The 92,437-nt window shown below is 33.4% G+C and carries 85 protein-coding genes (1 of these 85 only partly in view); 44 read left to right on the forward strand and 41 right to left on the reverse strand.

From position 1 onward, the window contains the following. From EQG68_RS07170 to EQG68_RS07185, 4 genes are all read left to right on the forward strand, one after another. Nucleotides 1–551, forward strand: the final stretch of a protein-coding gene (locus tag EQG68_RS07170; protein WP_129464118.1) for a hypothetical protein. Its footprint begins 1,063 nt before the window's first position; the window shows 551 of its 1,614 coding nt (coding positions 1,064–1,614); the start codon falls outside the window, past its left edge; the stop codon is at nt 549–551. Next, nucleotides 523–1,347, forward strand: a complete 825-nt coding sequence (locus tag EQG68_RS07175; protein ID WP_129464119.1) for an endo alpha-1,4 polygalactosaminidase — start codon at nt 523–525, stop codon at nt 1,345–1,347. The genes EQG68_RS07170 and EQG68_RS07175 overlap by 29 nt, the downstream gene beginning before the upstream one ends. Nucleotides 1,348–1,569: 222 nt before the next feature. After that, a complete protein-coding gene (locus EQG68_RS07180; RefSeq protein ID WP_129464120.1) occupies nt 1,570–3,321 on the forward strand; it encodes a hypothetical protein in 1,752 nt (583 codons plus the stop codon). 2 nt (nt 3,322–3,323) lie between these two features. Then, nucleotides 3,324–7,250 carry a DUF2194 domain-containing protein gene (locus EQG68_RS07185; RefSeq protein WP_129464122.1) on the forward strand — a complete coding sequence of 1,309 codons (3,927 nt, stop codon included), beginning with the start codon at nt 3,324–3,326 and terminating at the stop codon, nt 7,248–7,250. Nucleotides 7,251–7,310: 60 nt separating this feature from the next. Here the strand turns inward: EQG68_RS07185 and EQG68_RS07190 are convergent, their stop codons facing one another. After that, a complete protein-coding gene (locus tag EQG68_RS07190; protein WP_129464123.1) occupies nt 7,311–8,957 on the reverse strand; it encodes a T9SS type A sorting domain-containing protein in 1,647 nt (548 codons plus the stop codon). 879 nt (nt 8,958–9,836) lie between these two features. On the opposite strand from EQG68_RS07190, the gene EQG68_RS07195 reads away from it, so the two are divergent. Next, nucleotides 9,837–11,756: a DUF294 nucleotidyltransferase-like domain-containing protein gene (locus EQG68_RS07195; protein ID WP_129464125.1), complete on the forward strand. Its 1,920-nt coding sequence runs from the start codon at nt 9,837–9,839 to the stop codon at nt 11,754–11,756. Nucleotides 11,757–11,759: 3 nt separating this feature from the next. After that, nucleotides 11,760–12,377, forward strand: coding sequence for a 3'-5' exonuclease (locus EQG68_RS07200; RefSeq protein ID WP_129464126.1), 618 nt, complete (start codon nt 11,760–11,762; stop codon nt 12,375–12,377). Here the strand turns inward: EQG68_RS07200 and EQG68_RS07205 are convergent. From EQG68_RS07205 to EQG68_RS07250, 10 genes are read right to left on the reverse strand one after another with little or no spacing between them, the layout of a single operon-like run. After that, complete coding sequence (locus EQG68_RS07205) at nt 12,370–12,843, reverse strand: 4'-phosphopantetheinyl transferase family protein (RefSeq protein WP_129464128.1); 474 nt, start codon at nt 12,841–12,843, stop codon at nt 12,370–12,372. The genes EQG68_RS07200 and EQG68_RS07205 overlap by 8 nt on opposite strands. Further along, nucleotides 12,840–13,094, reverse strand: coding sequence for an acyl carrier protein (locus EQG68_RS07210; protein ID WP_129464129.1), 255 nt, complete (start codon nt 13,092–13,094; stop codon nt 12,840–12,842). The genes EQG68_RS07205 and EQG68_RS07210 overlap by 4 nt, the downstream gene beginning before the upstream one ends. 27 nt (nt 13,095–13,121) lie before the next feature. After that, nucleotides 13,122–14,396: a beta-ketoacyl-[acyl-carrier-protein] synthase family protein gene (locus tag EQG68_RS07215; RefSeq protein WP_129464131.1), complete on the reverse strand. Its 1,275-nt coding sequence runs from the start codon at nt 14,394–14,396 to the stop codon at nt 13,122–13,124. After that, nucleotides 14,397–14,825: a 3-hydroxyacyl-ACP dehydratase FabZ family protein gene (locus tag EQG68_RS07220; protein ID WP_129464133.1), complete on the reverse strand. Its 429-nt coding sequence runs from the start codon at nt 14,823–14,825 to the stop codon at nt 14,397–14,399. 12 nt (nt 14,826–14,837) lie between these two features. Continuing rightward, nucleotides 14,838–15,617 (reverse strand): SDR family oxidoreductase, encoded by a 780-nt coding sequence (locus tag EQG68_RS07225; protein ID WP_129464135.1) that lies wholly within the window; start codon nt 15,615–15,617, stop codon nt 14,838–14,840. Further along, nucleotides 15,611–16,663 (reverse strand): type III polyketide synthase, encoded by a 1,053-nt coding sequence (locus EQG68_RS07230; RefSeq protein ID WP_129464136.1) that lies wholly within the window; start codon nt 16,661–16,663, stop codon nt 15,611–15,613. Before EQG68_RS07230 ends, EQG68_RS07225 begins: the two co-directional genes overlap by 7 nt. Nucleotides 16,664–16,673: 10 nt before the next feature. Continuing rightward, complete coding sequence (locus EQG68_RS07235) at nt 16,674–17,384, reverse strand: methyltransferase domain-containing protein (protein WP_129464138.1); 711 nt, start codon at nt 17,382–17,384, stop codon at nt 16,674–16,676. Next, a complete protein-coding gene (locus EQG68_RS07240) occupies nt 17,384–18,505 on the reverse strand; it encodes an NAD(P)/FAD-dependent oxidoreductase (RefSeq protein ID WP_129464139.1) in 1,122 nt (373 codons plus the stop codon). Before EQG68_RS07240 ends, EQG68_RS07235 begins: the two co-directional genes overlap by 1 nt. A gap of 53 nt (nt 18,506–18,558) precedes the next feature. Then, nucleotides 18,559–19,101: a hypothetical protein gene (locus EQG68_RS07245; RefSeq protein ID WP_129464140.1), complete on the reverse strand. Its 543-nt coding sequence runs from the start codon at nt 19,099–19,101 to the stop codon at nt 18,559–18,561. Nucleotides 19,102–19,103: 2 nt separating this feature from the next. Beyond that, on the reverse strand, nt 19,104–20,012 hold the full coding sequence (locus EQG68_RS07250) for a hypothetical protein (protein ID WP_129464142.1): 909 nt from the start codon (nt 20,010–20,012) through the stop codon (nt 19,104–19,106). Between the two features lie 158 nt (nt 20,013–20,170). On the opposite strand from EQG68_RS07250, the gene EQG68_RS07255 reads away from it, so the two are divergent. Then, entirely contained in the window at nt 20,171–21,082 is a 912-nt protein-coding gene (locus EQG68_RS07255) for an SIMPL domain-containing protein (protein WP_129464143.1), read from the forward strand. A 16-nt stretch (nt 21,083–21,098) separates the two neighbouring features. On the opposite strand, the gene EQG68_RS07260 is transcribed toward EQG68_RS07255, so the two are convergent. The 6 genes from EQG68_RS07260 to EQG68_RS07285 form a co-directional block, all read right to left on the reverse strand. Continuing rightward, nucleotides 21,099–21,353 carry a hypothetical protein gene (locus tag EQG68_RS07260; RefSeq protein ID WP_129464145.1) on the reverse strand — a complete coding sequence of 85 codons (255 nt, stop codon included), beginning with the start codon at nt 21,351–21,353 and terminating at the stop codon, nt 21,099–21,101. 11 nt (nt 21,354–21,364) lie between these two features. Beyond that, nucleotides 21,365–22,600: a tetratricopeptide repeat protein gene (locus tag EQG68_RS07265; protein ID WP_129464146.1), complete on the reverse strand. Its 1,236-nt coding sequence runs from the start codon at nt 22,598–22,600 to the stop codon at nt 21,365–21,367. 6 nt (nt 22,601–22,606) lie between these two features. Then, nucleotides 22,607–23,920, reverse strand: a complete 1,314-nt coding sequence (locus tag EQG68_RS07270; protein WP_222845205.1) for an ATP-binding protein — start codon at nt 23,918–23,920, stop codon at nt 22,607–22,609. A 133-nt stretch (nt 23,921–24,053) separates the two neighbouring features. Then, nucleotides 24,054–24,584, reverse strand: coding sequence for a methylated-DNA--[protein]-cysteine S-methyltransferase (locus EQG68_RS07275; protein WP_129464148.1), 531 nt, complete (start codon nt 24,582–24,584; stop codon nt 24,054–24,056). Between the two features lie 28 nt (nt 24,585–24,612). Then, nucleotides 24,613–25,206, reverse strand: coding sequence for a matrixin family metalloprotease (locus EQG68_RS07280; protein ID WP_129464149.1), 594 nt, complete (start codon nt 25,204–25,206; stop codon nt 24,613–24,615). A 108-nt stretch (nt 25,207–25,314) separates the two neighbouring features. Then, entirely contained in the window at nt 25,315–27,291 is a 1,977-nt protein-coding gene (locus EQG68_RS07285; RefSeq protein WP_129464150.1) for an alpha-ketoacid dehydrogenase subunit alpha/beta, read from the reverse strand. 189 nt (nt 27,292–27,480) lie between these two features. Between EQG68_RS07285 and EQG68_RS07290 the strand changes: the two genes are divergently transcribed. The 8 genes from EQG68_RS07290 (at nt 27,481) to EQG68_RS07325 (ending at nt 33,552) form a co-directional block, all read left to right on the forward strand. After that, nucleotides 27,481–28,431, forward strand: coding sequence for an isopenicillin N synthase family dioxygenase (locus tag EQG68_RS07290; RefSeq protein ID WP_129464151.1), 951 nt, complete (start codon nt 27,481–27,483; stop codon nt 28,429–28,431). Nucleotides 28,432–28,590: 159 nt separating this feature from the next. After that, the gene (locus tag EQG68_RS07295) at nt 28,591–28,926 is read left to right on the forward strand and encodes a translation initiation factor (protein WP_129464152.1); all 336 of its coding nucleotides are present in this window, start codon (nt 28,591–28,593) and stop codon (nt 28,924–28,926) included. A 76-nt stretch (nt 28,927–29,002) separates the two neighbouring features. Next, on the forward strand, nt 29,003–29,869 hold the full coding sequence (locus EQG68_RS07300) for a nucleoside phosphorylase (RefSeq protein WP_129464153.1): 867 nt from the start codon (nt 29,003–29,005) through the stop codon (nt 29,867–29,869). Nucleotides 29,870–29,961: 92 nt separating this feature from the next. Then, nucleotides 29,962–30,489, forward strand: coding sequence for a GNAT family N-acetyltransferase (locus EQG68_RS07305; protein WP_129464154.1), 528 nt, complete (start codon nt 29,962–29,964; stop codon nt 30,487–30,489). A gap of 24 nt (nt 30,490–30,513) precedes the next feature. Next, nucleotides 30,514–31,365 carry a substrate-binding domain-containing protein gene (locus EQG68_RS07310; RefSeq protein WP_129464155.1) on the forward strand — a complete coding sequence of 284 codons (852 nt, stop codon included), beginning with the start codon at nt 30,514–30,516 and terminating at the stop codon, nt 31,363–31,365. A 21-nt stretch (nt 31,366–31,386) separates the two neighbouring features. Further along, nucleotides 31,387–32,319, forward strand: coding sequence for a transglutaminase domain-containing protein (locus EQG68_RS07315; protein ID WP_129464156.1), 933 nt, complete (start codon nt 31,387–31,389; stop codon nt 32,317–32,319). A 77-nt stretch (nt 32,320–32,396) separates the two neighbouring features. After that, nucleotides 32,397–32,966 carry a DUF3575 domain-containing protein gene (locus EQG68_RS07320; RefSeq protein ID WP_129464157.1) on the forward strand — a complete coding sequence of 190 codons (570 nt, stop codon included), beginning with the start codon at nt 32,397–32,399 and terminating at the stop codon, nt 32,964–32,966. 10 nt (nt 32,967–32,976) lie between these two features. Further along, nucleotides 32,977–33,552, forward strand: a complete 576-nt coding sequence (locus tag EQG68_RS07325; RefSeq protein WP_129464158.1) for a hypothetical protein — start codon at nt 32,977–32,979, stop codon at nt 33,550–33,552. On the opposite strand, the gene corA is transcribed toward EQG68_RS07325, so the two are convergent. After that, nucleotides 33,549–34,622, reverse strand: coding sequence for a magnesium/cobalt transporter CorA (gene corA, locus EQG68_RS07330; RefSeq protein WP_129464159.1), 1,074 nt, complete (start codon nt 34,620–34,622; stop codon nt 33,549–33,551). The two genes, EQG68_RS07325 and corA, sit on opposite strands and share 4 nt — an antisense overlap. Nucleotides 34,623–34,690: 68 nt before the next feature. On the opposite strand from corA, the gene hutI reads away from it, so the two are divergent. Continuing rightward, nucleotides 34,691–35,926 (forward strand): imidazolonepropionase, encoded by a 1,236-nt coding sequence (gene hutI, locus EQG68_RS07335; protein ID WP_129464160.1) that lies wholly within the window; start codon nt 34,691–34,693, stop codon nt 35,924–35,926. 53 nt (nt 35,927–35,979) lie between these two features. Here hutI and EQG68_RS07340 read toward each other — a convergent pair whose 3' ends face one another. Further along, complete coding sequence (locus tag EQG68_RS07340; RefSeq protein WP_129464161.1) at nt 35,980–36,867, reverse strand: hypothetical protein; 888 nt, start codon at nt 36,865–36,867, stop codon at nt 35,980–35,982. A gap of 103 nt (nt 36,868–36,970) precedes the next feature. On the opposite strand from EQG68_RS07340, the gene EQG68_RS07345 reads away from it, so the two are divergent. The 3 genes from EQG68_RS07345 (at nt 36,971) to EQG68_RS07355 (ending at nt 39,972) form a co-directional block, all read left to right on the forward strand. Further along, nucleotides 36,971–38,011 carry a formimidoylglutamase gene (locus EQG68_RS07345; protein WP_129464162.1) on the forward strand — a complete coding sequence of 347 codons (1,041 nt, stop codon included), beginning with the start codon at nt 36,971–36,973 and terminating at the stop codon, nt 38,009–38,011. Nucleotides 38,012–38,025: 14 nt separating this feature from the next. Then, the gene (locus tag EQG68_RS07350) at nt 38,026–38,634 is read left to right on the forward strand and encodes a hypothetical protein (RefSeq protein WP_129464163.1); all 609 of its coding nucleotides are present in this window, start codon (nt 38,026–38,028) and stop codon (nt 38,632–38,634) included. Nucleotides 38,635–38,718: 84 nt separating this feature from the next. Beyond that, nucleotides 38,719–39,972 (forward strand): DEAD/DEAH box helicase, encoded by a 1,254-nt coding sequence (locus EQG68_RS07355; protein ID WP_129464164.1) that lies wholly within the window; start codon nt 38,719–38,721, stop codon nt 39,970–39,972. Here EQG68_RS07355 and EQG68_RS07360 read toward each other — a convergent pair. The 3 genes from EQG68_RS07360 to EQG68_RS07370 form a co-directional block, all read right to left on the reverse strand. After that, nucleotides 39,969–42,161, reverse strand: coding sequence for a tetratricopeptide repeat-containing hybrid sensor histidine kinase/response regulator (locus EQG68_RS07360; protein WP_129464165.1), 2,193 nt, complete (start codon nt 42,159–42,161; stop codon nt 39,969–39,971). The genes EQG68_RS07355 and EQG68_RS07360 overlap by 4 nt on opposite strands. A 75-nt stretch (nt 42,162–42,236) precedes the next feature. Then, nucleotides 42,237–43,931 carry an energy-dependent translational throttle protein EttA gene (ettA, locus tag EQG68_RS07365; RefSeq protein ID WP_129464166.1) on the reverse strand — a complete coding sequence of 565 codons (1,695 nt, stop codon included), beginning with the start codon at nt 43,929–43,931 and terminating at the stop codon, nt 42,237–42,239. 17 nt (nt 43,932–43,948) lie between these two features. Continuing rightward, nucleotides 43,949–44,131, reverse strand: coding sequence for a CAL67264 family membrane protein (locus EQG68_RS07370; protein WP_129464167.1), 183 nt, complete (start codon nt 44,129–44,131; stop codon nt 43,949–43,951). Between the two features lie 150 nt (nt 44,132–44,281). Here EQG68_RS07370 and EQG68_RS07375 point away from each other — a divergent pair, with 150 nt between their 5' ends. Next, the gene (locus tag EQG68_RS07375; RefSeq protein WP_129464168.1) at nt 44,282–46,498 is read left to right on the forward strand and encodes a M20/M25/M40 family metallo-hydrolase; all 2,217 of its coding nucleotides are present in this window, start codon (nt 44,282–44,284) and stop codon (nt 46,496–46,498) included. A gap of 50 nt (nt 46,499–46,548) precedes the next feature. On the opposite strand, the gene holA is transcribed toward EQG68_RS07375, so the two are convergent. Continuing rightward, complete coding sequence (gene holA / locus EQG68_RS07380) at nt 46,549–47,556, reverse strand: DNA polymerase III subunit delta (RefSeq protein WP_129464169.1); 1,008 nt, start codon at nt 47,554–47,556, stop codon at nt 46,549–46,551. 58 nt (nt 47,557–47,614) lie between these two features. Here holA and EQG68_RS07385 point away from each other — a divergent pair, with 58 nt between their 5' ends. The 7 genes from EQG68_RS07385 (at nt 47,615) to EQG68_RS07415 (ending at nt 52,705) form a co-directional block, all read left to right on the forward strand. Then, on the forward strand, nt 47,615–48,076 hold the full coding sequence (locus tag EQG68_RS07385; protein WP_129464170.1) for a type I restriction enzyme HsdR N-terminal domain-containing protein: 462 nt from the start codon (nt 47,615–47,617) through the stop codon (nt 48,074–48,076). Further along, nucleotides 48,073–49,068 carry a glycosyltransferase family 2 protein gene (locus tag EQG68_RS07390; protein ID WP_129464171.1) on the forward strand — a complete coding sequence of 332 codons (996 nt, stop codon included), beginning with the start codon at nt 48,073–48,075 and terminating at the stop codon, nt 49,066–49,068. The genes EQG68_RS07385 and EQG68_RS07390 overlap by 4 nt, the downstream gene beginning before the upstream one ends. Nucleotides 49,069–49,143: 75 nt before the next feature. Continuing rightward, nucleotides 49,144–49,980: an OmpA/MotB family protein gene (locus EQG68_RS07395; RefSeq protein WP_129464172.1), complete on the forward strand. Its 837-nt coding sequence runs from the start codon at nt 49,144–49,146 to the stop codon at nt 49,978–49,980. 143 nt (nt 49,981–50,123) lie between these two features. Next, entirely contained in the window at nt 50,124–51,185 is a 1,062-nt protein-coding gene (locus tag EQG68_RS07400; RefSeq protein WP_129464173.1) for a GyrI-like domain-containing protein, read from the forward strand. A gap of 70 nt (nt 51,186–51,255) precedes the next feature. Next, nucleotides 51,256–51,798, forward strand: coding sequence for an RNA polymerase sigma factor (locus tag EQG68_RS07405; protein WP_129464174.1), 543 nt, complete (start codon nt 51,256–51,258; stop codon nt 51,796–51,798). Nucleotides 51,799–51,828: 30 nt separating this feature from the next. After that, nucleotides 51,829–52,242, forward strand: coding sequence for a hypothetical protein (locus EQG68_RS07410; protein ID WP_129464175.1), 414 nt, complete (start codon nt 51,829–51,831; stop codon nt 52,240–52,242). A 10-nt stretch (nt 52,243–52,252) separates the two neighbouring features. After that, a complete protein-coding gene (locus EQG68_RS07415) occupies nt 52,253–52,705 on the forward strand; it encodes a sensor of ECF-type sigma factor (protein WP_129464176.1) in 453 nt (150 codons plus the stop codon). On the opposite strand, the gene EQG68_RS07420 is transcribed toward EQG68_RS07415, so the two are convergent. Beyond that, nucleotides 52,702–53,766, reverse strand: a complete 1,065-nt coding sequence (locus EQG68_RS07420; protein WP_129464177.1) for a sialidase family protein — start codon at nt 53,764–53,766, stop codon at nt 52,702–52,704. The two genes, EQG68_RS07415 and EQG68_RS07420, sit on opposite strands and share 4 nt — an antisense overlap. A gap of 160 nt (nt 53,767–53,926) precedes the next feature. Here EQG68_RS07420 and EQG68_RS07425 point away from each other — a divergent pair, with 160 nt between their 5' ends. Next, nucleotides 53,927–55,213: a hypothetical protein gene (locus EQG68_RS07425; RefSeq protein ID WP_129464178.1), complete on the forward strand. Its 1,287-nt coding sequence runs from the start codon at nt 53,927–53,929 to the stop codon at nt 55,211–55,213. A 69-nt stretch (nt 55,214–55,282) separates the two neighbouring features. Here EQG68_RS07425 and EQG68_RS07430 read toward each other — a convergent pair whose 3' ends face one another. Both EQG68_RS07430 and EQG68_RS07435 read right to left on the reverse strand, forming a co-directional pair. Continuing rightward, a complete protein-coding gene (locus EQG68_RS07430; protein ID WP_129464179.1) occupies nt 55,283–56,323 on the reverse strand; it encodes an RluA family pseudouridine synthase in 1,041 nt (346 codons plus the stop codon). Continuing rightward, nucleotides 56,316–56,930 carry a PASTA domain-containing protein gene (locus EQG68_RS07435; RefSeq protein WP_129464180.1) on the reverse strand — a complete coding sequence of 205 codons (615 nt, stop codon included), beginning with the start codon at nt 56,928–56,930 and terminating at the stop codon, nt 56,316–56,318. The genes EQG68_RS07430 and EQG68_RS07435 overlap by 8 nt, the downstream gene beginning before the upstream one ends. A gap of 104 nt (nt 56,931–57,034) precedes the next feature. Here EQG68_RS07435 and EQG68_RS07440 point away from each other — a divergent pair, with 104 nt between their 5' ends. The 4 genes from EQG68_RS07440 to EQG68_RS07455 are packed head-to-tail and all read left to right on the forward strand — an operon-like array spanning nt 57,035 to nt 60,816. After that, nucleotides 57,035–58,006 (forward strand): D-alanine--D-alanine ligase, encoded by a 972-nt coding sequence (locus EQG68_RS07440; RefSeq protein WP_129464181.1) that lies wholly within the window; start codon nt 57,035–57,037, stop codon nt 58,004–58,006. Nucleotides 58,007–58,010: 4 nt separating this feature from the next. Continuing rightward, nucleotides 58,011–58,622 (forward strand): zinc-ribbon domain-containing protein, encoded by a 612-nt coding sequence (locus EQG68_RS07445; protein ID WP_129464182.1) that lies wholly within the window; start codon nt 58,011–58,013, stop codon nt 58,620–58,622. A 2-nt stretch (nt 58,623–58,624) separates the two neighbouring features. After that, entirely contained in the window at nt 58,625–59,080 is a 456-nt protein-coding gene (coaD, locus tag EQG68_RS07450) for a pantetheine-phosphate adenylyltransferase (RefSeq protein WP_129464183.1), read from the forward strand. Between the two features lie 5 nt (nt 59,081–59,085). Further along, the gene (locus EQG68_RS07455; RefSeq protein WP_129464184.1) at nt 59,086–60,816 is read left to right on the forward strand and encodes a M14 family metallopeptidase; all 1,731 of its coding nucleotides are present in this window, start codon (nt 59,086–59,088) and stop codon (nt 60,814–60,816) included. Here the strand turns inward: EQG68_RS07455 and EQG68_RS07460 are convergent, their stop codons facing one another. After that, on the reverse strand, nt 60,817–61,413 hold the full coding sequence (locus EQG68_RS07460; protein WP_129464185.1) for an NUDIX hydrolase: 597 nt from the start codon (nt 61,411–61,413) through the stop codon (nt 60,817–60,819). A gap of 7 nt (nt 61,414–61,420) precedes the next feature. On the opposite strand from EQG68_RS07460, the gene pyrE reads away from it, so the two are divergent. From pyrE to EQG68_RS07475, 3 genes are all read left to right on the forward strand, one after another. After that, entirely contained in the window at nt 61,421–62,068 is a 648-nt protein-coding gene (pyrE, locus tag EQG68_RS07465; RefSeq protein WP_129464186.1) for an orotate phosphoribosyltransferase, read from the forward strand. A 72-nt stretch (nt 62,069–62,140) separates the two neighbouring features. Further along, entirely contained in the window at nt 62,141–62,533 is a 393-nt protein-coding gene (locus EQG68_RS07470) for an SRPBCC family protein (protein ID WP_129464187.1), read from the forward strand. 71 nt (nt 62,534–62,604) lie between these two features. Further along, nucleotides 62,605–63,960 carry a M28 family peptidase gene (locus EQG68_RS07475; RefSeq protein ID WP_129464188.1) on the forward strand — a complete coding sequence of 452 codons (1,356 nt, stop codon included), beginning with the start codon at nt 62,605–62,607 and terminating at the stop codon, nt 63,958–63,960. Here EQG68_RS07475 and EQG68_RS07480 read toward each other — a convergent pair. From EQG68_RS07480 to EQG68_RS07510, 7 genes are all read right to left on the reverse strand, one after another. Beyond that, a complete protein-coding gene (locus tag EQG68_RS07480; protein WP_129464189.1) occupies nt 63,957–66,962 on the reverse strand; it encodes a glycoside hydrolase family 3 N-terminal domain-containing protein in 3,006 nt (1,001 codons plus the stop codon). The two genes, EQG68_RS07475 and EQG68_RS07480, sit on opposite strands and share 4 nt — an antisense overlap. A gap of 126 nt (nt 66,963–67,088) precedes the next feature. Continuing rightward, nucleotides 67,089–67,571, reverse strand: coding sequence for an ABC transporter ATPase (locus tag EQG68_RS07485; protein ID WP_129464190.1), 483 nt, complete (start codon nt 67,569–67,571; stop codon nt 67,089–67,091). 95 nt (nt 67,572–67,666) lie between these two features. Beyond that, a complete protein-coding gene (locus tag EQG68_RS07490) occupies nt 67,667–68,458 on the reverse strand; it encodes a (Fe-S)-binding protein (protein WP_129464191.1) in 792 nt (263 codons plus the stop codon). An 85-nt stretch (nt 68,459–68,543) separates the two neighbouring features. Then, nucleotides 68,544–68,990, reverse strand: coding sequence for an LNS2 domain-containing protein (locus tag EQG68_RS07495; RefSeq protein ID WP_129464192.1), 447 nt, complete (start codon nt 68,988–68,990; stop codon nt 68,544–68,546). Nucleotides 68,991–69,069: 79 nt separating this feature from the next. Beyond that, nucleotides 69,070–70,395, reverse strand: a complete 1,326-nt coding sequence (locus EQG68_RS07500) for a (Fe-S)-binding protein (RefSeq protein WP_129464193.1) — start codon at nt 70,393–70,395, stop codon at nt 69,070–69,072. Between the two features lie 5 nt (nt 70,396–70,400). Then, a complete protein-coding gene (locus tag EQG68_RS07505) occupies nt 70,401–71,366 on the reverse strand; it encodes an MlaD family protein (RefSeq protein WP_129464194.1) in 966 nt (321 codons plus the stop codon). Nucleotides 71,367–71,407: 41 nt separating this feature from the next. Next, nucleotides 71,408–72,556 carry an N-acetylmuramoyl-L-alanine amidase family protein gene (locus EQG68_RS07510; protein ID WP_129464195.1) on the reverse strand — a complete coding sequence of 383 codons (1,149 nt, stop codon included), beginning with the start codon at nt 72,554–72,556 and terminating at the stop codon, nt 71,408–71,410. An 83-nt stretch (nt 72,557–72,639) separates the two neighbouring features. Between EQG68_RS07510 and EQG68_RS07515 the strand changes: the two genes are divergently transcribed. Together EQG68_RS07515 and EQG68_RS07520 are read left to right on the forward strand one after the other, a co-directional pair. Continuing rightward, a complete protein-coding gene (locus EQG68_RS07515) occupies nt 72,640–75,366 on the forward strand; it encodes a putative LPS assembly protein LptD (RefSeq protein ID WP_129464196.1) in 2,727 nt (908 codons plus the stop codon). 26 nt (nt 75,367–75,392) lie between these two features. Continuing rightward, nucleotides 75,393–75,773 (forward strand): RidA family protein, encoded by a 381-nt coding sequence (locus tag EQG68_RS07520; RefSeq protein ID WP_129464197.1) that lies wholly within the window; start codon nt 75,393–75,395, stop codon nt 75,771–75,773. Between the two features lie 22 nt (nt 75,774–75,795). Here EQG68_RS07520 and EQG68_RS07525 read toward each other — a convergent pair whose 3' ends face one another. The 5 genes from EQG68_RS07525 to EQG68_RS07545 all read right to left on the reverse strand — a co-directional run bounded on the left by EQG68_RS07525 (nt 75,796) and on the right by EQG68_RS07545 (nt 83,865). Then, complete coding sequence (locus EQG68_RS07525; RefSeq protein WP_129464198.1) at nt 75,796–76,167, reverse strand: methylglyoxal synthase; 372 nt, start codon at nt 76,165–76,167, stop codon at nt 75,796–75,798. Between the two features lie 107 nt (nt 76,168–76,274). Then, nucleotides 76,275–77,126, reverse strand: coding sequence for a BadF/BadG/BcrA/BcrD ATPase family protein (locus EQG68_RS07530; protein ID WP_129464199.1), 852 nt, complete (start codon nt 77,124–77,126; stop codon nt 76,275–76,277). Nucleotides 77,127–77,193: 67 nt separating this feature from the next. Beyond that, nucleotides 77,194–78,201, reverse strand: coding sequence for a type I glyceraldehyde-3-phosphate dehydrogenase (gene gap, locus EQG68_RS07535; RefSeq protein ID WP_129464200.1), 1,008 nt, complete (start codon nt 78,199–78,201; stop codon nt 77,194–77,196). 61 nt (nt 78,202–78,262) lie between these two features. Then, the gene (gene pfkA, locus EQG68_RS07540) at nt 78,263–79,249 is read right to left on the reverse strand and encodes a 6-phosphofructokinase (protein WP_129464201.1); all 987 of its coding nucleotides are present in this window, start codon (nt 79,247–79,249) and stop codon (nt 78,263–78,265) included. Nucleotides 79,250–79,401: 152 nt separating this feature from the next. Beyond that, entirely contained in the window at nt 79,402–83,865 is a 4,464-nt protein-coding gene (locus EQG68_RS07545; RefSeq protein WP_246011673.1) for a translocation/assembly module TamB domain-containing protein, read from the reverse strand. Nucleotides 83,866–84,046: 181 nt separating this feature from the next. Between EQG68_RS07545 and tsaD the strand changes: the two genes are divergently transcribed. Genes tsaD through EQG68_RS07575 form a run of 6 tightly spaced genes read left to right on the forward strand, consistent with a single transcriptional unit; the run spans nt 84,047 to nt 89,291 of the window. Continuing rightward, on the forward strand, nt 84,047–85,069 hold the full coding sequence (tsaD, locus tag EQG68_RS07550) for a tRNA (adenosine(37)-N6)-threonylcarbamoyltransferase complex transferase subunit TsaD (RefSeq protein ID WP_129464203.1): 1,023 nt from the start codon (nt 84,047–84,049) through the stop codon (nt 85,067–85,069). Then, nucleotides 85,069–85,773 carry a 16S rRNA (uracil(1498)-N(3))-methyltransferase gene (locus EQG68_RS07555; protein ID WP_129464204.1) on the forward strand — a complete coding sequence of 235 codons (705 nt, stop codon included), beginning with the start codon at nt 85,069–85,071 and terminating at the stop codon, nt 85,771–85,773. Before tsaD ends, EQG68_RS07555 begins: the two co-directional genes overlap by 1 nt. Before the next feature lie 8 nt (nt 85,774–85,781). Continuing rightward, the gene (locus EQG68_RS07560) at nt 85,782–86,417 is read left to right on the forward strand and encodes a DUF4159 domain-containing protein (protein ID WP_129464205.1); all 636 of its coding nucleotides are present in this window, start codon (nt 85,782–85,784) and stop codon (nt 86,415–86,417) included. Between the two features lie 24 nt (nt 86,418–86,441). Beyond that, the gene (locus tag EQG68_RS07565; RefSeq protein ID WP_129464206.1) at nt 86,442–87,530 is read left to right on the forward strand and encodes an AI-2E family transporter; all 1,089 of its coding nucleotides are present in this window, start codon (nt 86,442–86,444) and stop codon (nt 87,528–87,530) included. 11 nt (nt 87,531–87,541) lie between these two features. After that, nucleotides 87,542–88,717, forward strand: a complete 1,176-nt coding sequence (locus EQG68_RS07570) for a class I SAM-dependent methyltransferase (RefSeq protein ID WP_246011674.1) — start codon at nt 87,542–87,544, stop codon at nt 88,715–88,717. A 7-nt stretch (nt 88,718–88,724) separates the two neighbouring features. Continuing rightward, nucleotides 88,725–89,291: a hypothetical protein gene (locus tag EQG68_RS07575; RefSeq protein WP_129464208.1), complete on the forward strand. Its 567-nt coding sequence runs from the start codon at nt 88,725–88,727 to the stop codon at nt 89,289–89,291. Here the strand turns inward: EQG68_RS07575 and EQG68_RS07580 are convergent. Together EQG68_RS07580 and EQG68_RS07585 are read right to left on the reverse strand one after the other, a co-directional pair. Further along, the gene (locus tag EQG68_RS07580) at nt 89,288–89,926 is read right to left on the reverse strand and encodes a M15 family metallopeptidase (RefSeq protein ID WP_129464209.1); all 639 of its coding nucleotides are present in this window, start codon (nt 89,924–89,926) and stop codon (nt 89,288–89,290) included. The two genes, EQG68_RS07575 and EQG68_RS07580, sit on opposite strands and share 4 nt — an antisense overlap. A gap of 29 nt (nt 89,927–89,955) precedes the next feature. After that, entirely contained in the window at nt 89,956–90,444 is a 489-nt protein-coding gene (locus tag EQG68_RS07585; RefSeq protein WP_129464210.1) for a hypothetical protein, read from the reverse strand. Nucleotides 90,445–90,891: 447 nt separating this feature from the next. On the opposite strand from EQG68_RS07585, the gene EQG68_RS07590 reads away from it, so the two are divergent. Next, nucleotides 90,892–92,437, forward strand: a 1,546-nt coding sequence (locus EQG68_RS07590; protein WP_164975413.1) for a DUF4397 domain-containing protein, incomplete at its 3' end; no start/stop codon positions are given.

Below are 92,437 nucleotides of genomic sequence, written 5' to 3' on the forward strand. Positions count from 1 at the left end.
TGGATATGGCAATTCTAGTATTTTTGTTATTGTCCGGTGTATTGGAGTTTAGTATTGCTTCCTTTACCCGATTTTTGGACATCACTCAAAAATTAGTACAATTTGAAAATTCTAAACTTTTTAATAAAGAGTTACACAAATTATATTGGCAAAATATTCTAATTCTATTTATAACAGCAGCGGTTATTTTTGTAATTATTCATCAATTGATGTTTGCTTCTTGGGGTTACAAAGGTCAGTTTCATGAAGAATTAGAGATTTTGAGTGTGAAAGTGACTCTATATGGAGGAATAGGGTATTTCTTTTTAGCATGGGGAATGCTTAATACGCTATATTTGTTCACTTTAGGTCAAACAGAACAACCTTTGAAAGGAATTATTTATGCTATCGTAATTAATATAACAATTGGCTTTATTCTTAGTCGCTTTGTGAGTTTTGAATACAGTGTGGTTGGAATGTTAGCCGGAGCATTATTTTTTATGTTCTATACCCTAAAGCATATTTTCGGTTTTTTCAAAAAACTTGATTATCATTATTATGCGTCGTTTTAATTTATTTTTTTGGTTATTGCCTTCGTTATTAACAATTCCTGTTTTCAGCAACCCTGAAAGCAAGAGTACTGTTTTGGTTTGTTACGGCAAATTAGATCCTGCAAAAATCAAAGGGTATAACTACGTGATTTTGGAAGAAAAAAATTTTAAAAAAGAAGAAGTTCAGCAAATTAAAAAGAATAATAAAAACGTATTGGCCTACATTAGTTTGGGTGAAGTAAACAGTAATGCAATTCATTATAAACTATTAAAAAACAGAACGTTAGGAAAAAATAACAATTGGGATAGTTATTACTTAAATTTAAAAGACAAATCCACTTCTGTGGTGCTTATGTCATTAATCAAAAAAGTATTAGACAAAGGCTTTGATGGATTGTTTTTGGATAATATTGATAATTTTTCGTCATTCGGACCACAAGCCAAACAACAAAAAGAATTAATTGCCTTAATTAAAAAAATAAAAACAGAGTATCCAAACCATGTATTGGTACAAAATTCAGGATTAGAATTAATTCCGGAAACCAAAAATTTCATAGAATCCGTTTTGTTTGAATCTATTGCAACCGATTACTCTTTCCAAGGAAACTCCTATAAACTTCGTGAAACGAATGATTTTAATGAACGGATAAAGCAAATTAAAGAAATTAATACAAAATATAAGATACCGGTATTGCTTATTGAATATGCAGATACCAAGCAACTTTATGATCAAATAGTTAATCGTTTAGCGTCGACCAAATTCGACTATTTTATTGGAAAAATAGATTTACAATCTGTTCCCAATTTCACCAAATAAATCATGATACTTTCCAGCTCCATATTTGTAGGTTTTCTAAGACTCGTTTTCTTACTTTTATTTTTGTATTACTGCAATAATAAGGTAGTAAAACGTGAAGACAGCCATAGTTTATTGCAATTTATTGTAAATGAATGGTTTAAATATGGCAGTTTATCGTTAATTGTTGTTTTTGTTCTTATACAAATAAGTGTTTACAGTTTAATTAATTATTTACTGGTAATGCTGTTATTAATTTTGATTGATGTTGTTGGTATCAAAAATTTTAAAAACCCAATTCGTTATTTCAAAGATGTATCTAAAATTCGGTTTTTTGAATTTATAAAAGACAATGAAAATAAAAAACCGCTTAAAGAACTTATCCGTTTAGAAAGACCTAAAAAATTAACAGATGACCGTATATTTATTTTTTATGCTACCTTATTTCTAATTGTGGCGGCTTTTGTAGGACGATACTATTTTTATATATATGATATCTATTTGCTTTCTGATTTATGGGTAACCGAATTAAATAAAGTGATACTTTTTGACGAAAACATTTGGTTTAACGGCACAGTTTCTGTTGAAGGAGAATTGGCAATGAGCAATTTATTTTCAAAGCTAGTAGATGTTAGTCCCGAAGTTGGTTTACAAAGTCTAGCAATTTTAGAAGCAATTTTATTAAGTTTAATTATTTTTTGGGCCATGCGTAAAATAGCATTTTCCAAAATTTTGGCTCCAATGATTGCTTTTCTTGCGTTTGTATTTCTCTATACATTTTCGCCTATTGAAATTCATTATTTGTTGCAAAACGAGCCCGTTTTGATGGGATTGACTTTGGCTATTCCAACGATGATTTACACGTTACGACCGGATATCATTAAATTTAAAAAAGTAAATTATTTTGTCAGCTTTGTGATATGTTTTTTTGCCATTGGGTTAATAGATTTATTTACTTTATTAATTCTATTACCGCCATTTTATATACTAGCTTTATTAGTTGTCAATAAAAATTACTTGTCATTTAAATTGATTGCAATTGCGGCCTATGTAGTGGGAACTTCAGCTGTTTTACTGACTTATTACTTCATGTGTACGTATTATCAAAATGATTTTTTAATTTTCCTTCAATCGAGTTTAATTTCAGTTACTTCGTTCACGTACATGCCCAATTTGATTATTCCTTTTGATGAATTGCTAACATATTATCAATACGGGTCATTATTCAGTATCCTTATTTTACCGTTCTTAATTTGGCACAAAAAAGAAGCATGGAAACCTTCTTTGGTATTTATGTTATATTTCAATTTATTGGTTACTCTTAGTTTTCTTAAAATAGAATGGATTGATTCCGATTTACTTCGATTGGCATTATCGGTATTTATTCCAATCTGCTATGGTATCACAGTGGCTATAATTTTACGCTTATTGTATCCGCTTTATAAAAAATTACATCAGTTCCGTTTAGCCATAACATTAACCATTACCTCAATAGTTTTTGCAGGAATAGTATATACTCAAATTGAACCGCTAAGTAATATTAAAGCTTCTGACAAAACACCTCGGATGGTTTTAGATGCATATGATAAAATATTACATGAATATTTTCCGCATAGTTATGCTGTTGTGAACGATAATGTTACACAAACATTGAGTTTAAACAAACACTTTTTTGTTAATTACGAAGATTTTTTATTCAATTACTTAGAAAGTGATTCAATCTACCACCATAATAGAAAGAAACCTAAATTTTTTATTGAAAATCCACAATATGTAATACCAAAAAGTATTTTGGTTTTTGTTTACCATGATAATACTGAAACAGAAAATTATTTTGCAGAACAAGATCAATTAGAACCATTATTAAAAGAACATATCCACACATTAGAAAAAAGAGGCAGAAAAGTATCTTTATTTTACGAGAGTCCATATGTAAATGTGTATGAAATTGTCAACGAACCCAAATCAAGTAAGATTGATGACCTAATTTATTAAGTATGAAAACCCGTGCAACCCAAAATCGAATAATCATTTACTGCCTGATGGCGGTAATATTGATTTTTTCAAGCTGTGCCGACATTGACGCAATAATGAATCCGAATAACATAGATTTATTTTCAAAAGACAAAGACGGTAAAAACGGTTTATTAAAACACTATTCAGACAACGATTTAAACCTTCCTCCATTGGTTGAATATATTGTTGATTTTGAAAATCCAATGAGTGTAAAATATAGTAATCACCTCAAAAAACTGTGTAATTATACCAAGATACCTTATAAAAACATTAATATTAAAGCATGGAATGCGAACCTTGAAATTGCCTCTTCCACACGTGTTTTATGTGTTTTGGAAACAAAAAAATTAAATGTGGAATCAGTAGCTAAAATTTTAAAATTCGTATCAGATGGTGGAACACTTTATCTTCCGTTTGCTTGCGATGATAAACGTTTTGGCTTTATGGTCGGAATGAAAACTAACTCAGAGTATGCAACAGATATTACTTCTTTTGGTTTAAAATTCAAAGAAAACTTTATTCCAACTTTAGCCGGTATTTCAACCAGAAAAGCGATTACTCATTTCGGAATGAGTGGCGAAAACTTTGACTATGCTAAAATTAAAGTTTACGCAACCTCTATAAATAATGAATTTTTTCCAACCATTTTAGAAAATAAAATAGGAAAGGGTAGGGTCATTAACCTAAATTCAACCTTTGAGTTTGAAAAAATGGATCGCGGAATTTTATTTTCCGGAATGATGATAGGCTTAGAAGGAATTCCCTATCCAATTGCGAATACCAGCACTATTTTTTTGGATGATTTTCCTTCTCCATTATATGATACAAAAATGGAACCGATTAAATCAGAAATGAATTTATCTATATCTGATTTTGTGAAAAATGTTTGGTGGAAAGACATGAAAGATTTGGCAAAAAAATACCAAATAAGTTACACAGCCGTTCCTGCATTTGATTATAACGCTAAAACAGATCCTCCTTTTCTGTTTAACCAATGGGATGCAAAAAAAATGTCTAATAACGGTAGGGTAGAACCTATTAGTAGTTGGCTGATGCGTGACTGTATGAAAAACGGTCACGAATTGGGTTTTCACGGTTATAATCACGTTTCATTAGTTAAAAGAGATTGGAAAAAACCCGAATTTATTGTTACAGCTTTAGAAGGAGTTCATAAAAAATGGAAAGTAAGTAACTTTGGAGACATGCCAATTTCTTATGTACCGCCCTCTAATTATATTGATCAAATGGGATTAAAAAAACTAAAAGAGGGTCTTCCGTCAATTAGTTTTATGTGTAGTTTATATTTAGGTGAAACCTATGAAGGTGGAAACCGCGAATTTGATTTTGACCCATATCATCACGACATGTTCGATTATCCCAGAATATCCAGTGGATTTGAAATTGATGAGAGTTCAAAATATAATATTCAATCGATGTATTTGTATACCGGAATTTGGAATCACTTTGTGCATCCGGATGATGTGTATCAAATTCCGAGTCCGTTTAACAAAAGTGCGGGTGAATTTGAATTGCGAAATGCAAAAGGATTGGGTTGGAGAAAAACAAAAGGAAAACCAGGCGGATTGCTTTCTGAATTTGATAAATATTTAAAAGAATTTACCACTGCTTTTCCCCAATCTCGATTTTTAAATGCCGGCGAAGGGGGCTTTATTGCTTTGGATTGGAGAGCATCAAAATTTAATCACAAAACATATGACGGTAAATATATTGTGGAAGCATTGAATACCGAAAATTCCATGTCAAACAGCCAATATTGGTTTCTATACGGAACAACAGAAAATGCTGAAAATATTGAACTTCAGTTGAAGTCAATTGCTGTTATTTATTCCAAAACAAAATACTTAGATGGTTATTTATATTCGGCCTATACAAATGAACCTTCATTCCGTATCAAAGATTATCGGGAATACAGAGACAAAGAGTTGGATTTTATTTTCAGTAAAGTAAAAAATGATTATTACAGTTATGTAGCTAAAGTACGTGAGTTTGAACAAGGCGAAGATGTTTCTGAGGTATATGAAGAGCAAATCAGACTGGAAAAGGCTGCATTAAAACAAAGAATGCTTTCGGAATCGTCAATTGATTATCCAACTTGGAATAAATATGCTGAATACATGTCGTGGGAAAATAAATCCGAAGAGGTTTGGATTATGCTTGAAAAGCATTGTGCAAAATATCCAACTAAAGAAAACGTCATGTATTCTCAAGAATTAGATAAATTGATTGGCTATCCAAACGACCTAGCCATGGAAAAATGGATTAATGCTCAATTGTTAGTAAATCCTAGAGATAAGGACTTATTAAACAGTTATGTTGCAAATTTTAACACGCCTGAAAACAAAGAAAAAATAAAAAAAGCATTAATAGCTCTTTTGAGTGTTGACACTGGAAAAGAAAGTATGTTTAATTACATTCAACATTTACTTTGGTATGAACCGCAAAGTGCATTGGTTGAACTTGAAAAAATTGAACCTTCAAACGATTACCGTGAGATGGCAACCAACATTACTTGGCTCTATGCCAATGAAAAGAATTATCAAAAAGCATATGACTGGTCATTTTATAGCAATGAAATTGATATTGCAAACAAAATGGAATGGCTTTTTCAACTTAAGCAATACGATAATTTAATTAATGAATATAAAACGCATATAGAAAAAAATCCTGACGATTATAAAACAAAAGCTTTAATGGCGAACTATTATCATGAAATGGGAAAATTTAAAGAAGCTTGGATTTTAGCCAGTGAACTTCCTGTATCGAAAGAAAAAGAATCGCTCAGAAAATCATTAAACGCAGATGTTGTGTATCAAGAAGATTTTGTACAACAAGATTTGTTAGCCAATTATCCTGAACTGTTTTTTGATAATGTAAAAATGGCTGTTACCAAAACCAATCGTTTAAAATATGGTAATTTTATACAATCAGAAAATGAAATTCAGACCAATAGAGATAGAATGGCTTCGTTAATAACCAAACATTCTTATAATTTTTATGATAAGAAGAAGAATCTTCACCGAATTGCCGGTACTTACTCTGAATTTTTTCCTTTGATTCGTTCTACGGTGGATACTATTATCACGGATTTAAGATTTCAAAATAGAGAAGAAAATGAAGAATTGATTATATCCGATGACAATAAATTTACACGTGTTTATGGGATTGAATATCAATATAAAAATCCGTTTTCATTCGACAAATACCAATATTGGTCAAGAGTAAGATTAGAAATGGATAATTATCAACAAACCTATTTTCAATTTGGTGCCGGTATCAGCAAATCATTTAACAAAAACTTTAGTTCAGCTCAAGTAAATGTTTTTCCTGTGCAAACTGCACCGGGACATGCCAAAGAAATTTATCATGTTCATACTGTATTATACCAAAGTGTATATATTATGAAAAAAATTAATGCCACTTTGGGTGTTGAATCAAACTATTATACAAAAAGTAAAACCAATACCGATTTCATCACTGATAATAACATTGATGTCTCAGCTACACTCAGAATTGGTTGGGATAACGGTGAAGAGAAAAAATCAAAATTTGTGCCTTTCTTAGAATCTTCCATCCAAAAGGGTTCAGCAGATTTAAGTGATGGTTATCCTTATTGGATGTTAGAAAAACGTTTATTTGGAGGTGCCGGACTTAGTTATAGTTATGGTTTAGAAGCGAATGATTTTAACACTAAAGTAGAAGCCGCCTATTTTTTTGATGATTATGCCGAAGTATTCCAACGCTTTTCCGGTAGTGTATCTTATCGATTATTTAATTACACTGCTTTGGTGGCCGGTTTTGAAATTTTCAATCAAGATAAATTCTATTCCAATACGGTACAATTTGGACTAAAACATAGCTTTAGAGAGAAGAAGAGCCGTAAGAAATAAAAAAAATGATGAAGTACATAGCTTTGTACTTCATCATCTTTAATCTATATTAAATTTGTTTTAGTGTCTCACAATAAATCTTCTGGAATCATTGGTTTCTCCATTTTCAAACTGAATAAAATATACTCCGTTTGTTAATGTTTGCGTATCAAAACTTACTTTGTTACCGTTTTTAGAAGATTGTAATTTCATTTGTTGACCCAATGAATTGTAAATTTCAAAATTATAGTCAGTAGCAGCATCCATTTCTACAATTAATTCATTATTGGCAGGAACAGGATGTAAAATTACTTTTAAGCGATTGTTATCAGCAATACCAAGTGTTTCGGTAATTTCAACTTTATGGTTCAAGCGGTTGTACCCGGTTGACGATTCCCAAACATTATTATTAGCAAAACGAATAGCATATTCAGGTCTGTTGGCCAATGATTCATAAGCATCAGGAAGATGTAAATACATGTCATAATTACCCGGTATAATGCCATCCGGTAAAGTCAAATTTTCAGAAATTGTTACTTCATCATGCCAAAGTCTGGGATCTGAATCCAAGAGTATCGAAAAAACGTCATCAGTTGCAAGATTTTTTAAAACAATATAAGCATATCGTTCGTTAAATGGAGCAGCATAACCAACATTTTCAATATTAATTGTAACAGATAATTGATTCTCCAATGATACGCTTTGCGGTAAAATCGAACTGGTTAATACAAAACGATACCCCAGATTTTTTTGAATGTCTTGATAACAATCACCGGTTTGCCAACCATTAATCACACTTGGATGATAATCTAAATTAAGATAAGACCAATGAAATTTAGCCATTTCAAATTGAGCAGTAGTACAATTAGTTCTGGATTCAAAAACGGCACAAGTTTCTCCACCCATAGGTAAAAATTGAGTTTCTTGATCCAAATAAGGATACTCTGTATTAACATTAGAATATGTTCCCACATCGGTATTACTAGACAAGAAACAATCGTTATGATGTCCTATCCTTGCTAAACTTGAATTTGTATAAGCTTGACTCGGTGGAAGGGGAGCAGTTGTATTATACATTTGCTGTTTCATTTTTGGATAACGAATTTGTACAGCTCGAGTATTTGGTAAAGCATTTAAAATCGCATCAGTAATATTTTTGCGGTGAGCATAATTGGTAGGTGTTAAGTTAGTTTCATTATAACCCCAACCGCCAAATTCAGCTTGGTCTGTATAATACCATTCGCCCCAAGCTCCGATGAATCCGGCTTGCATCACGGCAATCACATCGGCATTAGCGATCAAAATTGGTTTTATTTGATTTATATGTTCTAACATTCTGGTTTTTGTAGCGTCTAAAACTACATCATCTCCATAATCATCTGAATATGCAAAACGAATAACGCTTTTTAAACCGGCATTACGAATTCGGTTAAAATCCGTTTGCATGTTGTTCAAATAAGATTGGGGAATAGCAGAATTAACAAAATCATTCAAATAAAAATAACGAAATACTAATGTAATATTCTGATTTGTACGATAATTGGTTAAAGAGGATTGGTTTAAAAGATTATAACCACTTGTAGATGAAGATTGAGTATCACTATACTTATAAAATCCACGTTCAGGATTTGGAAAGTTTGCACTTGATTCAGTATACGTTACTGTAGTTGTCTGTGCACCTCCGTAAATAAACAGAAGAGCACCTAGAAAGGTAAATACTTTTCTCATAGTAGTAGGTTAGTTTTGTGCTAAATTTGGGTTAGCGGATTAAACGATTTTAGTTTTACTAGCATAATACGATGTTGTGGCTCATTGTATTATGGATTCAAATATAGATTAAATGTATTTTTTTACCGATGAAATACGTTAAAAAAATGCACTAAAAATCGATGAAATACATTTTATTGAATTAAATGTAAGAATACGCCTTATTATTAACAGTTTTTTATGTAAGTTTTGATTCACATTTTTAATCAATTCACCAGAAATATGAGCTTCTAGTTATCAATGTTTTAGGAAAATGATTACGATGTTATTTTAATTTCTACCTTATTTTGATCTGTATTTTTTTTTGTGATCAAATCATGAATCTTTTTTCTACAATGATTTGTAATTTTTATTTAATTATTTAAGTCATTTTTTACTTTTAAAGTTTTATTTTAGAGTCACATTTTTTAGGATTATTTTACCTTAAATGAAATCATAATTATTTTACTAATTAGAACTATAATTTATATTATGTAAAATAGTATTTTTGTGAAATAGCACTAATACCCTCTATTACAAACATATAAAAATATAAATAATACAGCAGATCATGTTAAAGCAATCCCAATACCATTTATATACATTAATATAACCTATCGTTTTTTAATCCAAAAAAGATACAGAAAATGTTTTGAAAAATTTCTGAATAATAAAACTTTCAACAAATAAATCAATGGAAATATCAAAATTTTAAAAACGAAATTATGCGGTATGTAAACATTACATCTAAATAAAAACCAATAAGTAAAAATAATATTAAAAATACAACTTGTAAAAGTTAATCAACGTTTGAATCCAGTCATATAAATTATGTAACTTTATGGTCTTAATACTATTGGTATGAAAAACTCAATTGCTGAACGAATAGCAGATTTTTTGAAGAATTTCCCGCCTTTTTTCAGTCTTATATATACTGAATTAGTTGCTATCTCAAATGAAATTCAGGTGATTCATGTTGAAAAAAATCATGTATTATTTAAAATTGGAGACAAAACTCACCCATTTTTTTATATCGTAAAAGAAGGTGCAATCGGACTTTCCGTTACTTCCGATGCCGAAGAAACATTAATAGATAAATGTGATGAAGGTGATATCCTTGGACTCCGTCCCTTTTTTGCCAAAGACAATTATTTAATGACTGCCAAAGCCCGTGAAGAAAGCCTTTTGTACGCAATTCCAATCGAAGTATTCAAACCGTATGTTAGTCAAAATGCAGAAGTATTAAATTTTTTATTAGAGAGTTTTGCTTCTAACACTCGAAACCCTTACGATAAAGAAAACAAAGGGAAATTAATTTCTGAAAATGTAATTTATACCGAACAAAGTTCAGAAATACAATATTTTCAACCTATTTCTTATACAAAAACACCAATTACAGCATCCGGAAAAGATATTGTGAAATTTGTGGCTCAAACCATGTCGCAAAGCAAAATTGGTAGCGTAATTATTCAAGAGAATAATCTTCCGGTTGGAATTGTGACTGACAAAGATTTACGTTCAAAAATAGCCACTGGCCTCTTTCCTATTGATATTCCCGTCAATCAAATTATGTCGGCTCCTGTAATAACTGTTCCCGAAAACATTTCGATTGCAGAAACGCAAATGATGATGCTTAAGCACAATGTCGGCCACCTTTGCGTCACAGTTGATGGAACGAATAAATCCAAAATCATGGGAATTATTTCTGAACACGATGTAGTCGTTGCTCAAGCCAACAATCCCGGTGTTCTCCTCAAACAGACTAAACGAGCCACGCGTTCCAAGGAATTAAAAGCGGTTCGCGAAAAACTAAACGATCTGATTCAAAATTCATTAGATAAGAATATTCCAATTCAACATATTTCATCTCTTGTGGGCGAAATCAATATTGCCATAACCAAAAGAGCTGTAGAATTAGCTATAGAAAAAATGGAGAAAGAACCCCCTACTCGATTTGCTTGGATGAATATTGGCAGTCAAGGACGAAAAGAACAATTGTTGATGACTGACCAAGATAATGCGTTAGTTTTTGAAGATGTAGAAGAACAACATTATGATGATGTGAAAAAATATTTCCTCGAATTAGCTGAAAAAGTAACCAAAACACTCCATAAAGTAGGTTATGAATTTTGTCCGGCAGAAATGATGGCAAACAATCCAATGTGGTGCAAATCAGTTACCGACTGGAACAAACAATACAACTCCTGGATCAATAAACCCGGTGAAAAAGGAATTTTAATGTGCTCTATTTTCTTTGATTATGATTTTATTGTGGGTGATGCAAGTTTGGTTGATTTAATTTCTGAAAACATTTTTGCCAATGTACATAATAACCAACTATTTTATGCTTATTTGGGAACAGATGCTTTGAAAAACCCACCCCCACTAGGTTTTTTTAGGCAATTTTTGGTGGAAGAGGATGGAGAACACAAAGATACTTTTGATATAAAAAGTCGGGCACTAATGCCACTGATTGATGCAGCACGTCTATTAGTTTTGAGTCAAGCTATTAAAGGAATCAACAACACCTATCAACGGTATAAAAAACTGGCCGAACTAGAGCCACAAAACGCCGATTTATTTGAAAGTTGTGCGGAAGCTTTTTCTACCCTTACTCTCTTTCGAACGGAAGAAGGTCTAGCCAATAATAACAATGGTAGGTATTTGAATTTAAATGAGTTATCAAAATCAGATAAAGTAAAACTTAAAAATGCTTTTCAACCTATTCGAGCTATTCAAGATGCCATAAAAAATCGTTTTCAACTCACTTATTTCACATAATTTATGGTATTCGATTGGTTTAAAAAAGTAAGCAAAGATTATCCGAAATTTTGGGAAAACTATCTTGAAAATTTCGAGCAAGAACCCAGTGAGTTACAACCAAAACGATATGTGGTTTTTGATTGTGAAACTACCGGATTAGATCATCGTAAAGATGTAATTTTATCTATTGGAGCAGTTGCTGTTTTAGATAATGCATTGATTGTGAACGATTCACTGGAGCTTTTTTTAAAACAAGACCTCTATAAAACAGAAACTGCATCTATTCACGGAATTTTAAAAGAAGGTAAAGAAGAAAAAATTGTAGAAGCCGAAGCAATTATTCGATTTTTGGAATTTATAAAAAACGCAACCTTAATTGGTCATAATGTGAATTTTGATATTGAAATGATTAACCAAGCCCTTAAACGGTTAAATGTCGGGAAACTCAAAAATGATAGCATGGATACCGATGCAATGTATCAAAAATTTAAAGGGTTACAAGAAGATCAACATTCTACGCTTGATGAATTGTGTAAAATTTTAAAAGTTGAAAAAAGCGACCGTCACACCGCTTCCGGTGATGCTTATATAACTGCGTTGGTATTTTTGAAGTTAAAAAAACGATTGGATATTAAATAAGTCTAACCACTTTTTCATATCTTCCATGGTGACTTTTTGATAGATTGACTATCCTATTTTCTTCTATCAAATAAGGAATTTCATTTCTTTTGTAAAGTGAAGTTACATTTGATAGTTCAACAACACGATTAAACGCTTGATTTTGAAGAGCTATTGAATGAATGAAATTTTCATCAATTGTTGTTTTGGTATAGAACAGCTGTTCTTCAAAAACGATTATTCCACTTTTATAATCACTGTTTTCAATTCGCAAAGGATAAAATCCTCGCAAACCATTTTGTTGCCGGATGATTTTATAAACGGCCTCCTTCCTACTCCACAATACCCAAACCATCAGTGTTGGATTTTCAGCCGAATAAATAAGGTTTTTTTCTTTTGTAGTAAATACTTTGTCAAGGAAACCTTTTCGTCGCCAATTGCTTTCCGCTTTTGCTAAAGCTAAATCCACTAAGTCATTCCCTATCATTTTTCGGCTAATTTTGTTTCGATGATGTCTAAAGCTGCTTGAACATTCAACATTCTTTCCATAGACGCATTGTCGATCACGATATTAAATGCTTCTTCAATATCTAAAATAACATCAACTAAATTGGCGGAATTAATTTTCAAATCATTGATAAAATCTGTTTCTTCATTCAAATTTTCAAAAGCTTCCTGATTTTTTACGTAGGGTTTTACTATATTTTTCAGTTGGAGAATGGTTTCTTCTTTATTCATCTTCTTTTTTTTACGAAGATACACAACTTAGCGAAATTTTTTAAAAACTACACAAGCATTTACATCGCCAAAACCAAAACTGGCTTTTACCGCAATATTGATTTCTTTTTGAATAAGTTGTTGCGGAATTTTTTCTCTTTCAACCATATTTTCAACCTCAGGATGCAAGTCTTCACAATTAATGGAAGGAAAAATAAATCCGTGATGAACTTGTAAAATCGTCGCCACACTTTCAATACTTCCGGAAGCTGAAAGACAGTGACCAATCATCGATTTTAACGAATTGATATAAGGAAAATGAGCTTTTGAAATACGTAAAGCTTTACTCCAATTAAAAATCTCTAAACTATCTTTATTTGTGGCAGTTAAATGTCCATTAATTGTGTCGATTTGATTGGGATTTATGTTTGAATATTTCAAAGCATCCTCAATACATTTTTGCACGGCAATGGAATTAGGAGCCGTCATTGTTCCTTCTCCACGTTGTCCACCGGAGTTGCTGTTTCCTCCTAAAACTTCTGCATAAATGGTAGCGTTTCTAGCCAAAGCCGACTCTAAATCTTCCAAAACTATTGCTCCTGCTCCACTTCCGGGTACAAATCCGGAAGCACTGGCACTCATCGGTCTAGAACCATTTTCCGGTGATTCATTGTGCTTGAACGTACAAACCCGCATTGCATCAAATCCACCCCAAATATAAGGACCACTGTCGGAGGTACTACCCACTAACATTCGTTTGGCTTGTCCGGAAACAATTCGGTCGTAGCCCATCAAAATGCTTTCAGTTCCTGTTGCACAAGCGGATGAATTGGTTGTCACCTGATTTCCTAAACCTAATTTTGCCGCCAAATAAGCACTTACACCACTATTCATCGTTTGGGCAACTGCAGTACTTCCCAGTCTTCTGGTTTGAAAAGCATCAATTTTATAGATACTTTCTCTGAATTTTTCGATTCCTGATGTTCCGGAACCGAAAATTGTTCCGCTATCCCAATCGGGATTTTCGTTATTTTCAATGGTTAAACCGGCCTCTTTCCAAGCTTCCAATCCGGCTATAACTCCGTATAAAATTCCGGATGCGTTGAAGTTTTTTAATTCTAATGCTGTAAAATAGTCTTTTTTCAGTTCTTCCGAAATTTGAGGTGTTCCTGAAATTTGACAGGAAAATTGTAATCGTTCAAGTTCTGCATCGTGTTTAATCCCCGAAATTCCGTTTTTGATGGCGTATAAAAAGTTGCTCACTCCCACACCATTGGGAGCAACTACACCTAATCCGGTTATGACGACACGTTTTTTTTGCACTTATATAATAATTATTCCTGATAAAGTTCCATTACAAACTTCTTCATTTTTGCTATTCAACATTTTAACGTTACATTTTAATTTTCCAAAACGGAAATAGACTTTTTCTGAAATCACCGTAACTTTTTCGTTGGGATAAACCGGTTTTAAAAAATCTACTTCGGAAGACGAAAAGGCGATTTGCGATACATCTTCGTTTAACGTTAAATAAATTCCCAAACTAACCAATCCAATTTGAGCCATGGTTTCAATTAAAATCACTCCCGGCGTAATAGGATTATCTTTAAAATGACCTTTATAAAATTCTAACTTTTCATTAAAAGTAAATGTTCCTTTTACTCCATTTTCATCAACGTAAAACAATTCATCTACAAAAAGAAATGGTTTTTGATAAGGAAGTTTACTTAAAATTAAATTGGTTTCATTCATTTCAAATTTATTTTAAAGACTTTCACCTCCATCTACTTTTATAATCGTTCCATTAATCCATTTGGCTTCTTCTTTACATAGTAAATAAACCACATTGGCAACGTCTTCCGGTTCTGTGAGTCGTTTAAATGGATTGCGTTTGATGGCAATTTCTTTAATTTTTTCACTATTCGGAATCAGTTGAAGTGATTTTGTATTCGTCACACCCGCTTGAATACAATTGCTTTTAATACCAACAGGAGCAAATTCAAAAGCAATTTGTCTTGAAATGGCTTCCAATGTTGCTTTGGCCGCACTCACGGCTCCATAATTTGGGATAGGTTTCAAACTTCCTTCGCTGGTAAAAGAAATGATTCTGGCATCTTGATGAAACATTTCGGCATCAAAAATCGCCTTTGTCCAATCATACAACGAAATTGCCATTGCATTGATGGTTAACAAAAAATCATCAGTTGTTAATGAATTTTCAGTAGTCATACTTTTTAAACTTCCTTTTGCAATACTGTTAATCAGGCATTTAACTTTTTCAGAACCGATTTCAGACTTTATTTTTCGGATGATTTCTTGCCGTTTTTCAGGTTGTAAAGCATCGATATTAAAACTCAAAAAGGAAATTCCGATTGATTTGATAGATTCAAATTCTCGTTCAATTCCGGGTAATTCCACTCGAGTATTTCGGTGAATGATGCAAATATTCATCCCGCTTTCGGCTAATTTTTTTGCTGATGCCAATCCTAATCCGGAACTACCTCCGAGGATGATTGCCCAAGTATGTTGAAATTCGTTTACCATTCTACTAAAATTCGTTGTGCTGTAAATCCGGGACCAAAACTCAACATCATTCCTTTTTGACCTGAGGTTGGTTTTTGTTGTATAATTCTTTCCAAAACAAATAAAACGGTGGCACTTGACATGTTTCCGAACAGGCGAAGCACTTCCTTGGTGTCGTTGATATTTTTTCCTAAATCTAAAAATAAATCTTCGACTAAATGTACAATTTTTTTCCCACCCGGATGAAAAATTAAATAATCTATATCAGCAATTGTCAAATTATTTTTTTCTAAAAATGGATGAATTATAGTTGGGAAATGTTCGCCAATTGTTTCAGGAACTTCAATATCCAAAACCATTTTTAAACCTTTATTCGTCAAATCAAAACCCATCATGTGTTCTTTGTCATAAAAATGATACATGGCTTCGTCAACTAGCTTAGGACCTTTATCTTCGGGATAGGAAGACAATAAAGCACACGCTGCTCCATCACCAAAAATTGCTGCACTGACAATGTTTGCCATGGAAAAATCATCTAATTGAAAGGTTGCTGTTGGACTTTCAACGGTAATCACAGCTGCTCTTTTGTTGGGATTGGCTTTGAGGAAATTTTTGGCATAAATTAATCCGGAAACACCTCCTACACAGCCCATTTCGGTTACCGGAAGACGGACAATATCTTGTTTTAATTGAAGTCGATTAATAAGATAAGCATCTAAAGAAGGAATCATAATACCTGTACAACTCACGGTGATAATATAATCAATGCATTGCGGACTCCAATTGGCTTGATGTAATGCTTTTTGCAGCACTTGTTCGCCTAAAACAATCATTTCTCGAGAATAAATGGCATTTCTTTCTTCAAAGGATTGGAGCGAAAAAACTTCTTCCGGATGCATGATCGAATAACGTTTGTCTACTTGAGCACCTTCAAAAATCTTTCTTGCTTTTCGAATAAAACGATCTTCTTGAGCTTGCAACCAACTATCCAAAAAAGGAATAATTTCTGAAGTTTGTCGCGAATATTTCGGTACTTGAGTTGAAACAGTAATTAGTTTTACAGCCATTTTATTTTATTTATTTCCATATAATCCATTGGTATCGAAACGCCCATTTCCATTGGATTATTTGTTTTGAAGCGTTAATTTTTTTTGAAAAGTCGATTATTTCATCTTTTTTAAACCCTTTTAAAATAGAAAGTAAACCATCTTTTTTAGGCATCTCTCTTAATTGAAAGATAAAACAAATTAATTGAAATAAGTGATAGGCAATAGCAATTCTGTGCAGATCATTTATAACCAATCCGAGTTTACTTTTTGCTAAATAATCTTGTAAAATTAGATTAATTTCGTTATTATTAAAGTGATGTAATGTTAAGGTAAACAATGTAATATCATAAATTACTTGATTTTTTTGTTTATGTAAAATATTTTCTTGAATATACTTAATATTTGAATATTCATACGATAATTTTATGGCCTCTTTAATTGTAAAAGCGTTGGCATCAATTCCAATTAAATTTAAATTATAGCCATTTGATAGTCCGAATTTTGCAATTTCACGCAACATGTCGCCGTTACCGCAACCTACATCACAAATGGAAATTGGTTGAGATTTATCGACTGACTTCAGTAGTTCTTTAACTCCGTTAAGTGTTAATTTGTTTCCGCCTAATTTCTGATTAATGGTAGCAATGGTTTGTAACGCAGAGGATAATTCACTTCCTTCCATAGAAAAATCATCCATTAATTCTTCTTCACTGTTGCGAAATTTGGTGTTTACTAGCATTATTGAATTGGCTTTCCGTGTGTTTTTTGAATTAGGAAAGATAGTAATTTTGGAAAAATGATAAGCCATTTCATCATCACATTACTCAGAATAGGATTGAGTAAAAATTTAGAGAGCATTTTTCCCGTTTGAAGGCGTGATTTAAAATTGAAATTCCACTGTTTTTCATACTGTTTCTCTAAATCTTTTCGATTGATTTTTCCATTTAAAAAATCAATTGTGCATTTGCTGGCTATTTTAGCACTGTGAATGGCCATCGCCATTCCGTTTCCGCATAACGGATGAATTAATCCGGCGGTGTCGCCTAGCATCAAAATATGGTTTTCAACTTGTTTTTTAGTTTCAAACGAAATTTGACTAATGGTTAAAGGTTTTTCAAAAAGCAGTTCTGAATTGTCAAAAACAGCTTTGAGTTTGGGGTTTTTATTTAAAACATTTGATTGAAAATTAGAAATGTCTTTTTCTTTTTTAAATGATTCATATTTAGCCAGGTAACAAATATTGATGATGTCATTTTCCACTTTTGAAACTCCACAATAGCCACCCTCGAAATTATGAAGTTCTACGAAATCATTGGGAAAATTGCCTTTGTAATGAGCTTTTACAGCTAACCAAGGAGATTTTTTTTGAATAAAATTCCGTTGCAGTTTGACATCTAAATTAGACCGCTTTCCAAAAGCTCCAAAAACCACTTTGGCTTGGAAAATTTCATTATTTTCGGTTTGAATAGTAAAGAAATTATCTGAAAAATCAATTTCATTCACTTGCTGATGAATGATTTGACAACCGGACTCTATGGCTTTTTCGTAAAGATAATTATCTAATTTAAAACGACTTATACCGAATCCGCCCAACGGAAGATAGGCAGAAATCGATTTCCCGCTATTGATTGAAATAGATGTTTTGTTAATGTGTGTTGGCTGTAAAAATTCAATATTTAAACCTAATTCTTTAAGATAAGGAAGAACTTCATTCGATATGAATTCGCCACAGACTTTGTGTTTCGGATAGGTGTTTTTTTCAAATAGAACAACCGATTTTCCGGCTTTGCACAAATGAATCGCTGCGGTTAATCCGGCGAGACCGCCACCGATGATTGCTATTTGGGGATTTGGGTTCATTTGGCTAATTTAGTCAAATTCAAAGTCTGTTTAAACAAGAATTTTCTAAATTATCATTTCATCTCTCCCAAATAAACACTCCAAACCTCTTTTTGGTTTTCGCCAAATGATTTTAAATTTTCAGAAAAAAAAACCTTCTGTTTGATTTCTACGATAGTGATTTGCTTATTTCGTTCTATTTCTAAATAATAATGATTTATCCAATAATCATTGAAAAATTGAACTTTTTCCTTCTTTTTTTTGGTTTTAAACTGAATATTTTTTTCATTTTCAAGGAGTTTTAAAAATTCAGCGAGTGAAATTTTTTCTTTTTCTGATGATAGAAAATTTATTATCGATGCATTATAGTTTTCCTTGTAAAGAGAAAAAATAGCCGTTATGATTTCTTCTTTTAAATCGTTTGAAATAGTTGGATTTGTTAGCAATTGAGCATATTCATAAAAATCATTTACTTTAGAAAAAGAACTTTCTTGATAGGCTTGCAATGTTTCAGCAGAAAAGTTTGCTTTCATACTTTTCTTTGAAAAACCGGCATTTTGTGCAAATCCAAAAAAGGAAAAAAAAAGTAATCCGAAAAGTAAATAATTGATTTTCATATTTATTCCTGTTTAATTCGAATGAATTGAATTTGATCTTCTGAATTATTTTTAATTTCTAAAATCCTCATTTTTTTGATGGTTGATGTTGGAATTATTAATTTTTCTGAAAACTCTTTTTTGTTATAATATTCAGCTCCTAAATTGTTGGGTAGCATCACGAGAACCTCCAAATCATCGGCTAGAATTTTCTGTAATTGTACTTTTCGAGTTTGCCAATCTTTGATGTCTGATTGCATAAATGCTTTAAGTATTAAGGCATAATCGTCAGGTTGCATCAAAAGAATTTGGTTTTCTGTATTTGATTTTGCCACTTCAACTTCCATTTTTTTGTAAAACGGACTTTCTACTCTGATTTTGGTCTCCTGTGAAACAGATTCTAAGGTAGCTTTTCCGTCTTCTACTTTTAAAGGAACTTTTTTATCGTCATCAATTTGATAAACTTTCACATCTTCATCAGCAATTTTTTCTTGCGTAAATTCATCTTGAATTTCAATGGTTTTTGAATCTGTTGCCGTTTTATTCATCCACATGAAAATGAAAAGAACAATCATCAACCCTACTCCTATTAACCAAAAATAATTGCTTTTCTTTTTAGTGGTTTGAACAAATGTATTTTCATTTTTATGTTTAAAAACGAACTCATCCCAACCTGAAAATCCACAAAACTGACTCAAAATATCCAACATATCTTTTCGTGGTAATTTCTCGTTGGTTTCCGGTTTTAAATGCGTGTAAATCCATTTTTCACTAATGCGTTGATTCTGCTTATCTTCAATTAAATCTATTAAATTTTGAATGTCTTGCGAACTGAATTGTTTCCAATTTCCTTGAAAATAAGGATAATGCTTTTGATAGTTCAATAGCATTTCGTTTTTCAATAATTGAAATAATTGTGATTCGTTCATCATAAAATTGAATTCGAAAATAAAAATACGCTTTTAATTCGATACTGTAAAACTACTGTAAATGTTTAGAAAACCAATTACAATCAGTTGAAAGTGGTTTTGCTAATCTAATTTGAGAACGGCAAACTACTATTGCATTATAAACTTTTAAATCAAAAAAAATGAAAACAATTTTCGTATTACTTGGTATTTTTTCTTTATCAATTAGCAGTGCTCAGCACGGTGCAAATGAACTGTATCGAAGTGGTGAAAAATACAATTCTACTGTTTATCAACTGAATAATGGTGAACATCAGCGAGTTTCACAAACCAAAAACGAAGCGGTTTATCGGATTAAAATTTTAAATAATGTAAAAACAGATGCATACATCGTCACTTTTGGTTTAAATCAAGAAGCAAAATCGGTGAAGGAATGCAATGCAAAAATTAATCAACGAATTCAGGGTTTTAAATCAGCTGCCAAAAATTTGGGCATCAAAGAAGATGAAATGTACGTGGATTTTATTACTCAAAATAAAATTTACGATTACGTATCAGAAACTCAAGGTTCACAAGTAAAAGTGAATCAGGTGGATGCCGGTTTTGAAATAAAAAAGAATGTGATTCTTCGGTTTTCCAATCAAGTTTCTTTTGATGATTTAGTTGAGAAAGCGTCCGATTTTGAAATTCATAACATTATTAAAGTTGATTATGTAAACCTGAACGCCGATAAAATCTACGAACAAATGTTTGAGGAGGCTCATAAATTACTTCAAATTAGAAAAAATCAAATGAGCAAACATATTGAGGAAGGTTCCGAAGATGAACCAACGATACAAATAAGCTTTGTAGCCTTGTCGCCTACCTCGCAATACAAAACTTTTCAAGCATTTGAAACATCTGAGCTTAGTTATTCCAACAATTCACGTTACAGCGATAAACACGTGATTAGACAAGAAGAGCGAAAAAGTAAAACATTCTATTATGATGGTTTGAATCCGCAAGGTTTTGATAAAATCATAAATGCAAACACACCCGTGGTTGGAATGCAATATGTGATGGAAATCACAATGACATATCGGAAAAAGCAATAGTTAAAAAAACTCTCCTTTAATTGGGAGAGTTTTCTCTTTTGTTTAATTCTTCTTTGATGCTTTTTATTTGATTAGAAAATACAATAACTAGAGGCAAAAATGCTACGGGTAAAAAAGTTAAAACCGGACTTTTCATTTTTAGCATAAAAAATATGCCGCTAATGAGCATAATTGCCATAGCAACCAAAATAACTATTGATGAAATTTTTAGTATTTTAGATTTTGTTTTAAGTTCATCGACAGTAAGTTTGGATAAATCTTGTTGTTTCATGATTATTTTTTTTAATTTTTGATAGTAAAATAATTACTTAACCATTGAAAAGCAATGAAAGCAACCAAATAAATAATTGAAAATGAATTAAAAAGTTCATTGGTCATAAATACAGAAAAGAGAGCAATACAACCAACAAGTAGCATACCTATTCCATAGGAAAGAAAAAACGAAGTTGGTTTATCAAATAGTCTACTCAAAGGAATCATCAATGTAAAACCAAAAACTGATAAAGCAGCACCAAAGTTTACATTGAACAGCATGGTAACTAATCCTATCATTAATACTATGATACTTATTCCAACCAAATTAGAGCTTTTTATTTCATCCGTTGTGAGTAAGTGTTTGCCAAATTTATTAAGTCTAAAAAGTAAATTACTCAACGGTTGCATAATCCAAGTTGAAAATGCAAAAATCGCTAACAAAATGATAACGGGTGTCAAATACGGTTGAAGTGCTTCGTTGGATTCAGAAACACTTCGTAAAACTCTAGAAATCAAATAGAATCCAATGATGAATATCCATTGATTTTTCGAGGTTAAATTACTCATCCAAAAAGAATATTTTAAAAACCATTTGTATACTAAGTACTTTGATTTCAACGCTTCTGCCATTCCGGCTTGAGTAAATTCCGAATTTGGATCATTTTTTAATGCTTCTTTAAAATGAACTAGAGCCTTATCTGTCTCTCCTTTTTCTAATAATCCCCACCCAAAATTAGCATGTGTATAGGAATTGTTAGGGTCTTCATTCAGTGCTCCTTCGATCGTTGAAAAAGAATCTTCTTTTCTGTTTAATTTTAAAAGAGCGGTACTTCTAACGTTTAAAGCTAAAATATGAGAACCATCTATTTCCAATGCTTCATTTGCGGCATTTAATGCATCTTCAAATTGCTTGCTGTGATTTAGAGTTAATCCTAAAAGTGCATGATTATTTGGATCATAAGGATCTAAAGACAACGCTTCTTTAGAAGCCTCTAAGGCTAATTTAATTTTATTTTGATTTAATAAAATTCTTGCTTTTGTGTAATATAAAACATCATAATCCGGAACGATACCAATGGCATTATTAATGATCATTAAGGCATCATCATACTCTTCGTTTTGGATTTTTATTTCCGCCAATAAATTTAAGCCGGCAATATTATCAGGTTCTATCATTAAAACCTCCCGAATGCTTTTTTCTGCTTCCTTATATCTTTGTTGTTCAAAAAGAAGTGAAGCTCTTTCCATCAGTTGTTCCGTCATTTTGAACTATTTTTTTATTTTTAAAAAGGCTAAAATAGGATCATACAATCCAGATTCGTTGGAATATAAAGCAAAATTTTTCGCCGTTTGAAACCATTCTTTTGTACTCGGACGATGCTTTTTAGAAGCATCAATTAAATTTGAAGTAGAAATTGGTTCTGGAATTCCTGTCTTAAATGCCGTTTGTAATTTTTCTTCTATAGCAATATCAATAACCGCTTCAATATCTGCCCCTGAAAAATCTTGTAGTGATTTAATTATTTTTTGAAAGTCAATTTTATCGGTTGGCTTGTCTTTCAATTTAATCTCTAAAATGGAAGCTTTTGCTACATCATCCGGTGGCGGAACAAAGATGATTCTGTCAAAACGACCGGGTCGTCTAAAAGCATTATCCAAATGCCATGGTGCATTGGTTGCTCCTAAAATTAGAACGCCGTCATTATTAGTATCTACCCCATCTAATTCTTGCAAAAACTGATTTATTAAAACTTTATTACTTGAATGCTTCATGTCGCTCCTACTTGCTCCTAACGCATCAATTTCATCAAAAAATAATACACAAGGCTTGTTCTTTCTGGCATATTCAAAGACTTCATGAAGGTTTTTTTCACTGTTACCTACCCACATATCTAAAATATCATTCAAACCAACCGAAATAAAATTTGAATTGATTTGACCTGCAGTGGCTTTGGCAATAAACGTTTTGCCACATCCAGGAGGACCATATAGTAAAATCCCACCTCCTGCTTTTTTACCGTACGCTTTATAAAGATCAGGAAAATTAAGAGGATGAATAATTTTTAATTCAATTTCTTTTTTTACTTCATACATGCCTCCTACATGTTCAAAATTGACTTTTGGTTTTGTGGTAAAAAATGATTTTCCCTCTTCAAAATCTTCCGATTCAATAATGTTTAAATTTTCATTTGAAATTTTCAACACAGCATCTAGTTCTTCATCTTTAAATGAAGGAGTAATGCTGAGTATTTTTTGATAATAAACAATAGCCTCTGAAATCGAATTTTCTTTAACTAGTACTTTTGTGTAAAGCAGTAATGCCTCAACATTTAAATGATCATTTTTTAAAATATCATCTAAAATCACAATGCTTTTGGAAAATTCGTTGTTATTAAAATAGATTTTTGAAAGTCCAATTTTAGCTTCAATATTTGTTGAATCAATATTAATTATTTCTTTGAATTGTTCTTTAGCTTCATCGAATCGATAGAGTCTAAATAATGAATTTGCCAACAACATTTTTAATGGAATATTAGTTGGGGAAAATTGTAAAGCTTCTTTTAAATTAGCAATATTGTCCATATACATCTTTTTTGCTAATTTAATAATCTTTTTTTTAAAGATTAAGATGTTTATAAAAAAAAGCAAGAATAAAAGCGGTTTAAATTGATACAAATAAATATACAATTACCCATCCTTAATTTCCTCTAGTATTTTAGAATTCAATTACGTAGTTATAGCTCTGTTCCAACGTTAATAATTTACGCTTGACCGTTAATCCACCCGCATACCCCACCAATTCCTGATTACTTCCAATTATGCGATGACAAGGAATGATAATTGAAATCGCATTGGCACCATTGGCAGAGGCAACCGCCCGAATGGCTTTGGGATTGTTTAATTGTTTAGCTAAACCAAGATAGGTTTGCGTTTTGCCATACTCAATTTGTTGTAAAGCTTTCCAAACCGATTGTTGAAAATCGGTTCCCACCAAAAGTAGCGGTAAATCAAAATGCGTTAACTTTTGATCAAAATAAGCTTCTAACTGCCGAACTGTTTCTTGAAGCAAAGGTGTTGATTGTGATTCAAAAGTGGCTTGTAAGCCATTTAAAAGGCGTTTATCCACTTCTTTACGCATTTTGCGGTATTGCCAGTCACACAAACACAATTGGTCGTTATAATCGCCTAAAATAAACTCGCCAACCGGAGATGAATAATGATGAAGGAAAATTGTACCGATTTGCATGAAGGTGTTCTTGAAACCATAAAAGTACTTATTTCAATTGATATTGACAATTTTTACACAACGCAAGTTGAGCGTTATCGATGGTGGCAACACTTTCCACGGCATCTGTCATCACACATTTTTTATCCGAGCAATGGGGCAAGCCTAAGTTGTGACCAAACTCATGCACCGCCACTTTTTTCAATCTGGAAAAATGAACTGCTTTGTTTTGATGCTGAATACGAAAGGTTGAAACGACACAACTATTTCCCGGACAATAGGCCAAACCCATAATGCCCCAATCTTGGTATTTGTTTGCAGGTTCTTTTATTTTACCGTTTTCTTTTTTGGTTGTGGAAATATCTTTTTCGGTTAAACCAATGAGGTAATCCAACGAATCAGGAAGGCCTTTCTTTTGAAGTTGAATAATTTTATCCGCTCTGTAACGTGGTGATTTTACATTCGTAAAAGTTGAAATATCATGCGATATATTAGGTAAAATAACGGTTTGAACGTTGTAAAATTTTTGAATAATTTTTGAAATGGTATCTGTTTTGGCTTTTGGAAAATCTGCATACGGCAAAATGCCAATCTTTGTTTCTGAAGCAGTTTTTTCGCTACAACTCCAAAAGAAAACAAACATGAAAACCAAGCAAATCAGTCTCGTTTTTTTACAATTTAAAATAATAATACTCCCTAAATCAGAAAACCGTCATCAGACAACAGAAAACCGTCATCAGACAACCGACAACTAATACGCCACCAGTTCCAACAATTCTTTTTCAAATCGTTCTTTCGGTAAATACTGTTCTTCCAAAGCTTTCACAAAAGGAATAGGCGATTCTAAACTGCCTACTCTACGCACCGGACCATCCAAATATTCAAAACAATTTTCCATAATCATAGCTGAAATATCACTGGCAATCCCTCCAAAAATAGTATCCTCTTGCAAAATGATACATTTGTTTGTTTTTTTAACCGATTTGTAAATTGCTTCTGTGTCTAAGGGTTGTAACGTACGTAAATCCAATACATCAGCACTGATTTCCGGGTGCTTGGATAAAGTCTCCAAAGCCCAATGTACACCGGCACCAAAAGAAATAATGGTCACTTTTGTCCCTTCTTTCAACAACGCTGCTTTCCCAAACGGAATCGTGTAGTAATCGGTAGGTACATCTTGATAAATACTTCTATATAGTTGTTTATGCTCAAAATACATCACCGGATTCGGGTCGTTAATAGCCGTATTTAATAATCCCTTTGCATCATAGGGAAACGCAGGATAAACCACTTTTAAACCGGGTGTTTTGGTAAACCACGCTTCATTGGTTTGCGAATGAAAAGGTCCGGCTTGAGTGCCTCCACCACAGGGCATACGCACCACTACATCGGCTTTTTCATTCCAACGGTAATGTTGCTTGGCCAATAAATTGACAATGGGATTAAAACCGGTGGAAACAAAGTCGGCAAACTGCATTTCTACAATCGCTTTGTGTCCGTTAATCGATAATCCCATACCGGCAGAAACCACTGCACTTTCACAAATCGGTGTATTGCGGACGCGTTCTTTACCAAATAAATTCACAAAGCCATCGGTTACTTTAAAAGCCCCACCGTATTCCGCAATGTCTTGTCCCATAATCACCAAATTCGGGTGGCGTTCCATAGATTGTTTTAAACTTTGGGTAATCGCATCTATCACTCGAATATTTTCAGTTGTATTAGAATGTGTAAATTCTTCAAAATCATATGGTTTGTACACATCATTTAACTCTTCACTTAAATCAGCTACAAAATCCGGTTCCTCAAAAACGAGACGAATGTGTTCATCCATTTCTTGCTTGTAGGCCATTTTTATGGCTTCATCATAGTCATTAGTGAGTAAGCCAATTTCTTTTAAATATTCTTTGTAATTATCAATCGGATCTTTTTTTGCCCACTCGTCCATTAAATCCTGTGGCACATATTTTGTTCCACTCGCCTCTTCATGCCCACGCATTCTAAAGGTTAAAAATTCCAATAAAACAGGTCTTGGATTTTCTCGTAAAGAAGCTACTAATTCCGAAACTTTTGTGAATACTTCTAAGATATTATTACCATCAATAATATGACTTTCCATACCGTACCCAATACCTTTGTCGGCTAAGTGCGTACAGCGATATTGTTCATTGGTAGGCGTAGAAAGACCGTACCCGTTATTTTCTATCACAAACAAAACCGGTAATTCCCATACGGCAGCAATGTTTAACGCTTCGTGAAAATCACCTTCACTGGTAGCTCCTTCACCGGTAAAAACAGCCGTAACTTTACCGTTCTTTTTGAGTTTATTGGCTAAAGCAATCCCATCTGCCACACCTAATTGCGGACCCAAATGCGAAATCATCCCGATGATTTTATATTCTTGTGTCCCAAAATGAAACGAACGGTCACGTCCTTTGGTAAAGCCACTTTTCTTCCCTTGCCATTGAGCAAATAAACGTTTCAACGGTATATCACGAGTAGTAAAAACACCTAAGTTACGGTGCATCGGAAGTATGTACTCATCTTTCTCCAATGCAGATGTAATTCCAACAGAAATCGCCTCTTGTCCAATACCCGAAAACCATTTGGAAATCTTACCCTGACGAAGCAAAATGAGCATTTTTTCTTCAATCAAACGGGGTTTTAACAAGCGAATATATAAATCAAGTAAAGTAGTGTCAGAGAGATTTTTTCTGTCGAAAAGCATAGTATTGGTGGTTTAAAAACGCTCCCAAAAGTACAAAAAATAACAATTTCAACTTCTTTTGTGATACTTTTTTATAAAACGTTTTCAGGAGTGTTGATAACTTTCAATTTTGCAATCTAAAATATTTATATACATTTGTATTTACAAGCATTCAACTCACTTTGAGTTATTAACAAACAATAATTTACTATGCAAAAAATTCCTAGTGTTGACTTGCGTGATTTCCTATCGGATGACCCGGTACGCAAACAAAAATTTGTAAATGAAATCGGAAAAGCTTATTCAGATATAGGGTTTGTAGCCCTCAAAGGTCATTTTTTAGATGATCGTTTAGTGGAAGATTTGTACGCTGAAGTACGTAACTTTTTTAATCTTCCTTTAGAGACAAAAGCCAAGTATGAAATCCCGGGAATTGGTGGTCAACGAGGCTATGTTTCTTTTGGAAAAGAACATGCCAAAGGTCGTTCAGCCGGTGATTTAAAAGAGTTTTGGCATTTTGGACAGTATGTAAGTGAAGGTTCAAAATACGTCGGAGAATACCCTGATAATGTAGAAGTTACTGAATTGCCAAAGTTCAATGAAGTAGGTAAAGAAGCCTACCAAATGTTGGAAAAAACAGGTGTTTATGTGTTGAGAGCGTTAGCGTTGTATTTAGGTTTGGATGAGTTTTACTTTGACAAATACATCAAAGACGGTAACAGTATTTTACGTCCGATTCATTATCCACCCATTACAGATGAACCAAAAGATGCCGTTCGGGCCGCAGCTCATGGCGACATCAACTTGATTACGTTATTAATGGGTGCTCAAGGTAAAGGATTACAAGTGCAAAACCACAATGGTGATTGGATTGATGCGATGGCCGAACCGGATGAATTGATGATTAATGTAGGTGATATGTTATCTCGTCATACCAACAACAAATTAAAATCGACCATTCATCAAGTGGTCAATCCGCCTAGAGAATTATGGGGAACTTCGCGTTATTCCATTCCGTTCTTCATGCATCCGGTGAGCGATATGCGTTTGGATGTTTTGGAAGATTGCATTGATGAAAATAATCCAAAACGATACGATGACATTTCAGCCGGAGAGTTCTTGCATGAACGTTTGGTTGATTTGGGATTGATTAAGAAATAATTAATAGTAACTCATATAAGAAAGACATTGAGTTTTGGCTTGATGTCTTTTTTGATTTGTGAAGGTTCTGAGGTACTTAGTAGCTAAGGCACTAAGGTTTAATAGTGGATAATCAAAAACCTCAATACCTCAGAACCTTAGAAACTTAGAACCTGTAGAATGAATGACTTAAGCGAACAACTAAAAAAACTCTTCCCCGACCATCAACCCTCCAACGAACCGGAACCAGTTGATGACTCGCCGCATGAATTATACGTTCAAAAAGAACCGATGATTTGTCAATACGAAAAACGAAAAGGCAAACCAACCACCATTATTTCAGGCTATGAAGGAACGGATGAGGATTTCAAAATCTTAGCCAAAGAAATAAAAAGTAAATTTGCTGTTGGTGGCAGTTTCAAAGACGGAGAAATCATCATTCAAGGTGATTACCGTGATAAAATAATGCAATTTTTAAAAGATAAAGGATTTAAAACCAAACGTGTAGGAGGATGATTTTTTGTTTCAAGTTTAAAGTTATATTAAATTTACCTTAGAACCTTAGTCCCTCAGCACCTTAGCACCTCAAAAAATGATACCATCATCCGAATTAATACTCAACCCCGACGGCAGTGTTTACCACATCAACCTATTGCCGGAACAAATTGCACACGATATTATTTTTGTGGGGGATCAAAATCGTGTAGAAAAAATCACCAAACATTTTGATTCCATTGAATTTTCCACCCAAAAAAGAGAATTCAAAACGCAAACCGGAATGTACAAAGGCAAACGCATCACGGTCATGTCCACTGGAATAGGTCCTGACAACATTGATATTGTGATGAATGAATTGGATGCCTTAGTGAACATCGATTTAAAAACCAGAACCATTAAAGACAAATTAACATCGTTAAACATTGTTCGCATTGGAACTTCCGGTTCGTTGCAAGCTGATATTCCGGTAGATAGTTTTGTGATGAGTGCTTACGGATTAGGATTAGACAACATGCTTCGCTCCTATTTGATTGATTCCATTTCCGAAAAAAATATTGAAGAAGCCTTCATTAAACAAACGGATTGGGATTTACGAAAAGGGCGTCCGTATGTGATTAAAGGAAGTAACTCACTACTTAAAAAATTTGAAAGCAACGAGATTAAGAAAGGTTTCACCGGAACAGCAGGTGGATTTTATGGCCCACAAGGACGTGTTTTACGTTTGAATATTCAAGATGCAGACCTAAATTCAAAAATGGATTCTTTTAAATACAACGGTATTCAAATGACCAATTTAGAAATGGAAACCGGAGCCATTTATGGTTTAGGAAAATTATTAGGACACGAATGTTTATCGTTGAATGCGATTATTGCCAATCGAGTCACCGGAACATTTAGTGAAGATCCATATAAAGCAGTGGATGCGTTGATTGAATATTCGTTGGATAAATTGGCGGAGTAATGTGACAATGAGTCTATTTGTAAATGTGTCAATTATTACATAAACAAATATTTCAGAATTTTGTTAATTATTTCAATTAGTTTTAAAAAAATATGAATTTAATCCTCGAAACCAATCGCCTACTCCTTCGACCTCTTGAACTTAGCGATGCCGAAGCCATGTTTGAAATGGATAATAATCCTAACGTACATCGCTATTTGTGGCAAAGTCCTACTCAGGAAATTAGCGAAACCCTCAAGATTATTGAAATGGTGCAAAAACAATATGTGGACAATAAAATTGGGCGTTTTGCCACCATTTTGAAAGAAACCGGTGAATTCATTGGTTGGACAGGCATTAAATTTGTGAATGACCATGTAGAAAACGGCAATACTAATTTCTACGATTATGGTTATCGCTTAAATGAAAAATTTTGGAAAAAAGGCTATGCCACTGAAGCCTCTATTGCATGGCTGGATTATGGTTTTAATCAAATGAACATCCAATCTATGCACGCTTACACACATGCTCAAAACGGAGCTTCTAACCATGTTTTACAAAAAGTGGGGTTTCAATTTATGGAAGATTATCTGGATAAAGATGGCGTGATTTGGAAGTGGTGGCAACTTATAAACTCTTAAACTTTTAACCTTTTAAACCAAAAAATGAAAACCATCAAAATCGCAGGCGTATCCGAACATTTCAACTTACCTTGGCATTTGTGTCTTGAAAACGGTGAATTTGAAGAAGCCGGTATTGATTTACAATGGACCGACGTTCCCGAAGGAACTGGAAAAATGTGCCAAATGCTTCGTAATGGCGAAACCGATATTGCGGTGATTCTTTCCGAAGGAATTGTGAAAGACATTACGGCCGGAAATCCTTCTAAAATTGTTCAAATTTATGTGGAAAGCCCTTTAATTTGGGGAATACATATGGATGCTAAATCCAAGTATCAAACGCTTTCAGACTTAGAAAACACTAAAGTAGCCATTAGCCGAATGGGGTCCGGTTCGCATTTAATGGCTATTGTCAATGCTCAAAATGAAGGTTGGAACACTACTAATTTGCAGTTTGAAATTGTCAACACGATTGATGGTGCGGTGGAAGCTTTATCGAATGGAAAAGCCGATTATTTCATGTGGGAAAAGTTCATGACCAAACCTTTGGTTGATAACGGCACTTTTCGGAGAGTTGCAGACTGCCCTACTCCATGGCCATGTTTTGTGATTGCGGTTCGAAATGAAATGCTTGAAAAATATCCACAAACCATCACATTGATTTTAGAGATCATCAATGCCACAACTGCTGAATTTAAAGATATTCCCAGTATCAATCGCACCTTAGCTGAGCGATACAACCAAAAAACAGAGGATATCAACCAATGGTTATCCCAAACCAAATGGTCGCAAAAAAATATCACTTCGGAAACGTTAAACAAAATTCAAAATCAGTTATTTGAGCTAAGTCTTATCGATAAAAAAAGTACTTTTGCAGAAATCGTGCATTGCTTTTAGTATTTTGCCGTTTCTATGTAAATGAATCTATTCGGAACACTTAAGTACCAAGAATTAAAAACGAAATTTCAAGTTAAAAGACCTTGGGATGATGTGATTATTTTTGTCTTAAACGTACTGATTGCCATTCCAATTTTTATCATCATTCATCAAAATTTAAAAGATCCGGATTGGTTTTTTAATATTGATAGAATTCTAATCGGGATTATTCTTTTAATTTTGATTCAACTCATCTTACGACTCATTCGAACCATCTTAATTCTGGGTATTGTCACCTATTTGATTATTTTAATTTATGGTACCGTTTTCAGCGGATATGGATTTGAATCTGTTTTTCAGGATTATGGTTATATGATTTATTCGATGACAGAAAATCCGAATCCGCAAGACATTGTTATTTCAAAACTACTGCCATTTCCAAACAAAAATCAGATTGTCAACGCCATAGAATATAATCACCCAAAAGTAAGAAATTTTGCTTTGACTGCAACTACTTTACATTTTAAAGATATAAAAGGTCAACACGAACATCGAAAAATGATACAGTGTTTTGCAGTATTTAAAGAAATCCGAAACCGTTGGAACTATGTAAACGACCCCAAAGGACAGGAATATATTGCTCATGCTACAGAAAGTTTAATTCATTTTTCGGGTGATTGCGATGATCATGCAATTTTGATGGCCGCCTGTATCCGTGCGGTTGGTGGTACACCACGACTCATTCACACGGGAGGTCATATTTATCCCGAAATGTTAGTGGGACAAAAAAGTGAATTAGAAGCAGCAGTATATCTCATCAAAGAAGTACTGTTCATTACCGAAAGTAAAAACAAAGAAATTCACTACCACATTGATGAGCGGGGTCAAATTTGGCTCAATTTAGATTACACGGCTCGTTATCCCGGTGGGCCGTTTATGTCGGAAGAAATTTTAGGTGCTTTAACGCTCAACTAAATGTTTTAAGAGATTTTGGTTATTTTTTTTCTTTCCTACCAAGCTTTTCATATATTTACATCATTAAACCCCAAAAAATGAAAAAATATATTTTTATCTTTTTAGTTTTCACACAGGTTTCATTTGCACAGGAAAATAATACGTTTAACTTGGGTAAAAATGAAATAAAGTTTGATGTTGTTTCTATCGTTGCTTTAGGAAAAATTCATGTGAGTTATGAACGTTTTCTCGGTGATGATTTTTCAATTGGAATCAGTGGTAATTTTAACCAAAGCAAGTCTAGAGAAGAAGATTTTGAGAGAGGCAAAAACAGAACGCTAGAAGAATATCAAATCATTCCATTTGTTCGTTATTCCTTATCTAAAAGTCAGATTCGCTATTATTTTGTAGAAGTTTTTGTTTCTGCCAATCAAGGTAAGTACCGCGAATTAGAACGATTATTAGATCAAAATAACAACGGTTATTATGAAGCTGTTCAAAAAGATTACTCCGATTATGCCATTGGAGCTGCTGTTGGACACAAATTTTACATTAAAGAAAAATTAGGTATAGACATTTTTGTAGGAATGGGAAAAAACTTGTTCAGCAATGGTGAAAGTCCAGATATCATTCCACGGGTTGGTGTTAATATTGGGTATCGATTTTAATAAATTTACTATGAAAACATTACAATATACTTTACTTTTTGTTTTATTAACTCTTTCTATTTCTTGTAGCAAAGAAGATGAAGAGTTTTATAATGCGGTTTACACCACCATTCCGGGCTTAGTTACGATTGAAGTTCAACCCAGTTTTGAAGTGAATGACGTTCTATGGTTGAATACTGATACTTTTTCAAGGTATTTAGCTGAACCAAATCAAACAACTCCTTTGGATGTTTACAGAACAACTAATTCAGAAACCTTTAGTTTTTTATATCGATTAGAAAAACAAGTTAACGGTGAATGGGAAAATGTTGCAATCGGTAGTAATTTTATTGAAAATAAAGGTGAAATGAGCATTGGCAATTATGTTACAGGAGTTGCTTTTTACAATGATGTAACAGAAGCTTATGAATACAGAGGCGGAATCGTATTAACGGAATCGGGACAATATCGAATTGCTTTTTTTAGTGGATTTAACGGTACTAATTTTGATATCATTTCAGAAAGTGCCAACCGTTCCACATTTTTAACCATTGCCACAACTGCAATAAATGCCCCTAACGGATTTTACACTTTTACAGTCAATTAGAACCACTTTTTGCGTTTAAAATAATAGATCATACCCAGTACCAGGAAAAACATAACTCCCAATGTGATGAAATAGCCATTGGGAGCTTTTAATTCCGGCATGTTTTCAAAATTCATTCCATAAACCCCAACAATAAATGTAAGCGGAATAAACACAACTGACACAATTGTTAGCGTTTTCATGATTTCATTCATCCGATGACTTTGTGCAGAAAAATAAAAACTGGAAGCACTTTCTAAGGAATTAATATCATAATCGATTTGATCTAAAAGTTCTAAACTTTTTTGATGCAGTCGGGAAAAAAAGCTATAAGTAGTTTTTTCAATACCATTAAAATCATCATCATCCTGCATCGATTTTAAATTAAACAGTGAATCTCTCAATGGTATAATCGATCGTTTCAAATAGTTTAAATCTTCACTGCATTTTTCAATTCTAACCAAAACATCTTGACTTTCGTTTACTTTTGCCTCTATTTGAAGTTGTTCTATGATATCTTCATATTTTTCTATAGTGATGTAGAAATTTTCCATGACAGCATCTAACATCAAATACAACAAAAAATCATTTCGTCTTTTGCAGACTAAACCGGTATTGGTTTTTATTCTTTCGCGAATGTGTGTGAAAAAATCTCCTCTTTTTTCCTGAAAGGAAATCAATAAATTATCTTTTAAAAGAAAACTGATTTGTTCAACTCTTACATTGGTATCTTTTTCCGGTAAAATGGATTTAATACTGAAAAACAAAGCATTTTCCAACTCTTCCATTCGGGTACGTTTGGCCACATTTAAAATATCACCGGCGATATAACCGTCAACACCGATGGTTTCGACTATTCGTTTAATGAGTTCACCATCATGCAAACCATGCACATTGAGCCATTTTACATCTTGAGAAGTCAATAACTCATCAATTTCAACTTTATCTAAATGAAGGTTTTTTGTTTCAGTATAAGATTCTGAATTATACAAAAACAATTGCATCTCTATCGGTTGATTAATGTGTTGTCCGGTATATTCAAAATGATTGGGTTGAACCTTTCTTCCTTTTTTATATTTTAATCGTTTCACGGTTATATTTTTTATAAAATTAAGGGATTTAATTTTTTCATTCTATTTTTACAGAAAATATTTTATTCATGCAAACACTCATCATCAATATCAAGGAGCTTATTCAAATCAGAGAAATTGGAATTCAGAAAGTTTCCGGAAAAGAAATGGCAAATTTACCCTTATTGAAAAATGCTTTTTTATTGATTGAAAATAATTTGATTACTGATTTTGGTTTAATGGATAATTGCCCTACACTACCCGATGCAAAAATTATAGATGCCACCGGGAAAGTGGTTTTACCCTCTTGGTGCGACAGTCATACTCACTTGGTCTATGCCGGAAATCGGGTGCAGGAATTTGTAGACCGAATTAATGGATTGAGTTATGAAGAAATTGCCAATCGCGGAGGTGGAATTTTAAATTCAGCTCAAAAGCTCAATGAAACGGAGGAAGATGAAATTTACAAACAATCGGAAGTGCGTTTAAAAGAAGTAATGCAATTAGGCACCGGAGCCATCGAAATCAAATCGGGATATGGATTAACTATAGCAGGTGAACTTAAAATGCTTCGTGTAATCAGACGTTTGGCAGAAAATTATCCCATTAAAATCAAAGCTACTTTTTTGGGAGCTCATGCTTTTCCAAAAGAATTTAAAGCGAATCATTCCGGTTATATCGATTTGATTATCCATGAAATGTTGCCGAAGATTGCGAAAGAAAACCTAGCCGATTACATTGATGCCTTTTTAGAAACCGGCTATTTTTCTGTTGAAGAAACCGAACGCATCATGGAAGCCGGAAAAAAATACGGTTTGCAAGCAAAAATTCATGTCAATCAATTCACAGCCATCAATGGCATTGCTGCTTGTGTGAAGCACAAGGCGTTAACGGTTGACCACTTAGAAATTGTAACCGACGAAGACATTGAAGTCCTAAAAAAATCGGAAACCATGCCGGTTGCTTTACCTTCATGTAGCTATTTTATCAGTATTCCTTACACACCGGCTCGAAAAATGATGGAAGCCGGTTTACCATTAGCGTTAGCAACCGATTATAATCCGGGAACAACACCGTCAGGAAATATGAATTTTGTAGTAGCCACCGCTTGTATCAAAATGAAAATGACTCCGGAAGAAGCCATTAATGCTGCAACGATAAATGGTGCGTATGCAATGGGAATTTCAGATTCACACGGAAGTATTACCAAAGGTAAAAAAGCCAATATAATCATTACAAAACCCATTCATTCCTTCTATCAATTACCTTATGAGTTTGGAAGTAATTTGATTGAAAGTGTGATTATTGAGGGAAAAGTTATTTAATAAAAAAAGGAGCAACATTACATTGCTCCTTTTATCTTCTATTAAAATTATTCTTATTTCAATGTGAAACTTGTTTTTCCAACCAATTCACCTTTATCGAAAATGTTTACGAAGTAAGTCCCTTTTTCAAAGTTTTCACCTGGAAGGTTTTCTGAAACATTTACGGTATTGTTTTCATATTGAACGGTTGTAATAAAACTATAGGTCAAGGATTGGTCACCAAATTCAATTAGTTTTTTCTCGCCTAAAACATTGTTTTTACTGTCAATTACTTGAATATAATACGATTTATCACCTGATTTAGCCACTTTATTTTCAGCAATGGTAAAACTTACTTTCAAAATATCAGCACGTCGAGCACGTTCTGTAGCTACTTCTTTACCGGAACTTTTTACTTTATAAGCTCCCGTTTTTAAGTTTAAGATGGATAATTTAGAAGCTTTTTCAACGGTTTTAGATAATTCTTCATTTTGACCGGTCAATACTTGATTGTATTGTTGAGCTTCCACTAAAATTGTTTTAGTGCTGTCAATTTCAGTAGTTAAATCCTGATTCATTTTTTTCAAAGATTCATTTTCTTGAATCAAATCATTCATTTTTGACTGTAAATTAGCAATTTGTTTTTTATAGCTGGCTAATATTCCAGCGTCAACTTTAGCTTTTTTCAATTCTTCCATTAACTTTACCACTTTGTCGCGTTCTGCAATTAATTCTTCAGACATCGATGTGTTTTCTGCAATGGCTGCATCGTAGGTAGTTTTCAACTGAGCCAAATCAGCTAAAGCTGTTTCTTTTTCAACAGTAACAGAAGATAATTCTGTTTCTACTTTTTTAGCATCAGAACTCATTTTAAACATATAGCCCAAGCTGGCTAAGAGCAAAAGTGACAATACGAGTATTATCGCCTTTAGTTTTGAATTGTTGTTGTTTTGGTTTTCCATTTTAAGTTGATTTTAGGCAAAGTTAATTTTAATTTAGATTCGATATGCAATTTTTTAACGTAATTTATTTAAAAATAGTATTTTTGAATGCAATATTTTTTTTATGGAAAACCTTGTTCCGTTTACTTCCATTGATTTGGGAAGAATAACCAATCATAGAAGTGGTGAGATAAAATTTGGCGAAAAAATGCTTACGATTCCAAAAGGAGTTGACACAGTAACTTTTTTAACGGAATGCAAGGCTAAGTTTGTTTTATTCGGCATTCCGGAAGACATAGGTGTTCGGGCTAATTTTGGTCGACCCGGTGCCGCTTCAGCTTGGGAAAGTGCTATTAGTAGTATTGCTAACATTCAACACAATCGCTTTTGCAAAGGTAGTCAGCTATTGATTCTGGGGTCATTGGATGTGAAAAATGATATGAAAATTGCAGAAAATTTAAATTTTCATAATGTAGACGACCGTAAAACCTTTTCCTCACTGGTAGAAAAAATTGATAAAGAAGTTTCTCATATCGTCTTTACCATCGTAAAAGCCGGAAAAATCCCGATTATTATTGGAGGCGGACACAACAATGCTTATGGAAATATAAAAGGAACTGCTTTAGCGAAAGGAAAACCAATTAATACTGTGAATCTCGATGCTCATTCTGATTTTAGAATTTTAGAAGGAAGACATAGTGGCAATGGATTTTCTTATGCGTTTGACGAAGGATTTTTAAAGAAATACTTTATATACGGTTTACACGAAAGTTATACTTCCAAAAATGTGTTGTTGCGATTAAAAGATCTAGAAGACCGTGTTCGTTTTAATACCTATGACGAAATTGCCATTCGAAAAGTCAAAAATTTTGAGCAAGAACTCAATCAAGCCCTGACCTTCATCAAAAATGACTTTTTTGGAATAGAAATCGATTTGGATGCTTTGCCTAATATTGCAAGCAGTGCGATGACCCCAAGTGGATTTTCGGTGGAACAAACCCGTCAATTTATTCATCATTTTGGTCAACATGCTAATGCGGCTTACTTACACATTTGCGAAGGTGCCCCCGATTTATCCGATGAAAAAAATCCACAATTAATCGGAAAATTAATTGGCTATTTGATTACGGATTTTATGAAAGCGAAGGGTGTGTTGGAGTTTTAAAAAATGACTTTTATATGACGAAATTATTTATAATTTTTATTTCATTTTTCCTCTTAGGTTGTTCTAATAAAAAAAACAACTACAAAGTTCCAACAGAAGCAGTTGCAAATAATCGAAATTTTGGTGAAGAACTTTATCAAAATGATTTTCTAATCTATTCAGATTCTCAAAAATTAGATTCTCTTAAACATAACTTAATTAATAAATTTGATATTTACAATGAAGATATTTATAGATTAATTCATGTTGATGCCGAGGAACTAGCAGAATTTAGTTTTGATTTTTTTCTGCCTAATCTAAATAAAGTATTAAAAAAAAGAAGTTTTGAAATTTCAATTCGTAAAAGTGATCAAATCGAATTTAATAACACGATTTTCATCAATGAAGAAGAAATAATGCTTTATTCTCAATATGATATAGAAAATTATACTTTTTGGGATGTTGCTCCGAGAAGATTCTTTAGTAAAATAAATGAACTATTGAAAAAACATAATAGTAATGAAAAGTTCTTTTTACTTTACGAAGGAAATGATTTACATGTTATTTTATTAACTGAAAATCAGTTTAAAATTATCTGTGAAAAATACGAATATAATAAAAGTGAGATACCATATTTACCATGAATTATTAAACACAAAATTGCTTACCTTTCTTCATAACCTATACTCTCACAAAATTACCCTATCTTTGCCGCCAAATAAAACACGATGACTTTTCAGGATTTAAATCTACTTCAAAATATACAACATGCCTTGTCTGACGAAGGCTATACCACTCCTACTCCTATTCAGCAACAAGCTATTCCCATCATTTTAGAAGGAAACGATTTAGTGGGTTGTGCTCAAACCGGTACCGGAAAAACGGCCGCTTTTGCCATTCCTATCCTGAATTTATTACATAGAATTGTTGGTTCTGCTCAAAAACGCAAAAATATTCGTGCGTTAGTTGTTACACCAACACGAGAATTAGCTATTCAAATTGGGGAAAGTTTTGATACCTACGGTCGTTATACTAATATTCGTCAACTCACTATTTTCGGTGGTGTGAGCCAAGTGCCACAGGTAGATCAATTAAAAAAAGGAGTCGATGTTTTGATTGTTACGCCTGGTCGTTTATTGGATTTACATAAACAAGGTTTTATTAATTTAGACCATTTGCATACGTTGGTTTTAGACGAAGCTGACCAAATGTTAGACATGGGGTTTATTAATGATGTGAAAAAAATCATCAAATTAACGCCTGATAATCGTCAGACTTTATTGTTTTCGGCCACCATGCCAATTGCGATTAGAGAATTAGCGGATAGTTTTTTAACCAATCCAAAATATGTTTCAGTCACACCTATTTCTTCTACGGCAGAAACGGTGGAGCAACGCATTTACTTTGTCAACAAAGAAGATAAAAGGAAATTATTATACCATCTCATTCGAAATGAAGGTTTAAAACAATTGTTAGTTTTTAGCCGAACCAAACATGGAGCCGATAATGTAGTCAAAGCTTTGAAGAAAAACGGTGTAAATGCAGAGGCGATTCACGGAGACAAATCACAATCGGCCCGTCAACGCGTATTAGAGGCTTTTAAAAAGAATGAAATTTCGGTTTTAGTAGCCACCGATATTGCCGCTCGTGGAATTGATATAGAAAGCTTACCGTATGTTTTAAACTTCGATTTACCCAACATTCCTGAAACCTACGTGCACCGTATCGGAAGAACCGGACGTGCCGGAAATGGCGGAATATCGATTTCATTTTGTGGAAAAGATGAAGAAGTGTATTGGAAAGACATTCAAAAGTTAGTTAGAGTGAATGTGAAAACCATCAAAGATCATCCCTATCCATGGACGAATGTTGAGGAAACCAAAACGGAAGAACCGGCAAAAAAAGATTACCGAAATACAAAGAAAAATAATACTTCCCGAAAATCAGATGCTTCTAAAAAGAATAAAAAACGTTGGTATTAGTCATTTTTTCTTTTTACTAACATTTCGATGCTGTAAATTAACTTTGTAGGTTCAAAAGGTTTAATCAGCACATCATTCATTCCGGCCTCAAAAGCTTCCTCTGAAATTTCATCTTTTGCAAACGCTGTTAATGCAATAATTGGGATTGTTAATCCTTTTTTACGGATAAGTTTAGTCGTTTCAAAACCATTAATCAGTGGCATATTTATATCCATTAACACAACATCAAAAGGTTCTTTAGACAACGCTTCTATAGCGGCATAGCCATCATCAACAATTAACGTTTTGAAGTTACTTTTTTCCATAATTTTTCGGGTAACCATTTGATTGATTTTGTTGTCTTCTACTACCAAAACTTTATAGATTTGAGCATTAGAAAGGTCAACCGGAATATTATTAATTATTTCATTCACTTTGGAGCTATCCGAATCAAAAGCAATCGTAAAATCAAAAGCGGTTCCTTTTCCTTCTTGACTTTTTACAAAAATTTCGCTACCAAATAATTTTACCAATTTTTTCACAATAGATAATCCTAATCCGGCACCTTGGTAATCATCTTCTTTACGATCGATTTGTACAAACTTATCAAATATCTTTCCTAGATCTTTTTCTGCAATACCCATTCCGGTATCGATTACTTCAAACTTAATGTAGCAAAGTGAATTTTCTTTACGATCTAATCCAGCTTTAATTTTTACTTCACCGTTTTGTGTAAATTTCAAAGCGTTACTGACCAAATTCATTAAAATTTGAGAAAGTCTGATTTTATCTCCCACTAAAAACTCAGGAATTGTAGGGTCGATTTCAGTAATAACTTTGTTATTGTTGCGAGTAGCGATGAAGGATAAAGAATTGGAAACCATGTTGATTTCGTCAGCCACATTCATGGTTACATGCTCTAAAACCACTTTATTCTCTTCAATTTTATTGATTTGAAGTAAGTCATTTACCAACGACAGAAGATAACGTGCTGAAAATTTTAAAGAATTTAAATGTGGACTATTAGCCAATTCTTTGTGTTCGTCTGAAAGCATATTTGTTATTCCAACTACGCCATACAATGGTGTTCGCAATTCATGACTGATTGTTGAAATGAATTGTGTTTTTAATTTAGATGCTTCTTCCGCTTTTTCTTTAGCAATATTTAATTCTTCATTTTTAGATTCCAAAAAATTATTAATTTTTCTTCTAAAAATATTATTTCGATACAAAATATACAGCAAAAACATCATCAACATTAAAAACACAAGTATCAAAGTGACAATAATTTTGGTTTTTTTCAAGTTGTCCGATTGAAGACTTCGTTCTTTTTTTATTTTTTGAATTTCTTTTTTGGACTCCTCCAGTTCAATTTTTAAGGCAACTAATTCAGCATTTTTGATATTTTCGGAACGAAAAACACGATCTTTAACTTCCTCGTGTTTATCTAAAGCTAAATAAGCATTTTTGTAATCCCCAATTTCAAATAGGTGGTTAGCAAATTGCTCATAGCTGTCTGATAAATAAGAATCTAATTGATTTTTTGTACTTATTGCAATGGCTTTTTCATAATATAATTTGGCTTTTTCATTGTCTTTTAAATGATTAAACTTCATCCCTAACAGCAAATTAAGATAGGTTTCTGTATCGGGAAAACGCATATAATCAATATGCTTTTCAGCAAAATCCAAGTTCTGAATAGCCTTGGTATAATCCTTCTTTTGAAAATAGGCCCACGAGAGATTTAATTTTGTCAATACCGTTGAGGCAGTATCTTTCAAACGATTGGAAAATTCTAAAGATTTGTTATAATATTCTATTCCAACATCAACGTTATTTTTGCGGTACAAATAAATATTACCAATATTGTTGTAAAACCAATTTTTTAAGGTATCATTACTTGCTTTTTCGGAGTAAACTACTGCCTTTTTGTAGAAATCAAGAGCTTTGTCTTCCTCTAAGATTTCTTCATAATTACCCGCAATCGAGTTGTATGACAAAGCAATCAGGTTGTCATTTTTTAATTGTTTGGCTTTTTTTAGAGCTTCATTGGATAGTAAAAGTGATTGTTTGTATTTTGTTTTAAACATCAAACTATCTGAAGTAATCAACAGATTCAATACGTCCTCTCTGGTTACTTTTTTTTCTTGCGAAAAAACAGAAAAAGAAAGAAATATAGACAGTAGTAGATAACCAAATTTTTGGGACATTCTTAATCGATTATTTCTCAAATATAAAGTAAAATAATGAAAAAAAATCCTGATTGCTCAGGATTTTGATTAAAATTAATTTCGCACTAATTTTTTGTATTTAATTCGCTTAGGTGTCAAATCACCACCTAAACGTTTGCGTTTGTTTTCTTCATATTCAGAAAAACTGCCTTCAAAGAAATAGACTTGCGAATCGCCTTCAAATGCCAAGATATGTGTACATACTCGATCTAAAAACCATCTGTCGTGTGAAATTATCACCGCACAACCGGCAAAATTTTCCAACCCTTCCTCTAAGGCTCGTAAGGTATTTACATCCAAATCATTAGTTGGCTCATCCAGTAACAATACGTTTCCTTCTTCTTTTAAAGTGATAGCTAAATGCAATCGGTTGCGTTCTCCACCGGATAGCGTAGCTACTTTTTTATTTTGATCACTTCCACCAAAGTTAAAACGACTCAAATATGCTCTTGAGTTGACTTGTCTACCACCCATCATGATTAATTCCTGACCATCACAAAAGTTTTCCCAAATCGATTTATCCGGATTGATGTTGGAATGCGATTGATCAACATAGGCAATTTTTACGGTTTCTCCAATGGTAAATGTACCTTTGTCCGGTGTTTCCTCTCCCATAATCATTCTGAAAATGGTCGTTTTTCCCGCTCCATTCGGACCAATGATACCCACAATTCCGGCTTGTGGAAGGGTGAAATTCAAATCTTCATACAACAATTTATCTCCATACGCTTTGGCAACACCTTTTGCTTCAATAACATTTGTCCCTAAACGTGGTCCGTTTGGAATATACAATTCTAATTTTTCATCCAATGCTTTTTGGTCTTCGTTTAAGAGTTTGTCATAATTCTGTAAACGTGCTTTTTGTTTCGTCTGACGACCTTTGGCTCCTTGACGCACCCATTCTAGCTCGCGTTCTAAGGTTTTTCTACGTTTGGAAGCTACTTTTTCTTCTAATTCTAAACGTTTTGATTTTTGGTCTAACCAAGAAGAATAATTTCCTTTCCACGGAATCCCTTCTCCTCTATCCAGTTCCAAAATCCAACCCGCTACGTTGTCTAAGAAATAACGGTCGTGTGTTACGGCAATTACGGTTCCAGGATATTGTTGTAAATGTTGTTCTAACCACAATACCGATTCTGCATCTAAGTGGTTGGTTGGCTCATCCAATAATAACACATCCGGTTGTTGTAACAATAATCGACACAACGCCACGCGTCTTTTTTCACCACCGGACAATACTTTAATTGGTGTATCGGAATCCGGTGTGCGAAGAGCATCCATCGCTACTTCTAATTTATTATCAATTTCCCATGCTCCAACGGCATCAATTTTATCTTGCAATTCCGCTTGACGGTCCATCAATTTTTGCATTTTATCGGCATCTTCATAGACCTCCGGCAGACCAAACATATCGTTGATTTTGTTGAATTCCTCTAAAAGGGCAAAAATTTCTGCGGCTCCTTCGCGAACAATTTCAATAACCGTTTTATTTTCATCCAATTGCGGTTCTTGCTCTAAATACCCTACTTTGTAACCGGGAGCAAATACCAAATCACCTTGGAAATTCTTATCTACACCGGCTATAATCTTTAATAAAGATGATTTTCCGGAGCCATTTAAACCTAAAATTCCAATTTTGGCTCCATAAAAGAAGCTCAAATAAATATCTTTTAAAACTTGTTTGTTGGTGCTGGAGTAAGTCTTGCTTACTTTCGACATCGAAAAGATGACTTTTTTATCGTCTGACATTGTTGTGTAAAATTAAATTATACTCTTCCTTTTAAAGCATTAAACACCCATGCAATGGCTAAAAATCCTATACCAACTGTGGCAAAACCCCATCCGGCTACATCGGCATAGCGATAAATGCCTAATCCGATAAGGATAATTCCCATAATAATCATAATGAAAGTTGCCCATGCTAAGACTGTATTCTTATTCATCCCCATGATTTAGTTTTTTTGTTTTTGGAAATGCAAATATCGACAATAAAGTTTTAATACAAAATGAATCAAGAGGAACAAATCACAAACAAAATAAAAATCTTTTTTCGACCCATTTGTAATTGGTATATTTGCATTCATTTCAAAATTAAGATCATGTTTAAAAATACTTTTCTACTTGCTTTTCTTTGTTTGTCAACTCTTTTGGTTGCTCAAGAAAAACATCTAAAAAACATCAAACAACTTACCTTTGGCGGTGATAATGCGGAGGCTTATTTTAGTCCGGATGGAAAAAAATTAACGCTTCAAGTGACCAATAAAGCGTTTGGCGTTCCGTGTGACCAAATTTTCATGTTGGATTTACAGGAACAAGAATTCAATGAAAATAGTTTGAAATTGATTTCCACCGGAAAAGGTAGAACCACTTGCTCCTATTATATGCCGGATGGAAAACATATTTTGTATGCTTCTACACACGCAGACAACCATGCTTGTCCTGCTCCACCAAAATCAACCGATGGAAAATACCTTTGGGCCATTTATCCGGAATTTGATATTTACATAGCGGATTTGAATGGGAATATCACTAAAAAATTGACTGATTCTCCGGGTTATGATGCCGAAGCAGTGGTTTCTCCTGACGGAAAAAAAATTGCCTTCACCAGCATCAGAAGTGGTGATTTGGAAATTTATACGATGGACATTGATGGTTCAAACTTGAAACAAATCACTTTTGGTTTGGGTTATGACGGGGGTTGTTTCTTTTCGCATGACAGCAAGAAAATTGTATTCCGTTCTTCACGTCCAAAAACGGAGGAAGAAATCAAAGAATACAAAGAGTTGTTGAGCCAAAATTTGGTTGCTCCTTCGGAAATGGAAATTTACACTTGTAACATTGACGGTTCTGATTTAAAACAAATTACTAATTTAGGTAAAGCCAATTGGGCTCCCTACTTTCATCCGTCAGACCAAAAAATCATTTTTTCCTCCAATCATCATTCAACCAGAGGATATGATTTTCAATTGTACATGATTGATATCAATGGAGAAAATTTACGTCAAATTACCTGGGAAAGTGAATTCAATGCCTTTCCAATGTTTTCACCCGATGGAAAAAAATTGGTTTTTTCGAGTAATCGAATGCAGTCGAAACCCAGAGAAACCAATGTGTTCATAGCGGATTGGGTAGATCAAGACGAAGCGGAATTGACGCAACCCAAATCGTTGAAAAAACATATTTCTTATTTAGCTTCTGATGAATTACAAGGGCGATTAACCGGTTCAAAAGGTGAAGAATTGGCTGCTAATTATTTGGTAAAAGAATTGAAAAGTTTGGGTTTAAAACCATTTGACGGAAAAAATTATATTCAAAAATTTGACTATAAAGTACGTTTGAATCCGCATGATTCCACCCAAATCAAACCAAATTCAGGTAAAAATGTGGTAGGCTTTTTAGATAACAAAGCGACCAAAACCATTTTAATTGGAGCACATTATGACCATTTGGGATTGAATGAGCACAATCATTCTTCTAAACCCAATTCAAAAGGAGAAATTCACAACGGTGCGGATGACAATGCTTCAGGTGTAGCGGCTGTTTTGGAATTGGCCCGCATGTATGCCAAAAATAAATCGACTGAAAACGTAAATTATTTATTTGCCTTTTTCTCTGGTGAAGAAGACGGACTAATCGGTTCGAAACAATTGGCCAATGTGTTGAAAAATAATCATCCGAATATTATCAGCATGATAAATTTGGACATGATTGGTCGTTTGAACGAAATGAAAAACCTGACGGTTGGCGGTGTAGGAACCAATCCCAACTTCAAATCGATTGTGGAACGAAATAAACCGGCCGGATTTGCGGTGACCTTGGACGAAAGCGGCATGGGACCTTCGGATCATACTTCTTTTTATTTGAAAAATATTCCGGTGTTATTTTTCTTTACCGGAACGCATGCTGATTACCACAAACCTTCGGATGATGAAGAAAAAATTAATTATTACGGTGTTCGCAACATTACTGATTATGTTTTCAGAGTGTGTAATGAAATCGCTGCTTTAGACAAAGTAGAATTTGTTCCTACCAAAACTGATGCTCCTAAAACCGCTCCCAAATACAAAGTAACCTTAGGCATCATGCCGGATTATACCGATCACGGCGACGGATTACATGTAGATGGTGTTACGGATAACAGACCGGCTCAATTGGCCGGAATACAAGGCGGTGATGTGATCCTAAAAATTGGCGATTGTGAGATTAAAGAAGTGTATGGCTATATGAATTGTTTATCAAAAATCAATTCCGGAGATGAATTACCGGTTACATTTAAACGCAATGGTGAAATGAAAACGGTTACCGTAAAATTCTAACTTCATTTACATAAAAAACAGACCATCAATCCCATCCGATTGATGGTTTTTTATTTTGCAAAAATGGTAGTCAGCAACTCTTTGTACAAATCTTCATCATTCAATTGATTCGCACCTACTCCTTTGCTTTTCACATCAATTTCGCGTAGTTTGGCAACGATGGAGCTGACTTTTTTCATGGGGTAATTTTTCAAGGCGACATCATAATCTTTTAAAAAGTACGGATTTACTTTTATCACTTTTGAAACATTTCCGGGTGATTTATCTTTCAATCCATGGTATTGCAACAACGCAGAAAAAAAGGCAAATACCATTCCAATCGTCAGTACTATTGGGTATTCTTTTTTGTTTTGCGAAAAATGTTGAGCAATTCGGTAGGATTGCAACTCGTTTCGATCACCAATGGCTTTTCGAAACTCAAACTGATTAAAATCTTTACTAAACCCTATATTCGTTTCAATATGATTGGGATTAATGACCGTGCCTTTTGGTAAAATGATTTGTAGTTTGTCTAGTTCATTGCTGATACGACTCAAATCCGTCCCTAAAAATTCTACCAACATAGCAGCGGCTTTAGGTTCAATGGAATAGTCTTTCGGCTTTAAAACCCTTGAAATCCATGCTGCCACTTGATTTTCGTATAACTTTTTACTCTCAAAAAGGAGTCCGTTTTTTTCAATGGTTTTGGTTAATTTTTTACGTTTATCCAACGTTTTATATTTGTATGCCATAACCAATACCGTTGTAGGTTGTGGGTTTTCAGCATAACTTTCCAATTTGTCTATGGTTCTGGAAAGCTCTTGAGCTTCTTTTACAATCACCACTTGTCGGTCGGCCATCATGGGGTAGCGTTTGGCATTGCCCACAATGTCTTCTACCGTTACATCTCGTCCGTACAACACCATTTGGTTGAATCCTTTTTCGTCTTCCGACAAAACATTATCTTCAATATATTCCGTTAATTTATCAATATAATAAGGTTCTTCGCCCATTAAAAAATAAATGGGTTTGATGTTTCCGTTTTTTATGTCATTAATAATTTTTACAATTTCATCCATGGTAGGGTTGTCTTGGCGAATAAGTTGGCTTTTTATTTAAAATAAGTACATTTGCGGTATGCAAAAACTGAATTTTCCCGACTATTCCTTTCGCTTCAAAAATAGTGAAAATAACTTGTTGGTTTTTGATGAAATCAGGAAAAAATTTGTGGTACTCACTCCGGAAGAATGGGTACGCATTCACGTAGTGCAATTTTTAATGGTCGATAAAAACTACCCTAAATCATTGATTAATGTAGAAAAAGTGATTAAAATTAATGGTTTAACTAAGCGTTATGATGTTGTTGTTTTTCAACCAAATGGAACTGTTTTTTTAGTAGTAGAATGTAAACAACCGAACGTAGCCATTTCACAAACCGTTTTTGATCAAATTGCCCGTTATAACTTGACTTTAAAAGCCAATTATTTAATGGTTACCAACGGATTGAATCACTATTTTTGTCAAATGGATTTGGAAAAGGAAAGTTATTTGTTTTTGAAAGATATTCCTAGTTATAACGCAATAACAAAATCATCTTGAAAAAAATCGCAGTAGTCATTTTAAATTGGAACGGAGCTAAACTTTTGAAAGAGTTTTTGCCTTCGGTGGTTAAGTATTCGCAAGAAGGAACGGTTTATTTGATTGACAATGCTTCTACAGATGATTCAATAATGGTTTTGAAGCAAGAATTTCCGTCTGTTAAAATCATTCAAAACAAAGAGAATTATGGATTTGCACAAGGTTATAATGAAGGATTACAAAACATTGAAGAAGAAATTTTTTGTTTAGTCAACTCCGATATTGCAGTAACCGAAAATTGGCTCACTCCTATTCTATCCCTTTTTGAAAGTCATCCAAATACGGCGATTGTTCAACCTAAAATTCTAGATTACAAAAAGAAAACCCATTTCGAATATGCCGGAGCCGGTGGAGGTTTTATTGATAAATTTGGTTATCCTTATTGTCGAGGACGCATTTTTGATACGATTGAAGAAGACAAAGGACAATACAACGACACTCGACAAATATTTTGGGCCTCCGGAGCCTGTTTTTTTATCCGAAAAGATGTGTTTCAAGAATTAAAGGGTTTTGATGCCGATTTTTTTGCCCATCAAGAAGAAATCGATTTGTGTTGGCGGAGCTTTACCTTGAATTACGATACTTTTTATTGTGGTCAATCGACGGTTTATCACTTGGGAGGAGGAACTTTATCGAATGCTAATCCAAGGAAAACCTTTTTAAATTTTAGGAATTCATTATTGATGCTAACAAAGAATTTACCGTCAAATAAATTATTTTTCATAGTTGTCGGAAGAATGATTTTAGATGGCATTGCAGGCATTCAATTTATATCGAAGGGAAAGTACAAACACACTATTTCGATAATTAAAGCCCATTTTTCATTTTACGGCTTGTTAATTAAAACCATACGAAAACGAAAAGTGAAAGTCAAGAGTAGCTATTACCATACTACAAGTATTGTTTACAACTATTTTGTAAAAAAATGCACGCTATTTGTGGATAAATTTTAACATTAGTTTATCTATTAAAATGTAATTCTATTCACAGAATGACATTAATTTTGTAAAAAATAAAAAATCATAATTATGAGAAAAGTAGTTTTATTACTATCTATTGTTGCCTTAACCTTAGGCTCTTGTGGCACCAAAAAGAAAATAGCAGAATTGGAGGCAAAAAACAAAGAATGTCAAGATTTACTGAACACTGCAACTTCAAAATTAAACTTGTGTTTAAGTGAAAAAGAATTACTTACCAATCAAGTTAATGATTTGAAGAAAAACAATTCGGATTTAATCAACAACATGGGTAATTTAACAACGCTAACCGCCAAAGGAGCAGAGAATCTTGAAAAATCATTAGAAAGTTTAAAAGAAAAAGATTTAAAAATTTCGCGTTTGCAAGATGCCTTGACGAAAAAAGACAGTGTTACGTTGGCCTTAGTAACAAGTTTAAAAGGGGCTGTTGGGATTTCTGACCCGGATATTGAAATTAATGTTGATAAAGGTGTTGTGATGATTTCAATCGCCGATAAATTGCTTTTTAAATCAGGTAGTTATGAAATAAGCGATCGTGCCAAAGAAATTTTAGGTAAAGTGGCTAAAGTTGTAAAAGACAAACCCGATTTTGAATGTATGGTAGAAAGTCATACAGACAACGTTCCGTATAAAAATGGTGTGCTTGTTGATAACTGGGATTTGAGTGTGAAACGTGCTACCGCTGTAGTTCGAGTGCTTACTAACACGCACAAAGTAAATCCGCGTCAGCTTATTGCAGCCGGAAGAAGCGAATACCTTCCATTGGTTGAAAACAATACGGTTGAAAACAGAGCCGCTAATCGCAGAACAAGAATAATTGTAATGCCAAAAATCGATCAGTTTTATGACATGATTGAAAAAGAAATGAAAAAACAAACCGGAAAATAATTTTCAAAAGGTATCCCCATTATAAAACGTCACAATTTTCGTGGCGTTTTTTTTTGCTTTTTTTTTTGCAAAAATTTCCTCTTTGTTAAAACAAGAATTAATTTCCTACCTTTACATCGTTATTTAAATAGCATCCATTCGCAATGAAAATATTAAAGTATATTTTACTATTAATTTTGTTGATTTTAATTGCTTTTACGGTTTATTTGTCAACCCAAAACGGTTTATTTTCAGTTACCAAAAGTAAAGTAATTAACATTGAAAAATCGGCTCTTTTTCAATATGTAAATGATTATCAAAATTGGGAATCATTTTGTGGATTAGATGAAGAGGAATTGAAAATTAGTTACCCCAAAAGCACCATTGGTGTGGGTGGATCATTTAGTTGGACAGGGAAAGATGGAGAAGGTTCTGTAAAAACTATTTATTTAAAAGAAAACGACAGTATTGCTCAGAAAGTGAATTGGAATGGAGAATCAGGAGATGCTTACATTACCTTTAAAGATACCATTGGAGGAACCAAAGTTACAATGAATTCTAGTGGAGAATTAGATTTCATGGGAAAATTACAGTCCTTATTTTACGGTGGATTTGAAAAAAAATTAAGTACCGATTTTGAAAACAAACTGGCTTCATTAGATAAAGTACTTCGTAAAGAAATTTCAACTTATTCAATAGATTTAAATGGAATTGTTGAAGTATTACCTCAAATTTACTTAAAGCGAAAAGGTGAAAGTAAGGTTACTGATTTTTATAGTGTTCTTCAAAAATCGTTGCCTTTGCTTCATAATTTTGTAACAGAAAATAACATCAAAACCAACAACCAAAAGTTTGTCATTTTTGATACTTACGATGTAGCAAAAAACAAAACGGTGTTTTCTATTGCCACACCGTTAAAAGAAATTATTTATACCACTCCAGAAAGTGAATTTACAGTGGATAGTATTCCATCACACCAAGCGTTAAAAATAGTTTTAAAAGGCGATTATTCACACAGTAAAGAAGCATGGGATAAAGGTTTTGATTTCCTCAAAAAAAACAATTTAGACCAAAATTTTGACGGTGCTTTTCGTGAAGTGTATGTGAAAAACAGAGCCGATGTTAAGCAACCTTCGCAATGGTTAACCGAAATTTATATACCGATTAAGCAACAAACAAATCAAGTGATTTCTCCATCACTAGTAAACGCTACTCCTATTGAATAGCTAAGAATTATATTTTTAAAAAACTATTAAACCTTTTTGTACATTCACAGTCTAATCGATAAACACGGTTGTGCAAGACGAAAAAGCTTTTATAGAAGCGTTATTAAATCCCAAAACGCAGCGAAATGCCTTTCAGCAGTTGGTATCTCAATACCAGCGACCTTTGTATTCACATATTCGTAATTTGGTTTTAAATCACGATGATGCCGATGATGTTTTACAAAATACTTTTGTCAAAGTTTTTAGAAACTTAAACGCATTTAAAGGAGAAAGTAAGCTGTTTTCGTGGATGTACCGCATTGCAACCAATGAATCGCTCACTTTTTTGCAACAAAAATCAAAACGATTTCAAACGACCAGCGAAGAATATTTGCAACAACAAACCGAAAAAATCCAAGCCGATGAATATTTTGATGGTGATGAAATTCAATTAAAACTGCAAAAAGCAATTGCTCGACTACCGGAAAAACAACAACTCGTGTTTAAAATGAAATATTTTGAAGAATTAAAATATGAAGAAATATCAGAAATTTTAGGTACATCAGTTGGAGGATTGAAAGCTTCCTACCACATTGCAGTAAAAAAAATTGAAGAATATTTAAACGTTGATTAAACCATTGCAAATTTTTAAAGTCAAACAAGTATGAATCCAATAGATTTACATAAACAACCAAAAATTAAATCGGGCTTTAAAGTTCCCGAAAGTTATTTTGAAGAACTCGAATCCAGAATTTCAGCTCAATTAGCTATCGAAGAGCCGAAAGTAATTCAATTGAATCCCAATCGAAAATATTGGTTTTCTGCTATTGCTGCTGTTGTTGTTTTGGCAGTCAGTATTCCTTTATATCAAAACTGGAAAGTAAATTCAACAACTCTGGATGATGAATCTATAGAACAGTATTTAAGCTATCATCCAACTATTTATACGGAAGATATCATTAGTCATTTAGACGAATCCGATTTAATTTCTTTGCAAGAGCAACAATCATTAGAAACGGAAACCATTGAAAAATATTTACTTGAAAACAAAACCATTGAACAATATCTTATCGATTAAAAAGAATACCATGAAAAAAAGTACCATTTATACACTATTTATTTGTTTGATTTTTACATCAACAGGTTTTGCACAAGGTGGCAAAAGAGATAAAGTAAAAGCTTTAAAAACTGCTTTTATTACAAATGAATTAAGTTTAACTTCTCAAGAAGCTGAAAAGTTTTGGCCGATTTATAACGCTTTTGAAGACAAGCAATTTGAATTACGTCACGAAAAAATGAAGTCCTATATGAAACGTATGGATGCTGATTTGGATTCAATGTCTGAAAAAGAAGCAGCTGTTTTACTTTCTCAATTGGAAAGTGTTGAAGAAGAAACACATCAATTGAGAAAAAAATTGGTGGCTGATTTAAAGAATGTAATCAGCTCGCATAAAATAATTAAACTCAAAAAAGCTGAAGAAGATTTTAATCGAAATCTTTTGAAACAATACCGTGAAAACCGTTCGTCTAAAAGAAATTAATTTGACGTAAATTTAATTTTGACAATCTTATTATTTCCGGCTGCAATGGCGTTTCGCTCATTGATAAAACGAATGGTATGAAAATCTTTTATATTACTGATTTTTTTCCAAAAATTACCACTGTCATTAGAAAAGTAAATACCTTGCGGACCAACACTCACCGTTAAAAGTCCACCGGATTCAGGAACAAATTGGATACAAGAAGTATAACCAAATCCATCACCGTCTGAAATCAAAGCCCAGGATTGTCCACTGTTAATGGTTAGGGCTTTATTTTTAGAATTTTCATCTTGATTTTCATAATCACCACCGGCAATAATTCCAATAGTATCGTTGTAAAAATCAGCTGTAAAAATTCCGGCCATTGGTTTTCCTTGGTTTATGGGAGTATTATACACTGTCCACGTTTTTCCTTTGTCTTTTGAAAAGAAAATCCTTGCTTTTGAACCTCCGGTTACAATCCAGGCATTATTCCCTTTTACAACCAAACTCGAATTACTGGCAGCAAAACCGGCTTCTCCTTGTTCTATTTTTGGTAAATCTCTACACGGTATTTTTGACCAAGTTTTTCCGGCATCTCTGGTAATCACAATTGAAAGACAACCATTTTGAGGATCCCCCATGGCGATTCCTTCATAATCATTCCAAAATTGAATTCCGTTGTAAAAAGCATTCGGATGTTTATCTTCAAAAACTTTAGTTACCAAATTATCTGTTTTAGAAACCTGATAAATAACAGCCGGTTTTTCAGTACTAATCATAAAAATAGAAGTACTGTTTTTGGCTATTCCTCTAAAATGAGGATTTATTGTATCACACGTGATTTGACCAATATAGTTTTTTGATTTATCAAACTTGCAATACCCATAAGTCCCTTTATCGGTTGCATACCAAACCCTGTCTTTTTCCAACGTAATGGCACGTACACTCATGGAATCTGATAGCAGGGTATCAATTTCTACTCCGGTAAACGGAGCACGTAAGTTCGTGATTGGTTTTTTTTCAACATCCTTACAAGATATTAATAGGATTAACAGTAGAAATTCACAAACTTTACGCATTTTGTTAAAAATTTATGCAAATATAAAAACAAATATGAGTTTAACAAATATGATATTACAAAATATTCTTATAAAAAAATCATTCAAAAACTATTGGCACAGAAATTGTATTGTTATAAATGTATAGTTAATATACGATCAACTTTTAATACGTTAGATTATGAAAACTACATTATTTACCCTTTGCTTTTTGTTTGTCGGGATGACAAGCAGTATTGCCCAAGATAGAACAACTGTGCGAGCAAATTCTATTGATATCAGTGATAATTTAGATTTAAGAGCAGTTGCTCACATTTTTGGAGAAGCTGCCGATTTAGAAGATTTTGAAAGAAGATTGAATGACCCGTCCAATCCAATTTCTAATTTGGACCTTAACAATGATAATCAAGTGGATTATTTGCGAGTAATTGAAGTGGTTGAAAACGGAACCCACTTAATCATAGTTCAATCCGTTTTAGGAAGAGATGTATTTCAGGATGTAGCTACTGTTGAAGTTGAAAGAGACAGAAACAATAATGTACAAGTTCAAGTAGTGGGTGATGTATTTATGTATGGTACAAATTATATTTATGAACCGATTTATATACATAGACCAATTCTATTTAATTCATTCTGGGTTAACACCTATCGTCCGTATTGCTCACCATGGTTTTGGGGATATTATCCTACCTATTATTATGCTTGGAATCCTTGGCCAATTTTTAGATACCGAAATCATGTTAATGTTTTTGTAAACGTAAATAACACCTGTCATTATGTGAATTACAGAAGAAGTTCAAGAGCAATTGCGATGCACCAAACCCGAAGAGCTAATTCTTATGAAGTGCAATACCCTACTCGTTCGTTCTCTACAAGAAATAGAGGTATCAATAATCGACATGAATTAACGCAAACCAGAGCCACGAGAAGTCAAAACTTTACAGCTGATGCTTCTGATAGAAATATAAGAAATAACCAATTTTCTGAAACTTCCTATACTGGAACAAGAAATAATGGAGTACGTTCTTATACATCGCAAAGCACGCCAAGAACAAGAGCAAATAGTTCAACACGTTCAGAAGATATGGCCATTAACACACCCAGAATTTCTGATAGAACGCCAAAAAGCAACACAAGAAGTTCTGGATTTAGTTCAAACAGTTCATTAACTAATGAGAATTCTAACCCACGAGTGAGAAATAATTCTTCGACTGAAAGTGCTGTATTTTCTAATCCGAGAAATACACCAAGAACTAATAGTAATAGTTTTGAAAATTCTGCTAGTGTTCCAAAAGTAAGATCTACTCCTAGAGTTAATTCTAACTCAATGAGTATCCCTAGAAGTTCAGCACCAAAAGTAGAATCAACGCCACGTTCTTCGAGTCAAATGAGTGCACCAAGAAAAAGTTCTTCAAGATCTGAGCGTTCTTCATCTCGTGAGTCGTCTAGTTCTTTCAGAAGAGGATAAACGGATTATAATAGTATAAAACAAAAGCAGCAAAATCAAATATGAGATTGCTGCTTTTTTTACTTATTACTATTCTTCTTCAAATGTATTTGATTTGGAATAATTTCTCCATTTTTCAATACAATCTACCATATCTTGCGGAATTTCAGAATCAAAACGCATGAATTCTTTGGTAGTGGGATGCTCAAAACCCAATGTTTTGGCATGTAGAGCTTGTCGAGGTAAAATTTTAAAACAATTTTCTACAAACTGTTTGTATTTTGTAAAAGTTGTTCCTTTCAGAATCTGATGTCCTCCATAGCGTTCATCATTAAACAACGGATGACCAATGTGCTTCATGTGTGTACGAATCTGATGCGTTCTACCAGTTTCCAACTTACAGGAAATCAGCGTAACATATCCAAATCTTTCTAACACTTTGTAATGCGTTACGGCAGGTTTTCCAAAAGCATCACTATCATAAACAGCCATTTGCATTCGGTCTTTTTGATGTCTTCCGATATAACCACCAATGGTACCTTCCTCTTCCACTAAATTTCCCCAAACTAATGCAATGTATTCACGCTCAGAAGTTTTATCTGCAAATTGTTTTGCTAAATAAGCCATAGCATGATCTGTTTTAGCAACAACTAAAAGACCGGAAGTATTTTTATCAATTCGATGAACTAACCCTGGGCGTTCGGAACTATTCATTGGTAAATTTTCAAAATGAAAAGCCAAAGCATTTACCAATGTTCCGCTATAGTTTCCGTGACCAGGATGAACCACCATTCCGGCTTCTTTATTTACAATTAATAATTGGTCATCCTCGTAGACGATTGAAATAGGAATGTTTTCAGGCTCCAACAAATATTCATAAGGTGGATGTGCCATTAAATACCGAACTACATCAAACGGTTTTACTTTGTAGTTTGATTTTACCGGAACATCATTTACTAAAATATTTCCTGCTGTAGCTGCTTGTTGGATTTTATTTCGTGTAGTATTTTCAACAACTTGCATTAGGTATTTATCAATCCGAACCATCGATTGACCTTTGGGCACATCAAAACGATGATGTTCAAATAATTCGTCGTCAGATTCTAATTCTACAGTTGGTAAGTTATTCATTCGTGTTTTCAAAGTCTTGTTGTTTCAAAAGACTATCTATTTCTGTTTCATCAAAAGCTACTTTTCCATCCCCTAAAACTAAATCGATTTTTGATGTCTTCATAATTTTGGTACCCGGTTTCACAGGTGCTCCATTGTATTTCATCTCTAAAACCATATCTTTTCCCAAATACGGTTTGTAAGTGATCGTTCCAACTTCTAATCCAATCGAATTTAGCGTCGGTTCGGCTTGGCGATACGTTTTTTCAATCAGGTCAGGCAAACTCACAAAAGCAAATCCATCTGCATTTATTTTTATATAAACTTTGCGATTGGCTTTTACTTTTGATCCCGGTTTTGGATCTTGTTCAACCACTCCATACTTAGGAAAGTCTTTTTTAAAATCCACTGTATCCAATAAAACATATTCCAAATCTAAACTTTCCAATTTTTCTTCCGCTTGTTCCACGCTCAATTTACTGAGATTTGGTACCGTAATTTCTGCTCCATGATTAGTAATAAATGAAAGCATATTAAAAAAAATAAAAGCTAAGACTGCTACAATTCCAAAAGCAGCCAAAACTTGTCGAAAAAAGACTTTACTAGTGAGGTATTTTCTTAAACTCATTCTATTTTATTTGTTGCAAAGATATAAAATAATAAACCGTTTTTTCTTTCGATAAATAAATGATAATTTTGTTTAACATTAACCTAACTAACAAACGCAATTCAATGAAAAATGTTGCCATCATCATGGGTGGGTATTCCAGTGAATATCAAATTTCGCTCACTAGCGGCGGCGTGGTTTACTCCAATTTGGATAAATCAAAATACACTGCCTACAAAGTTCACATTTTCAAAGAAAAATGGGTTTATGTAGATGATTCAGGTGCTGAATTCCCAATCAATAAAAATGATTTTTCGGTTGTTGTCAGCGGGAAAACAATAACATTTGATGTAGTTTTCAATGCCATCCACGGTACCCCCGGTGAAGACGGCTTAATGCAAGCCTATTTTGAATTATTAGGAATTCCACAAACCAGTTGTGATTATTATCAATCGGCTTTAACCTTTAACAAAAGAGATTTATTGTCGGTTTTAAAGCCATATGGAATCAAAACGGCAACATCCTACTATTTAAATTGGGGCGATGTGATTGATGCGGATCTAATTATCAAAACCGTAAGTTTACCTTGTTTTGTAAAACCCAATAAATCCGGTTCCAGTTTTGGTATATCAAAAGTAAAAACCAAAGATGAATTACTTCCTGCTATTGAAAATGCATATAAAGAGGATAATGAAATCATTATCGAAAGCTTTTTAGATGGTGTAGAAGTTTCAGTTGGAGTGATTAATTATAAAGGAAAAGTAACCGTTCTTCCCATCACAGAAATTGTTTCAGAAAATGATTTTTTTGATTATGAAGCCAAATATTTGGGAAAATCGAAAGAAATCACACCGGCTAGAATTACTGATGATGTACACGCAAGAGTTTCTGCTACAGCAAAAAAAGCATACGAAATTTTAAAAATGAAAGGATTTTCAAGAAGTGAATTCATCATCGTAAACAACGAACCGTATATGCTGGAAATGAATACTGTTCCCGGGTTGACAACTGAAAGTATTTTGCCACAACAAGCACGCCAAGCAGGAATTTCTTTGTCAGAACTATTTAGTAATGCTATTGATTTAGCTTTAAATTAAATCAATGATTATTTTTGGAACAAAAGAAAAAATAATAAAACAAAGTTTACTTTCAAACGTGACTTGTAGTGAGTGTAAAGAACAAGTTTCTATGACATATACTATAGAATCGAAGTATTTTCATTTTTATTGGATTCCCTTTTTCCCGTATAAAAAACTTACACAGGTATATTGTAACGAATGCGATTCAGTTTTTAAAAAGAAACAATTCTCTGAAAATATAAAAATTAAATTACAACGAGAAAATGAATTACATCCGGCTCATCACAAAGTTTGGATGTTTTCAGGTTTAATTATTTTGGCAATACTTATTCCTTGGGCATTTTTGCAATCGGCGAATGCAGATAAAATAAAAGACAATTATATTAATAATCCAAAAGTGGGCGATGTCTATTTTTTAAATTGTATTCCTTCAAAATATACCACTATGAAAATTGCAGCGGTTGAAAAAGATTCTGTCTATTTTATTCTTAACGACACAGCCGTTTCTAGGTTTAAAAAAGTGTTTTTTATTACTGATGATCGATATTATTCTGATAAAATAAAATCGTATTCAAAAAAAGAATTAGTAGATTTATATCGAAAAGACAGTATTTATACAATAGATCGAGATTAATTATGAAAAAAGCAATATTTCCCGGTTCGTTTGATCCCATTACGTTAGGTCATTTTGATATCATCAAACGCGGTGTTTCACTGTTTGATGAAATTGTGGTTGCTATTGGCGTAAATGCCGAAAAAAAATACATGTTTTCATTGGATGAACGAAAAAAATTTATTGAAGAAGCTTTTAAAGATGAACCAAAGGTTCGCGTAATTACCTACGAAGGTTTAACCATTGATTTATGCCAAAAAGAAAAAGCCAATTTTATATTGCGTGGACTACGAAATCCTGCCGATTTTGAATTTGAAAAAGCCATCGCTCATACCAACCGACGATTATCAAAAATTGAGACGGTTTTCTTATTGACAGCTTCTAAAACATCTTACATCAGTTCGAGTATTGTTCGTGACGTGATTAGAAACGGCGGTGATTACACTGTTTTGGTGCCTGATTCCGTTAAAGTTAACTAAATTAAATGAAAAAAAATCTACTTATTGGCCTACTCATAATAAGCTTATTTTCTGCTTATGGACAGCAAAACAAATGGCTTACACCCTATGAAAAAGGAAACATGAATCAAACATCAACCTACCAAGAAGCTATAGATTTTTATGCTGCTTTAGATAAGCAGTTCGAAACAGTTAAAATGACTGAAATGGGTCAAACCGATTCAGGTGAACCGCTCTATTTACTGATTTTTAATCCTGATAAAGATTTTGACTTAAATAAAAAACAATCTAAAGCAGTTTTACTCATCAATAACAACATACATCCCGGTGAACCCGACGGTGTAGATGCATCAATGCAACTTTTTCGAGATTTAGTTTTGCAAAAAATTCCAATACCCAAAAACACAATTGTGGCCATGATTCCATTTTATAATGTCGGCGGAACATTGAACAGAAATTCTTTTTCAAGAGCCAATCAAAATGGACCTGAATCTTATGGTTTTCGTGGAAACAGTAGAAATTTCGATTTGAATCGTGATTTTATCAAATCGGATACGAAAAATGCACGAAGTTTTGCCGAAATTTTTCATCTCGTAAATCCTGATGTTTTTATTGATAATCATGTGAGTAATGGTGCCGATTATCAATATGTTTTTACATACATTCAAACCCAACATCAAAAATTAGGAAATGATATTGGGAATTATTTGAAGAATGAAATGACTCCAAAAATTAGAAAACAATTACTCAAAAAGAAAATTGAAAGCATCCCTTACGTAACAGTGTATGGAGCAACACCAGAAAAAGGTTTCACACAAATGATGGACTTGCCAAGGTATTCTACCGGTTATGCATCGTTATTCCACACTATAGGTTACATGCCCGAAACACATATGTTAAAAAAATATGAAGACCGTGTAAAAGTAACCTACGAATTCATGTTGGAAACAATTTTGCATACTGATGCTAATTATTTGAAAATAAAAGATTTAAGAATTAAAAATCAATATCAATTTAAACCAAAATCGCTATATACTTTACAATGGAAAATTGATAGTACAAAGGTGGACCAAATTGAGTTTTTAGGTTTTGAATCGGGTTATAAAAAAAGTGATATTTCCGGAAAAGAACGTCTTTTTTACGACCAAAATAAGCCGTTTAAAAAGCAAATTCCATATTACCAGTTCTATAAACCGCATAAACATGTTGAAATTCCAACCGCCTACCTCATTCCAAAATCATGGTGGAATGTGATTGATTTATTAAAATTGAACAAAGTGGAAATGATTCAATTGAAAAAAGACACATTGATAGAAGTGGAAAAATATAAAATTGCTGATTACAAAACAGGTACTTCCGCTTATGAGGGGCATTATCAACACTTTAATACTACTGTTCATAAGTCAATTGAAATAATAGCCTTTAAAAAAGGAGATTTTTTTATTCCAACCCAACAATTTGCCGTAAAATATCTATTGGAAACACTCGAACCTGAAGCACCTGATTCGTTTTTTAATTGGAATTTTTTTGATGCTATATTACAACAAAAAGAAGGCTATTCGGCTTATGTATTTGAAGACTTAGCCGCTGAAATATTAAAAAATAACCCAATATTAAAAGAACAATTTGAAAAGAAAAAAGCGGAAGAAAAATCGTTTTCAGAGAATGGCTCAGCTCAATTGGATTGGATTTATAAAAACTCACAATACTATGAATCGTCTCACCTCACCTATCCGGTTTATAGGGTTTTGAATTAATTAAACCGTTTCTTTTTCAAACAATAGTTTAATATTTTCATAGGAATTGGTCAAACAAGTTGGAATATCTTGTTGTTTGATCCATTCCACCTTTTCGATTCCTTCGTCTAATTGAGCAACCATTTTTCCTGAAAAAGCAGTTTTCATTTCAAACCAATGGGTGATTTTTAATTTATATCGCCCGTTACGCTTAAAGATATGATAGGTTTTAGATAATTTTCGGGTAATTTTTAAACCTTTTACACCGGTTTCTTCCTCTACTTCGCGAAGGGCGGTGTCTTCAATTTCTTCGCCTTTTTCTATTCCACCTTTTGGCAAATCCCATTTTTTATTTCGATAAATAAATAAAACTTCGTTTTTTTCATTGTAAACCAAGCCACCACCTGCTTTTTCTACCGGAATTTTAGATTTAAGTTTTTTTAGAATTTCCTTTTCATCCGGGTGATATAAAAATGCTTTGTCCACTTTATTTTTAAAGATTTTTATAATAAGTTGCTTGATATCAACGCTGTCCAATAAAAACAATTGAAAATCTGTTTCTTTTTGAATTTGATTTGTCAAAAAAAGTGGCTTGTCGTTCACAAAAACTTTATACATTTGTACTATGATTTTTAATAAAGATACAGCTAAAAAAACGGCCGAATTGCTTTTACAAATAAACGCAATTAAATTAAATCCAAAAAATCCTTTTTCATGGGCTTCAGGATGGAAATCGCCAATTTATTGTGATAATCGGGTAACACTCTCATTTCCACCGATTCGAAATTATATTCGGGAAGAATTTTCCAAACACATTGAAAAAGAATTTGGCAAACCCGATGTGATTGCCGGCGTAGCTACGGGTGCAATTGGCATTGGCATGCTTGTTGCAGAATATATGGGACTTCCTTTTGTGTATGTTCGCCCAGAACCCAAAAAACACGGTCGTCAAAACCAAGTGGAAGGCTTTTTGCAAAAAGGTCAAAATGTAGTGGTGGTTGAAGATTTAATTAGTACCGGAAACAGTAGTTTACTTGCTGTTGAGGCTCTCAAAGAGGCCGGAGCAAATGTGAAAGGCATGGTCGCTATTTTTACTTATGGTTTTGACATCTCCGTAGAGAATTTTAAAAAAGCCAATGTAACACTGCACACGCTTTCTAATTATGACAATTTATTGGAATTGGCCGTTGCAAAAAAATACATTACCGAAGATGAACAACACACCTTACAAGAGTGGCGTGTGAGTCCCTCTACTTGGGGTGTGGAAGTTTAGTTTTGAAAATTGAAAAAATAGATATAATCAGCTCTCGGACAACCGACAACTGACAACCGATAAAAGAAAAAAATGAATTTAGAAAGTCCAAAAGTTACTGTAGAAAAATCAGCTACTTATTTATTTGAATCATTGACTGATGTTCGCAATTTTGAAAAATTAATGCCGGACAGCATTGCCAAATTTGAAGTAACCGGGGAAGATTCGTTTATTTTCGGACTAAAAGGAATGCCGGAAATTAAATTAAAGATGAAAGAAAAAAACGCTCCAAGCCAAGTGGTTTTGGGAGCTGCTTCAGACAAATTACCTTTTACTTTAACCGGAAATATTAATTCATTATCCGATAATAGTTCAGAAGTTCAATTGGTTTTTAATGGCGAATTCAACCCCATGATGGCGATGATGATTAAAGGTCCAATTTCAAAATTTATTGAAACTTTGGCTGCAAATATGCACAAACTATAACAAAATCAATTCTATTTATTCAGTCCTTATCTTTTTAAAATAGCATATTTTGTATCTTTGAAAGAAAAGATATGAAATATTCTCTTCTTACGATACTTTTATTATTTTCTATCGAAACATTCGCACAAACCGACAGTCGGATTTATGATATCATAGAGGCAGTTTCTTCAAAACGATTAGAAAATGACATTACAACACTTGCTAATTTTGGTACTCGAAATACTTTTAGTGATACTCTTTCAAACACAAGAGGAATTGGAGCTGCCCGTCGTTGGATAAAATCAGAATTTGAAACTATTTCCAAACAATGTAAAAACTGTTTAGAGGTTTTTTATCAAAAAGATTATGTGACTACCAATGTGGGAGAACGTGTGCCCAAAGACAGTTGGATCGTGAACGTAGTGGCAATTCAAAAAGGCACGAAATATCCCAACCGTTATATTATTATGACTGGCGATATTGATTCTAGAAATTCAGATACAATGGATTATGAAGGCGATGCCCCCGGTGCAAACGACAATGCAACCGGAATGGCTGGAACGATTGAAGCCGCTCGGGTTTTATCAAAATATACCTTTGAAAACAGCATCGTTTATTTGGGATTGTCCGGTGAAGAACAAGGTTTGTTTGGCGGAAAAGGTTTTGCCGAGTTTGCTAAGAAAAACAATTGGGAAATTATTGGAGTGTTAAACAATGATATGATTGGTAACATTGAAGGTGTAGATGGTGTGATTGATAACCGAAGTTTCAGAATTTTTTCAGAACCGACACCACCAAATGAAACCGAAAAGCAAAGAAATCAGCGTCGGTTTTACGGTGGTGAAGTCGATGGTATTTCTCGTCAATTGGCTCGCTATACGCATCAACAAATTCTTACGTATATGCCGGAAATGAATCCCATGATGATTTATCGATTAGACCGATTTGGTCGTGGTGGACATCATCGTCCGTTTAATGATTTGGGATATGCCGGCATTCGAATTATGGAAGCTCACGAAAATTACAACCGTCAACATCAAAATTTAAGAACCGAAAATGGCATTGGTTATGGCGATGTATTAGCAGGTGTCAATTTTGATTATGTTGCCAAGTTAACGGCTGTGAACGCTGTAGTTTTGGCAAATTTAGCTTGGTCTCCACCACCGCCAACAAACGTACTGATTGGAGGAATTGTAGAAGCGAACACCAAATTACGTTGGGAAAAGTCAACTGATGAAACCATTTCAGGGTATAAAATTTATTGGCGAAATACCACCTCTCCACAATGGGAATTTAGTCGCTTTGTGGGTAATGTTGACAATTTCGAATTAAAAGGAATTGTGATTGACAATTTTTATTTTGGGGTTGCTTCGGTTGGAAAAGACGGACATGAAAGTGTAATCGTTTTTCCAAGTGATATTATTCGAAAAACATTTAGAACCAATTAATTTTCAGGAAGTATTGCATCATAAATCACTTGCTGAATATCCTCCCGAATATTGTTTTGGGATAATAAATTTTTATCCGCGTTGGGATACGTTCGGTTGGATAGAAAGATGTAAACCAATTCTTTATCAGGATCTGCCCAAGCCATTGTACCCGTAAATCCGGTATGTCCAAAACTAGTCATCGAAGCACATCCACAGGTTGGACCTGACTTTCCAAGTTGCGGCTTATCAAACCCAATTCCGCGTCGATTTCCTTCCGGACAATAATAACATGTATTAAAAATATCAAACGTTTCCGATGAAAAAAATTGCTGACCACCATAATTTCCTTTTTGAAGAAAAAGCTGCATGATTTTGGCCATATCCAATGCGTTAGAAAAAATACCGGCATGACCTCCTACTCCACCTTCCATTGCAGCCGTCATATCGTGAACATATCCTTGAATGGTTTGATAGCGAAAATAAGCATCTTCTTCTGAAGGAGGAATAATACTCATATCCACCTTTTTTAATGGGTTATAAAGCGTGTTAGTAGCTCCCATTTTTATATAAAAATTCTTTTCGCTCAATTCGTCTAAGGTTTTTCCGGTAGAATTTTCAATAAAATGTTTGAGTATGATAAAAGTAAAATCACTGTATTTATATTCTTTTCTGGGCAATAACTTACTCGTGGCGATAGCAGACAGAATCGAGTCTTGGTAATCTTTCCTTAAGTATAAATTTTCAGCCACTTGAAAAGGGAAATCTTCGCTGTATAATTTTCTATAATACTTCTCAGAAGGTTTTTTTTCTTCATTTAAGGTTCCTTTATAAAATGGAATCCAAGCTTGCAAACGGGCATAATGTGAGAGTAAATCTTTAAAAATAATATTCTCCTTATCTGTTCCTTTAAAAATTGGTAACATATCACCTAATTTTGTCTCTAAAGTAACCTTTTTAACGTCATATAGTTGCATCACATTGGGTAAAGTAGAAACTATTTTTGTCAAAGAAGCGACGTCATAAATATCCGAATTTTTAACCATAACCTGGTTATCATACGTATGAAATCCAAATGCTTTTTGATAGATTACTTTTCCTTTTCGGGCTACTACTATTTGTCCACCCGGAGTCATTTTTTCCCCAATTGCCTTTTGCATAATTGCATCAATTCGTTGAAGTACCAATTCATCTACACCAACATTATGAGGATGTGTAAACCCTAATCGATTGATTTTTTCAGTTGTTAAACCATGGTTTACTTTAAACTCTTCGTTTATGGAAACAGGTAGTTTTCCTTTCGCTTGAATTGCACCAAAAATAAGTTCCGCGACGGCAATTTGAGCCATTTCATTATTTTGATACCCCACAATTACACCATCAATATCTTCAAAACTAGGAATTGCACTCAATGCATAAGGTTTAACAAAACAAGATAAGATCACTTTTTTGCGTTTAGCAATTTCATTTATTTTTTGGATTTCTTCTGAGGATAAATCATGTTTTTTCCATGCTCCATCCGCTTTGTGATAACTGATGATAACTTTGCTATAATCGCTTAAATCTGTTAAAAGCGAATCTAAATTTGAGTTTGAAATTTCAGTAACTTCAGCATAATTCTTTAACATTTCTAAAAAAACACCATTGGAATCATCACCTAATTTAACATAGGCAATTTTATCTTTTTCCAAATTTTTAATCGGAATAATTGAGGCTTTGTTACGAACAACTGTTACGATATTTTCATATAATCTGTTTTGCAAAGCGACCATTTCGGGGGGATTCATAGTGGTTGCAATGCTTTGAATATCAATTGGTTTGTACTTATTTAAACCCGCTTTGTATTTAAATTGTAAAATCTTTTTCACTGAATATGCCAATCGTTCTTCCGAAATTAATTGTTGGTCGTAGGCTTCTTTTATTTTTTGAATGGCAACCGGAACATTTTCCGGAAAAAGCAAAATGTCGTTTCCGGCTTGGAAAGCAGCTAAGTCAATGTCACCGGGACTTTTAAAATTACTAGCTCCTTTCATATTAAGAGCATCAGTAAAAATCAAACCTTTAAAGTTTAACTCATTTTTAAGCAAATCAGTCACTATAACATTTGAAATGGAAGAAGGAAAACCTTTCCGCGATTCAAAACTTGGCACTTCTAAATGAGCAACCATGACACTGGCTAATCCTTTATTAATCAGTTTTTTATAGGGATATAATTCCACATCACGAATATGCTCTTGCGAAAAATCAATGACCGGTAAAGTATAATGTGAATCACTTGAAGTTGCACCATGACCGGGAAAATGTTTTCCAGTCGCAAAGACGCCATTACTTTGTAAACCGTTCATTAATGCCATTGCTCGCTCGGTCACTTTTTCTTTATCTTCCCCAAAAGAGCGATTGCCAATAATAGGATTTTTTGGATTGGTATTAATATCCAAAACAGGAGCAAAATTAAAATGTATTCCTAGTTTTTTTGATTGAAGAGCCATTTGCTTTCCGGCTTCTTCAATTAATTTCAAATCTTGAATAGCACCAAGCGTCATATTCCATGGAAAACGGTTGACTGAATCAAGACGCATACTTAATCCCCATTCAGCATCAATACCAATAAACAAAGGAGTTTTTGTGCGTTCTTGAAAACGATTGGTCATTTGTGCTTGACGAACGGGTCCGCCTTGAAAGAAAATCAAACCGCCAATCTTTTGTTCGTCAATTAATTTATCTAAGGATTTAATGTGAGCCGAATCTTTATTGGAATAGGCTGCCACCATAAAAAGTTGTCCGATTCGTTCTTCAACTGTCATTGAATTATATACGCTATCTACCCATTTTTTTTCAATGGAGGTAACTGTTACATAATCAAAAGGAAGGTTTTCTGCATTTTTTTTTGTTAATTCATTAGTTTGAACAGTATTTAACTCAAGATTAGCATCAGATTTTTGTCTGACTTTATTTGTTGCACAATTCAGTACAATAATGAGGATAAGTAATAGCGGAATAATTTGAACAAATCTGGATTTCATAAAAATGAGTTTCACTTTTACTATCAATCAAATTTAATGCCTTGTTGCAAAGTTCAGCTTCAAAACAGGCTAAAATCAATAGAAAAAATTAAAGTAAAGGAAATTTTGATAATAAATCAAGTTTTTTTAAAAGAAACGGCTGTGCCAGCTGTCTTCTGCCGGAACTTCCCAACTTTCTTTCCATTCTTCAATGGTATTGACAAGATTGTTGAAAACGATTGTATTGGGTGAAACCGCTTTTTCTTTCGCCATTCTTTTAAAATCAATAAGCGATTTGTGCGTGAGAAATTCACCTTGTTTATAGGTTACATTCATTTTATCCAACAAATCAACCTTGTATTTTTGTTCTAATGATTGAATAAATTCAACCGATTTATCAATGGAACAACCCGTAGCTTGTTGTACTTCTTGATTCACCGCGATGATGATAAAACGATTGTATTTTGTAATGAAAGAGGCTTCTAATGAAGTTCCGTGAGCAGCCCAATCTTCTATAAAATTTTTTAAATCACTTTCAATATCAGCTATTTCAGCATCTGAAAATTTTCGGTTGGACTGATAAATCCAAATTCTGGATTCTTCGGGAAGATTATCAAAAGGTATATACATTTTATTTTAAGTATAGGGTAATGGGTAAAAAGTGAAGGTTATTATTAATTGTTTTGTTGAAAACTATTCCAATTACCTTTTACCCATTACCAATATTATAAATCTTGAGCGTTTGCAATTAATTCTGCCACATCCATGACTTTTATTGACGCTTCTTTTTCTTTATTTTTTACGCCATCCGTCATCATCGTATTGCAAAATGGACAACCGGCCGCAATAATATCCGGTTTTGTTTCTAGGGCATCTTCTGTGCGTTCGATGTTAACTTCCTTGTTGCCGGGTTCGGCATCTTTGAACATTTGTGCTCCACCAGCCCCACAACATAAACCATTGGCACGAGAACGCTTCATTTCAACCAATTCTACCTCTAACTTTTGAATTAAATCACGAGGGGCTTCGTATACGTTGTTTGCTCTCCCCAAATAGCAAGGATCGTGAAAAGTAATCCGTTTTCCTTTAAATTGACCGCCTTCAATTGTCAGACGACCATCATCCAATAATGATTTTAAAAATTGAGTATGATGCATCACTTCATACAAACCGCCTAACTCCGGATATTCATTTTTAATGGTATTGAAACAATGCGGACAAGCGGTTACAATCTTTTTCACTTCATACGCATTCATTACCTGAATATTCATCATGGCTTGCATTTGAAATAAAAATTCGTTCCCTGCTCTTTTGGCCGGATCTCCGGTACAACTTTCTTCGGTGCCTAAAACGGCAAAAGGTACATTGGCACGATTTAGAATCTTGACGAAAGCTTTCGTAATTTTTTTTGCTCGGTCATCAAAGCTACCGGCACATCCTACCCAAAATAAAACTTCGGGTTGCTTGCCTTGAGCCATCATTTCTGCCATGGTTGGCACTGTTAGATTTTCTGCCATATTTTTAAGATTGTTGGATGGTTAGATTTTTGGATTATTCGATTGCTCAAAAAATCTAATAATCTAACAATCGAAATTTCACTTTTTATTCGTGATGTTCATCATCAAAAACTTGAATTGTAACTTCTTTTTCAACCAAATCGGTAAATTTTCCTCTGTAACGAGTTGCTTTAACTAAATGATTATCAATCCAATGGTAATTTCCGCCTCTAGGTTTTCCCATCACCATTCCATGGTATTTAAAACCATGTTTTTTTAACCAAATTTCGGTATATTCTCGGTGAGCTTCCGTTCTCGAGGTAAAAAAGAAGATGATGTGACCTTCATCATACCATTTGTTTAAGGTTTTCAATGCATCCGGATAAACTTCTGCTGTGAGCATTCGTTCCGGTTCTTCATTGGGAATATCGTCACATATAGTTCCGTCGATATCGATTAAATAATTTTTTATTCCCTCCGGTAAAATCGGGCTTAGGTGTTGACCGTTTTCGGTTACGGTTTGCAACTTTTTTTCAATGTCTTCCGCTTTCATTTTAAATTTTAAATTAGTTTCACATTCATTAAACACGTTCCCAAGCCTCACATATATGGGAATTTGTTTGGTTTATAAATTAATTTTCGTCTTTCCAATTTAAGCGATCCATTTGGTTGTATTGCCATGGAGCACCATTATTTTCAATATTTGTCATCATCGCGTTTAACGACATCGGAGCCGCACTTTGCTCCATGACCAAATACCTCCGCATATCCATGATGATAGATAATGGACTGATATTTACCGGGCATTCTTCCACACAGGCATTGCATGATGTACATGCCCAAAGCTCTTCTGGCGTTATGTAGTCGTTTAATAATGACTTATTATCAGGCACAAAAACACCATTATTTGCATCGATATTTTTACCCACTTCTTCCAAACGATCACGGGTATCCATCATGATTTTACGAGGTGACAATTTTTTACCGGTTTGATTTGCCGGACAAGAAGAAGTACATCGACCACATTCTGTGCAAGTATAGGCATTGAGCAATTGAACCCAATTTAAATCTTGTACATCACTTGTTCCAAATTTAGCAGGAACGGCATCCGGATTGGCAGGTGCAGCAAATGGGTCAGCACTCGGGTCTAACATTAATTTTACTTCATTGGTAACACTTTCTAGGTTATCAAATTTTCCTTTTGCATTCAAATCAGCAAAATAAGTGTTTGGAAAAGCCAATAAAATATGTAAATGCTTTGAGAAATATAAATAATTCAAAAACACTAAAATTCCGCAAATGTGTAACCACCAAGCGGTTCGCTCTATAATTATCACTACACCTTCTGATAATCCATTAAATAATGGTGAAATAAATTGGCTTATGGGAAAACTTCCTGCTTCGTCATAATGATGCACCTCCATTTGTTGTAACCAATAATCGGAAGCATTCATTATTAAAAAAAGAGACATCAACACAATTTCAAAATACAAAATATAATTGGCATCACTTTTGGGCCAAGCTTTCATGTCAGAATTTACGAAACGCTTGAGTTTAATGACATTTCTTCGCAACCAAAAAATGATAACTGAAACGATTACCAATACAGCTAATATTTCGAAAGAGGCAATTAATACATCATAAAAACCGCCTAGGAAAGAAAACACCCGATGGGTTCCAAACAAACCATCAATGATGATTTCAAATAATTCTAAATTAATGATAATGAATCCAATATAAACTATTATATGAAGAATTCCAGCAATAGGTCGTTTAACCATTTTAGATTGCCCTAAAGCAATCATTGCCATGTTTTTCCAACGTTCAGCAGCATTGTCTTTTCGATTTACATCTTGACCTAATTTGATATTGCGAATTAACTTTTTTACATTCATTGCAAAATAGCCAAAACCAAGAGCAAGAATAACAGCAAATAATATATTATCTAAATAACTCATAAAAGTTAGTTTTTCGTTTTGGTTGAATCGGTTTCTGTTGGGGCAACATAAGGTTTGTTTTTCTTGCCAAACAATGAAACGTTTACATAGCGGGTTGGGTTTAAGCGTAAATCTTCCAACAAAAGTTCCAGTTCTTTGGATGCTTTGGTAAAATTGGCATACATTTTATCATCTTTTAACAATTTGCCCATTGTTCCATTTCCTGATTCCAAATTAGCCATTATTTTATCGATACTTGCCAATGTCTTTTCTAAATTTTCAACTGTTTGTTTCAAATTGGTTTGTGCCAAAGAATCGGAAAGTTTTTCAAAATTAGTAGAAACTTTTTCAAAATTGGTCACTACATTATTTAATTTACCTTTATTATTACTTAAAATCTCGTTAGCGGAATTTGACGCTTCACTTAAAGCTGTCAAAGTTTTATTTAATTCCGCAAAACTATTTTTCAGGTCTTTTTTAGCTTTTTCATCTAAAAGATCATTAATATTCACTAAAACGCCGTCAGCACTCAACATGGCCTTTTCAATTTTTTCCTGCAATGGCGTTAATCGTTCAGAAACCAGTTCGGTTAAACCGGGTTTTACTCCACCTTTTAAGTAATCGCCGTCTTGAGCCAGATTAGAATCTTTTAAATCCGGCACTATTTGAATTTGTTTTCCGCCAATTAATCCGGGTTCATATATTCTTGCTTCACTTGATTTGGATATATTAAAGTCGGTATCAATTTGTAATTCAACTTTCAATTTTCCTGAATTATCCAAAAAATTAATAGATTTTACTTTTCCAATTGTAAGTCCGTTTATAGTCACAGGTGCAGAAGCTAACAGACCTTCTACATCGTCATAAAGTACATAAAAAGTCTTGTGATTTGATAAAATATCGGTTCCTTTTAAAAAGCTATATCCCCAAATAAATAATAAGACGGAAGATATGACTAAGATGGCGGTTTTTATTTCTCTGGATAATTTCAATGGATGGTGTTTTTATACAAATTTATAAAACTAAATTCACATTACAGTTTTAATGCCTCTTGAATGGATATTTTTTTTCCGTTTTTAAATGCTACAATAAAAGCGGAATCATACCCCTTACTTTTTGCTTCAGCTAAGTTCTGTTTAGCAGTGTCATAATTGGAAGATTCTCCATAATAATATTTATATAAACTGTTTTCTGCAATCATGGAGATAGAATTTAAACCTTTAAAATTTTTAGGTAATAATTCTAATTTTGTACCGCTGGCAGAAATTTGAACTTTGAAAACAACCCCTTTTACTTCTTGGTATTTGTTTTCAACAACTTTAGATTCTACTTTTGGTGATGGAGTTTCTGGAACATCCGGAATTTCAGCACTCGTTTTTTCGGGTTTTTCTTCAATTACTTGTAGCGTACTTCCGTAGTATTCTTTTTTATAGGATAAAATGGCATCGGCAATTCCTTTTGCTAATTCATCTTGTCCTTTTTCAGAATTTAAATAGGCTCCTTCCGGTTTATAAGATAGAAATCCCAATTCAGTGAGAACACTTGGCATAGCCGTTTGATTTAAAACCAAAAAAGGACCTTGCTTAACTCCCCTATTTTTTCGTTCTAATTTATTGGTATATTCATTTTGAATTTTGGTGGCGATCGTAATACTTTGATCCAAGTACTCTTCCTGCAAAAGTGTAATACCTATAACGCTTTCCGGTGATTTTGGATCATAACCTTCATACTTCATTTTATAATCACTCTCCAATGTAATTACGGCATTCTCTTTCTTGGCCACTTCAAGATTCGAGGCATTTTTTGTTAAACCCATCACAAAAGTCTCCGTTCCATAAGCTTGCCCTTTAGGAGCTGCATTACAATGGATAGATAAAAACATATTTGCATTAGCTCGGTTAGCAATTCTTGCACGTTCTATTAATTCAACAAAAACATCGGTTTTTCGGGTGTAGATTACTTGAATGTCAGAATGTTTTTCTAGCTGTTTGCCTACTTTTAAAACAACAGCTAAAGCAATATTTTTTTCAAGAAAACCATAATAATTGGCTCCTAAATCTTTTCCGCCATGACCGGCATCTAACACCACTTTAAATTTGTTATTCGATTGAGCTAAAACAGAACTTACCGATATAAAAACCAGAAGAAAACTGAATAATTTGATTTTATTTAGGGTATACATTTTTTTAAAAGTTAATTTTAATTAAAACACTAGGTTTTAAATTTTATTATTTACTTATTTTTGACCAAAAATTATATGTAAGTTTGGCACTCCAAAAATCAAGCCATAATTTTACAAAAATAGCATTAAAACCTTTGCGTACAAACTTATTTCATATCGTTTTATCAGCATTTTTCCTAACAATCGGAATTCATAAAAATTACGGTCAGGATCTGCCAAATAAGTCGTTGCGAATTGAAGCTGAAAAAACGCCTGACAGCTTGATAATCAACAAGGAAAATTTTATTGAAATAAAAGATACTACAAAAAAAGACAGTTTTCCAAAACTTGAAAAAAAATCGCTATTGGAAGGAAAAATAAAATACTCCGCAGCAGATTACGCCAAAATTGATCAAAAAAATAAACTTCTTACGTTATACAACAATGCTGAGCTTTATTATCAGGACATTGAATTAAAAGCCGGAATTATTGTAATGAATTATGAAAAAGACGAAGTATATGCCGGAAGAATCAAAGATTCAACCGGAACCTATACGCAATTACCTGTTTTTAAACAAGGTTCCAATGTTGTAGAGCCTGATTCCATTCGATTTAACACCAAAACTCAAAAAGCTCTGATTTGGAACTCTAGAACCGATCAAGGCGAGTTTCGTGTAAAAGCAGAAATCACTAAAAAAGAAAATGATTCAGTTTATTTTCTTAAAAAAGCACGATTTACTACTTCAAAAGACATTGAAAATCCCGAATATTATTTTCAAACCAATAAAATTAAATTGGTTCCCAAGCAAAAAGTTGTCACCGGCTTAACAAACATGGTTATAGCTGATGTTCCAACGCCTATCGCTATTCCATTTGCTTTTTTTCCAATGACTGAAACGAGTCAGTCCGGATTAATTGTTCCCACTTTTCAAGATACCCGAAGACAAGGTTATTCATTACAAAATGGAGGTTATTATCTGGCTTTGAGTGATTATTATGATTTGGCTATAATGGGCGATTACTACACTAATGGCAGTTGGGCACTTCGTTTTGAATCTTCTTATGCTTACATGTACAAATTCAGAGGGAATTTTAACATTCGCTTTGAAAACCTTATTCAAAGTGAACGTGGATTTCCTGATTACAGTAAGTCAAAAATTTATAACATCCAATGGTCGCATGCACAAGATGCGAAGTCAAATCCATCGTCGCGTTTTTCTGCATCAGTGAATTTGGGAAGTAGCACGTTTTTTCAACAATCACTAAATCAGGTTAATATTGGCTCAGCCTTGAACAACAACTTGAGTTCGTCTATTTCTTATTCTAAAACATTTAATTCTGTTCCGCAAGTGAACATGTCTTTGACGGCTACACATAATCAAAACTCTAGAACTCAAGAAATAAACATGACTTTGCCAACGCTGCAAGTAAATGTTGATCGTATCTTCCCTTTTGCCCCAAAAGACGGTGCAAAAAAAGGATTTTTTAAAAATATCAACTTACAATATAATTTGAGAGGAGAAAACAGAATCGCCACAACAGACTCTTTATTTTTCAAGCCGGAAATGTTTAGGGATGCTAACGTGGGGTTTCAACATTCGATTCCGTTGAGTACAAACTTTAAAGTATTTAAATATTTTAGTGTATCCACCAGTGCCAATTACAATGAAGTATGGTATCTAAAAACCATTAACCGCCGTTTTGATACTGAAAGTAATAATGTTGTAACCGAAGACGTAAATGGTTTTGATGCCTTTAGAACCTATTCTTTTTCAACAAGCGTAGGAACCACAATTTACGGTACTTTTAATTTTGGTGAGACAAAAAAAATCCAAGCTATTCGTCATGTAATGAGACCTTCCGTATCGCATAGTTATACCCCTAGTTTTGAACAGTATTATGATACTTATGCTACGGATGGCAGTGGAAGAATGGCTGAATACACTCGTTTTGAACAAGGTATTTTTGGAGCACCAAGTAATAATTATGCAAATAATTTAGGTTTCAATCTTAGTAATACATTTGAAGCCAAAATGACAGACAAAGACAGTACAAAAGTTGAACCCAAGAAAGTGATGTTATTGAATCAATTGAATTTTTCAACCAGTTATAATATGGCTGCCGATTCATTACGATGGGCACCGGTTCGAATGAGTGGTGGAACAGCTTTGTTTGATAATAAAATGAATGTAAATTTTGGAGCCACTTTAGATCCATATGCTATTAATGCAGCCGGAAGAAGGATTAATACCTGGAATATTGACAATGGAGGAAGTTTATTCCGAATGACGAGTGCGAACATGACCATCAATTATTCTCTTTCCAGTGAAGGAAACAAAAAAAACAATGAGAATTCGCAAGGAGCAAGAAATGGAGGACGCGAGGATGATTTGTTTGGTACAAATACCGATTTTAGTGACAGACGTCAAAGTCAGTTTGAAGATGATAAAATTGAAGATGCAGACAAAGATAAAGCGGCAGAATTTTATAATGCTAAACTCCCATGGGATTTAACGTTTGCCTATTCGCTGACATACGGTAACAATAATAGAGAGAAGAAAATAACCGGTAACTCAGTCATGATCTCAGGAAACCTTGAACTCACTCCGAGATGGAAAGTAGGTGTTTCATCGGGATATGATTTTGTGCAACAAGGCGTTACATTTACCCAACTCCGTTTTGAACGTGATTTATTGAGTTGGCGAATGGATTTCAATTGGGCACCTTTTGGAGATTTTGCTTCTTGGGGATTCTTTATCGGAATCAAATCTTCCGTTTTGAGCGATATTAAGTGGGATAAGCGTGCTTTACCGGACAGACAATTGCGATAGTTATTTAACGACAAATCAACTTCATTATGAAAAAAATAATTTTTACTGACAAAGCCCCTGCTCCAATTGGACCCTATAACCAAGCTGTTTTAGTTGGGAATACTTTGTATACTTCAGGTCAAATTGCTCTTCATCCTCAAACCGGCGAATTGGTGTTGGATGACATTGAAACGGAAACCAAGCAAGTTATGGAAAACATGAAAGCCGTTTTGGAAGCGGCTGATATGACTTTTGAAAATATCATTAAAACTACTATTTTCATTATGGACATGAAGGACTTTGCCAAAATAAATGGAGTTTACGGTAGTTATTTTGATGAAAATTCTGCTCCAGCCCGAGAAACAGTGCAAGTGGCGGGATTACCAAAAGGTGTAAACGTGGAAATTTCGATGGTAGCGATGAAGTAATAAACTGTTTTTGTTGTGAGGCTTAATCAACCAGCAATCCATTCAAAAGCAATTGTGCTGTAGCTTCATTGGTAGCCAACGGAATATTGTGCACATCACAAATACGAATCAGCATATTAACATCAGGTTCATGTGGATGACTGGATAATGGGTCTTTGAAAAAAAGCACCATTTTTGTTTTTCCTTCGGCTACTCTTCCGGCAATTTGAGCATCACCGCCTTGTGGACCCGAAAGTAATTTTTTTACTTTAAAACCGGCATTTTCTGCTTTACTTCCCGTGGTTCCTGTCGCAATTAACTTTATGTTTTCATGAAGTAATATGGTTTTGTTTTTATTCAAAAACTGAACCATGTCGGCTTTTTTTCCGTCGTGAGCTATAATTGCTATTTCCATTTTTAATAAATATATCTAAAGGTAATTAAAAATTATAAACAAAAAAAAGAGAAAAATCATAATCAAATTAAACTATGAATTCTCTCTTTCCGGAATTATTTTGGTATTTATTTATTTAATACATGATAGGCAATCAAACCGTCTATTGGTCTTCTTAGCACATTACCGATTTTTATGTCGTAATTATTTAAGATTTCTTCCAATTCATCTTTTAGATAAAAAGCAATTGAACCAACAAAATGAACATAAACATCATGGCAATTATCATATTGCATGATATAATTTTTTGTAAACTTTTTTAATTCACTTTTAATGATTTTTTTACAAAAGTCATTTTCTTTGTGCTTTATTATGAATTTTGCTAAAGTAGCTAAATAGGCATTGGGATTAGGTTCTTTGTATAAATTTTCCTTAATGTAATCAGCATCTAAATTAAATTCTTTTTCAAATTCTTTGGCTAATTCTTTGGGCATTTTGTTAAAATAATAACCTCTTAATAAATGTCTTCCAAAACGATTTCCGGATCCATCATCCATTGCAATATATCCTAACGATTGAACTTTTTGGTGTAATATTTTACCATCAAAAAAGCTACAATTGGAACCGGTTCCTAATATGCATACAATGGCTTGCTCCCCTTTCGGAGTAGTGGCATAAACGGCAGCATAAGTATCTTCCTGAACATCTACTTCTGCATTTTTAAAATAATTTTGAAAAATGTCTTTTAAAAAAAGTTTCATTCTATCGGTACCACATCCGGCTCCGTAAAAATACAATTGTTTTACTTTATCTTTATTTTGAGAAATATCGAATTTATCCTCTAAACGACTGATTATTTCCTCTTTATCCAACACTTCCGGATTCAAACCTAAAGATTGTGTGGTAAATTGAACTTTACCAGTTTCATCAATGGCAATCCAATCGGCTTTTGTTGAACCGCTGTCTACTAATAATTTCATGAGGTTGAGTTTGTTTGTTAGAAAAAAGTCCTGTTATGCAATCAACACAACAGGACTTTAATGAAAATTATAGTTTTGCGATATGAACAGAAAGATCAATCAATTTACTTGAATAACCATATTCGTTATCATACCAAGAGACTAGTTTAAAGAAAGTTGAATTTAATCCGATTCCGGCTTTTGCATCAATAATGGAAGTTCTAGGGTCGGAAACGAAGTCTTGAGACACAACATCATCTTCAGTAAAACCTAAAATTCCTTTCAATTCATTTTCTGATGCTTTTTTCAACACCGCCATGATTTCCTCATAGGTAGTCTCTTTAGCCAATTTCACAGTTAAATCAACAGCAGAAACATCTGCGGTAGGAACCCGCATTGACATTCCGGTTAATTTTCCATTTAAAGAAGGGATTACTTTACCTACAGCTTTTGCCGCACCGGTTGAAGATGGAATCATATTTAATAACGCTGAACGACCACCACGGAAGTCTTTACGCGAAGGACCATCAACCGTTAATTGCGTTGCTGTAGTGGCATGAATTGTTGTCATTAAACCTTCCACGATTCCGAAATTATCATTCACTACTTTGGCTAATGGAGCTAAACAGTTTGTTGTACAGGAAGCATTGGATACAATAGTATCTGCTGCTGTAACTTGATCATGGTTTACACCCATTACAAACATAGGAGCGTCTGCAGATGGGGCAGAAATAACTACTTTTTTTGCACCTCCATCAATATGAGCTTGTGCTGTAGCTAATGTTGTAAAAATACCGGTACATTCTGCCACAATATCTACATCTATATCCTTATCATCCCATTTAATTAATTTGGGGTCACGTTCGGCTGTAACTCTAATAAACTTATCATTTACAAAAAGTTTCCCGTCTTTCACTTCTACTTTTCCTGCAAATCGACCATGAACCGAATCATATTTTAGTAAGTAAGCTAAATGATCTACATCTAATAAATCATTGATGGCAACTACCTCTACGTTATCTCTGTTGAATGTTTCTCTGAAAACAATTCTTCCGATTCGTCCAAAACCGTTAATTCCTAATTTTACTTTTGACATTTTTTGTTTGTTTTTAGTTTACTCTTTTAAACTGCTAGTTATACTTAAATAATTATTAATTTTATGTTGACATGATATCAGAAACCCTCAATAATTCCATATCAATTGGATAATGACCTTTGATTGCTTGTTCTAAAGGCGTTAATGTTACTTCATCTTGAATAAGTCCAGCCATATAATTCGATTTTCCTTCCATCAATGATTCAACCGCTTTCACACCCAATCTACTGGCTAAAACCCTATCAAAACAAGATGGAGCTCCTCCACGCTGCATGTGCCCAAGAACAGAAACTCGTATATCGTATTCCGGTAAATGTTGCTCGATATAATCTTTCAATTCGAATACATTTTTGCCCATTTTATCACCCTCTGCAACCACAACAATACTAGAAGATTTTCCTGAATTTTTACTTCTTTCGAGTGATTCTAACAACCTGTCTAAACCTAAGTCTTCTTCAGGAATTAAAATTTCTTCTGCTCCGGCACCAATTCCGGCATTCAAAGCAATATGTCCAGCATCTCTTCCCATCACCTCAACAAAGAAAAGTCGGTTGTGAGAACTGGCTGTGTCCCGAATTTTATCAATACATTCTACCACAGTGTTTAAAGCGGTATCATAACCTAAAGTATGACTTGTACCATAGATATCGTTATCAATTGTTCCCGGAATGCCTATCACAGGTATTCCATACTCTCTGTTAAAAACTTCTGCTCCTGTAAAACTTCCATCACCACCAATGATGACTAAGCCTTCAACACCGGCTTTTTGCAAATGTTCATAAGCTTTTTTTCTACCTTCAACAGTCATAAATTCTTTTGAACGGGCGGACTTTAAAATAGTTCCTCCTTTGTTCACAATGTTATTTACGGAACGAGGTCCCATTTCTTTAAAATCACCTTCAATCATCCCCTGATAACCTCTATAAATTCCAACACATTCGATGTTGTGGTAGGCACATGTTCGTACCACAGAACGAATTGCAGCATTCATTCCCGGAGAATCTCCTCCGGAAGTTAAAACACCTATCTTTTTTATAGTTTTATTCATTTTTTTATGTTTATAATGTAAAGTTAGCAAAGATAAGCGACTTAAAATAGTGCTTTTTTGAGATATTGACGTATTAACCGAAAATCAAACGTTTTCGTTGATAAGTTTTTAAATTACAACTAAAAAGAAGAAAAAATGAACGATTATTTTGATTATTGCTCGGGAATATTTTCGATTTCAGGAATAGGATTTACTTTTTTTTGAGTTTTAACTTTTTTTCGCTCTGTGAACTTTATAAATTCCGGTGCAAAATCAGAATCCGGCAAATCATTGTTAGAACTCTTTTCTTGAGTTAATTTTGCGTTCTTGAAAATCTTTGTAATTAATTCATTAAATGTATCAAAATCAACTTGGTAGGATACTCCAATCCCTTGTGTATAGCCAATCCCCTCTCCTACATAATTGATGTCGCTTTCGCGATTAAATACACGCATATTCAGTGTGCCATCATCGTTTACGCGATATAAAATTTCAACATCACCCACTACAGCGGCATCGTTAATTCCTCCTACTGGCACCCCTAAATTGCCATTTACAGAAATCCGCTCGTTTAAATTAAAAGAGGTTGTCACACCAACATTTCCATCCGTTTCTCTTCCGGGTGTGGTATCAGGTGCTACATAATTTACTCCCATAGAAATCTTACTGTCTTCATCATTAAAGATATTATCAAAAACACCGCTCACTGTTTCGAATAAATTATTATACAAAGCATTTTGTCCCAACTCTCCTTCCGGACTTAAAAAACTACCGGAAGCCAGAAGATAAAGTGCTTGTGTTTGACGGGTATCTTTATCATCTAGTTTTGTTTGGATTTCAGATTTTAAAACGGAACTTATGGTTGGAAAATTAATGTTAAAATCAGGTTCCGGATTACTAATAGTTCCATTTATTGCTATACCGACTTCGACCGGTACTTTCTGATTTACAGTAGTATTGTTTAATAACATTCCCGGATTTGCACGGGTGTTATAAATTGCCTCTAAATTTAATCGAGCTCTTAATGGATCACCTTCCCAAATTATGCTTCCATAGGGTTTAACATTAAATTTTTTGCTAACCAAACCTCTATACTTAAAGTTATAAATTCCTTCGTAAACCTGATAATCTCCAAAAATATTAAACTTACCTAAAGTATTTATTTCCATGTTAATATTCCCCACCCCTTTACCTTTCATGGTATGTCCGGTTTCTTTGTCTAAAATAACTTCAATTTCTGCATCATTATTTAACGTCAAGTCAAAATTAAGTTCTAGACCGGTATAACTTTTTCGAGGGTTAGATAGGTTGTAATTCTGATTGTATTTTTCTTCAGGAGTGATAAAATGGATATAACTCTTTTCGCCAACAGATTGTACGTTTGAAATTGGAATTTTTATAGAAGTTCCTTTTTTAGATGTTGCATTTACGGAAATTAACAACGCATCGACAGGTCCGGAAATACTTGCATTACCTTCAATAAATGCTTTTCCATAATAATAGGCTTCATCATCTATATCTTGTGTGTCCAAAACAACTAAATTATCGGTTGAAATTGCAATTCCCATTTTCCAATCAGAAAAATTAGTATGTCTTATATTCCCATCTAAAACACCTTTAGTGTTGTATTTGGTATCCGTAATTTCTATATCCCTAAGAATAAACTGTTTTTCAGTAATGTCAACAATTGCATTATTTTCAAGCTGATAATCCACATTCAAATAAGGAACTGTTAAACCAGCTTTGTTAAGAAATAATCTACCATTGATTTCGGGACTTTCTAACATACCGTTAAAGTTTGCATTACCTGAAACTAAGCCCCTTATGTTTGAAATTATATCTCCGCCAATTGTACTGAAAGCTCCTACGTTAAAATCATTCAGTTTAACGTCTAAATCAATCGTTGGTTGAACCGATTGAAAAGAAACAAAACCACTGCTTGTTAAACTTTCAATATTTTTGTTTTTTATGGTTCCTAAAACATCAAATGTTTTAAAGTCATTATTCCCTTTTATATTTAAATTCAGCACACCAAAATCAAAATTATTGACACGAAGGTTATCAATAAGAATGGAAGCAAATGGCTCATAAGATTCTCCATTTTGCTTAAAATCTATTTCACCATCCATATTTCCCTCTAAAATAAAATTTTCAATATCAGGAATGATTTTACCAATATTAACCTGATTAAAATTAAGCTTCAAGTCTTTGTAATCATCTCCCTTTATTGCACCTAGAAAATTAATTTTTTGCTCTTCATGAGTGACAGTAAAATTTTCAAAAATAAAATCGGAAAACTTTTTATCAATAACAATTCTATTTTGTGTATTGTTCTCTTCATTAATATACCATAGATAATCTTTAAAATTCATTTCTGATTTAAATATTCCAACGACACTGTTTTTCTGGTTATCAATTGTGTGGTAAGCATCGATATTGTAATAATCATCAGCTTTATTTCCGCCTTTAAACTCTGTTCTGAAAAATAAGGTATCTCTTTTGGTAACATTAATTAGATTGAACTCAGAAATTTTATAATATTTTGTTTTGACACTATCGATACTAACATACGTGTTAAACAGCGGGTTTTTATTATCCACCTGAATATCAACTTTTTCAAATTTGTTTTCAAAGGCAGTGATTTCAGGAGATTCAAAATCAAGTTTAAAATCATTGTTATCCGAGTTAATACTTCCTTTGATAAATGTATTAGAACTGACCTTTATTTCCGGATAAAAAATTTCAATAATTTTATTAAAAATGGAAAAATTGAACTTCAGATACTGACCTTTTTTAATTTTGTTCGGATTGTAATTGGCATAAATACTTCCGAGTGAATTTTCTAAAATCAATGGCAATTGATTAAAATCGAATTTACCAATGAGTTTTCCTTCTATAATATCGGGAGAATTTATAGTAATTGTTCGTTCTCTGTTTTGATCAAATGAGGAATTGATATTAAATGAATCAAATATATATATTTCTCTTTGGTTTTGATAAGAAGCCTGTTCAACTAAAATGTCTCCATGCAAATTATTGATACTATTTCCGGAAAGATTATTGTAAATTTTACCTTTAAAAATAGAAATACTATCGGCTTTCATAAAGTTAAGTTGATGCAAGTCTGCATAATCAATTAAAGCATCAAAATCATAACGGTTTTCCTTTTTAGAAACATCCACTAGACCATTAAAATCCATATATAAATTAGGATCATTTACAAATAGTTCTCCTTTAAAAATGGGTTTTTTAAAACTTCCGTCTAAAACAATTCCCCGATAATTATATTGATTATATTGAAATCTACTTATCTTACCTTTTATTTTTGTATCAATAAATTTTTCTGTAAAACCTTTCCCCTTTACATCAACATTCATGGAAACAAAGCCAATATCTTTCTGATTCAGGAAGGAACCTACATTAAAATTATCCAAGACTACAATCCCTTCATAAGATGCATTATCGATATTTTGCAGATTATTCATTATTAAATTCGTTTGAAGATTACCCAAAGCCGAATTCATAATTATAGCTGTTTTAATGGTTTCCATCGTAAGTTCTGTCTTACCTTCAACAACAAATTGCCCTAATTTTTTTAAAGATGAAGGAAGGGATTTCCCAAGAATATTAGGCAATAAAGAGGCTAAATCATAATAATTTGAAGTCAATTGTTCAAAATCTCCCTTCATGTAGAAAGAATCGTTTTCTTTTGAAAAAATATTTTTAAAATTTATTTCACCAATAATTTTTGTGCCGTTTTCATCTTCTAAAACAAGATTTTGTGTGGTAAAATTATTCAACGTTCCCAACAAATTTGTTTTAAAAGTAAACTGATTGTCTTTGCCTAATTCTTTGTAGAAGTAACGAATGTCGTTAGTAGCCACTGAAGCAGAATCAATTTTTGCATCAAAAATTACTTTATTGTTAAAATCGGAAAAATCCTCACGATTGTACCGCAAGGCCACATCACCATTAATGAGGGATTTTTTTGTTTTCACTTCTAATTTTTCCAGTAAAATATTGTCCTTGGTATATGTAAACAACGTTTTAAGATTTTGCACTTGTAAACCACGAAAATCCTTGAAATTCAATTTGTAAATGGTTGTGTAAACATCAGAACCCTTGATTTTGAAATCATTTAAAGTAGCATTAATATTCAAAAAATCAACAATTTTGGCGTCTTTTTGGGTTTCATCTTCCATTAAAAAACGACTATCAGTAAGGTGCATTGATTCAGCCATCATCAAAAATTTACCTGATGAAGGCGATCCATCGTCAAAAGCGTCTACAAATTTGTCAAGGTTAGTAAAATCCTCTCCCTTGTATTGCTTTAATTTAAAAAATAATGATGTTACACCAATATCACCAAAAAGTAAATCACCTTCCATCAATCGGTTTACATCAAGAATGGTGGTTTTTATACGATTGGCATAAAAAAGGGTATCTTTGTGATGGTCTCTAACCAAGACTTCTTTTAATTTAATACCGCCAAAAATGTTGAAGGCTACTTGTTCTACATTAATATCCGTTCCGTAATCTTCGTTGATTGTATTGGTTAAATACTGCCCGATTTTAGTTTGAACAGGAGGTAACGATAAGAGTATCCCTAAAAAGAGTAGTAATAGTAGTAATACCACTATCGTTCGAATGACTATTTTTTTTAATTTTTTGATACCCCTAAATGTTATAAATTTGCAGTGTTTATTGCAAAAAAGTATACTTTTACAATTAACAAAAATAATTATTTTATGATTGAATTTTCTAATTCAATCAGAACAAAATAATTGAAACAAATATATTCAAATTTCGTGCCTTTTTATGACAAATGATTCCGTTTATATTTTAGCCATCGAAAGTTCGTGCGACGATACAGCCGCCGCAGTGCTAAAAAACGATAAAGTGCTTTCCAATTTAGTTGCCAGACAAAGTATTCATGAGGAATATGGCGGTGTTGTTCCTGAGTTGGCTTCCCGTGCCCATCAACAAAATATTGTGCCGGTTGTGGACATGGCTCTTAAAAAAGCAGGAATCAACAAAAAACAATTACACGGAATTGCTTTTACTCAAGGGCCGGGTTTAATGGGTTCGCTGTTAGTTGGCAGTTCATTCGCCAAGTCATTTTCAATGGCATTAAATATTCCGCTTTTGGCTGTAAACCACATGCAAGCTCATATATTAGCTCACTTTATTGATGAAGAGGGGTATGACAAACCTACCTTTCCTTTTTTGGCTCTCACCATTTCCGGAGGTCATACGCAAATTGTGAAAGTTTCCGGTTTTTTTGAAATGGAAATCATTGGTGAAACTACTGATGATGCAGTTGGCGAAGCGTTTGATAAAACCGCAAAAATACTAGGTCTACCCTATCCCGGCGGACCGCTCATTGACCAATTTGCAAAGGAAGGAAATCCGAAAGCTTTTCTGTTTACCAAACCCAACGTTGACGGATTGAATTTCAGTTTTTCGGGTTTAAAAACACAAATTCTGTATTTTGTTCAGAAAAATGTAGCCCTCAATCCTAATTTTATTGAAGAAAATAAGGCAGATATTTGTGCTTCCGTTCAAAATATCATCATAAAAATTTTGATGGATAAATTAAAATTAGCTGTTGAAGAAACCGGAATCAATCAAATTGCCATTGGTGGTGGCGTTTCTGCTAATTCGGGTATTCGAAATACATTAAAAGAAGCAGAAACAAAATACGGCTGGAAAACCTATATCCCCAAGTTTGAATATACCACCGATAATGCCGCTATGATCGGGATAGTGGGGTATCAAAAATATTTACACAATCAATTTGAAAATACCTCGGTAGTTTCAAAAGCTAGAATAGAATTCTAATGCAATTGTTTTATTTTAAAGATATAAATGAGCAGTCTACTTCTTTTTCTTTTGATAAAGAAGAAAGCAAGCACATAGTAAAAGTTTTACGTAAAAATACCGGTGATATTTTATTTGTTACCAATGGGTTAGGTGTTTTGTTTAAAACTGAAATCACAATTGCTTCGGATTCAAAATGCACTGTAACTGTTCTTTCTTTTGAAAAACAAGAACAATCAAGTTGTTACTTGCATTTGGCTGTTGCTCCCACCAAAATGAATGACCGCTATGAATGGTTTTTAGAAAAAGCAACTGAAATTGGTATTCAGGAAATCACCCCAATTTTCTGTGATCATTCTGAACGAAAAGTAATCAAAACTGAGCGATTTGATAAAATATTACTTTCCGCGATGAAGCAATCCAACCAATATTTTTTACCAATTTTGAATGAACCGATTCCGTTCAAAGAATTTGTCAAAAAACAATTTAACGGACAAAAATTCATTGCTCATTGCGAAGAAACAGACAAAAAAACGTTGAAATCAGTTTTAAAAACAAATGAAGATTGCACAATATTAATTGGTCCCGAAGGCGATTTTTCTGTTAAAGAAATTGAAATCGCTTTAGAAAATCAATTTATTCCTATATCTTTAGGCAATACAAGACTGCGAACAGAAACAGCTGCTTTGGTAGCTTGTCATACGGTGGTTTTGATGAATGAATAATTTTAACGATGAAAAAAATTCTATTACTTTTTTTATTTTCTTTTACAATAAACGCCCAAGAAATTGCCCTTCTAAAATACAATGGCGGTGGTGATTGGTATGGAAATCCTACCTCCTTACCTAATTTGATAAAGTTTTGTAATCAGAATATAAACACTAAAATCAAATCAAAACCGGCAACTGTTGAACCGGGAAGCTCCGATTTGTTTTCCTATCCTTTTGTGCATTTAACCGGACATGGAAACGTAGTTTTTAACGATAATGAAATTCAAAATCTGAGGAATTATCTAACCTCAGGCGGGTTTTTACACATTGATGATAATTATGGAATGAACAAATACATTCGAAAAGAGATCAAAAAGATTTTTCCGAATAATGAGTTGGTTGAAATTCCGCCCACACATAAGATTTTTCAAGGCCCTTTCTCATTCCCAAACGGAATTCCAAAAATCCATGAACATGATAAACAAAAACCTCAAGCCTTTGGTATTTTTATAGAAGGTCGGTTAGTGTTAGTTTATACATTTGAAACTGATTTAGGTGACGGTTGGGAAGACGAAGAAGTGCATAACAATCCTAAAGAAGTAAGAGAAAAAGCCTTGAAAATGGGTGCTAATTTAGTTCATTACGTATTTGTTAATTAAATTATTTTTAAAAAGCTAATTCAAATGACATCAAGAACCATATCAAACGGAATACTAAAGGCTATCGGAACTATTTTACTCGTGTCCGGCGGCGTATGGTTTTTGTATACCATACAATCCGTTCTGATTTATTTGGTTGTGTCCTTAATTCTCAGCTTAATTTGTAATCCGGTAGTTGAGTTTTTAAATAAAAAATGTAAATTCAACAACTTTTGGGCAGTGGTTACCACACTAATTTTATTAATTCTGTTAATTTTTCTTTTTGGATTAATGTTTGTACCACTAATTTCCTCTCAAGCAAACAGTTTGTCCTTGTTGAATACAATTGCAATTGAAGAAAAAATTACTCTTTTATATAATCAAATGAGTATATATTTAATAGATCATGGTATTGTTTTGGAAGAGATTGTTAAAAATGCAGAGATAGCTTCCTTTATGAATTTGAATTTTATACCGTCTTTTTTAAACGGACTAATCAACACTTTGAGTTCAATTGGAATTGGCATTGCCTCAGTTCTTTTTATCACTTTTTTCTTTTTAAAAGATAAGCTTTCCTTTAAGTTAGGTGTCAGAAGAATTATTCCTGACAGCCATGAAGAAGAAATTTTAACTTCTATCTTTAAAATTAATAATTTACTCACCCGTTATTTTCTTGGTTTATTACTACAACTTTTTATCGTCTTTGTATTATATTTTATTGTTTTACTCATTTTTGATATTGAAAATGCATTTATCATTGCATTCATTTGTGCAGTTTTAAACATTATACCTTACGTTGGACCTTTAATTGGTAGTATTTTGGCGGCCTCTTTAACCATGATCGGTGGAATAGGTGGTGATTTTCAAACGGAAATCTTACCTAAAGCAATTTATGTGTTAATTGGTTTTTTTGTGGTACAATTAATAGATAACAATGTTAATCAACCCCTGATTTTTTCAAATAGTACCAAATCCCATCCGCTTGAGATTTTCTTAGTAATTTTAATTGCGGGGATGATTTCGGGAATTATAGGAATGATCAATGCTGTTCCGGTTTATACCATTTTGAAAGTTATTGCAAAGGAATTTTTCCCAGAAAATAAATTTATTCAATTGATTACTCGAAAAATTTAAATTATTCACTATTGAAAGATTTATTGTCAGAGGAAATTCAAGATTATATCAACAAGAATTTGGAGGTATCCATCAGTCAATTGGCCTTACAAAAGAATCCATTTCCGGATTTGAATTGGAAAGAAATTCTCAACCAAATCGAAGCAAAAATAAAAGCAAAAGAGAAGCTGCCTACTTGGTTTTCCTCAAAAAACATTATCTATCCAAGTAAAATTGCTGTGGAACAAACCTCATCGGAAAAAACAGCTTTATACAAATCAAATCTTATAAACGGAGAAAAAATAATCGATTTAACCGGAGGTTTTGGCATAGATACTTTCTATTTTTCCAAACACTTTAAGCAAGTTATCCATTGTGAACATAATTCTGAATTGTCTGAAATGGTAAAACATAATTTCAGTCAATTAAATGCTGAAAATATTAAATGTATTTCCGGTGAAAGTGAAGCTGCTTTGAAGGCTCTCAATGAACAGTTTGATTGGATTTATATCGATCCGTCCCGAAGAAATGATGCCAAAGGAAAAGTTTTTATGCTTCACGATTGTGAACCAAATGTGCCTGATTTACTTGATTTCTATTTTAACTATTCATCAAAAATCCTTGTAAAAACGGCTCCTCTACTCGACCTAACAGCTGGTTTAAAAGAGCTAAAAAATGTTTCAGCCATACACATTGTTGCCTTGGAAAATGAGGTAAAAGAGATACTTTGGGAAATACATCAAGGTTTTGAAGGAAATCCAAAAATCAAATCTATCAATCTAACCAAAAACAATGAAGAGAATTTTGAATTTAAATTAAATGAAACAGCTATTAAAATAAATTACGGTGAACCGAAAAAGTTTCTTTATGAACCCAATGCCGCCATTATGAAATCAGGTGGCTTTGATGAAGTTGCGTTTCAGTTTAATTTAACAAAACTCCATCCACATTCACATTTATATACGTCCGATGAAAAAATTGATTTTTGCGGCAGAGTTTTTGAAATTACAACCGTATTTCCCTACCAAAAAAAAGAAATGAAGTTGCACTTAGAAAACAAAAAAGCAAATATCACCACTAGAAATTTTCCGGAAACGGTGGAAATAATTAGAAAGAAATGGAAGATTAAGGAAGGCGGAAACGTATTTACTTTTTTTACAACTGACCTAAAAAACAACAAAATTGTGTTACTTTGCACCAAAATTTAATTAAATCATGAGATTCTTATTTTTCAGCTTTTTCTTTTTGATTTTTATAGCAACACAAGCTCAAAAAAGATGCGAATACGATGTGGAAGTGAATGATAGTATTGGCACATTAAAAACCACAAAAGAGTTTTTAATGTTCGAAAGAAAGTTTGGAAACAATGAAAATTATGTCTTTTTTTCACTTTCAAACGATAATGGTACACCGGTTTTGAATTTTCAATTGGTACACAAAAACAATGACTTCATTAAAGCTTACTGCATAGATGCGAAAACAAAATTATTCCTTCAATTGGAAAATGGAAAAATTGTAACGTTGCTTCATCCTAATGTTGAAAATTGTGGCAGTTTTATGCGAAATGACGAAAGAAATGTTCGCATATTATCAGCAAATTTTCTGTTTATGAAAAATAACTACGACGATTTAAAAACAAGTCCTGTCATTTCGATGCGAGTAAAATATACTACTGAAACTGTTGATTATATCATCAAAAAAGAAATGCAATCCGAATTATTAAATCAATTCAGTCGTCCGCAAAACTACTTTATAGATTATTTGCATTGTGTAGAAAATTAATGGCAATCCCATTTGAAGTTGGACACTTTATCATTTTCATCCGTTGCAAGATTGTAATGCCACCATTCCGATTGAAAAACTTTAAAGGAACAGCTTTCCATCACATCCCGTAGTAACTTTCTGTTATTAAGTACTTCCTTAGGAAGATTTTCATACGTGTGAGCCGCTTCTTTGCCGAAATGATCAAAAGGAGTTCCCATATCGAGTTCCACTCCATTGTTATCTACTAAAGTGATATCAACCGCTCCTCCTCTATTGTGAATCGAACCTTTCATTGGATCGGCTACGTAAATGGGGTTAGGAACGATTGCCCACATTTTTTTTTGAACATCTAACGGTCTGTAACAGTCTAATAATTTAATGGTAAAACCCATTTTTTTAAACTTATCATTGGCTTCGATTAATTTTTTTACAGTTTTAAAACGCAAATAGCATTCGGCACAGTCATACACTTTTGCTTTCAGAAAATTATTATCAGTGGCATACCGCAAATCATAGACAAAGTCATTTGAAAAATCTTTTAACTTAACAAAAGTAGAATCATTAATCGATTGACTTATTTGAACTTCTGTTATTTCCTGTCCAAAAGAAGTAAAAGATGTAGCAATTATAAAGAAGATAAAAATTCGAAACATTAATTTATTTTCGAATAAATATACTAAAATTATTCTAAAAACTCAGACCAATAAATATGAATCAATTCTTTGTGTTGCTCATAAAATAATTGTGCTTTTTCTCTTGAACGAAAAGCAAGAAATTGAGGTAAGATGGCAATGCCATAATAAGGTGTAAATTCACCCTCTTTAATCTGAGGAAAAATAGCATAATTATCCAATTGATTGCTCCAACCACTAAAATAAGATTTAAGTAATTGAGAAAGTTGAGCTTTAGCCAGAGCCGATTTTGCTTGATTTTCGCTCACATAAACGTTTTTGTTTTCTTCGTTTACAGGACGATTTTCATACGCTTCAATTTTTGAAAAACTATCAATATAGAAGCCACTTACCTCATTTAGATCCATCCAGCTTTTCAATAGCTTCGGATTTTCTTCGAGGTATTTCTTTAAAGCTCCAATCTCATCCAGATTTTTCTTCTGCTGAAGTTCCAGAGCATTCAAACGGTTAATTATATTCAATTTTTCTTCAGGTGTCATCGGTACAACCTTTTCTAATCCGTAAAAAATTGTGTGCAGTAGTTGGGGCTACTAACATGTACTTTATATAAAGCTCCGAAAGGTATGATTTTATTGGGAAAAGTAATCAATCACAGGTGTAAAAAGTAAAAAAAATCGTTGAAAAGTCAACTTTTGTCTCATTATCAATAATTTATACGATTAGATTTCTTATTCAATTAAAAATTCTTGGAGCAATAGAAATTAGCATATTTTGTTTAATATATGTTTGATATAAATAAACATTATATTCAATTGAAATTTTAAAAAAACTCCATAATTGATTGTAGATATTAAATTAAAAGACTATTATACAATTAATTACAAATTGAGAACAAGTGTTAAAAATTAATTAATTAAAGTTAAATTAACAATCTATATTTTGTTTATGATTAATTTTATAACATTAAACAAAAAAAACAATATAGCATGAAAAAAATTACCAAATTAATGTGGCTCTGTTTACTTTTTATAAGTAGTCTTAGCTATGCACAAACTGCGAGAGTGCAAGTCATACACAACTCGCCCGACCTAGCGGCATCTTCTGTAGATGTTTATTTGAATGATGTGTTGTTAATAAATGACTTTCATTTCAGAACAGCAACCCCATTTATTGATGCACCTGCCGGTATTGAATTGAGCATTGATATCGCTCCTTCTTCCAGTTCATCTTCAGCAGAGAGTCTCTACAACCTCACTACCACATTAGAAGAATTTGAGACTTATATTATTGTGGCAAATGGAATTGTTTCATCTTCAGGTTACACACCCAATCAACCTTTTGCACTGAATGTATTTGTTGGAGGAAGAGAAGGAACTCCAATTGAAAACAATACTGATGTTTTGGTCATGCATGGCTCACCCGACGCACCAATTGTAGATGTTGTTGAATTAGCTGTTCCCGCAGGAACAATAATCAATGACATTTCATATGGTAGTTTCTCTAATTATTTAGAATTACCTACAAATAACTATGTTCTTGCTGTTCGTAATGAGACAGGAACGGCAACGGTAGCTACTTATTCTGCTCCTTTAGCTGATTTATTTTTACAATCTGATGCCATTACTGTTGTAGCCAGTGGTTTTTTAAATCCGTCGCAAAACAGTAACGGACCAGAATTTGGACTTTGGGTAGCGAAGGCATCCGGTGGAGACTTAATTCCGCTACCCCTCTTTCACAATCCAACCGCACGATTACAAGTAATTCACAATTCAGCTGATTTAGCTGCATCTACTGTGGATGTTTATGTAAATGATGAATTATTGTTGAATGACTTCGCTTTCAGAACAGCAACTCCATTTATTGATGTACCTGCCGGAATTGCTTTGAGTATTGATGTAGCTCCTTCCACTAGTACTTCCTCCGAAGACAGTATTTACAATTTAACAACGACCTTATCTGAAAGTGAAACATACATAGTTGTTGCCAACGGAATTGTTTCAGGTTCAGGTTATGCTCCCAATCAAGCATTCGGTTTGAATGTTTTAGTAGGTGGTCGTGAAGGAACTCTAGTAGAAAATACAACAGACGTGGTTGTTTTTCATGGTTCAACTGATGCTCCCACTGTTGATGTAGTAGAAACTTCTGTACCCGCTGGAACATTGGTTGACAATTTAGACTATGGAAGTTTCTCAAATTATTTAGAACTTCCAACAAATAATTATACCATTGATGTTCGCGATGAAACAGGAACCGTAACGGTGGCTTCTTACGTTGCTCCTTTGGCTGATTTGTTTTTGCAAACGGATGCCATTACTGTTGTAGCCAGTGGATTTTTAGATCCATCACAAAATAGTAACGGACCTGCATTTGGTTTATGGGTGGCTCTTGCTTCCGGTGGTGATTTAATTCCACTACCATTAGTAGAAACTCCAACGGCTCGTTTACAAGCGATTCACAACTCTCCTGATTTGGCAGCAGCTTTAGTAGATGTGTATGTGAATGATGAACTTTTGTTAAATGATTTCGCTTTCA

Origin of the sequence: Flavobacterium piscinae (genome assembly GCF_004122145.1) — a bacterium.
GTDB classification, from domain to species: Bacteria; Bacteroidota; Bacteroidia; order Flavobacteriales; family Flavobacteriaceae; genus Flavobacterium; species Flavobacterium piscinae.

What these genes read in the sequence shown, in the direction of transcription:
- EQG68_RS07180 (WP_129464120.1), top strand. Translation starts at nt 1,570, where the DNA reads ATGCTGTTATTAATTTTGATTGATGTTGTTGGTATCAAAAATTTTAAA.
- EQG68_RS07185 (WP_129464122.1), top strand. Translation starts at nt 3,324, where the DNA reads ATGAAAACCCGTGCAACCCAAAATCGAATAATCATTTACTGCCTGATG.
- EQG68_RS07190 (WP_129464123.1), bottom strand. Translation starts at nt 8,957, where the DNA reads ATGAGAAAAGTATTTACCTTTCTAGGTGCTCTTCTGTTTATTTACGGA.
- EQG68_RS07195 (WP_129464125.1), top strand. Translation starts at nt 9,837, where the DNA reads ATGAAAAACTCAATTGCTGAACGAATAGCAGATTTTTTGAAGAATTTC.
- EQG68_RS07200 (WP_129464126.1), top strand. Translation starts at nt 11,760, where the DNA reads ATGGTATTCGATTGGTTTAAAAAAGTAAGCAAAGATTATCCGAAATTT.
- EQG68_RS07205 (WP_129464128.1), bottom strand. Translation starts at nt 12,843, where the DNA reads ATGATAGGGAATGACTTAGTGGATTTAGCTTTAGCAAAAGCGGAAAGC.
- EQG68_RS07210 (WP_129464129.1), bottom strand. Translation starts at nt 13,094, where the DNA reads ATGAATAAAGAAGAAACCATTCTCCAACTGAAAAATATAGTAAAACCC.
- EQG68_RS07220 (WP_129464133.1), bottom strand. Translation starts at nt 14,825, where the DNA reads ATGAATGAAACCAATTTAATTTTAAGTAAACTTCCTTATCAAAAACCA.
- EQG68_RS07225 (WP_129464135.1), bottom strand. Translation starts at nt 15,617, where the DNA reads ATGGTAAACGAATTTCAACATACTTGGGCAATCATCCTCGGAGGTAGT.
- EQG68_RS07230 (WP_129464136.1), bottom strand. Translation starts at nt 16,663, where the DNA reads ATGGCTGTAAAACTAATTACTGTTTCAACTCAAGTACCGAAATATTCG.
- EQG68_RS07235 (WP_129464138.1), bottom strand. Translation starts at nt 17,384, where the DNA reads ATGCTAGTAAACACCAAATTTCGCAACAGTGAAGAAGAATTAATGGAT.
- EQG68_RS07240 (WP_129464139.1), bottom strand. Translation starts at nt 18,505, where the DNA reads ATGAACCCAAATCCCCAAATAGCAATCATCGGTGGCGGTCTCGCCGGA.
- EQG68_RS07245 (WP_129464140.1), bottom strand. Translation starts at nt 19,101, where the DNA reads ATGAAAATCAATTATTTACTTTTCGGATTACTTTTTTTTTCCTTTTTT.
- EQG68_RS07250 (WP_129464142.1), bottom strand. Translation starts at nt 20,012, where the DNA reads ATGATGAACGAATCACAATTATTTCAATTATTGAAAAACGAAATGCTA.
- EQG68_RS07255 (WP_129464143.1), top strand. Translation starts at nt 20,171, where the DNA reads ATGAAAACAATTTTCGTATTACTTGGTATTTTTTCTTTATCAATTAGC.
- EQG68_RS07260 (WP_129464145.1), bottom strand. Translation starts at nt 21,353, where the DNA reads ATGAAACAACAAGATTTATCCAAACTTACTGTCGATGAACTTAAAACA.
- EQG68_RS07265 (WP_129464146.1), bottom strand. Translation starts at nt 22,600, where the DNA reads ATGACGGAACAACTGATGGAAAGAGCTTCACTTCTTTTTGAACAACAA.
- EQG68_RS07270 (WP_222845205.1), bottom strand. Translation starts at nt 23,920, where the DNA reads ATGGACAATATTGCTAATTTAAAAGAAGCTTTACAATTTTCCCCAACT.
- EQG68_RS07275 (WP_129464148.1), bottom strand. Translation starts at nt 24,584, where the DNA reads ATGCAAATCGGTACAATTTTCCTTCATCATTATTCATCTCCGGTTGGC.
- EQG68_RS07280 (WP_129464149.1), bottom strand. Translation starts at nt 25,206, where the DNA reads ATGTTTGTTTTCTTTTGGAGTTGTAGCGAAAAAACTGCTTCAGAAACA.
- EQG68_RS07285 (WP_129464150.1), bottom strand. Translation starts at nt 27,291, where the DNA reads ATGCTTTTCGACAGAAAAAATCTCTCTGACACTACTTTACTTGATTTA.
- EQG68_RS07290 (WP_129464151.1), top strand. Translation starts at nt 27,481, where the DNA reads ATGCAAAAAATTCCTAGTGTTGACTTGCGTGATTTCCTATCGGATGAC.
- EQG68_RS07295 (WP_129464152.1), top strand. Translation starts at nt 28,591, where the DNA reads ATGAATGACTTAAGCGAACAACTAAAAAAACTCTTCCCCGACCATCAA.
- EQG68_RS07300 (WP_129464153.1), top strand. Translation starts at nt 29,003, where the DNA reads ATGATACCATCATCCGAATTAATACTCAACCCCGACGGCAGTGTTTAC.
- EQG68_RS07305 (WP_129464154.1), top strand. Translation starts at nt 29,962, where the DNA reads ATGAATTTAATCCTCGAAACCAATCGCCTACTCCTTCGACCTCTTGAA.
- EQG68_RS07310 (WP_129464155.1), top strand. Translation starts at nt 30,514, where the DNA reads ATGAAAACCATCAAAATCGCAGGCGTATCCGAACATTTCAACTTACCT.
- EQG68_RS07315 (WP_129464156.1), top strand. Translation starts at nt 31,387, where the DNA reads ATGAATCTATTCGGAACACTTAAGTACCAAGAATTAAAAACGAAATTT.
- EQG68_RS07320 (WP_129464157.1), top strand. Translation starts at nt 32,397, where the DNA reads ATGAAAAAATATATTTTTATCTTTTTAGTTTTCACACAGGTTTCATTT.
- EQG68_RS07325 (WP_129464158.1), top strand. Translation starts at nt 32,977, where the DNA reads ATGAAAACATTACAATATACTTTACTTTTTGTTTTATTAACTCTTTCT.
- hutI (WP_129464160.1), top strand. Translation starts at nt 34,691, where the DNA reads ATGCAAACACTCATCATCAATATCAAGGAGCTTATTCAAATCAGAGAA.
- EQG68_RS07340 (WP_129464161.1), bottom strand. Translation starts at nt 36,867, where the DNA reads ATGGAAAACCAAAACAACAACAATTCAAAACTAAAGGCGATAATACTC.
- EQG68_RS07345 (WP_129464162.1), top strand. Translation starts at nt 36,971, where the DNA reads ATGGAAAACCTTGTTCCGTTTACTTCCATTGATTTGGGAAGAATAACC.
- EQG68_RS07350 (WP_129464163.1), top strand. Translation starts at nt 38,026, where the DNA reads ATGACGAAATTATTTATAATTTTTATTTCATTTTTCCTCTTAGGTTGT.
- EQG68_RS07355 (WP_129464164.1), top strand. Translation starts at nt 38,719, where the DNA reads ATGACTTTTCAGGATTTAAATCTACTTCAAAATATACAACATGCCTTG.
- EQG68_RS07360 (WP_129464165.1), bottom strand. Translation starts at nt 42,161, where the DNA reads ATGTCCCAAAAATTTGGTTATCTACTACTGTCTATATTTCTTTCTTTT.
- ettA (WP_129464166.1), bottom strand. Translation starts at nt 43,931, where the DNA reads ATGTCAGACGATAAAAAAGTCATCTTTTCGATGTCGAAAGTAAGCAAG.
- EQG68_RS07370 (WP_129464167.1), bottom strand. Translation starts at nt 44,131, where the DNA reads ATGGGGATGAATAAGAATACAGTCTTAGCATGGGCAACTTTCATTATG.
- EQG68_RS07375 (WP_129464168.1), top strand. Translation starts at nt 44,282, where the DNA reads ATGTTTAAAAATACTTTTCTACTTGCTTTTCTTTGTTTGTCAACTCTT.
- holA (WP_129464169.1), bottom strand. Translation starts at nt 47,556, where the DNA reads ATGGATGAAATTGTAAAAATTATTAATGACATAAAAAACGGAAACATC.
- EQG68_RS07385 (WP_129464170.1), top strand. Translation starts at nt 47,615, where the DNA reads ATGCAAAAACTGAATTTTCCCGACTATTCCTTTCGCTTCAAAAATAGT.
- EQG68_RS07395 (WP_129464172.1), top strand. Translation starts at nt 49,144, where the DNA reads ATGAGAAAAGTAGTTTTATTACTATCTATTGTTGCCTTAACCTTAGGC.
- EQG68_RS07400 (WP_129464173.1), top strand. Translation starts at nt 50,124, where the DNA reads ATGAAAATATTAAAGTATATTTTACTATTAATTTTGTTGATTTTAATT.
- EQG68_RS07410 (WP_129464175.1), top strand. Translation starts at nt 51,829, where the DNA reads ATGAATCCAATAGATTTACATAAACAACCAAAAATTAAATCGGGCTTT.
- EQG68_RS07415 (WP_129464176.1), top strand. Translation starts at nt 52,253, where the DNA reads ATGAAAAAAAGTACCATTTATACACTATTTATTTGTTTGATTTTTACA.
- EQG68_RS07420 (WP_129464177.1), bottom strand. Translation starts at nt 53,766, where the DNA reads ATGCGTAAAGTTTGTGAATTTCTACTGTTAATCCTATTAATATCTTGT.
- EQG68_RS07425 (WP_129464178.1), top strand. Translation starts at nt 53,927, where the DNA reads ATGAAAACTACATTATTTACCCTTTGCTTTTTGTTTGTCGGGATGACA.
- EQG68_RS07430 (WP_129464179.1), bottom strand. Translation starts at nt 56,323, where the DNA reads ATGAATAACTTACCAACTGTAGAATTAGAATCTGACGACGAATTATTT.
- EQG68_RS07435 (WP_129464180.1), bottom strand. Translation starts at nt 56,930, where the DNA reads ATGAGTTTAAGAAAATACCTCACTAGTAAAGTCTTTTTTCGACAAGTT.
- EQG68_RS07440 (WP_129464181.1), top strand. Translation starts at nt 57,035, where the DNA reads ATGAAAAATGTTGCCATCATCATGGGTGGGTATTCCAGTGAATATCAA.
- EQG68_RS07445 (WP_129464182.1), top strand. Translation starts at nt 58,011, where the DNA reads ATGATTATTTTTGGAACAAAAGAAAAAATAATAAAACAAAGTTTACTT.
- coaD (WP_129464183.1), top strand. Translation starts at nt 58,625, where the DNA reads ATGAAAAAAGCAATATTTCCCGGTTCGTTTGATCCCATTACGTTAGGT.
- EQG68_RS07455 (WP_129464184.1), top strand. Translation starts at nt 59,086, where the DNA reads ATGAAAAAAAATCTACTTATTGGCCTACTCATAATAAGCTTATTTTCT.
- EQG68_RS07460 (WP_129464185.1), bottom strand. Translation starts at nt 61,413, where the DNA reads ATGTATAAAGTTTTTGTGAACGACAAGCCACTTTTTTTGACAAATCAA.
- pyrE (WP_129464186.1), top strand. Translation starts at nt 61,421, where the DNA reads ATGATTTTTAATAAAGATACAGCTAAAAAAACGGCCGAATTGCTTTTA.
- EQG68_RS07470 (WP_129464187.1), top strand. Translation starts at nt 62,141, where the DNA reads ATGAATTTAGAAAGTCCAAAAGTTACTGTAGAAAAATCAGCTACTTAT.
- EQG68_RS07475 (WP_129464188.1), top strand. Translation starts at nt 62,605, where the DNA reads ATGAAATATTCTCTTCTTACGATACTTTTATTATTTTCTATCGAAACA.
- EQG68_RS07480 (WP_129464189.1), bottom strand. Translation starts at nt 66,962, where the DNA reads ATGAAATCCAGATTTGTTCAAATTATTCCGCTATTACTTATCCTCATT.
- EQG68_RS07485 (WP_129464190.1), bottom strand. Translation starts at nt 67,571, where the DNA reads ATGTATATACCTTTTGATAATCTTCCCGAAGAATCCAGAATTTGGATT.
- EQG68_RS07490 (WP_129464191.1), bottom strand. Translation starts at nt 68,458, where the DNA reads ATGGCAGAAAATCTAACAGTGCCAACCATGGCAGAAATGATGGCTCAA.
- EQG68_RS07495 (WP_129464192.1), bottom strand. Translation starts at nt 68,990, where the DNA reads ATGAAAGCGGAAGACATTGAAAAAAAGTTGCAAACCGTAACCGAAAAC.
- EQG68_RS07500 (WP_129464193.1), bottom strand. Translation starts at nt 70,395, where the DNA reads ATGAGTTATTTAGATAATATATTATTTGCTGTTATTCTTGCTCTTGGT.
- EQG68_RS07510 (WP_129464195.1), bottom strand. Translation starts at nt 72,556, where the DNA reads ATGTATACCCTAAATAAAATCAAATTATTCAGTTTTCTTCTGGTTTTT.
- EQG68_RS07520 (WP_129464197.1), top strand. Translation starts at nt 75,393, where the DNA reads ATGAAAAAAATAATTTTTACTGACAAAGCCCCTGCTCCAATTGGACCC.
- EQG68_RS07525 (WP_129464198.1), bottom strand. Translation starts at nt 76,167, where the DNA reads ATGGAAATAGCAATTATAGCTCACGACGGAAAAAAAGCCGACATGGTT.
- EQG68_RS07530 (WP_129464199.1), bottom strand. Translation starts at nt 77,126, where the DNA reads ATGAAATTATTAGTAGACAGCGGTTCAACAAAAGCCGATTGGATTGCC.
- gap (WP_129464200.1), bottom strand. Translation starts at nt 78,201, where the DNA reads ATGTCAAAAGTAAAATTAGGAATTAACGGTTTTGGACGAATCGGAAGA.
- pfkA (WP_129464201.1), bottom strand. Translation starts at nt 79,249, where the DNA reads ATGAATAAAACTATAAAAAAGATAGGTGTTTTAACTTCCGGAGGAGAT.
- tsaD (WP_129464203.1), top strand. Translation starts at nt 84,047, where the DNA reads ATGACAAATGATTCCGTTTATATTTTAGCCATCGAAAGTTCGTGCGAC.
- EQG68_RS07555 (WP_129464204.1), top strand. Translation starts at nt 85,069, where the DNA reads ATGCAATTGTTTTATTTTAAAGATATAAATGAGCAGTCTACTTCTTTT.
- EQG68_RS07560 (WP_129464205.1), top strand. Translation starts at nt 85,782, where the DNA reads ATGAAAAAAATTCTATTACTTTTTTTATTTTCTTTTACAATAAACGCC.
- EQG68_RS07565 (WP_129464206.1), top strand. Translation starts at nt 86,442, where the DNA reads ATGACATCAAGAACCATATCAAACGGAATACTAAAGGCTATCGGAACT.
- EQG68_RS07575 (WP_129464208.1), top strand. Translation starts at nt 88,725, where the DNA reads ATGAGATTCTTATTTTTCAGCTTTTTCTTTTTGATTTTTATAGCAACA.
- EQG68_RS07580 (WP_129464209.1), bottom strand. Translation starts at nt 89,926, where the DNA reads ATGTTTCGAATTTTTATCTTCTTTATAATTGCTACATCTTTTACTTCT.
- EQG68_RS07585 (WP_129464210.1), bottom strand. Translation starts at nt 90,444, where the DNA reads ATGACACCTGAAGAAAAATTGAATATAATTAACCGTTTGAATGCTCTG.